Origin of the sequence: Microbulbifer sp. JSM ZJ756, assembly GCF_044383805.1 — a bacterium.
Taxonomy (GTDB): Bacteria; Pseudomonadota; Gammaproteobacteria; order Pseudomonadales; family Cellvibrionaceae; genus Microbulbifer; species Microbulbifer zhoushanensis.
This window is the reverse complement of the sequence record NZ_JBISER010000004.1, coordinates 1-115,343: the sequence shown is the minus strand read 5'-3', so window position 1 is coordinate 115,343 and position 115,343 is coordinate 1. Positions and strand designations below refer to the sequence as shown.

The following is a 115,343-nucleotide window of genomic DNA, read 5'->3' as shown; positions in this document are numbered from 1 at the left end:
GGCGCTGGGCATGCTCATTGATGGCTCCATCGTGATCACCGAGTACGCCGACCGCAAAATGGCCGAGGGCATGTCGGCACGGGTTGCCTACACCCTGTCGGTGCGGCGCATGTTCTGGCCGGTGGTGGCCTCCACCGGCACAACCCTGGCGGCATTCCTGCCGATCATGTTCTGGCCCGGCGTGGTGGGCGATTTCATGCGCTACCTGCCGGTTACTGTCTTTGCGGTATTGGCAGGATCGCTGCTGTATGCGCTGTTCTTTGCCCCGGTGCTGGGCAGCCTGTTTGGCAAGGGCAACCTGGACAGCCGCACCCAGCAATACCTGAAACAGTTGGAGAGCGGCCAACCCACGGAACTCACGGGCATTACCGGGACCTTTGCGCGAACCCTGGACGCCATTGTGCGACGGCCACTAATGGCTTTTTTCGGTGCCGTGGCGACACTGGTTGGCATTGTTGTTGCGTATGGTTCTTTCGGGGCCGGGGTTGAGTTTTTTACCGATACCGAAGAGCAGTACGGCAATGTGGAGGTACGCGCACAGGGGAACCTGTCAGTTGCCGAGCAGCGTGCCCTGGTGGCGGAAGTGGAGCAGGCTGTACTGGAGGTGCCCGAGGTGCGGATTGCCTATACCGCGGTGGGATCTGGTGGCCTGTCGGGCAATCGCGACCGCGCCCCGGACCAGATCGCCAATATGCTGGTGGAGCTCTACCCGGCGCAGCAACGTGAGCGGCGCAGCCGCGATATATTTGCCGACCTGCGCGCTCGCACCGCCAATTTCCCCGGTATCAAGGTGACGGCCAACGTATTTGAGGGGGGGCCGCCGATCGGCAAGGACATCGTGCTGGAATTGCGCGGTCGCGACTACGACCAGTTACTGGCGGAGACCCGGCGACTGCACCGCGCGCTGGAGAACGATTTTGATGGCTTGCGGGATATCGTCAATACGGCGCCCCTGCCGGGCATCCAGTGGGAAGTGACTGTGGACCGGGCGAAAGCGGCCCTCTACGGTGCCGACCTCACCGAGGTGGGCCGCGCGGTGCAACTGGTGACCACCGGTGTGCGGGTGGCGGAGTACCGGCCGGACGACAGTAACGAGGAAGTGGATATCCGCATCCGTTACCCGGAGCGGGCGCGCGGAATCGCCGCCCTGGACCGGCTCAAGGTGAACACACCCGGGGGCACAGTGCCGGTGAGCAGCTTTGTCGCTACCGAGGCGCGCCCCAAGGTGGATAAGATCGAGCGGATCAACGGTATAACCCGCATGCAGATCAAGGCGGATGCCGAGGAGGGCGTGCTGGCCGACGACAAGGTGAAGGAAATCCGGGCCTGGCTCGAGGACAACCCGGTACCCGCGGACGTCGAATTGCTGTTTCGCGGTGCCGATGAGGAACAGAATGAGTCGCTGGCTTTCCTGGGGGTGGCATTCCTGTTGTCGTTGTTCCTGATGTTTATCCTGCTGGTGACGCAGTTCAACAGCTTTTACCAGTCCCTGTTGATACTGTCCTCGGTGATTATGTCCACCATCGGTGTACTGCTGGGCCTGCTGCTAACCCAGACCACATTCAGTGTGATCATGACCGGTGTCGGCATTGTCGCCCTGGCCGGGATCGTGGTGAACAACAATATTGTACTGATCGATACCTACAATTTCGTGCGCAGTAACGAGCCAGCTCTGTCACCCGCAGCGGCGGCGGTGAAAGCTTCGGCGCAGCGACTGCGCCCGGTCTTCCTGACGACGGCCACCACGATCCTGGGGTTGTTGCCGCTGGCCCTGGGGGTGAGCGTCGATATGCTGGGCCGGGATATAGTGGTGGGCGGGGTAATCGCCTCCTTCTGGGTGCAACTGGCCAGTGCGATTGTCTATGGCCTTACTTTCTCCACCCTGCTCACGCTGGTGGTGACGCCAATCATGCTGGTGTTGCCGGGGCGCATTCGCGAGGGCCTTGCCGCCTTTTCGCCACCCGTTATTCGCGGTGCACAGTGGGGTGAGGATTAAAGGCCGGCAGGGGATGACCGTCCTCTGGACGGGACGGCCAGGGCCAGAAAATAAAATAGGGAAAATCCAATATGGCGGATTCTCACTGGCCTGCTGCGGTGTCGGAGCGGGCACAGGCGCTACAGGCACAGCTGGAAGGTGAAATCCGGCAATTTATCGCCACGCACCGCTTGCCTGCGGCATTCATGCAACTTGTTGAAGACTATTACCTGCCACTGGCGGTATGGCTTGCCCGGCAGCAGCGCGACAGGGGAGGCCCTCTGGTGGTGGGACTATGCGGTGGCCAGGGATCGGGCAAGTCGACCCTGACCGCTTTCCTGCAGCTGGTCTGGCAATCCCTGGGCATCGAGAGCGCCGGCTTTTCCCTCGATGATATTTACCTGACGCGCGCCGAACGCCAGCAACTCGCCCGCCGGGTACATCCGTTGCTGGCGACACGCGGCGTACCCGGCACCCACGATGTGCAACTGGGTGTAGATACCATCGATCGCCTGACCCGCTTGCCCGGCGGGCAGGAGGTGCCAATTCCGCGCTTTGACAAGGCCACCGATGACCGGGCTCCGCGGGAAACCTGGTCATGCCGGCACTCGCCGGTGGATATCCTGTTGTTTGAGGGCTGGTGTGTCGGTGCGCTTCCCTGGCAGGACCAGGAAACTCCGGTCAACGAGCTGGAACGCTCAGAGGATCCCCGGGGGATCTGGCGCGACTACGTCCGCGCACAGCTGGATGGGCCCTACCGGGAGCTCTTTTCCCGGCTCCACCTGTTATTGATGTTGCGGGTGCCAGACATGGCCAGTGTGCTCGAGTGGCGGCGCCTGCAGGAGGAGAAGCTACGTGAGGCTACCGGTGGTGGAATGAGTGATGCGGAGGTGGAAAGGTTCGTGCAGCACTATGAGCGGGTGACCCGCACCCTGCTGGATGAAATGCCCCGGCGGGCGGATTGCGTCCTGGAGCTGGGTCGCGATCACCGGGTCTGCGGGTTGCGCCTGAACCAATAGTGCGCTGAGAGCCCGACCGAACATTACTGGAAAAGCAAAACCCCGGCCTGTGGCCGGGGTTTTGCATTGCGGGCAGGCCGGCGACGGCGTGCCGTAGTCTGCCTTACTTGGACTTGGGCGGACGGCCCGGGCCGCGCTTGGCGCCAGTCTTTTTGGTGGCAGTTTTTTTAGCTGCAGTCTTCTTGGCTGCGGCTTTCTTCGGGCGACCGGGACCGCGCTTGGCAGTGGCCTTCTTCTTGGTCGCTGCTTTTTTGGTGGCAGCCTTCTTGGTAGCAGCCTTCTTCGGGCGGCCAGGACCTTTTTTGGCGGCAGTTTTGGCCTTGGTCTTGGCCTTGGCGGCGGCCTTCTTGGCCTTTGCAGCAGCTTTCTTCTTGGCGGCGGCGGCCTTCTTCTTCTCTGCAGCAGCCTTCTTCTTGGCAGCAGCGGCGGCCTTCTTCTTCTCTGCAGCAGCCTTCTTCTTGGCAGCAGCTGCTGCCTTCTTGGCCTCGGCGGCGGCCTTCTTCTTGGCCTCAGCGGCGAGCTTCTTGGTAATGGCGGCCTCTTCCTTCGCTACAGCCTTGGCCACCTTGGCCGCCATCTTGTTGTCTTCCTTGATGGCAGCGAGCTGGGTCTTGGCCTCTTTGGCTGCCGCCTTGGCGTTGTCGGCGGCCTTCTTGGCCGCTGTTGCCGCAGAGCGGGCCGTGGCCAGCTGGGCTTTCTGGGCCGCGGTCTTTTTCTTGGCGCGGACTGTTTTCAGCTTGTTCTGGGCCGCAGCAGCTTTCTTGGCCGCTTTCTCAGCGTCCTTGGCCAGCTTGTCGGCAGCTTTTGCCGCGTCCTTCTCCTGCTTTTCGCGGGCTTTATCCAGTTTTGATTTCAGTGAAGTCAGTTCCGCTTGCAGCTTGGTAACATCACTGACCGAACCGGCAGATTTTTTACTTGCAGCCATAAAATATCCCTGTAATTAAATTTGTTTTGGACGAAAGAATTTCATCGCGCTAATTGCAGCGTATTTATATAATCAATTGCAAGTGTTTTTGGGCCAATATGACCTTTTATGGCTAAATTTAAGGGATTTTTTACTTTTATCGCGTTTGCCTGGCTCTGGGGCTGCGGTTTTTTTGCAATCGACCAGTGGATTGCCAGTGGAAAACTGGCCTGGCTGGGAACATTTCTCAGTGGCTGGGGCCTGCCCGGCTGGTTATTGTTGCGCTACTGGCGGCCAGAAAAATTCAGGGCAGACGAGCGCGAATCGGCGGGACTGACGGTAGTTTTGTCAGGGTTGGCAGTTGTATTACTTACCGACAGGGAAATTGGAAATGCCCTGTACTTGGCGCTGCTTAACCTGGGCCTGGTGCTGCTGTACCTTTTCCATTTTTCCTCGCTTCAGCATCCCCCCCTGCCGGAGCCCGGAGCGAAATTCCCCCCGCTGGTAACCGCCGATGGCAAAAAATTAGAGATTTCTGATTACCTGCGGCAACAGAATGTTTCCGGCGTGCTATTGGTAGTGCTGCGGGGAAGCTTCTGTGCCAGTAGCCGGGAATCGCTCGCGGAAGTGTCCAGCCTGGCGCCGGCACTGGAAAAACACGATGCGATGCTGTTGCTGGCATCAGCCGAACCGGAAGAGCACTGGTCCGCCCCCCGCCCCCCGAACGGGAGGCGGCAGGGCTATCTCAGCCTGGACATTGTGGCTCGGGAAAACCAGGCCTGGATAGAGGCCGGGGCGGTGCCCCTGTGGGTGAGGATCTTTGGCGTGAAGCGTGCGGGGCGCCGCTGGCGGGCCGGGATAGGTGCGGCCAGGCCATCCTGTTGGCTGCTTGACCGGGATGGCTATGTGCTGTGGCGATTTGTCCCGGATAATTATCGCAAGCCAGCGCCCGTCCAATTGCTGCGCAGCCAGCTGTCGCGCCTCGGCGACTGAGCCAGGCCGCACGCCTGTCGACAGTCGCCGTCACCGTCCCTGTTGCCAGGGGATGGCACCAGGGCGGCAGGTTAAAGGGGGCCGTAGGGAAGGTAGCGGTTGTCTGAGTGCTCGCGAATCCACAGCAACTGCTCGCGATCGAGTGCGGCCTTGCGCCGGCGCAGGGACTTTGCCAGTGGAATCACGGGCGACTCGGCGCCGCCATCCCAGCCCGACAGTTGCATCTCGGCCAGGGTAAAGAAGCGGATCAGGTTCCACACCTGTTCATTGTCGAGGGATTCGCAGGCTTCCAGCCACTGGCCGGCCGGCAGCCGCATCAGGGCCGATGCAGCCAGGTCATCCTGGCCCAGCGGGCCTGGCAACTGGTTGTTGTCCCGCACCGCGTCGATAAACCTTTCCAGTTGCGCGCGGTCTATGGCGACTTGTGCATCGCTGTTGCTTGCCGTGTCTTCCGGCTCCCAGGCACCAACGCTCATATGCGATCACCTCCTGATTTCGATATTTGAGTGGTAGCGCAGTATAACCGGGCAGCACGCTTTCGTCGGGGGGGGGATGAACCGGCCTTCGGGGGAAGGCTTGTGTCGCGCTGCCAAAATTGCGTAAATCAACCCTGGCCCGGGCCTCGCTACGGCCGGCCCCGGTTCCAAGCCGCTACCGACCAATAAGAGACACTATATAAGATGCAGTTTATTGCCCAACCCCTCCCGGCCAGGAAACGGGTGGCCCTGGTCGCCCACGACAATCGCAAGCAGGCACTGATCGACTGGTGCAACCGTCACAGGGCACTGCTGGAGCAGCACGAGCTGCTCGGCACCGGGACTACCGGGGCGAAGATCGAGTCCGCCACCGGTCTGCCGGTTGAGCGCCTGTTCAGCGGCCCCCTGGGGGGGGACCAGCAACTGGGGGCGAAGATCTGCCAGGGGGAGATCGACGTGCTGGTGTTTTTCTGGGACCCGTTCGAGCCCATGCCCCATGACCCGGACGTCAAGGCACTACTGCGGATCGCCGCGGTGTGGAATATCCCGGTGGCCTGTAACTCGAGCAGTGCCGATATGATGGTCCAGTCCGCCCTGATGGATACCAGCTTTGAGCGCGAGGTTCCGGACTACGAAAGCTACCTGTCGACCCGATAGTGCAATTTTTACCCAAAAAATGCTTTTGCCTGCCTGGAATAGACCTTAAGCGCTTGATTCAAAAGGATATTTTCCTTACGGTGAAGGTTTCACTTGCAAAGATGGGCATTTCGCGGCAATCTTGCCCCCCTGATCAGACCGGTCAATCCGGCGCCATTCGCATTAGATAATTGTACGGTGTTTTATGAGTAGACGACGCGGTAAGGCCGTAGAAGAGGAAAAAGCAGATATCGACCTGACGCCCATGCTGGACGTTGTGTTCATCATGCTGATCTTCTTTATCGTGACGGCGTCCTTTGTGAAGGAAAAGGCGCTGGATGTGAACGTGCCCGATCCGAATGAGACAGAACAGACTCCGCCGGATCCCGACAAGCAGAACATCCTGCTGACCGTGGATGCCAACGACGACATCTATATGGGCGCCAGCCGTGTTGACTCCCGCGCTGTCCGTGCCCGTATCGCCCAGCTGTTCGCCGAGAACCCGCAGGCGATTGTGATTGTACGCGCGCACAACAAGTCCAGTGCCGACACCTACGTCACCATCGCGGACGCGGCCAAGGAAGTGAATGCCGGTATCCAGGTTTCCCTGGTACCGTTCGAGGACTGAGGTCCCGGTTCACTGTCCGGAGTTGCTCCGGAAAGCAAAAAGCCAGCTTATGCTGGCTTTTTTTATGCCTGGCAGTTGCCCGGGGCAGCGCTGCGGTTGTCCGGCGCCGCAGCGCCGGCTTGCCCGGCCGGGACTAGAACTCGGAGCGAATTGCCCACAGGTCCGGGAATACCGGCCGGAACAGGGTGCTCTGCAGGTAGCCCACCCCGCTCGAACCGCCGGTGCCCATCTTCGCGCCGATGGTCCGCTCCACCATCTTTACGTGGCGGTAGCGCCACTGCTGGAGGGATGTGTCGATATCCACCAGTGCTTCACAGATCTCGCCTACCAGCGGGTCGTTGCGATAGACATCGATCAGCACCTTCTGCACCGCACTGGAGGGTTCTGCCACCTGGCTGAAGTCCCGCTTGAGCACGCTCTCTGGAATTGAATGCCCCTCCTTGGCAAGGAAAGTCACGAAGGCATCCCACAATGTTGGGGCCTCGAGGCGCTCTTGCAGGCGGGCGCGGTGCTCCGAGCCCCGGGGGTAGTTCTCCAGTTTCTTGGCATCCTTGGCTCCGTAGACGAATTCCAGCTCCCGGAACTGGAACGACTGGAAACCACTGGCGGTGGAGAGGCGATCACGGAAGGAGAGGAATTCCAGCGGCGTGAGGGTCTCGAGAATGTCCACCTGCTGGATCAGGGTCCGGTAGATGGCATCCACCCGCTTCAGGGTATGCAGGGCGCGGTACTTCTCCCCGGCATTGAAAAGGCCCATCAGGAAGTCCAGCTCGTGCAGCAACTGCTTGAACCACAGCTCATAACTCTGGTGGATCACAATAAACAGCATTTCATCGTGCTCGGGGCCGTCGGAAAGCGGCTGCTGGCACTTGAGTAGGTCGTCGACTTTAAGATAAGAGCTATAGGTTACGGTCATGGAATCTTTACTGCCTGTCTGTATTTTGATCAACGGCGAAACTTTGCTTTCTTTATGCGCCGCAGATCAAAACTAAAATTGCGGGAAAAAGCGTAATATTAGACACATTATAAGGTCTGGAGCGACTCGAATGAAAAACACCGCGCAAGATCTGCGAATCGACGGCGCCCGCCTGTGGGACAGCCTAATGGAGATGGCGCGTATTGGCGCCACACCGGCCGGTGGCTGCAACCGCCAGGCACTAACCGACGAGGACAGGGCCGGTCGTGACCTGTTCACCGAATGGTGCCGCGAGGCCGGCTGTGAGATCCGGGTGGACCGCATGGGCAATATCTTTGCCCGGCGGCCGGGCTCTGACCCGGACTTGCCACCGGTGATCACCGGCTCCCACCTGGACACCCAGCCCACCGGAGGCAAGTACGACGGTGTCTTTGGTGTCCTCGCCGGACTGGAGGTGATGCGGACCCTGGAACAACATGGACTACAGACACGCGCGCCCCTGGAAGTGGTGGTGTGGACCAACGAAGAGGGGGCGCGCTTCTCGCCTGCCATGATCGGCTCCGGGGTCTGGTGCGGGGAGTTCAGCCTCGACTACGGCCACGGCCGCGAGGACAAGAACGGCAGGACCATCGGTGCCGAGCTGGAGCGCATCGGGTACCTGGGAGACCAGCCGGCGGAACCCTTCCCTATTACCGCGGCGTTCGAGGCGCATATCGAGCAGGGCCCGATCCTGGAGAAGGAGGACCAGGTCATCGGGGTGGTGACCGGGGTCCAGGGCATCCGCTGGTATGACGTTACCTTCCATGGCACGCCGTGCCACGCCGGACCCACGCCCATGGCGGACCGCCGGGACCCGGTACAGGCGTTGTCACAGCTGTGCGAGCGCCTCTATGGCGAGGTTAAGGCTTACAGTGACGAGGCGCGGATGACCTGCGGCGACCTGCGCGCAGAGCCGGGCAGCCGCAATACCGTCCCGGAAAAGGTGGTGTTGGCGCTGGATTTGCGTCATCCCCAACCGGAGGGACTCGAGCACCTGCACCAGTCCCTGCACCGGGTGGCGCAGGAAGTACAGGAAGCCACCGGCTGCGGGATCGAAATCCGCGATGAGTGGCATTCCCCGCCGGTGGCGTTCGACCCGCAATGTATCGACGCGGTTAACACCGCGGTGGAAGGGCTCGGTTACAGTCACCGCAGGATGGTGTCCGGGGCAGGGCACGACTCGGTATACGTTTCCCGCGTGGCCCCGGTATCGATGATCTTTGTCCCCTGTGCCGGCGGCCTGTCGCACAACGAGGCGGAATCCGCCGAACCGGATCACCTGGAGAAGGGCTGCAATGTCCTTTTGCAGGCCATGCTCGCCCGCGCCGGCGTCGCCAGTGACTGAATGGCAATAGCAGCCGGCAAAGAAAGAGGGGCGACCTGCGGTCGCCCCGGGAATCCAGCAGTTAATTGGAAAGAGCCGTAATGAGTGACTTCACCTTTCGCCGCCGCCTCGACAATGGCGGTACCCCGCCCCTGGATAAGTGGGGCATGGACTCCGAATATGGAACCCTGCGCGACGTGTTGATAGGGCCCGTGGATAATTTCAGCTGGCGCACCGGCAATGCCAGTGCCCGCCGGGCGGTGCGTCTGGGGATGCAGTTTGATCACAAGGTGGCTGCAGCCCAGCATGCAGAAATGGTCGATGCCTATCGCCATGCCGGAGTGAATACTCACATTATTCCCGCCGATAGCGCGTTGCCTTACCAGATCTATGGCCGTGATTCCTCGGTGATGACCCCCTGGGGCCCGATTGTCACGCAGATGTACAGCCCCTGGCGGCGCGGCGAATGGGCGCCGATCGTAAAGCTCTACCAGGAGCTGGATATCCCCATCTACGACATCATCACCGCCGGCTCCCTGGAGGGGGGGGACTTTATGGTGTTGGAGCCGGGCGTCATTCTCTGCGGCTATTCCGGTGAGCGCACCAGTCCCCAGGGCTTCGAGCAGATGAAAGGCTGGATCGAGCAAGAGGGCTGGGAAGTGAAGGGCTACCCGTTTGACCCCTTCTTCCTGCATATCGACGTGATGGTGGCAATGCTGGCGGAAAAGTTGGCGGCTATCTGTGTCGACGCGGTGGAGCCTGAGCTGGTGCAGTGGTTCCGCGACCGCAAGATCGAGATCATCGATATCCCCTTCCCGCAGGTGCTTGAGCTCGGGGTCAACGTAGTGGCCCTGGGCAATGACCGGGTGATGCTGCCCAGTGCCAACAAGGGGCTGGCGGAGAAGTGCCGCGCCCACGGCCTGGAGGTGATCGACCCGGATATCTCCATGATCACCCCCGGAGGCGGTGGCGTGCACTGCATGTGCCAGCCCCTGCGCCGGGATTCGGTCGCGAAGTAAGCAGCCACTGGCAGGCGCCGCCCCAGGGGGCGGCGTTTTTGCATGATGCGGTGACTCCGGTCAACGGATGTGGTCGATTCGGGACTCCCAAGCCCCGGCCCAGCAGCTAAGATGGTGGCATTATCGCGGCGCGCGGCCCCACCGGGACTGGCGCCTGTCAGCAGACTGTAACCGGAGATGCCCATGCAAAGCTCATGTGCAGAAGTCCAGGCGCAGGTATCCGACCGCGTACTGGAAATCACCATCGTGCGCCCCGAGCGCAAGAACGCCCTCACCATGGCCATGTACCAGGCCATGGCCGATTTGCTGAATACCGCAGCGGAGGACCGGGATGTCCGCGTAGTGGTCATTACCGGTGCCGAAGGCGTATTCACCAGCGGTAATGACCTGATGGATTTCCTCGGGGGGTCCGCCTCCAGCGAGGAATCGCCGGTCTTCCAGTTCATGGTGGCCCTGTACAACTTCCCCAAGCCGGTGATCGCTGCCATCAACGGCCCGGCGGTGGGGATCGGTACCACCATGCTGCTGCATTGCGATATGGCGTTCGCCGGCGAGGACGCGCTGTTCCAGATGCCGTTTGTGAACCTGGGCCTTTGCCCGGAATACGCTTCCAGCTACTTTATGCCGCGCATCATGGGCCATGCCAGGGCAGCGGAGCTGCTCCTGCTGGGCAAGAAATTCGATGCCGCCGAGGCGGTGGAGCTGGGCATCTGCAATGCCGCAGTAGCGGCGGAAGAGGCATTGCCGCGGGCGCGCCAGGTGGCGGCAGAGCTGGCAACCCGAGCACCGGAGGCGGTGCGCCTGAGCAAGCAACTGTTGCGTAAGGGCACCCATGACCGGGGCCTGGAAGTGATCCAGGAGGAGGCCGGTCACTTCCAGAAGCGCCTGCAGTCCGAGGAGTTCAAGGAAGCGGCTACCGCGTTTATGGAGAAGCGCCCCGCGGATTTCTCACGCTTCTAGGCCCGAATCCCAGCCACTATTGCCTCTCTCTTCACTGAAGCCGTTCCCGGTCGGGTGCGGCTTTATTCAACCCCGGGTTCACCGTTGCGGATAAAGGTGGGGGCCTCGTAGGCCCGGTAGTCGACCGGCTCGCTCTGCCAGTTCAGCGGGTTATCCTCGCGGCGCTCGCGGATCGTCTTGCCGAATACGCTGAAATGCGTCTCTTCCATCAGCTGCGTCAATTCCCGGTTGTCGGTCAGCCCGAAAAATACCCCGGCCTGCATAAAACCCTCCAATCGGTGCCGGTCCACCGCCGGTGTCTTGTAACCGCTCTTGGAGGCCGAGAACATACGCCGCAGCCGCGATTCCACCTCAGCGAGATACTGGTCCTTGTCCATTCCTCTACCCTGCAATTCGGATCAGCTGTTATGTGATTATTGAGCGCCAGTTTCAGCGGAATTTGACCGCCGTACCGCTGACGCTGACCATCATCATTGCGCCCTCAGCGCCGACAACTTCGTAATCGATATCGATACCGACAACGCCATCGGCGCCCAGTTCACGGGCCTGCTCCTCCATTTCCTTGAAGGCGATCGCCCTTGCCCTGGACATTTCCTTTTCGTAAGCAGCAGCGCGGCCGCCAACGAAGTCGCGAATGGCACCAAAGAAGTCTTTAAAAACATTGGTACCCATAATTGCCTCGCCTGCGACGACATCGAGATACTCGCGAATTTCCCGACCATCGACAGTGGATGTGGTTGTCCTGAGCATGGTGTTCTCCTTCTGGCACGATGATTCCAGAGGTTACCGCAGGCAGGCAATACCCGTCGACCGGAATCCGGGCATGTGTAAGGTCCGCCTTCGGATGGGCTGATACATGCACTAAGCTGTGTTGAATCGGGGATATGGATGTTAAGGAACGCGGCACGACCGTTGATAAATGAGAACCCTGTTGCAGGGTTGACCCTTCTTGCCACGTAATTATTCAATGTTCTTTGGTCAGGCAACCTATTCTAATCGTAACAATGAGCGGCAATTCACAGGAAGTGCGCTATGCCCCGGATATCACAGGCAATCGCCATCGCCGGGATCCTGATTCTCCTGACCGGGGTGCTAAAAATGCAGTCACCGCCGGAGTCTGTCGATCCCTCCGATATGCCTCTGGTCGCAGGCCAGGGGCAGGGGAATGGCAACGGGCCCAAGAAGGATCCCTGTGAGTGTGATGATGGCGGTGGGGGTAGCGCCAACATCGACGCCATATTGCGGGTGCTGACGCGCAGCAGCGGGGTGTCGCCGGAGACGATCTATTTCTCCGCCCAGGATTCAACCGATACTGCCTGCCAGGATCTTTCCGGTGGCACCGATCCGGTGGCCTGTGCCACCGGCCAGTGGTTCGCCTATCACTTCAATTTCGACGATCCCGAATCCGGTGAATTCAGCACAACAATGCGCAGCCGAAACCAGCAGGTAGGGTCCAGTCCCCGTGCCATCCATACGTTTGTCTGTACGCCCTCCAGTAGCCGCTATGTCGACGGTGCCTGCGAGTACAATGTCGGTGTCAGGGTGCAGAACCCGAGTGGTGATTACGAAGATGCTTTTACGACGGTACGGGTACTGGCACAGGAGGCCTACTACACGCCGGATAGCACAATCTGTGTTTCTCCTGCCGGGGACTACAATGGTTGTCCTGCAGGGGCCGTCCAGGCATCGGACCTGCCGGCTACTGGCGAGTATGCTGGCAAGCGCGTGTTGCTCCATGCGGGCGAAAGTTTCGGGAGAATCTGCACCGATTACGGCGAGGGGAATATCACCATTGACCGCTACGGTGAGGGTGCACGACCCGTAGTCGAGGACGTGCGTATTGGTGTCGCGGGGCGTTGTGAAGACCGCAGCCCCACTTCGGCACAGGCCCAGGGGTATCCGGAGCTTGTGCAGGATAATCAGGGTAATATTGTCCAGGGCTGGAGTTACAATGTGACTGTCACTGGCATCCGTGCTGGCAATATCAGCGGTGGTATGGCCGCAACCCTGGTGACTGTACACAATGTGGATATGGACTGGTCGGAGACCGGGCAATATTGGGGCACCTTCAGCTTTACCTCGCAGGCGAATTATTGCGGCAAGAATCCGGACATCCTCGATTGCTCGCTGCTCCACTGGCCCTACGGTATCTTCCTGTCCGATTCCGTGCTGAAAAGTCATCCGGACAATCTTCCCAACGTCAATATCGGTTGTATGGACAGTTGCCAGATGGTCAACGGTGGCCTGATTGGAAACGATGTGACCACAGCGATGGAGCACAATGCCCGCTTTATGGGCGTGTGGGGACTGGTAGTTTCCAATGTCTGGCACAGGGGAAATCATATCGGTGGGCGTGGCGGTAAGCACCGGCTCGCCCTGCGGGGCAGTGGTGGATTCGAGAACCTGAATACCACGAAAAATCCTGAGGACTTATCTGGCACGGACTACCTGCGCACCGGGGATATCAGTAACCACTGGGCACCGAGATTCAATTTCGTTGTAGACAGCTTTTTCAATGACACAGTGTTGATGCCGGAACACGATTCGGCAGCCTTTGTCGAGCTCTCGTCCGGTTACCTGTATTCAGGTATGTTCAACAGCCGCTTTTTCCCCGATACCGTGGATAACCTTGCCGCCCAGGTCCGTGTCGGTGGCGTAGATGTTGTTCTGAGGGGCAATCAGTACCATGACAGTAATCCAGCTTGCCGGCAGGATAATGGCGAGTTGCACGACGAGAACCAGATTTTTACCGATGCAGAGGGTTGTACTCCGGTTAGCTCGGGGACTGCCCCGATGCCCGACGTGCCGGGGCGTTGAGCTGAACCCGGCCAGCAGACCCTGTAGGCAGCCCGGTGTTACTCCGTGGGAACTACGAATACCTCGCGGACATTGGCCCTAGGTGGTGCGTTGACAGCGAACAGTACAGCGTCGGCAATGTCTTCCGGGTCGAGCTTGTCGGGCTTCGGCTCGTCGAAGAACTCCGTGTTTACCATCCCCGGGGCAATAACGGTACAGCGCCCGTTCCACTCCGCCATTTCCTCTGCCAGGTTGGCCCCGAAGCCGTGTACGAACCACTTGGAGGCACCGTAGACCGATCCCTTGATCGGCATCCGGCCAGCCTGGGAGCCGGTCATGATGAAGTGACCACGGGAACTGCGCAGGTGCGGCAGGGCGAGCTTTGCTGTCCAGAGTAGGGCGCGGATATTGACGTCTATCACCTGTTGCCATTCGCCAGGGTCACCCGCCTCGGTCCCTGGCTGTGAGAGGCCGGTGCCGGCGTTGGCAAATACCACGTCCAGCTGCCCGAACCGGTTGATGGCTGTTTTCACCACTTTTTCAAGCTGGTTCCAATCCGCAACATCGGCCGGGACAGCCACGGCGTTATCAGCTCCCAGCTCTGTTACCAACGAATCCAGGGCGTCCTCCCTGCGGGCGGTGAGGACCAGTCGCATTCCTGCGTGGCCGGCTTTCAATGCCGTAGCTCGCCCGATGCCACTTGAGGCGCCGGTGATTAACATGACTTTGCCTGCCATTTGTATACTCCTAATCGTATTGGAGGGATTTGCAGTAGCAACTTAGGACAAGATTTCGTGTCCAGCCTATTTCTTGCCGGGCTGCCAATAAAGTGGCGCCGTAAACCATGGCTGTCACCATAGGTCAACTGGAACTTTGTGCGCTGGAATACAGGGTGGGGCGGGGCACATCGGTAAGACGGGGGGAGTGAGCGCCCCGGAAAGCGCCGATACCGGGCTTGCCGGGGCCTGGCGATATACCTAGACGGCGATTCGCGCAGATGGCTCGGCTTGCTGGATCTGCACCAGAATGCCGTCCCAGAGTCGGATTCTCCCCTCTATCGCTTGTTCCGCGGCCCTGAACGCGCGGGCCCGAGCGTGATCACAACCCCCAATCAGGTTTTCGAGAATCTTCTGTGCGGCAGGTCCATGCTCATCCCCATCAAGATCAATGTGTCTCTTCAGGTAATATGTCATGCGGGGAATGCGGTGCTCATCCACCCCCCACTGGTCCAGTAGCCGGGTAAACATCTCGGGGATGGCATCCTCCCGACCGTAGAGAAAGTTTGCCGCAACCTCTTCATTGCCACCGGTCAGGGCAAGCTGGATGTTTGCGCGCACGAACTCCCGCACGAAATCCGGTGTGTCGGCTTCCTCCAGGGCTGTTTCCAGGTCCTCCCCACGTTCCAGTGCTGCGATAAACGTGAGGAAGCAGGATGCATCCGCCTCGATTTCTTCCATGGCCTCAAGGTACATGGTCAGGTGGCTCGCAGGCTGCCCGTCAAAGTTCAGGTCGGTTTCCTCGTAAAACACGATTTCATTGATCAGGCGGGCGGCGAAGATATTGTCCGGGTTTTTCCAGGGGAGCGTGACGCAGGTCAGGGAGTTCTGTAGCCGTTTCACGAGGGTCATGAAATCCCATACCGCAAATATGTGGATGCTCATGAAGTCACGTAACTGGTCAAGGGTGGTAATGCTCCGGTAGAGCTCGTGGTGCTGGAGGGTCTCTGTGACGGATTGCAGCTGATTTTTCATACACTTCTGTCCTTGTTTTATTGCTTATTAACCAAGGTATTTCGCGTACGACAGTGTTGTGTGTCGTTGTGTCTGGAAGTCACATCGCTCGTGGAGCCGTCTGTCGCGGCCTTTCACTACTATTGCCGAGCTTTTGCCCGAAGTGTTTTACCCCCTGTTCCCCCTCGTCTACTGCAAATTGCCCTTGCGTCAATGAGCGACGGTCCTTTGCATCTATGAATTGCCAGCCCCGTAATGGTGCAGGTTGGGAGCTAGGTTTGTTTGCGAAATGATCGGCGCGGGAATGGAATAAGCCCTAGCGCCAAATTCATCTTCACCACTCGAGAGTCAACGAGGAACTGGCATAGTGCAACCTATTTTTTGCCTGATTTAGAAAAAAGTGCCTCGTATCACACTTTTTATAGGAAATATTTTCACTAGGGCTGAGGGGAAGCTATGGGGTTCTCTGGCACAAGACAGGGAGAGTGAATCAGGACAGGGGACATCCAATACCGATGCCTCCCCCATATTTGCTCGCTCGATTAACCAGGCTAGCGTGGCCGCAGTGTCTATTGGGTATGGTACGAGTGAGCTGTTTGTGTGCCGGAACGGGGAGTCGTATTTGACCCGGGTGGAGCTGGATCCAGTTGCCATTCGGTACAGCAAGGCTACAGGCGACTGCTGGCAGGCTTCATTTGCTGGAGAGGAGAAGTCATTGGCCGCCAACCATGCGCAGCCCAGGCTTTTGCTGGATGACAGCCACCAAGGCATGCCCCGGTGGTTGTTGGTCGATACCTAACCCCGCCCCCCAAACTCAGTTGCGAGGGACTGGGGTATCCGGGTAGATCACAGTCGGCTGCTTCACTGTTGCTCAAGATTTCCAGGCGGGGCCTTAATCGACCAGTGCAAATTCAATCTTGCGACGTTCCATATCAACGCGTACTACCCGCACCTCGATCTCATCTCCGAGGGCAAAACTCGTATTGCTGCGCTCGCCGGTAAGGCACTGCCTGGCGGCATCAAAGTGATAGTAGTCTTTCTTCAGTGCCGTCACGTGTACCAGGCCTTCAACCTGAATCTCGTCAAGCTCGATAAACAGGCCGAAGTTGGTGACGCTACTTACCTGGCCGGGGAAGGTCTCGCCAACAAAGTCCTGCATGAACTCACATTTCAGCCACGCCTCCACATCCCAGCTCGCCTTGTCGGCGCGGCGCGAGGCGGTAGAACAATGTACAGCGAGAGTCTCCATTGCCGCCATGTCGTAGGGGTAGCTCTTGTGCGGGGCGAGGCGTTCCGCGCTGTCAAAGCGCTTCACCGCTGCCTTGCCTGCGCCGAAGATGGATCTAATCGCCCGGGGCAAAAGGTTACGCTGCACTGGCTGGCGGATCACTGAGCGAATGGCCCTGTGTACCATCAGGTCCGGATACCGGCGAATGGGCGAAGTAAAATGGGCATAGGCGGAATAGGCCAGGCCGAAATGGCCACGGTTATCCGGGCTGTACTCCGCCTGGCTGAGTGATCGCAGCATCATGGTGCGGATGGTTTGTGCATCGCTACGTTCGCCTGCCTGGGTCAGTAGCTGGTCGAAATGCGCGGGGCGGGGCTTGTTGCCGCCGGCCAGCTTGAGTCCCCTGGCGTTAAGGAAGGCGCGCAGGGTAGTCAGCTTTTTATCCTGCGGGCCTTCATGCACCCGGTACAGTGCCGGCATCTTCCGTTGCTTGAGGAAGTCTGCGGTCGCCACGTTGGCGCTCAGCATGAATTCCTCAATCATCTTGTGTGCATCATTGCGGATGACGGGTACTATCCTGTCAATCTTGCGGTCTTCGGTGAACCTGAATTGCACTTCCGGCTTTTCAAAATCCATTGCGCCGCGCTTGGTACGGGCTTTTTTCAATACCGCATACAACTGATGCAGTGCGTGGATGTGAGGTGCCGTTTCCTTGAGTTGGCGAGCGGTCTGGCGACCCAGCTTGGAGTCCGGGGCTGTCAGGAACGCGTTTACCTGGTTATAGGTCAGCCTGGCATGAGAGTGAATAACACCTTCTGAAAAGGTGTAACCAGTCATTTTCCCGGACTTGCTGATTGTCATCTCACAGACCATAACCAGCCGGTCAACCTGCGGGTTGAGCGAGCACAAACCGTTGGACAGTGATTCCGGCAACATGGGTACCACGCGGCCGGGAAAGTACACCGAGGTTGCGCGCTTCCGGGCTTCCTCGTCGAGCGCACTTCCCGGGGCTACGTAGTGCGAAACATCCGCAATTGCCACGAACAGGCGCCAGCCACCGGACGCAATATTTTCACAGTAGACGGCATCGTCGAAGTCTTTGGCGTCCTCGCCGTCGATGGTTACAAATGGCAGTTTTCTCAGGTCGGCACGATGCAGCTTGTCTGCCTCGGGTACCTCACTGCCCAGTTTTTTCGCCGCCCGCAGGGCATCCTGCGGCCAGCTGTGGGGGATCTCATGGCTGCGGATTGCCACATCGATTTCCATGCCCGGCCCCATCGAGTCGCCCAGCACCTCGGTTACGCGCCCGAAGGCATTGTAGCGACGGCTCGGGAACTCGGTGATATCTACGGAGATGTACTGGCCGGGCTTTGCGCCCATCAATTCGTCTCGATCGAGGTCAATTTCGTGGGCGATACGGCTGTTTTCCGGCTTGAGGAAATAGTGGTCATCCTCAAACTGCAGCCGGCCCACAAGCTGCTGTGTATTGCGTTCAATGACACTGACAATAACGCCGAGCTTGCGCCCGCGCCGATCGGTACCACTGATGCGGGCCTGCACCCGGTCACCGTCAAAGACGGTCAGCATTTCGTTGTCTGACAAGAACAGGTCTTCTTTCAGTGCATCAGTACTCAGGAAGCCGAAACCATCCGGGTGGCCGATGACACGGCCGCTTACCAGGTCCTCTGCTTTAACCAGGCTGTAGCCCTTGCGGCGGTCAAAGGCAATTTGTCCGTCACGCTCCATTGCCCGCAACCGGCGGCGCAATGCCTCTTTCTGTTCATCGCTGTTGAGTTCAAGGACTGTTGCCAGCTTCTCACGGTCAAGGGCTTTTTTATTGTTCTCGAGCAAGCTCATAATGAACTCGCGCGCGGGAATTGGGTGGCTGTATTTTTCAGCATCGCTGGGATTAAACGCAGCTACTGGGGCTTTTCTCATAAAATTCTCTCGGGAAAACCGCCAATAAAATTGCGCTTGGTGAGAACTTGAGTGATGTGGCAGGGCAGATCAGGTGTTACTCGGCAAGGTATGCAGGCGGAATGGCTCAAAGGTGTTGAGCGGGTGTTACTAGTGGCCATTCAGACTGTCACCAGTCTGAAGGCCGGTCTTTCAGGTTGGGAGACCCGGAGGTTGCCTCTCAACCGGGGTGGCATCCGGGCCACCCAGCAGCGGACCTTTGCAGGGCCGGCTGTAAATGTGAGCCTGTTGGCTCAGACACAAACAATGTTTTCAGCTTGCGGGCCTTTGGGGCCCTGGGTTACGGAGAACTCAACAGCCTGGCCTTCGGCCAGGGTTTTGAATCCTGAGCTGACGATTGCGCTGAAGTGTGCGAACACATCAGGGCCAGACTTCTGTTCAATAAAGCCAAAGCCTTTTGACTCGTTAAACCACTTAACGGTACCGGTCGTCGAATTAGACATGGTGATTTCCTGTAAACAACTATTGATCAGCCTTTATGGGGCGCGGGTAGTAAAAAAAGACTGGAATTTAGATGCTGCAGGACGAAGAAATACAGATGCGACGAAACTGAGGATTTAAACAAGAGGCTTACTTTTAACTGTAGGCACTGTAGGGCCTCTTGGGAAGTAAGTCAAAGGTTTTTTGGGGGCTGAATCTTGGGATCCTGATGCGGCATGAGCTCCCGTTCCGGGTAAATATTCCGATATTTAGCATCATTGGGGTTTTCTGTGCTCTTCATAAGTGGTCGCCAGGTCAGGGGATAGGGGTAATCGCATGAGTGATTCGTAGCATTGCTCCTCAGCCGGGGTTACCCTCGATTGTATTGATTCGCGTTCGCATATGGATTTAACCCGGTCGCTTTGCCTTCCCCTCATTTCGTTAGCCGTTGCGGCAGGGATGGCGGGAGTCGAATACTACCCGGAAAGCCCCGTCCTGCAAGGGTTTTGGTTTCCACTAGTCATTAGACCCCACAGATAACCCCACCATTTAGCAGAGGTGACGGGGCGTACCGAAGGTTCGTGTTGATACGGTCTATCCGAGGAAGTACTTTATGGTCTTAGGTAAATGAGCGCAGGAATATGAAGTGATCCTGTAGATCATGGAAGTCGAGCATCAGCCACGGGAAAGAGTAAAAATGAAAGAGAGGACGGTCTACATCATCGGTGCGGGCGCTAGCGTAGAAGCAGGCTTGCCAGCAGGGGAGGGCCTCAAGACTGAGATTGCGTCCCTGCTAGATTACCGAGGCGACAATGGGGATGGTCTAATAGATGATGCGATACGTGGTTTTTGTCGCAATCCCGGGGCTGAGATATACGATTTAAATGTGTATTTTAAAGAGTGCGCTCACATAGCTGCGAATATGCCCCTCGCTATTTCGATAGATAACTTTGTGGATTCTCAGCGCGATAATAAGCCCCTAGCTTTTTGTGCCAAGCTGGCGATTGTGAAAGCTATTTTAGATGCGGAGTCGAAGAGCAAAATATATACCGATTATCGCAATGGAAAGCTGATAGATTTCTCGGGTCTTGGTGATACGTGGTACTTACAGTTCTTCCGTAAGCTTACAGAAAACTGCACCGTAGACGATCTGCCTCATCGCCTTCGCCTGACTACACTTGTGATCTTCAACTATGACAGGTGTGTAGAGCAGTTTTTGTACCATGCGCTCCAGAGCTACTACCGGGTTCCTCGCGAGAGAGCTGCTGAGCTGGTTAGCAGTATGACCATTATCCATCCGTACGGCACAGTTGCTAGCTTACCTTGGCAGAATGGCACTGGAGCATTTGATTCAGCGTACTTTGGGGTGCCTACAGCTAACCCTCATAATCTGTGCAATATGGCAGGTAGGATAAGAACGTTTACCGAGGGGAGTGATAGTGAGGTCATCCGAGTGGTTTATCATAGCCTAGAGACCGCTAGTCGCGTGGTGTTTCTCGGTTTTGCGTTTCACCCTATTAATATGGAGCTGATCTCGGAAGACCTCTCAGGCTTTGATAACGAGAGTCCTGTCAGGTGTTATGGGACTGCATTCGGTATGTCTGAAGCGGCACAGCACCATGCTCAACGCTCCATACAATCGCTGTATAAAAATGACGTCACGGTGGAGCTGACTTCTGTAAGTTGTAACCAGCTATTTGTAGAGTACAGCCCGGTTATGGGCTTCGCCTGATCTGGGGCTACTCCTCAGTTAACTAAGCTTCGGGGCTTTCTGCACTGCCTGAAGCTCTAAAAGAGTATTACAGGCTGGCGCGCCCCTACTCTTAAACTTGCGGTCGCGTGGCGCTCCTTTCCCGCGCGGTGTACGTGAAAGGTGATAGATATTTTACCCCCCCTACCCCCTTATTCTGTAAAGGCAGAGCAGCATAAGCGGCTTACACGCTGATTCTCTCGGATTACAGGCTCCCCCCAAAACCTACTGCCGCTGGCGACAGGTCCCGGCGCACTACTACAGTACTAATAGGTTCTTTTGCACTTCCTGTTACTCTTCAGTCACAAAAAGAAATGTACATCTTTAAAAAGAGACGGTAGGCTCGCTAGCGCTCTGCCGCTCCCGACCCCTCTGGGGGAGGGGGGATCACGGCAGCACCACGCTACCGAGCCTACCCCTTTTTAAACCTTTCGATTTTACGCCTCTCCCTGCACCACCAGAGCAGCTGCTACAAGGTCTATTGAGAGCCAGTGAGCAGTATTCAAATAGCTATTTGATATCTTGCCTGCCAGCCCCTAGTGACCCTTTTCTAAGAATCAAAGCTGAAAGACACGCACCTGCCAGATGGCCTGCCGCTGTTTTGCTTGGCCAGTGAGGGAGAAGCGAGCCGCCCTCTAGTAAGAGGGCGACCCTAGGAAGGGCTGAACTGAGGAGGGGAAACGTGGGTGACGGGTTTAAATGTATGTCAGGTTAACAGGCATCAGTGGCTAGCTTATCCTGTACGCTGCGCACATAGCCTGCCGTCCACACGGAGGTTCTCGGCCCTAATTTTTTGGGGCGCTGGACCTTTCCTTGTTTCACCCATGCCCACCACGTGCTCCGCCCGATACCCAGGAATCGAGCACAATCAGCTGCCCGCACAAACGCATCTTGATCGCTAGGGAATGTGAAGGGGGGTTGTGTTGTCATGCTTTAGTACCTCATAGATTTCTCAAGGGGGGATTAGGCCAAGTCAGGCTTGAGGGAAAAGGATATGAGGAAGTGAGGAGGGGATAAATTTCCGTTCCACTAGGGACGTGCTGCGCTAAAGAGATATACCAAGATACAGGTCGCTACAGGTTAGGACTTGCTTGAAAATCCTCTGCCAGAAATGCGGTGAGGCGACCTAAAATTGCGCTCTGTTGTACATGAAAAATCGACTGCTGCGGCAACGGTTGCCGCTTTTGTCGCAGTCTGAGTTTCTGATCCGAGGTTGGACGCTGGCAAGGGAGATGATTGCTCCTCGCCTCGTGTGTGTGTCGCTAGTAGAGGCTGGGGCGGGGCAGCGGCTATGATCTCCCAAATGCCGCTGTTATTACGTTGCTATGCTTGGCTTCTTCTCGGAGAGCGTCTAGGTAGTCTGCCCACCTTTGCATCATTTCTCTGCGCTGCTTTAGATGCTTGGTACGATTGTAAGCCCGCCCTAGAGCGTCTCTTACGGTGTGCGCCAATTGGTGCTCAATGTAGTCTACACGGAAGCCGAGGGCCTCATCTAACAGAGTCCGTGCCATCGCCCGAAAGCCGTGAGCAGTCATTGTTTCATTGTCGTACCCTAGCGACCTGAGCGCTGTTCTGACGCCGTTATCGGATAGGGGGCGGCTCCCCCCTCGGGCGGAGGGGAAAACGTATCTACCGTGCCCTGTGAGCGGTTTTAGCTCGCGTAGTAGTGCCAGAGATTGCTCCGCTAGAGGGATAATATGAGGTTCCTCGGTTTTCATCTTTGCGGCTGGTAGCTCTATCTGAGCTCTCTCCCAATTGACTTCTGACCATTCCAGCTTCCGCAGCTCGCCCGGCCGGCAAAACAGTAGGGGTGATAGCTTGAGCGCGACTCTGACGGTGGGGGTGCCTTTGTAGCCCTCGATGGCTAGCATTAGGCGGCCGACTTCTCGCGGATCGGTAATGGCTGCAAGGTGCTGCTTTTTGGTGGGCTTGAGCGCTCCTGTCAGGTCGGCCGTGGGGTCGCGGTCGGCTTTGCCAGTGGCTACCGCGAAGCGGAAGACCTGACTGGCGACTCGTTTGACGCGGTGAGCGGTTTCAACTGTGTTCCGGCTCTCGATACGGCGCAGGCAGCGCAGGACTTCCGGTGCTGTTATTTCACTGACAGGGCGCTTGCCAAGATAAGGATTGAGGTCGCGGGTCAAAGCTAGGGTTGCGCGGTCTCTTGAGGACTTTGAAAGGTGGGCCACCTTGGCTGCAAACCATTCCTCACTGACCGCTGCAAAGCTATTGCGGTGGGCCTCTAAAGTAGAATCTCTACGAGCGCGCTTTACATCCCGAGGATCTATGCCTTGCGCGACATATGCCCGTGCCTCGTCGCGAGCTTTCCTAGCATTGGCGAGGCTTACGTCAGGGTAGACCCCGAGAGCCAGATCACAGCGCTTCTCATGCAGGCGGAAGCGGAATACCCAGCGCTTGGTGCCATTGGGCTTTACTTCCAGATACAGACCTCTCTCATCCGCTTCGAGGTATTTCTTGTCTCTAGGCTTAAGGGCTTTCGCCTTTGTGTCGGACAGGGGCAAGGCTGGAATTCCTCTAGGGCATTTGGGGCGCTCAGCCCGGTACGATTCGGAGCATTCCGGTGATTTGGTGGGGTCGGGAAGCTAGATACGCAGGACCCCACCGTTAGCCCCACCAAAAGTGGCTAGATTTGGTGGGGTCTATAAGACTAACTGGGGCGGGCCAGATAAGCAAAAGCCCCGAAAACACTGGGCTTTCGAGGCTTTTGTGGTCTGTCTGAGACAGTTGTTTGGTGGAGATGGCGGGAGTCGAACCCGCGTCCGTCAGCACTCTGCCATGAGCTCTACATGCTTAGGTCCATCTATTGATTTAGCCGCATACAGCCCGATGGGCAGGACGTAATTGGCGAGCCTGAATAAGTTTTAACCCTTCCACGTCAGGCACGCTTCAGGGCGATCCAGTTCTGTATGACAGCCAGCAGCGCGGTACTGGAACCTTGCTGAAGGCTGCTAAGGGACGAACCCTTAGTTAGTGCTTCACAGGCTGCTTACGCAGCGAGTTGGGCACCGTAGTTGTCGTCGTTGGCAACTAATAGATTGCAGCTTTGGATTTACGTGATTCGCTACCATCACGGCATGCACCCATGGTTTCGTCACCGGCGTCGAATCCAAGTCATCCCCGATGCAAAACCCTGTGTGGTCTAGGACTTAGTATACCGGATTTTGTTCCCGGACAATATGCCCCGACACGACCAGATGGTGAAGATGGTCGCGGATGGCCAGTTATGGACGGCCAGTCGCGACCAGAAAGTCATCAGCCCAGCAATACCGACTGGGCGAAAGCGGCGAAGATCAGCAGCGGGCACACGATGCGCACGTACCAGGGCCAGATCTTCCAGAACAGGGTTCTCTCGATGCCCTCGTGGCCCTTCTCCAGCTCCGTGAGCAGTTGGTCACGGCGCCAGATCCAGCCGGCGAAGATACACAGGGACACGCCCAGCAGGGGCTGGCCGTACTCGGTGCTGATGCTGATGACCAGCCCGAACAGGGTATCGAAATTGAAGATGATCAGGCTGCTGATGGCAAAAATGACCAGGCCGACCAACATGGTCGCCCGTTTGCGCCCCAGCTTCAGGTTCTCGATGGAGAAGGCAACGGGGACTTCCAGCATGGAGATGGAGGACGTCACCGAAGCGATGGTCATCAGGGCGAAGAAGGCGATGGCCACGAACAGGCCGGCGGTGCCCATGGTGTCGAACAGGGCCGGCAGCACCTGCAGGATCAGGCCCGGCCCGGCGATCAGCTCGCCGCTTTCGGAGAAGATCTGGGTGCCCGCTTCCTGGGCCACGTACATGGCCGGCAGGATCAGCAGGCCGGCGGTGAAGGCGATGCCCACGTCGATCAGGGTTACCAGGGCGCCCAGCCGCGGCAGGCTCTCCTGCTTGCTCAGGTAGGAGCCGTAAATCAGCATAGTGCCCACGCCCAGCGACAGGGAGAAGAAGGCCTGGCCCATGGCGGACACCAGCAGCTGCGGTGACAGGTGGCTGAAGTCGGGCATCAGGTAGACCTCGAGGCCGGTCATGGCGCCGGGCTGGGTCAGTACATAGATGATCAACAGCAGCAACAGGATGATCAGCGCGGGCATCAGCAGGGTGGACCAGCGCTCGATACCCTTCTCCACGCCGCTGGCAATGATCACCATGGTGATGGAGCTGAACAGGGCGGTAAACAGGAGGTTGCGGGATGTGCTGCTGCCGGTCAGCCACTCGGCGGCGCCGCCGGCTCCCCACAGTTGAGCAAAGGGCTCCACCAGGTGCGCGACCATCCAGCCGGCAACAATGGAGTAAAAGCTCAGGATAAGCGATGCCACCAGGATGCCACCGAAGCCGGTGAGGTTGGCAAAGAAGCGGCTTACCGGGCCCTCGGCCACGCCGCGCAGCGCCTGGACCATGTTACGGCGCGCGTGGCGGCCGATGGTGAGCTCGGCCATCAGGGCCGGGTAGGCCAGCAGGAAGGCCAGGATCAGGTAAACCACCACGAAGGCGGCGCCGCCATTGCCGGCGGCCTTGGTGGGGAAGCCCCAGATATTGCCCAGGCCAACGGCGGAGCCCGCCGCGGCCATCAGGAAGCCGATGTTGGAGCTGAATTGTCCTCTCGGTGCACTCATGAGTAACCCTGTAATTATTTTTCTATCGGGCGCCGGCGCCCTACTACTTGTGTTCGGTGCGCATCAGGCGCTGTTTCTCGCGGTTCCAGTCGCGCTTCTTCTCGGTCTCCCGCTTGTCGTGATGGGCCTTGCCCTTGGCGAGGGCGATCTCGCACTTGATCAGGTGCTTCTTCCAGTAGAGCGCGGTGCAGACGACGGCATAGCCCTTCTGGTCGACAGACGCAATCAACTTGGCCAGCTCGCGCTTGTTGAGCAGCAGGCGGCGGGTGCGGTCGGGCTCGGTGACGAAGTGGGTAGAGGCGCTGGGCAGCGGCTGGATGCGCGCACCCAGCAGCCAGGCCTCGCCATTCTTGAAAATAACGTAGCTGTCCGTCAGCTGGGCCTTGCCCTCGCGGCAGCTTTTCACTTCCCAGCCCTGCAGTTCCATACCCGCCTCGAACTTCTCCTCGATGAAGTAGTCGTGGCGCGCCCGCTTGTTCAGGGCGATGGTACGGGAGGAGTTTGCGCTTTTCTTTTTGGCCATGGATACAACAAGTGCCTGATTAGAAGAAACTGTGCCCGAAGTACTTCTCGGCTACTGTGTTGATAAACACCAGTAGCAGGATCAGGGGGATGAAAGTCCCCAGGGAGAAGTTGACGTACTTCTGGGAGAGGCTGCCGGCAAAGCTGGGGTCACCTTCCTGCAGCTCGCGGTCGAAATTGGCCCGCTTCCACTTGTAGATGACGAATAGGCATACCAGCAGGCCGTTCAGTGGCAGGATCGTAGAATAAAAGATCAGCTCTACCAGATCAAAGAAAGACTTGTTCTCGCCGGCGATGGATACAAACTGGGTTAGCCAGTCGGCCATGCCGAACGACATGGCGCAGGCAATGGCCAGCACCAGTTGTATGGCGGCGATGCTGTAGATCGCTTTCTTGCGCTCCATGCCGCGCTCGTCACACAGGGTCGCTACCGGTACCTCGATAATGGAGACCAGCGAAGTGATCGCGGCCACCAGCACCAGGAAGAAGAATACCGCTGCGAAGGCGCTGGCCCCGAAGTAGCCGATATTTTCCTGCAGGGCGAGGAAGATCTTCGGCAGGAACAGGAAAATCATGCCGGCCGAGGAGTCACTCAGTTCGGTGGGGTCGATCTGCGGATTGAAGTGGAAAATGGTGGGCAGGATCAGCAGGCCCGCGGTAAATGCCACCAGGGTGTCGGTCAGGGCCACGGCCTTGGCGGAACCCGGGATCGAGTCCCGCTTCTTCATATAGGAGCCGTAGGTAATCATGATGCCCATACCCAGCGACAGGGAGAAGAAGGCCTGCGCCATGGCATTGTTGACCACCTCGGCGTTGAGCTTGGACAGGTCGGGGGTCAGGTAGTACTTGACGCCCAGCATGGCGTTTTCCTGGGTCAGCACGAATATCACCAAACCCAGCAGCATCACGAACAGCATCGGCATCAGGGTCTTGGCGGCGCGCTCGATACCGTCCTTGACCCCCATGGCGAGTATGCCGTTGATGATCAGCATCAGCACCACCAGGTAAGCGAACACGATGGGGGAATTGATGAACTGGCCGAAATGCTCGCCGGCAGCCAGCTGGTCCAGGTTGCCGCCCAGGGTTGCCACCAGGTAGCCGAGTACCCAGACGGTTACCACCAGGTAAAAGACAGCGATCATGAATGGGGTGATCAGGGCAAACCAGCCGGGAATACGCCAGCCAATGGAGCCCCCGGAGACCTGGCGGTAGGCGCCAACCGGGTCCTTGTCGCTTTTACGACCCAGTGCCAGCTCGGCCATCATCACGGGAAGGCAGATCAGGAACACAAACAGTGCATATACCAGCAGGAAGGCCCCGCCGCCGCTCTTGGTGGCGGCGACCGGAAAGGCCACCAGGTTGCCGATTCCCACGGCGGAACCCGCCGCGGCGAGGATAAACCCCAGTCGCGATCCAAAATGCTCTCTTGCTGCGGACATAGTACTCTCGCTTGCCTGTTATTCTTGTCTTTACACCGCTGGCAGCGGCGACCGGCCGGGCACCCCGGCCGGATAAAGCTGCGATTGTTGCAGGAATTGACTTGCTTGAGTAGCGCCGACTGGCAAAATTGCCCGCTCCGCGCGCGGAAATGGCCGTGTGGGCGGCAGTATTGGAAAGATTGGAAAGCATGGCAGAGATAGAGCGCAGTGCACTGGTGATGTTCAGTGCAGAGCAGATGTTTGACCTGGTGAACGATGTGGAGAGCTATCCCCAGTTCCTGCCCGGCTGCAAGAGTGCTGAAATTTTGCACAGTGACGAGAATACCCTGGAGGCGCGCCTGGAGCTCAGCCGGGCCGGTATCCACCAGAGCTTTGTCACCCGCAACCAGCTGGAGCGGCCGACGCGCATGACGCTGGAGCTGGTGGACGGCCCGTTCGAGCACTTCGAGGGGCTCTGGCACTTCTCGCCGCTGGCACACGACGCCTGCAAGGTGAGCTTTGCGCTGTCTTTCCGGCTGCGCAACCGGCTGGTGGCAGCGGCTGTGGGCAAGCTGTTCAGTGAGCTGGCCAACCAGATGGTGCGGGTCATGTGTGAACGCGCCGAGCACGTATACGGGAAACCGCAATGACCGATATGAAGACAATTGCCGTGGAGGTGGTGTACGCACTGCCGCACGAACAGCGGCTGGTGAGCCTGCTGGTACCGCCCGGCACCACGGCGACCGAGGCCCTGGTCCGTTCCGGATTGCCGGAAGAGTACCCGGGGATCGATCCGGCGACGGCGCGGCTGGGCATCTTCGGCCAGGCGCTGGGGACCAAGGGGCTGGCGGTGGCCGATCAGTATGAGCTGAAGCCGGGAGATCGGGTGGAGGTATACCGGCCGTTGATTGCAGACCCGAAAGAGGCCCGCAAGCAGCGTGCGGAGAAGGCCCGGCGCAAGGCGCAGGAGACCGGTGGTAAAGCGGATTAAATGGCCGCGCTGCCCGGTGTTTTGGGCAGGCAGCAGCCGGGGCGCCGCTGAAGGAAGGCTGTTACTGCGGCCAGCCGGCCGGCTGCCAGTCGCCGCTGGTGGCAATCAGCAGGTCGCCATTGAAGTAGACGGAGAACTTCTTCTGTTCCACTTCGCCCTTTGGGTCGCGCACGCGGTTCACGTAATCCCAGCGATTGGCGTTGAAGGTGTCTTCGAGCAGCGGTGTACCCAGCACGAAGCGCACCTGCCGGCGGGTCATGCCCGGCTTGAGCTGGTTTACCATTTCCTGGGTAATGATATTGCCCTGCTGGACTTCGATCCGGTGCACGCCCGGAAACTTGAACAGGCTGCAGGCGCTGATCAGTGCGCAGAGGCCGGCAATGGCGAGGGCTTTCAGGGTCGTTGGCATTCAATGCTCCATTGTTATCTCGATGCTGGCGGAACCGGCTTGCCGGGCCGGGAATGGTCCACCTGGGTAAGGGTAGGCGCCCCGGGGCGCTGAAAGTTCCCGTTGCCGGCGCCTCACGCCCCCTCATATCAGGGGAGGCGGCTGTGCCGGGGCCGGGCCAGGGAGCGCCGGGGTTCCGCTGACTACGCTCGGCGTGGATAATACCGCAAGAGTTGGCGAGCTGACAGGCATCGGAGTGCCTGTCTGTGTCCGGCCGCCCCGGTTACATCCGGGCCGGTAACTGGCTGTATCGCCGAAACCAGAAGAATTTTCCCGGGAAACTGATCCATGTCGAACGAAAACCAGGAACTGCGCAAAGCCGGTCTCAAAGTGACGCTGCCGCGAGTCAAAATCCTGCAGCTGCTCGAGAACGCGAGTGAGCAGCACCTGAGCGCTGAAGATGTCTACAAGTTGCTGCTGGACGCCGGGGAGGATGTTGGCCTGGCGACGGTGTATCGCGTCCTGACACAGTTTGAGAGTGCCGGGCTGGTGATGCGACACAACTTCGACGGCGGGCACTCGGTGTTCGAGCTGGATCGCGGCGACCACCACGACCATATGGTGTGTACCGATAGCGGCAGGGTAATCGAGTTCCACAATGAGGAAATCGAGCGCCTGCAGCAGCAGATCGCCGAGGAGCACGGTTATGAGCTCACCGGGCACAGCCTGGTGTTGTATGTGAAGAAAAAGGATTCCTGACCGGTCAACCGGAAAGCCGCTCCCCCACTATGGGGGCGGCCCATGGCCACGACAACCCGGCTGTTAACCCGGGTTCTCCCCCTCCCTTCATGCCTGTCTTTGGCGGACCCTCACCTCGAGCGTTACCCCGGCCACCAGCGAATTGGTCACCAGGCACCTTTCCTCCGCCTTGTGCAGTAGCCGCTCCGCTTCCCCGGTGTCACCACCTGCGGGTATCTCCAGTTCGGCCGAGATGGTAAATGCGGTGAACTGTGTCTTGCGGTCGCGCCGGTCGAGGGTGCCGTTCGCCTCGCAGGCCAGGGAGTGCCACTCCAGTTGCTTGAATGTTGCGATCGCCCGGAAAGTAAGGATGAAGCAATCCGCCAGCGCTGCCACCAGCAGGTCCTCCGGCGACCAGTGATCCCCGGGCCCGCCAAACTGTACCGGCGGCGCGGAGGTCAGGGGTTCAACCCCATCTGTGGATAACTCGACATCACTGCCGGGATCGGCCCGGGCGGCCACCCGGTACTGGTGGGGAAGTTCCTGCATGGCCTGGCACCTCACAAAGCGCTGAGTCGCCAAAGGCTAGGGTCAGGCGCCCCGGGCCACCAGCCTCGGGCCTTGCCCCGTGGCTGGTGCATATCGCTGCGGTCCATGCACCCTGCGGGTGTGCAGGCTGCGTTATTTGTGGGGACGGCCCATGGTCGTGATCGGTTGCGCCGAGCGCCTTACGCCGGCGGCGTGTAGCGCTGCGGGAACTTGCCAATCTTGTCGGCATAGAAGTCACGGAACCGTTCCAGCTCGCGGGCCAGGTCGGCGCTCATTTCAAAGGCCGGCCCCATGCCCACTTCTTTCCTGGGGAAATTGATGAACCCGCATACCACCGGCACACCGGCACCGCGGGCAATATGGTAAAAGCCGGTCTTCCAGCGTTCCGCCATACCGCGGGTGCCTTCCGGCGGCACGGCGATCACCAGGGAGGCGCTGCGCTTGAACTGCTCCACCGTTGCCTCGACCAGGTTATTGGCCTTGCTGCGGTCCACGGCGATGCCGCCAAACCACCGCATCATGCCGCCCAGCGGGAACTTGAACAGCTTGTCCTTCCCCATCCACTGGGGCACCAGGCCCAGCTTGAGGGCGGTGAGGATAAAGTAGTAGCCATCCCAGTTGGTGGTATGCGGGGCGCCCAGCAGTACGTATTTCTTCAGTTTGAGCGCCGATTCGTCAGCGACCACCCGCCAGCCGTGCAGTTTCAGCAACAGCTTCGCGACCTGGCGCAGGATCGGGGTGACAATCGGTGTGTTGAAAATGGTTCTCTGCATGAAATCAGCCAGATTGAATGTTGGCGGCGAATTATAGAGGCATTTCGGCGCCAATTCCGGTTAATTGCGGCTTTTATCAGTGTAGGGTGAATTGTCCCCGCCACGCGGCTGCAACAGCCGGGGCGCCCGCCAGAGTGGAAAGGGAAGGCCCGGGAGCCGGGGCGCTATGCTCCCCCGTCAGGCGCGGGAGAGCATCTCCCCGGCGTGGGCCAGGGACTGTGCGGTGGTTTCGCCGCCCAGCATGCGGGCGATCTCTTCCCGGCGCTCCTGGTCCTTGAGTTCCCGCAGCGCCACGAATGCGGCGTCTCCGTCGCTGTGCTTCTCCACCAGGTACTGCCGGTGGGCCCGCGCCGCCACCTGCGCCAGGTGGGTTACGCAGATCACCTGGCCGGTGCGGCCGTTGCGGCCCTCGCCCAGTTGCCGCAGCAGGCGCCCGACAACATCGCCGGTGGCCCCGCCGATACCCACGTCCACCTCGTCGAAAACCAGGGTGGGGGTGCGGGAGGTCTGGGCGGTGACTACCTGGATTGCCAGGCTGACCCGCGACAGTTCGCCCCCGGAGGCGATCTTGCCCAGCGGCCGTGCCGGCTGGCCGGGGTTGGTGGCGATCAGGATTTCCACCTCTTCCAGGCCGGTGGCCGCCGGTTTTTCCTGTGGCTGCAGCGCCAGCTCCACCCGGGCGTGGGGCATGGCCAGGTCGGCCAGCTGCCCGTTCACCGCGGCGGCCAGTTTTTCGGCCGCGCCGGCGCGCAGTTTGCCCAGCTTGCCGGCGGTGGCCCGGTAGGCCTGTTCCAGTTCCCGGCACTCGGATTCCAGCCGGTCCAGTGCATCCGGTGCGCCAATTTCGTCCAGTTCCGCCTGCAGCTGCTCCTGTAGCCCGGGCAGCTCCGGTGGCTGCACGCGGTGCTTGCGTGCGGCCTGGTAAATGGCGCTGAGCCGCTCCTCCACCTCTGCCAGGCGTTCGGGATCCATCTCGAAGCGATCGATATGCCGCGTCAGGGTGCCGGCGGCTTCGTCCACCTGGATCCGGGCGCTGTCGAGCATCTGCGCCACCTCGGTCAGCTCCGGCGACTGCTCCGGCATGGCCGTGAGCAGCTGCAGGGCCCGGTGCAGGTGCTCGGAGATATCCCCCTCCCCGCCGGTGAGCATGGCTGCAAGCTGGTAACTGCCGCTGAGGATCTGGCCGGCATTGGCCAGCTGGCGTTGCTCGCTCTCGAGTTCAGCGATTTCGCCCGCTTGCAGGTCCAGCTGGTCCAGCTCCTCCAGCTGGTATTGCAGCAACTGCCGGCGCGCCTCGGTTTCCTCGGCACTGTCCGCCAGGCTGCGGTAGCGGCGGTACTGGTCCTGCCAGGTCTTGAAATGAATGCGGGTCTCCGCAGCCAGCTCGCCGGCACCGGCGAACTCGTCCAGCAGTCGCCGGTGGGTGTCTTTTTTGAGCAGGGACTGGTGCTCGTGCTGGCTGTGGATATCGATCAGCTGCTCGCCCAGGGCGCGCAGCTGCAGCAGGGTCACCGGCTGGCCATTGATATAGGCCCGGGAGCGCCCGTCGGCACTGATGGTGCGCCGCAGGATTACCTCGTGGCCGGTGTCCAGTTCCTGCTCTTCCAGCCAGGTGCTGGCCTCCGGATGGTCACTGATATCGAAAGTCGCGTGGATGTCGGCCCGTTTCGCCCCGGCGCGGACCAGCTCCGCATTGCCGCGGTCGCCGAGGGCCAGGCCCAGGGCGTCGAGGGTGATGGACTTACCGGCCCCGGTCTCGCCGGTCAGGGTGCTGGTGCCGGAGCCAAACTCCAGTTCCAGCTGGTCCACCAGGGTGAATTGGCTGATAGACAGGTGCAGCAACATAGGGATCGCTTCTGGCTCAATTGTTATCTGTGTATTTATACAGTAATCGCCGGCGGGTCGCTACCGCCACCCGGTGACATTACAGTGCGCGGGGAGGCGGTCAAGCGCCGCGCTGGCGGGGCGCGTGGCGAGTTTCCGGGATAACCCCTTGAACTGCATGGGCAAGGCCCCATATACACCTGCACTGTCCGCCCGGCATGGCACGCCCGGCTTGGCGCCCCCGGCGGACATCATATTTGAACCAACTGACAGTCGACGCGACGGAGAGAGCAGTGGCCAGAGAGCGCAGCGAAGAAGATCAGATTGACGAGGGGACGCCGCATCCCGAGGCACTGACCGCGGAAGAGGCGGCAGCCGAGGAAACCAGTGCGAGTGCCGAGGTAGAGGAACCCTCCCCCGAAGAGCAGCACGAGGCAGAGGAGGCCCTGCACGCGGAGCCCGACAGCCCCGAGGCACTCAAGGGGGAGATCCTGGGCCTGCAGGAGCAGCTGGCGATCCAGAAGGACCTGGCCATGCGCGCACAGGCCGAGGCCCAGAACGCGCGCCGCCGCGCCCAGCAGGATGTGGAGCGGGCGCACAAGTACGGCGTGGAGAAGCTGCTGCAGGATTTCCTGCCGGTGGTGGACAACCTGGAGCGGGCGCTGTCCAGCATCGACCGCGAGGACGAGGCCAACAAGGCCATCATCGAGGGTATCGAGCTGACCCATAAGTCCTTCGTGGACACCCTGGCAAAGCATTCCGTGGAAGTGGTGAACCCGGCCGGCGAGCCATTCGACCCGGAACGGCACCAGGCCATGACCCAGGTCCCCAGTGGTGATGTGGAGCCCAATACGGTGCTGGATGTATTCCAGAAGGGCTATGTACTGAACGGCCGCCTGTTGCGGCCGGCAATGGTAGTGGTGAGCAAGTCCCCGTCGTGACTGCACACCCCTTTGTCGGGGGCAGGCCCGGAGAATCGGGCAGCCCGGGCAGAGGATCGGGCATAAAGCCCCTTGAAATTGTAAGGCCGGCACCAATATAGCTGGCAACTGAACGAAAACTTGCGCTCCCGCCGGTATCGGGCGGGAAGCGGCGAAAAAGTGAGGAACATACTGATGGGAAAAATTATCGGCATCGACCTGGGAACCACCAACAGTTGTGTGGCAGTCCTGGATGGTGACAAGGCGCGCGTGATCGAGAACGCCGAGGGCGATCGCACCACCCCGTCCATCGTGGCGTTCACCGATGACAACGAGATCCTGGTGGGCCAGTCTGCCAAGCGCCAGGCGGTTACCAACCCGCAGAATACCCTGTATGCGGTCAAGCGCCTGATCGGTCGTAAATTCAAGGACGATGTGGTGCAGAAGGACATCAAGATGGTGCCCTACAGCATCGTCGAGGCCGATAACGGTGATGCCTGGGTAGAAGTGAAGGGCGACAAGAAAGCGCCGCCGCAGGTTTCCGCCGAAGTACTGAAAAAAATGAAGAAGACCGCCGAGGATTTCCTGGGCGAGACCGTCGATGCAGCGGTGATCACCGTCCCGGCCTACTTCAATGATTCCCAGCGCCAGGCCACCAAGGACGCGGGCCGCATCGCCGGCCTGGACGTAAAGCGCATCATCAACGAGCCCACCGCGGCCGCGCTGGCTTATGGCCTGGACAAGCAGGGCGGTGACCGGACCGTGGCGGTCTACGACCTGGGTGGTGGTACCTTCGATATCTCCATCATCGAGATTGCCGATGTCGACGGCGAGAAGCAGTTCGAGGTGCTGTCCACCAATGGTGACACCTTCCTCGGCGGTGAGGATTTCGACCTGCGCCTGATCGACTACCTGGCAGAGCAGTTCAAGAAGGACCAGGGCATCGACCTGAAAGGCGACCCGCTGGCCATGCAGCGCCTGAAGGAAGCGGCCGAGAAAGCCAAGATCGAGCTTTCCTCCAGCCAGCAGACCGAGGTCAACCTGCCGTACATCACCGCAGATGCCTCCGGTCCCAAGCACCTGGTGGTGAAGCTGACCCGCGCCAAGCTGGAGAGCCTGGTGGAAGAGCTGGTCGAGCGCTCCCTGGGGCCGGTCAAGACCGCCCTGGCTGATGCCGACCTGGCGGCCTCCGGCGTGGACGAGGTGATCCTGGTGGGCGGCCAGACCCGTATGCCGCTGGTGCAGAAGAAAGTAACCGAATTCTTTGGCAAGGAGCCGCGCAAGGACGTCAACCCGGATGAGGCGGTGGCCATGGGCGCTGCAATCCAGGGCGCGGTCCTGGCCGGCGATGTGAAAGACGTACTGCTGCTGGACGTTACCCCGCTGACCCTGGGCATCGAGACCATGGGCGGCGTGGCGACCCCGCTGATCGAGAAGAACACCACCATCCCGACCAAGAAGTCCCAGGTGTTCTCCACCGCGGATGACAACCAGACCGCTGTGACCATCCACGTGGTCCAGGGCGAGCGCAAGCAGGCGTCCGAGAACAAGTCACTGGGTCGCTTTGACCTGGCTGACATCCCGCCGGCGCCGCGCGGTGTGCCGCAGATCGAAGTCGCCTTTGACATCGATGCCAACGGCATCCTGCACGTGCACGCGAAGGACAAGGCCACCGGCAAGGAGCAGTCCATTGTGATCAAGGCTTCCTCCGGCCTGAGCGAGGAAGAGATCGACAAGATGGTGCAGGACGCCGAGGCCAATGCCGAGGCGGACAAGCAGTTCGAGGAGCTGGTAACCACCCGCAATACCCTCGACGGCATGATCTCTGCCACCAAGAAGACCCTGGAAGAGGCTGGCGACAAGGCCACTGCCGAAGAGAAGTCCGCGATCGAGGCGGCCATCTCCGAAGCGGAAGAGGCCGTCAAGGGCAACGACAAGGACGCCATGGAAGCGGCCACCAACAAGCTGACCGAGGCTTCCGGCCCGCTGGCACAGAAGATGTACGCCGAGCAGGCGCAGGCGGCACAGGGTGCCGAGGGCGCAGCCGAGGCGGAGCAGGGCGGCCAGCAGTCCGGTGGTGACGACGCGGTGGACGCGGAGTTCGAGGAAGTGAAGGACGACAAGAAAGAGGACAAGTAAGCCCTCCCTGCGCGCGGGTGGCTGGTGGCTTCCCGCGCAAAGACAAACCTCGAGGCGCGGCGGCAATTCTGCGGAACTGGCCACCGCGCCTCAGTTAGTTAAGACAGAACACACTTTTTATGTCGAAGCGCGATTATTACGAAGTCCTCGGTGTCGAGCGGGACGCCTCCGAAAAAGACCTGAAAAGGGCCTATCGACGGGTGGCGATGAAGTATCACCCGGACCGGAATCCCGACGACAAAGAGTCGGAGAACAAGTTCAAGGAGGCCAACGAGGCCTACGAAGTCCTGTCCGACCCGCAGAAAAAAGCAGCCTATGACCAGTTTGGCCACGCCGGTGTGGAAGGCCAGATGGGCGGCGGTGGCGGTGCCGGCGGTTTTGGTGGATTCTCCGATATTTTCGGCGATGTGTTCGGCGACATCTTTGGCGGTGGCGGCGGCCGTCGCGGCGGCCCGCAGCGCGGCTCGGACCTGCGTTACGACCTGGAGCTGGATCTCGAGGACGCCGTGCGCGGTACGACTGTGCAGATTCGCGTGCCGACCCTGGTGGGGTGCAAGACCTGTGACGGTTCCGGGGCCAAGCCGGGCTCGAATCCCCAGACCTGTGGTACCTGTGGCGGTGTAGGCCAGGTGCGTATGCAGCAGGGCTTCTTTGCCGTGCAGCAGACCTGCCCCAACTGCCGCGGTCGCGGCACCATCATTACCGATCCCTGTGGCAGCTGCCATGGTGCCGGCCGGCTCGAGGAGACCAAGACCCTGTCGGTTAAAGTTCCTCCCGGCGTGGACAGCGGCGACCGTATCCGCCTGTCCGGCGAGGGCGAGGCGGGCCCAGAGGGCGGTCCTCCCGGGGACCTCTATGTGCAGGTGGTGGTGAAGGAGCACGAGCTGTTCCAGCGCGACGGCAAGAACCTCTACTGCGAGGTGCCGATCAGCTTTGTCACCGCGGCCCTGGGCGGTGAAATGGAAGTGCCCACCCTGGACGGCAAGGTAAAGCTGAAGATTCCGGCAGAGAGCCAGACCGGCAAGCTGTTCCGCCTGCGCGGCAAGGGCGTCACGCCCGTGCGCGGCGGTGCCCCGGGCGACCTGCTGTGTCGGGTGGTGGTGGAAACACCGGTCAACCTGAGCACTCGCCAGAAGGAGTTGCTGGAGGAATTTTCCGGCACCCTGAGTGAGAAGAAAAACTCACCCCGCCAGACCGGCTGGTTCGAGGGCGTGAAGAATTTCTTCGGGGACATGAAGCTTTAAGGGCCTTGGGCCCCAATTCCTCCCTCCCGCTTCTTACCGCGCCGGCCGGCACGGGGAAGCGGGAGGGAATCCCTCACATCTCCGCCAGTCGCCGGCGAAACTCCTCGTGGTACTCGAGCTGTAACTCCTTGAGAGACTGCAACTGCTGTTCATCGAGGATGTCCACCAGTTGTGCGCGAGTCTCGGCGCGAATGGCAATCATCTTCGCATCGATTTCCTCGCGCTGTTTCTGCGTCAGTTCCGGTGGCTCCCCGGAGAGGAAGCCATAGCCCTTCAGCATTTCCTTTTTGCGGCGGAAGTTCTCCTGCAGGATCGGCAGGACGGTATCCTCCTGCTCGGGGGTCAGGTTGAGCTTCAGGGTCACCCAGTCGGTGACGTCGTCATATTTTTCCCAGAAATCCTCCCCCAGCCCTTTTTCTTCCTCCCGGGCGCAGCCGCTGGCCAGCCCCAGCAGCAGGGCCAGGATAGCCAGGGCCAGGCCGGCATTGGCGGGGAATCTGGTGTTTCTCAGGTGGTGCATGGTTGCCTCTCCAGGGGGGTATGCACCAGATTCTAGATGGCACGGGCAGTGCGGTGGGTCCCCGGGCGGAACCGTCCGCCTGAATTGTACTGGCGCAGTCAGCCCGGCTTGCCGGCGCAGTCGATACAACGGGTGATGGTGGGGTCTGCGCTGAGTCGGGCCGGCTCGATGGCATCGTCACAGATAAAGCAGAAACCAAAGTCGCCGCTGTCGATGCGTCGCAGGGCGCCGTCGATGCCCCGCAGCAGGGCCTGCCGCCGCCGGTCGGAGTCCAGTGCTATCTGCTGCGCCTGCAGGGCCTCCATGCGCGACAGGCGGCCGACGCTGGACTGGTCCAGGGTTACCGTCTGGCTGCCGCGCTGCGCTGTCTCTTCCAGCGACAACAGTTCTGCCCGTAGGGCCTGCAGCCGCAGGCGGAAGTCCGCGAGTTCCGATTCGTTCATGCAGTAGGGCCATTTTTGTTGTTATAAAGGGGAATACTACTACAGCTATGTTCCGGCGCCGGGGTAGAATCCGCGGCTTTCAGGGCGGCAGTCAGAAAGGAGGAGAGATGACAGTCAAGGTAGCCGTAACGGGGTTCGCCGGGCGCATGGGGCGCGCGCTGGCAGAGGCGCTGGCGCAGGCCGATAACGCGGAACTGTCCGCGGCGATCGTGCGCCCCGGGTCCAGCCTGGTGGGCAGCGATGCGGGCGAGGTTGCCGGGCTGGGCCGGTCGGGACTGCCGATCGTGGATAGCCTTGGCGGCGCTCAATTCGATGTCCTGATCGACTTTTCCGCTCCCGCTGCCACCCTGGAAAATGCGGCCTTCTGTGCCGGCCAGGGCAAGCCGATTGCAATCGGCACCACCGGCTTCAGTGAGGCGGAGAAAGCGACGTTACTGGCACATGCACAGGATATCCCGCTGTGCCTGGCGAGCAATTTCTCCACTGGCGTCAATCTCTGCTTCAACCTGCTGGAGACTGCTGCCCGGGTAATGGGGGAAGAGGCGGATATCGAGATTGTCGAGGCGCACCACCGTCACAAGGTGGACGCCCCGTCGGGCACCGCCCTGAGTATGGGGGAAGTGATTGCTGAAACGCTGGGCCGGGACCTGCAGCAGGTGGCGGTCTACGGGCGCGAGGGGCAAACCGGTGCGCGCGATCGCGAAACCATTGGTTTTGCCACGGTTCGTGGCGGCGATGTAGTGGGGGAGCACTCGGTAATGTTCCTCGCCGATGGCGAGCGCATTGAAATCGGCCACCGGGCCAGCAGCCGCCTGTCGTTTGCCCGCGGTGCGGTGCGGGCGGCGCTGTGGCTGCTTGGGAATGAACAAAAGGGCGACCGCGTGCCGGGCCACTACGATATGCGCGATGTACTGGGGCTGAAAGTCGGTTAACCTGATCGCGACTGAATTTTGCAACATCAAGGTCACAGGAGTTGGCGTTGGAACATAAGATAATCGTTGGTAGCGAGGAGTGGTGCAGCTTCCCCGGGCTGGGGATTCCCGCCATCAAGGCGCGGGTTGATTCGGGGGCCAAGACCTCCTGCCTGCACGCCTACAACATTCATACCTTCAAGCGCGACGGCGAGTCCTGGGTCAGCTTCGAGGCGCACCCGCTGCAGCACCAGCGGCGCCCGTCGGTACGCTGCGAGGCGCGCCTGCTGGACAAGCGCACGGTGCGCAGTTCATCCGGGGAGGCAGAAAAGCGCCCGGTCATCCGTACCGCCCTGTCGATTGGTGGCAGTGTCTGGGATATCGAGCTGACCCTGACCAACCGGGACTCCATGGGCTACCGGATGCTGCTGGGCCGCGAGGCGATGATGGGCCGGATGATGGTGGACCCGGCGGAGAGCTTCTGTCTCGGCGATATGCGCGTCAGTGAGCTGGAGGAGTACTACCGGGACGAGCATCACATGGCGGGCACCGGCCTGCGGATCGGGCTGCTGGCGTCCAACCCGGACCTGTACAGTAACCAGCGCATCATGGAGGCGGGCGCCGAGCGCGGGCACCGCATGAGCTTCCTCGATATCCGCCAGTGCTATATGAAGCTGGATCCCAGCGAGCCGGAGGTCCACTACCGCGACGGGCGGATCCTGAACAACCTTGATGCAGTGATTCCCCGGATCCGGCCCAGCCAGACCTTCTATGGCTGTGCCCTCACGCGCCACTTCGAGAGCCTCGGCGTATTTGCCCTCAATGGTTCCGACGCCATCAGCCAGTCGCGGGACAAACTTTTCTCGCTCCAGTTGCTACAGCAGGCGGCCCTGAATATCCCCACGTCGGGCTTTGCCAACTCGCCGGTGGATACCAACGAGCTGATTGAAATGGTTGGCGGCGCGCCGCTGATCGTGAAATTGCTCGAAGGTAGCCAGGGACGCGGGGTGGTGCTGGCCGAGACGCGCAAGGCGGCCGAATCGGTGATCAACGCATTCAAGTCCCTCAAGGCCAACCTGCTGGTGCAGGAGTTTATCCGGGAGGCCCAGGGCAAGGACCTGCGCCTGTTCGTGATCGACAACAAGGTGGTGGCTTCCATCCAGCGGGAGGCTGCACCCGGGGAGTTCCGCGCCAATATCCACCAGGGCGGCACCGCCTCGGTGGTGAAGGTTACTCCCGAGGAGAAGCGCCTGGCAGTGAAGGCGGCAAAGACCCTGGGCCTGAAGGTGGCTGGGGTGGATATTATTCGCTCCCGCAAGGGGCCACTTCTGCTTGAGGTGAATTCCTCACCGGGCCTGGAGGGCATTGAGAGCGCCACCCGCAAGGACGTGGCCGGCAGCATGATCATGTCGATCGAGAAAGCGCTGAAATGGCGCCCGGCGGCGCCGGTCAATGGCGCTGAAAGCGTGGTTTCCGACGAAGGGGCCGGTTGACGGCCCTGTCCCGGGGCGAGGGTCCCGGGGTCCTCTCCCCTGCGCCGGCCGGGTTGCGGCTGGCAGCTTCCTCTTCCTGCCCCTTTGGCGAAGGCCCCGCCGCGATACTAATCTGGTGTTGAGACACGCTGGTATGTAGTCGTGGCAGCGAAGTCGATGCCAGTGAGCGTATTCCCGCGCCACCGAGACCGATAAAGCCATGCGAGCGGGCATGAAACGACACCCCGACCCTTCCTTCCGTCGCCTGGCAGTGCAGCTGCTCGGGCACCTTATGTTGTTGTTGCTACTGCAGCTGATCCTGTCGGCAGGAGCCGCCGCGGCGCCCTCGCGGCTGTCGGATACCGAGGCGGGGCGCCGGCTGATGATCAACTATATTGTCCATTTCGCCCATCACCTGCAGTGGCCGATCGAGGTTTTCAGCGGCACCGGGGCACCGTTCCGAATCTGCCTGCTGGAGCAGCCAGACCTGCTGGCGCCACTGGCATCCCAGCTCAAGTACCATCGTGTCGATGGGCGACCGGTCGAGGTTGCCGGCCTTCCGCCGGGGGAGAAACTGGAGGCGCGCCGCTGCCAGATCCTGGTGCTGGGCGAGGTGTCCCCGGATTACTGGCGCGAGCTGATGCTGGCACTGGAGTTCTTCCCGGTGCTGACGGTCAGCGATGTCCGCGGCTTTACTGCCGCGGGGGGCATGATCGGCTTTGTGGGACGGGGGCCACAGGTGGCGGTGCGCCTGAACAAAACCATGTTCGACCGCTCGGAACTCAAGATTGGCAGCAGCCTGTTCCGGTTGACCAACGGGGCAGATTAGCGCGCCGCGGGCAAGGTCCGGTGACAGTTCACCGCGCCAGGGTGTCCGGCCCTGCGGCGGGAAAGCCTGAATTGGTGCTGCCAGTGTGGCGCTTTCCCGGCTTGCCCTGGACGCTCTGGCAGCGCTCGGTTGTCACCGAACCTCACGCATGGGCCGTTGCCGTCTACTGGCGTATTTTTATACTGGCGCTTGGGGCGCATTTCGAGTAGAATCTGCGCCCGGTTTGGGCATGTCGCGCGCTCGCTGCGCGCCGGACAGTGAGTCCCATCAACGCCGGTGGCAAGCGCCGGCCACAGTGTGAGAGCTGCGCGTGAAGAAATCCAAAAAGCGAGATGAAGCAGGAGTTTCATCTCGCTTTTTTATAGGGGCCCGGTTCCAGGGTGCCCTGTCCAAGGACAGCGCTGCTGCCGGGGCGCCGTCGGGCCGCCCGGGCCAGCTGGAGCAGTATCACCGCGCCTCACGTCAAATCCCGCCCGGAAGCAGTTCTGAAGATTGGAGATCAAGTTGACTAAAGCTGTCCCCACGCCGGAGCCCCAGATGCCCAGCCCCCTGATGCCAAGCACTACGCCAGCGCTGCTGGTACTCGCCGATGGCAGCGAGTTTCACGGGCGCGCCATTGGCGCCCTTGACAGCGCCGTCGGTGAGGTCGTGTTCAACACCTCCATGACCGGTTACCAGGAAATCCTGACCGACCCGTCTTACGCGCGCCAGATTGTCACCCTGACGTATCCCCATATCGGCAATACCGGCACCAACAGTGAGGACGAGGAGGCCGCGGATATCTGGGCCACCGGCCTGGTAATCCGCGACCTGCCCCTGCTGGCCAGCAGTTTCCGCAATGAGAAGTCACTCGAGGACTACCTGCGGGACCGCAATGTGGTGGGCATCGCCGATATCGACACCCGCCGCCTGACCCGCCTGCTGCGGGACAAGGGCGCCCAGAACGGTTGTATCGTCGCCGGCGACGATATCGACCGGGACGCGGCGCTGGCCAGGGCGCGTGAATTCGCCGGCTTGAAGGGCATGGATCTTGCGAAGGTGGTTTCCACCAAAGAGCCCTACAACTTCAATGAGGGCACCTGGGAACTTGGGCAGGGCCACCAGCCGGCGCCGGCAGCGCAGCCTTACAAGGTTGTGGCTTACGATTTTGGCGTCAAGCGCAACATTTTGCGCATGCTGGTGGATCGCGGCTGCGAACTCACCGTAGTGCCGGCACAGACTCCGGCCTCCGAGGTGCTGGCAATGAATCCCGACGGCGTATTCCTGTCCAACGGACCCGGTGATCCCGAGCCCTGTGACTATGCCATCAAGGCCATTCGCGAGATTCTCGACGCCGGGATCCCCACCTACGGTATCTGCCTGGGGCACCAGCTGCTGGGCCTCGCCGTGGGCGCCAGGTCCGAGAAAATGAAGTTCGGCCACCACGGGGGCAACCACCCGGTGAAATGCCTCAAGAGTGGCCGGGTGATGATCTCTGCCCAGAACCACGGCTTCTCCATCGACGGCGATTCACTGCCGGAGAATGTGGAGATCACCCACGTGTCCCTGTTTGACAATACCAACCAGGGTATCCGCCTGACCGACCGGCCCGCATTCAGCTTCCAGGGGCACCCGGAAGCCAGCCCCGGCCCGCACGATGTGGCGCCACTGTTCGACCAGTTCGTCGAAATGATGGAGGCGCGCCGCCAGGCGTAACAGGGGCCGGCTGCGGCCGGCCACGGGACACGTGCATACGCACTGACTGAATTTTGAATTGACCATCACCGGTGCGGCCGGTGCGAGACGGAAGAAAGATGCCAAAACGCACAGACATCAAAAGCATTCTGATTATCGGCGCCGGTCCGATTGTTATCGGCCAGGCCTGCGAATTCGACTACTCCGGCGCCCAGGCCTGTAAGGCGCTGCGGGAAGAGGGCTACCGGGTGATCCTGGTGAACTCCAACCCCGCCACCATCATGACCGACCCGGCCATGGCCGACGCCACCTACATCGAGCCGGTGGAATGGCGCACGGTGGCCAAGATCATCGAGCAGGAACGCCCCGATGCCATCCTGCCCACCATGGGTGGCCAGACAGCGCTCAACTGTGCGCTGGCACTGGACAAGCACGGTGTCCTGGAAAAGTTTGGTGTAGAGCTGATCGGTGCCGACAAGGAGGCGATCGAGAAGGCCGAGGACCGGGACCTGTTCGACAAGGCCATGCGTGCGATTGGCCTGGAGACGCCGCGCGCCAAGATCGTCCATTCCATGGAAGAGGCGATGAAAGTCCCGGAAGAGTTCGGCTTCCCGGTTATCATTCGCCCGTCCTTCACCATGGGCGGCTCCGGCGGCGGTGTGGCGTACAACTGGCCCGAGTTCGAGGAAATCTGCAAGCGCGGCCTGGACCTGTCCCCCACCAACGAACTGCTGATCGACGAATCCCTGCTCGGCTGGAAAGAGTACGAGATGGAGGTGGTTCGCGATAAGAACGACAACTGCATCATTGTCTGTGCCATCGAGAACTTTGACCCCATGGGCGTGCACACCGGTGACTCCATCACCGTGGCCCCGGCGCAGACCCTGACCGACAAGGAATACCAGCTGATGCGCAACGCCTCCCTCGCGGTGCTGCGCGAGATCGGCGTTGAAACCGGCGGCTCCAACGTGCAGTTCGGCGTCTGCCCGAACACCGGGCGCATGGTGATCATCGAGATGAACCCGCGGGTATCCCGCTCCTCCGCCCTGGCCTCCAAGGCCACCGGCTTCCCGATCGCCAAGGTAGCGGCCAAACTGGCAGTGGGCTACACCCTGGACGAGCTGCAGAACGAGATTACCGGCGGTGCGACCCCGGCCTCCTTCGAGCCCAGCATCGACTATGTGGTTACCAAGATCCCGCGCTTTACCTTCGAGAAATTCGGCGAGGCAGACGCGCGCCTGACCACGCAAATGAAATCCGTGGGCGAGGTGATGGCCATCGGCCGCACTTTCCAGGAGTCCCTGCAGAAAGCACTGCGTGGCCTGGAAGTGGGCAGCTTTGGCCTCGAGAGCAAAATTGACCCCGAGGAGGAGGGTGCGCAGGAGCGCCTGCGGCGCGAGCTGTCCGTTCCCGGTGCAGAGCGTATCTGGTATGTGGGTGACGCCTTCCGCATGGGGATGACGGTCGAGGAGGTCTATGAGCTCTCGGGCATCGACCCCTGGTTCCTGGTGCAGATCGAGGAACTGGTCAGGATCGAGGAGCCGCTCAAGGCCCTGCCCACATCCGCCCTGACGACTGAATACGTACGCTTCCTGAAGCGCAAGGGCTTCTCCGACATGCGCCTTGCCAAGTTGCTGGGGGTAAGCCAGAGAACCGTGCGCGAGTTCCGCCACAAGCTGGGGGTGTTCCCGTCTTTCAAGCGCGTGGATACCTGCGCGGCCGAGTTCGCCACGTCCACCGCTTACATGTACTCCACCTATGACGAGGAGTGCGAGGCGAACCCGTCCGACCGCAAGAAAATCATGGTGCTGGGTGGTGGCCCGAACCGTATCGGCCAGGGCATCGAGTTCGACTACTGCTGTGTGCACGCCGCACTGGCGATGCGCGAGGACGGTTACGAGACCATCATGGTCAACTGTAACCCCGAAACGGTTTCCACCGACTACGATACCTCCGACCGCCTCTATTTTGAGCCGGTGACCCTGGAGGATGTACTGGAAATCGTGGCCAAGGAAAAGCCGGAAGGTGTGATCGTACAGTTCGGCGGCCAGACTCCGCTGAAACTGGCGCGCTACCTGGCGGCGGAAGGGGTGCCGATCATTGGCACCACCCCCGAGCAGATCGACCGCGCCGAGGACCGCGAGCGCTTCCAGCAGATGATCATGCGCCTGGGGCTGAAGCAGCCCAAGAATGCCATCGTGCGCTCCGTCTCCGAGGCCATCCAGGCCGCCAAGGATGTGGGATACCCGCTGGTAGTGCGCCCCTCTTATGTACTGGGTGGCCGGGCGATGGAAATCGTCTACAAGGAAGACGAGCTGCTCAACTATATGAAGGAAGCTGTGCAGGTGTCCGACGACTCGCCGGTTCTGCTGGATCACTTCCTCAATGCCGCGGTCGAGGTGGATATCGATGCGGTGTCCGATGGCCAGGATGTGGTCATCGGCGGCATCATGCAGCATATCGAGCAGTGCGGTGTGCACTCCGGTGATTCCGCCTGCTCCCTGCCGCCCTATAACCTGCCCGCCGAGGTGCAAGACCAGATGCGCGAGCAGGTCAAGGCCATGGCCCGTGAACTGGGCGTGGTAGGCCTGATGAATACCCAGCTGGCCTGGCAGGACGACGAGATCTACGTGATCGAGGTCAACCCCCGCGCCTCCCGCACGGTGCCGTTTGTCTCCAAGTGCATCGGTACCTCCCTGGCCAAGGTGGCGGCGCGCTGCCAGGCGGGGATCAGCCTCGCGGATCAGGGCTTTACCAAGGAAATCGTACCGGACTACTTCTCCGTGAAAGAGTCTGTATTCCCCTTCAACAAGTTCCCGAAGGTGGACCCGATCCTCGGCCCGGAGATGAAGTCCACCGGCGAGGTCATGGGCGTTGGTGCCACCTTTGCGGAAGCTTTCGACAAGGGGCTGCTGGCCGCCGGCGACACATTGCCGGAATCAGGCAAGGTCTTTATCTCGGTCCGTGACTTCGACAAGGATGCCGCAGTCCATGTGGCACGGGACCTGGTGGGACTCGGCTTCGAGCTGGTTGCCTCCCGTGGTACCGCCAAGGTATTGCAAGACAGCGATATTCCGGTTACAACCGTCAACAAGATGAGCGAGGGCCGGCCGCATATCGTCGATATGATCAAGAACGACGAGATTGCCCTGGTGGTCAACACTACCGAGGGGCGCCAGGCGATACGCGACTCCGCCGATATCCGTCGCAGCGCGGAGAACCACCAGGTGTGTTACACCACCACGCTGGCGGCGGCCAAGGCCATGGCGCTGGCCATGCAGCAGGGCGAGCCGCTCCAGGTACGCCGTTTGCAGGATCTGCATCAGCGCGTGGTTGAGTTGTCGAAATAAATCCGGCACTGCCCGGAGCGGCCACCGGCCACAACCAATCAGTGATATATCGGCCGGGCTTCCCCATGGGGAGGCCCGGTTTTCTAGTAATAAAAATTGGAGGTCCCAACTTGAACCGGGTACCAATGACTGTCGAGGGCGCCGAGGCCCTGCGCGCCGAACTGGAAAACCTGAAGAAGGTAGAGCGCCCCGCCGTGGTCCAGGCGATTGCCGAGGCCCGTGAACATGGCGACCTGAAGGAAAACGCCGAGTACCACGCGGCCCGCGAGAAGCAGGGCTTTATCGAGGGACGTATCCAGGAAATCGAGGCCAAGCTGTCACACGCGCAGGTCATCGATGTCAAAGCCATCGAGCCCAGCGACAAGGTGATCTTCGGTACCACAGTGACCATCATCCACATGGAAACCGACGAGGAAGTGACTTACCGGATTGTTGGCGATGATGAGGCTGACGTGAAAGAGAAGAAGATTTCGGTGAACTCGCCGATTGCCCGCGCGTTGATCGGCAAGGAAGTGGGGGATGTTGTCGAGGTGCAGACTCCGTCAGGATCGGTGGAGTACGAGATCGATACTGTGCAGCATATCTGATCCCGCAGCGGGACGATAATAAAAAAAGGGCGGCCAGCAGGCCGCCCTTTTTTTTGCCCTTTTACTGGAACACAACGGAGTTGTTGAATGCGCCGATCTGGGTGACAAGGGCTGTTTCGGCCAGGCCGAACTGTCCGACCAGGGCGTTGTTGCCAAGACCGGTCTGGGAGGTTACGGCCAGGTGACCGAAGCCGATCTGTCCGACGTACACGTCGTTGCCAATACCAACCTGTCTTTCAAATGCAGCGTTGTTCACACCTGCCTGGGAGATATCTGCCTCGTTTCCGATGCCGCTCTGTGCAATGGTCGCATCATTACCGAAGCCGAACTGGCGGGTGTCGGCATCATTGAGGATACCGTTCTGGGTCATGCTTGAGGTATGGCCAAGGCCGCTCTGGAGCGCATCGGCATTGTTCAGGATGCCGGTCTGGTTGATGGTGGCGGTGTTGAAGAAACTGAACACCTGAGTCACTGAAGCCGAGTTCAGCAGTCCAGACTGGTTAATGTTGGCGTTGTTACCAAAACCCAGGGTCTGCACTGTGACCGCACTGTTCAGTGCGCCATCCTGCATATGCATTGAGTTGCTGCCCAGCTGCAATGATTGCACTGTCAGTGAGTTATTGAGCAGCCCGCTCTGCATGCTGTTGGCGGAGTTGCCTGCACCGAAAGTCTGGAATGCCGCGGCATTGTTCAGGGCACCATCCTGCACCTGGGTGATGGAGCTGTTGAACTGCACCGACTGGGTCGCCGAGGCATTATTGAAAAAGCCGGATTGATCCTGCGTGATCGTATTATTCACGGTCAGGAAGCCGGTCTGGTTGGCAGCAGCATTGTTGCCGACCCCAGACTGGTTCTGTGTGGTGGTATTGCCGGCGGCAAAGACTGAGCCGCTGATAGCAAACAGCAGGGCGGCGGCGATCGGGGTTAACGTCTTCATGAGTGTCTCCATTACTGCATTGAGTTTCCGACGTTGGTAAAACCGGTGCCAGTTTGCACCGATCTCTTATGGTGCCTTACTCAGCACCATAGAGGGCTCCAGCCACAGGCCATCCGTGTCCACTGGGGAGCCGGGCTGAGACTGGGAATCAGGTGGGGAACCTGTCGGCACGACAGGCCGGGGAAGGGGCAATCCGCTTGCAGGGTACAGATACTGCTTCGATTCATTGGGTCGTACTGCCTGTTTCGACAATGAATGTGCTTTCTAAATGACAGTGTTGCCAGTTCTTGGTGGAGGTGCCATGGGAAGGAAGTACGGAGTTGGTTGAGAAGAAAGTGTTAACAGACGCGGGCGGCGTAGAGACAAACAGATAAGCGGACCTGTCACAGCCACAGCGCCCGTGAGAGACACCCGGAACCAGGAATCGCCGCCCTGCCAGTGAACTTCGCAGGCAGGGCGGCGGCGCTTGGTGGCCCTGGTTATCAGGTGTGGGCCTCTCCCTGGAAAGCGACCATGCTTACTGGAAGATGCTGGCCGAGTTTCCTACGCCAACCTGGTTGATGATGGCAGTTTCCGAATAGCCGTTCTGGATGACCAGTGCTTCGTTCTGTACGCCGGACTGGTTCACCAGTGCCCGGTGGTTGCCACCAGGTCCAAACTGGAAAATATCTGCACGGTTTAACAGGCCGCTCTGGTTGATGACAGCCTGGTTGTACTGGGAGGCCTGCAGGATGTTGGCTTCGTTACCCAGCCCCTGCTGGTAGATTTCTGCCTCGTTGTACAGGTCGAGCTGGGTAATATTGGCCGTATTCAGCAGGCCGTCCTGGCCGATGCTGGCGTATTGTCCAGAACCGGCCTGGAGAATTGATGCCTCGTTACCCTGACCGGACTGGAAAATATAGGCTTCGGAGTCATAGGCCGCGTACTGGCCAATTGCCGCGCCATGCACTGAACCTACCTGCTCGATGACCGCCACGTTACCACTGCCATCTACCTGCGTGATTGACGCATCGTTGCCAAAGCCGGTTTGGCCGATACGAGCTTCGCTGTTGCTTGTGGCTATCTGGAATGTCGAAGCACGGTTGAGTATCCCGGACTGGCTGACGTGCGCTGTGTTACCTGTGCCGCCTTGCTGTAGCGAATAGGCGTCATTGAGCGCGCCATCCTGGACCTGGTAGATCATGCTGCCGGTTTCGCCAGCCTGTACTGCCTCGGCGCTATTGAAGAAACCGGATTGTCGCTGAATGATGGTGTTATCAATCGTGGCTGGGTTGTCCTGGACAGCCACTGCACTGTTGGCGACACCATCCTGTGACAGGTCGGCAGTGTTGTTGGCTGCGAGGACGTACCCGCTTGTCGCCAGTAGAACAGCTGCCGCAATGGGAGTGAAGGGTTTCACACGCATCTCCTTTACGTCGCACCTCAAAGGATTACTTCACGGTGTGGGTTGAGTGGCCTTGTGGGCCGTAAGGGTTTTCTGCTCCTGAGTCATGTAAAAGTCAGCGGCCGTGAAAAGCCGCTGACAGTGGGTGCGTGACGGGCGCGGAGCCGCGTCACGCTGGCTATTTCCGGGGATCGCTTTACTGCACGATCACGCCGAAATTGCCCAGACCAACCTGGGTGGCCATCGCTGTTTCAGCGAAGCCAAACTGGAAGGTCAGGTGCGCGTTCGCGATACCCAGTTGGTTGGTTGTGGACATATGGCCCAGACCCACCTGGGTGGTCGCAGCAAAGTTGACGATACCGAGCTGGTTGGTGGTCTGGCTGTTGAGGATACCGAATTGCTCTACGTCAGCCGTGTTTGCCAGACCGAACTGGTTAACGTCTGATACGTTGAGGATACCTACCTGATCGACCCATGCATTGTTAGCAACGCCAACCTGGGTGGTATCGGAGAAGTTGAACAGGCCTACCTGGTCGGTATCGGCATCGTTAGCCAGTCCGCTCTGGTTTACGATACCCAGTGAGCCGACGCTGAAGAACTGGTTCACCTCACCTTCGTTACCCGCGCCTGATTGGAGTACTACGCCAGTGTTGAATGCACCGAGGACCTGCAGAACGTCTGCCTCGTTGCCCGCACCGACCTGCACAATAAGCGCGTTACTGCCCAGCTGTCCCAGCTGGAAGGTGTCACCATCGTTGGCAATACCAACCTGCAGTACGGAAGCGTTGTTAAACGCACCGAATGCTTGCAGTGAATAGGCATCGTTAGCGATACCAACCTGGGTCTGGGAAATGCTGCTGTCGTTCTCACCAGCGAACTGCACAGCATCGGCATCGTTGACAATGCCGATCTGCAGCTGGTCGATGGTGTTGTCATCGACTCCCGGGCCAATCTGGAAGGCGCCGGCAGTATTGCCGAGGCCGATTTGGGTCTGTGTGGCGGTATTGCCTGCGGCAAGTGCGGTTCCGCTCACAGCAAACAGTACAGCGGCGGCGATCGGGGTTAACGTCTTCATGAGTTGCTCCTTTACTTCTGACGCTAAGAAACCAGTACAGCTATTACTGGCTGGAATACGCCCCTTGGCCTAGCGGCGCATTCCTTTTTGATCGGAGGGAAATCCTCCTGAGCCATGTGGCTCTATTCCTTCCCTGGAGGCGCATGGATCGCCTGCCAGTCATGCCCGCAGATCCCTGGGATCAGCTGGCACTGCTCGGCGAGCAAATTTCGATCTTTATGGTCAAAACTTGATCGCTCGACTGTCAGTTTTGCTGGCTGGCCGGAATGTCGCTATGGGAGGGAAGTGTCGAAACACTAGGAAAAAAGTTCGTTTTTTGATCAGTCTGTTGAATGAATAGCCGCTTACGTTGAATATGGCGCAATCAGGTGAGTGAGACGAACGGGGGGACATTCCCGGGGATGGGAGGAGGGGGCGCTAGTCCGGGGGGTAAAGATGTTTATTGTGACAGGGACACAGTGTTACCGCCGCCGGTCTGCGAGATGATGGCGGTCGCAGAGAACCCTTGCTGGAGTAATCCCACGCTATTCAGGTTGCCAGCCTGGGAAATGATCGCCAGGTGACTTCCACCCTGGCCATAGGCGCCGGTCTGCTGCAGGGTTACAGCGTTGAAGTTGCCGCCCTGCGTGATGTCGGCACTATTGTACCATTCGTCCTGTTCCGCCAGGGCACGATTGGCGATACCGTCCTGTGTCACATCGACATTATTGAAAAAACCCGCCTGCCCTGTGTCCGCGAGGTTCAGTTCACCTGCCTGGCTTTCCACCGCGCTGTTGCCTATCCCGGACTGCTCGATATCGGCATTGTTATCGGTGCCAGCCTGGGAGATAAATGCCGTGCTGATATAGCTGTCGTATTGCCGGATACTCGCATCCTGCAGGATACCGGACTGGTCGACCTGTGCCTTGTTGCGGACTGTCAGTGTCTGGCGGATTTCACTACTGTTGGATAAGCCGCGCTGGCGTGTGATTGTCTCGCTGCCATAACTGGCGAGTTGCACGTTCAATGCGCTATTACGTCCACCCAGTTGTATCTGGATGCTGGTATTGTCGTCCCCGTACTGTTGCAGGGAATAGACTTCATTGAGGCCACCTTCCTGGAGTTGCAGGATTTCGCCACCCTGCTCACTCTGCTGTACAGCATAGGCACTGTTGTAGGTGCCGTCCTGGTCCTGGTCGATGGCACTACCCCGGGCACTGGAGCGCCTCTGTTCAGCAGAAGCGAAATTGCCGGAACCCTCCTGTTCCTGATCGATAGAGTTGCTTTGCGCCGCTGCCAGCGATGCAGTCATCACCGTCATCGAGAACAGGACTACGCCGTGGAAACTTGTCATTCCGTGACCCCGCTTGTGTTTGCCCGCTCAGTTGTATTGGTTCACGACAGTGGTGATTGAGGTGCCCTGCTGTGACACGGAAGTGCTCAGGCCATTACCGCTCTGGTAGATGTCCACTTTATGTGCCGCACCAAGCTGCTCGATGTTGGCTGAGTTCTGGATACCATACTGGGAGACACCCGCCCGGTGCCCGAAGCCCAGCTGGTCCAGTTGAATCAGGTTTTCATAGCCAACCTGTAGCAGGTACGCCAGGTTGATCTCACCCAATTGCCGGACAATTGCCGCATTGTCGATGCCGGACTGGTTTACGGAGAGAAAGTTCTGATTGCCCTGCTGTAGTGCCGAGAGAAAGTTCAGCACGCCAACCTGGCGGCCGTCCAGCGTGTTAAGACTGCCGTCCTGGACAATTACTGCCAGGTTGGCGATGGAAACAGCGGTTGCTGCATCCAGCTCACTTTGCGTCGGTAGTTCAGCGGCGACTTGCAGTTCCTGCGCCTGTGTCATTGCCGCGGCACAAAGCAGGCAGGCGATGGCCAGGGAAAAAAGCCGGGCGGGCCGCTGCCGGCTGCCATGCAGGCAGAACAGTTTCATTCACTTATCTCTGTCTTGGTTAATCCGGATGCCGTCGGGGCATCACATGAACCTGACCGGTTCATTCAGGTAGTACTGCAGGACCTCATTGTTGATTTCGTCCGGGTTCTGCAGTGCCCAGGAATTGGCAACGATACCTTCACTGATCAGGTGAATTACGGCCGACTCCATCGCAGACAGGGTGGCCAGCTGTGCAGGTTCGTTGCGTGTCATTCCCGCTTCCATTTCCAGAAGGCGGCGGAAACTCACAAACCGGTAGACATCCGCGCTGATTGCCTTCGAATAGACCGTTTTTGAGGTCAGTACCGAGTGCAATACGCGACCGGAGCGGATATCGATAGCCCGCAGGTTGACGGTGACCTGGTCGACCCGGTACTGGTCATCCAGCCCAATCCCGAAGTAGCGGGCACCGGCACCACCGGTACGGATATTCGTATCGTAAGCGACCACGCCGCCTTCAAGCAGAACGTTTGCGGCGACAAGACTGGGCAGCGGATGACTGTTGTTCGCGGGCATATTGGGCTTGTTCTGCGCGGCGCGGATGATTTTCCTCTCCGTCAACAGGTTCTGTAGCCCTTCTCGCTCCAGCGGGATAAACCAGCCCGACTGGTTGAGGACATCCATCAGCATCGACGCGCCACCCTGGGTAATCGCAGTAGAAAAGCTGCTGGAAGGGGCTGGCTTATACTGGCCCGTCTGGTCGCGGAAATTGTAGACCGCCACCAGGATCTTGCCCTTGGGTGCGGGCAGGTTGAGAAGGTCGCGGAACGTGGCGTGCCTCGGTGTCAGGCCAGCGTCATTCTGTCCGGGGCCAAACAGGGAATCGCTGGTGCTCTTCACCAGGGTGCAGCCACTCAATGTTGTAACCAGCGCCAACAGGGGCACTCCACACTTGCTGATTATTTTTCGCATGGCACATCTCTCCTATAGAGAATCGCGAATTATTGAATTTATCTTCGGCCAGGCTAGGTAGCGTTTAGTTTGTCGGGTTCAGGCCACTCACTATGATTTCACTCACATCTCCTGTGTCCCGGTCGGTGACCAGGATGGTAAGGACGCCATCCGTATCCACTATCTGCACAATAAAATCGTCGGTGATCAGTTCACCGCTATTGCCATTACCAACATCCGTCAGTAACTGGTTGAGCAGTCGGGTCTCCAGTGAATCTGTGAACCGGTCCAGCGGACTGGGTTGCTCAAACAGGTCTTCAGGCCGATCCGGGTCCTCGTTGTCATCCTGGGCCTGTGCATTGGACAGCAGGTAACTGCCATTCAGGGGGTTGCCGCCGAAATTTGGATTGGTTGGCTCGTAAATCAATTCGGTGGCAATGGCCGGGTTAAAGCTGGCTGTCAGGGCGGGAGCCAGGAAATAACAAGCGATGTACTTTGCTTTCATTAAAATTCGTCCTTTCCCAGGTCAAAGTGGTCTTCCAGTGCCTGGCGCAGCTTTTCTTTCTGCACCATTTCATGAATCTGTATGGCGGCCTGTTCAGCCTGTTTTTGCACGTCGGCGTTTCTTGGCTGGAGAAAACGCCGGTATACAACTTTATAGTTGTACGTTACCCAGATCAGGTTGCCCCACCGAGCCGAGGGTCTTTCGCGGATGGTGAGGTTGTATTGGGCGTCCGGGTAGTGGTAATTCCGGTACTCACTCATATAGCGGGCGAAATCGTGCCCGGTCCGGGTAATCGTCTGGTCGATATTGAACCCACTGATCTCATCCTCGAGACGACCGGTCGACTCTTCCAGGGTGCCGGCCTTGACGGTCTCCTCCAGCTCGTCGTCCTGTGCCAGTACAGGCAGGCTCAGGAGCACGGCAAGCATCACCGGCAGTGGCCTCATATTCGCTCCCCTTCCAGGTGCAGCTTTGCCCAGTTGCTGGCCTGGAGACGGTTCTTGACACCGATCTTGCGGAAAATGTTGTAAATGTGGTTTTTGACGGTGTGTTCGCTCAGGTGCAGCCGCGTGGCAATGACGCTATTCGATTCCCCGGAGGTTAGCTGCGCCAGTATTTCCTGTTCCCGTCGGGTCAGCAGCGGGGTATGGGTCGCGGCCGGCTCTTCGCGGCCGTCTTCGCGCAGGGCGTTGGCAAGGCGCTCAACCAGAACTTCCTGGCTGCCGTGGGAATCGCAAATGAATCGCATGCCGCGATTGCGAATCTGTGCGGTCAGGTTGTCGGCCAGGTCAGGCGGATAATTGATGAGCAGTATTTTCGGGTGGTTCAGCGACAGTAAAAAGCGAAGGGTTGCGCCCTGGTATTGATTGCCGGCGATCTGCGAACAGTCGAAAATGATGGCAAAGTAATGTGGCAGGCAGTGACGTTGCTTGCCGAACTCCGCCCTCTCCCATTTGTAAGGGAGGGACCCCGAAACCAGGGAAAACAGCAGTTCTCCATGCAGGCCGGAGTTGCTGTAAAAAAGAGCCGGCATAGGATTTTCCATCACTTCGCCTCAAATTCCATTTCAATCTTTCGCAGTCTTCAACAGCAGACAGAAAATTGAACGTCTGCGCTCCTCTGCCGCTCGCTTGAGCTTCTCGCTCATAATTCCGACCGAATATTTTTCGATAGGCCGAAAAACTTAGCGGGTGAGAAGTTAGTATGGAGTGTAGACCGTGCCTGCCGGTTTGCGAGTCACAGGGGGTTACAGGGGGATAATGGTTTGGTTTTAAAAAAGGGCCTGTTAGCCTCAAACGTAATAGGTACCCTTCAGGTCCCTGACAGGCCTGTCGATTCGGTTTTTCCGTATGCCTTTGGGCACGGATTTTGTCCCCGCTGGCGGGGGAGGTAATTGCACTGTTGGCCGGCAATGAACTGTGCCGCTGCAGGTGTATCCATAGCAAACCCGGCCACTCCCCTTTCCAATGGTGAGGACAAAGCGCGCCTGTGTAGCTGAAAACGTTGTCGGCAGGGGGAGGCAATACGGGCAGGCAAGCAGGGCGGTAATGTCGCAATGTCAGGTAACACACGGGAGAGCGGCATCGTCCTTGATCGTGGTGTCCGACCCCTGGGCTGCGGGAGCCCGCGGGCGCGCGGCACTGGTTCATAAACCTAAAGTGTCGTATTTTGACATCCGGAGTAGTTTCTCGAGCTTTCTGGCGACTCCGGGCCCGTCGTAACCGGCGGGTGATCAATTTTTCGCCAGAAAAACACAGGAGAGAGCAAGTGACGGAAATGATAGACAGTCTGCCGCTCTGGTTGTGGTTCATCCTGGCACTCGTGGCCCTGTTTGTGGCGCGTCGCCCGGTGCATCAGGCCATCAGTGCCCTCGGGCGCTTTTTCCAGCAGTCCCTGCGTATGGGGGCCAGTGCGGTGGCTGGTGCGGAGCGGCGCCTGCAACAGCGTAACCGCGAGGTGTTGCTGGCATCCGGCCAGGAAGCCGCCGAGCGCTATGTGGAGCGGGAGTTCGACCGGATTGAAGCGACCATGAAGCGGGAGCTGGCGCAATACCCCGCCCTGCACCGGCGGCTGTGTGAGCAGCTGACTGCCATCGATGAGGATTATGTGCGCAGTGCCGAGGTGCCGCCGGAGCCCACTAACTGGGCCAAGGCGATCAAGGCCGTCTCCGAGATCCCGGCCAAGCAGGATCCGGTAGTCGGGGATGTGCTCGAGATCATTCACCAGTCCATGCGCAAGTCTGAGGCCAAGGCGCTGGAGGCCTACCGCGAGTCTGCCCGTGAACGCCACCAGCTGCTCAAGCGCATGATGCCCCATTGGCGCTCGATCCTGAAAAGCCTGGGACGGGTGAACAAGCATGTGGAATCGGTAATTCGCCGGGCGACTGCCCTGGACGGCCATATGCGTCGTTACGAGGAGATCCAGCAGGGCACCGACCGGGCGCTGCGAGGACTCTCCTCTTCCTCTATGAGCCAGTTCTTTATTTCTGCTTTTGTACTGGTAATCGCCGTGGGTGGCGCGCTGATCAATTTTCACCTGATTGCGCGGCCCATGACCGAGATGGTGGGCGGCACCAGCTATATCGGTAATTTCAAGATGGCGGATATATCCGCCCTGGTGATTATCCTGCTGGAAATCACCATGGGACTCTTCCTGATGGAGTGCCTGCGGATCACACGCCTGTTCCCGGTCATCGGTTCGCTTAATGACAAGCTCCGTACGCGCATGATGTGGGTAGCTTTTGCTCTGCTGTTTTTCCTGGCCTGTGTGGAGGCGGGCCTGGCCTTTATGCGCGAGGTGCTGATGCAGGAAGACCTGGCCGTGAGCGCACAATTGCGCGGGGAGGAAGTGGCGGCAGCCACCGAGGGGGTCTACTGGATTACTACCGCCGCCCAGATGGGACTCGGCTTTATCCTGCCATTTGCCCTGACGTTTGTCGCCATACCACTGGAGAACTTTATTGCCTCGGCGCGGACCGTTATTGGCGTGCTTGCTGCATTCCTGCTGCGCACGCTGTCGGTGATTATGCGCCTGCTGGGGACGGCATCGCTGCGCTGCAGCGCAATGCTGATCCGTCTGTACGATATTGTCATTTTCTTCCCCCTGTGGCTGGAAGCCCGTTTCGAGCGTTGGCGCGAATCCGGCCAGCAGGGCAAGGCACTGGAGGAGGCGGGATGAGCAGGCAATGGACAATGATTGTCGGGCTGGTCACGGCACTGGCCACAATACTGCTGGCAGCCTGTGGGGAGTCCCGGGCGCATAACCGCGGCATCTATATGCTGGTGGATACCTCGGGCACCTACACCCGCGAGCTGGACAAGGCCCAGCAGGTGATCAACTACACCCTGGCCAGGCTACAGCCCGGTGATACCTTCGCCGTGGCCAGTATTAATACGGCCAGCTTCAGCGAGAAAAATATCCACGCCAAGGTGACTTTTGATGACCGCCCCAGCGTCACCAACCGCCAGAAGCAGGCATTCCAGCAGTCGGTGGCAACGTTCGTGGACGACGCGCGGCCGGCGGAGTACACCGATATTACCGGTGGCTTGCTGCAGGCGATCGAGTTCCTCAATGAGAAGGACCCGGGGCACAAGACAATCTTCCTCTTCTCCGACCTGAAGGAAGAGATCAAGGCGGGCTATAACCGCGATGTGCCTCTGGACCTGCAGGGATTCGATCTGGTGGCGCTCAACGTCACCAAGCTCCGCAGTGACAATGTTGATCCGAACGAATACCTGGAACGTATTTCACGCTGGCAGGAGCGTGTCGAGGAGACTGGCGGCACCTGGCGGGTCCTGAACGACCTGGGCCAACTCGAGGCAATCCTGCCCTGAGGCCATGGCTGCCAGGGCCTTTCCTGTTATGAAGTGAGGAGGCCTTCTGCCCCTATGTTGTGGTTTGTCCTTTTCTGCGGCCTATTGGCGGCACTCTGGCTTTACGCACGGGGGCGTCCCGCGCCCCCATTGACGGTAAAGTTGCCTGATGCCCCGGTTCCCATGGCGATTGCCCACGGCGATGAGCGCGGCAGTGGCCTTTTCCCCGGCAACACGCTTCTATACATGCGTGAGATGTCCCGCCTGGGCGTCGATGCCATAGAGCTGGACCTGAACCTGACGAGGGATGGCCACCTTGTCCTGATGCACGACATGGAACTGGACCGTATCACCAGTGGCAGTGGCCGTGTGATCGACCATACCCTCGCGGAGCTACAGCAGCTTGACCTGGGCATGCGCTGGACCCGTGACGGCGAGCATTATCCCTATCGCGATGCACCGCTGAGAATCTGTACCATCGATGAAGTGTTCGAGGCTATCCCCGATATGCCCCTGATCATCGAATTAAAGAACAACGACCTGGCCGCCGCCCGGGCCATGTGTGAAGTAATCAGGCGAACGGGCCATCAGCAAAGGGTAATTGTCTCCACCTTCCATAAGCGTGTGATCGATGAATTTCGCCGGATATGCCCCGAGGTCACTACCGGCGCTGCCATGGGGGATGCCATCCTGTTCTATGCCGCCCAGCTGCTGGGATTGGAGAAACTCTTGCGCCCCGCCTACCAGACCATGCAGTTGCCGCTGCGATATTTTGGCCTGCCGGTGATTGGCCCCCGGTTCTTGCGGGCCGCCCACGCGCTGGGCCTGCACGTATCCGTATGGACCATCAATGAGCCCGGTCAGATGGCACACCTCACCAGGCTCGGGGTAGACGGTATTGTTACTGACCGGCCCGACATCATGAAAAATATCAACCGTATTGAATCCAATAATAAGCAGGAGGTTCATAATGCGTAGTCTGTTGAAAACCGCTACTGCGGGCATCCTCGGGACCCTGGCGACCACGGCAGTATCCACGGCGCTGGCCCAGGATCGCTTCGCGGAAGTTGAAATCAGTACCCAGAAAGTCACCGATCATATCCATATGCTGCAGGGCGCCGGTGGCAATATCGCGGTTTTCTCCGGTGAGGACGGCGTCTTTATGGTGGATGACCAGTATGCGCCACTCACCGAGCGCATTGGTGCCGCGGTGGCGGCAATCAGTGACAAGCCGGTACGCTTCGTAGTCAACACCCACTGGCATGGCGACCACACCGGCGGTAATGAGAACTTTGGAGAGGCAGGCGCACTGGTGGTGGCACACGAGAATGTGCGCAAGCGGATGAGCACTGAGCAGTTTATGACGCTGTTCGACCGCAAGGTGCCGGCGTCCCCGGCGGAGGCCCTGCCGGTAATCACCTTTACCGATGCGACCACGTTTCACTGGAACGGCGAGGATGTGCACGTGCAGCATGTGGACCCGGCGCATACCGACGGAGACTCCATCGTGCACTTCAGGAATGCCAATGTGATCCACATGGGGGATACTTTCTTTAACGGCAGTTACCCGTTTATCGACCTGTCCTCCGGCGGTTCCGTGGATGGTGTAGTGGCTGCGATGGATAATGTATTGTCCCTGGCGAATGATTCAACCAGAATCATTCCCGGGCACGGGCCCCTCAGCAACAAGGCTGAGTTGAAAGCCCAGCGGGACCTGTTGGTAAAACTGCGTAACCAGATCCAGGCGCTGGTGGACCAGGGAATGAGTCGTGAGGAGGTGATTGCGGCGCAGCCTACCCGGGAATACGACGACCAGTACGGGCAGGGGTTTATGAAGCCGGATGTCTGGACCGGCATAGTCTATGACTCCCTGGCCCGTTAGTCCGGGGATTTGCTGGAAGGAGAAAGTGGCGGCGCAGGCCGCCATTTTCTATTCAGGTCTTGATCCGGTAGCCGGTACGGAATATCCACCAGACACCGGTCAGGCAAAGCAGCAGGAAGAGCAGGGTCATTCCCAGGCTGATGACGACGTTGACATCGGACACGCCATAGAAGGCCCAGCGAAAGCCGCTGATCAGGTAGACCACCGGATTGAATAGCGTCACCTTCTGCCAGAATTCCGGCAGCATATTGATGGAGTAAAAGGCCCCGCCGAGAAACGTCAGCGGGGTTACCACCATCAGCGGGATAATCTGCAGTTTCTGGAAGTCATCGGCCCAGATGCCAATGATAAAGCCGAACATACTGAAAGTGACGGCGGTCAACACCAGGAAGGCGAGCATCCAGAACGGGTGCAGGATATCGTAGTCGACAAAGAAGCGAGCGGTCAGCAGGATCAGCCCGCCGAGGATAATCGACTTGGTGGCTGCGGCCCCAACGTACCCCGCTACTACCTCAAACGCCGACACCGGCGCCGAGAGGACCTCATAAATGGTGCCTGAGAATTTGGGGAAGAAGATCCCGAACGAGGCATTGGAGATGCTCTCGCTCAGAAGCGACAACATAATTAGCCCGGGAATGATAAAGGCACCGTAACTGACGCCGTCGATGTCACCCATGCGGGAGCCGATAGCAGCACCGAATACGATGAAGTAGAGGGAGGTCGACAGCACCGGTGAGGCGATACTCTGCATCAGGGTTCGCCAGGTGCGTGCCATCTCGAATTTGTAGATGGCGCGAATTCCGTACCAGTTCATGGCTGTGACTCCTCTTCCATTGACTCCTCTCGTGCGCCCTTGACCAGCCCGACAAAGATCTCCTCCAGTGAACTTTCCCGGGTGTGCAGGTCGCGGAAATCAATATCGGCGTCATTCAGCCGGCGCAGGAATTCGGTAATGCCGGTATCCTCACTCCTGATATCGAAGTGATAAATAAGTTGCTGGCCGTCCTCACCCAGCTCCACCGGCAGGCCGGCCAGGGCCTCAGGCAGTGCATTCATCGGGCGGGCCAGTTGCAGTCGCAGTTCCTTTTCGCCCATTTTCTGCATCAGGGTGCGCTTGTCGTCCACCAGCACCAGGCGGCCCCGGTTGATCACACCCACACGGTCGGCCATTTCCTCGGCTTCCTCGATGTAATGGGTGGTGAGGATAATTGTCACCCCGGATTCCCGCAGGCCGTGCACCATCTGCCACATATCCTGGCGCAGCTCCACATCGACCCCGGCGGTGGGCTCGTCGAGAAACAGGATCTTGGGCTCGTGGGACAGTGCCTTGGCGATCATTACCCGGCGCTTCATGCCGCCGGAAAGGGCCATGATGCGGCTGTCCCTTTTCTCCCACAGGGAAAGCTGGCGCAGTAGCTTCTCGATATATTCCGGATCGGGTGCCTTGCCAAACAGGCCGCGACTGAAATTGACGGTGGCCCAGACACTCTCGAAGGCATCGGTGGAAAGTTCCTGCGGCACCAGCCCGATTTTGCTGCGGGCGGCGCGGTAGTCGCGAATGATATCGTGCCCGTCTGCCAGTACCGTGCCGCTCGATGGGTTGACGATGCCGCAGATGATGCTGATCAGCGTGGTCTTGCCCGCGCCGTTGGGGCCGAGCAGGGCGAAGATCTCTCCCCGCCGTATATCCAGGTCGACATCCCGCAGGGCGGTAAAGCCTCCCTGGTAGGTCTTGCCAACACCCCTGGCCGAAATAATGGGTTCCACAGAAACTCCTTGCTTGTGGGTGGCTTGTTTGGGGATCCGCTCACTTCGGGATCCAGGGTCCGCGCGGGCTGGCCGCCTGAGCCCTGGTTGCCCAGCGCACCGTCAGGCGCAATGCGGCCCTGCCGATCGCCGCCGTGAATCGCTGAACGCGTTCGCGGGAGTTTACCGGAGCCTTCCCTGCCTGTCCGGAATCAGCCCCGTTTTCCCGGTACGGTGTTGGTGCCACCGGTATCCCGTTACGGTCCCGCTTTGGATTCTTGTGCCCCTGGTTGCCCGGGCCTTTATGGGTAGCCATACCTTCCATCATATCGTTGTTCTCCATGTCCTTGTCATCTGGTGCGGAGCAGTGTAAAACCTCAAGTAAACTTGAGGTCAATGCCTGGATTCCAAAATTCCCGGTAGCGATCAGCAACGCCATCCGGGATTAGCGGGAGGATGCCCATGGGGGATAAATCGTCGCGTGCGGCGCGGGAACTAAGTGTCGGGGAGGTGGCCCGGCGCAGCGGGGTGGCGGTGTCCACGCTACATTTCTACGAGAGCCGGGGATTGATCAGGAGCTGGCGCACTGCCGGTAACCAGCGCCGTTACAGCCGGGATGTCCTGCGACGGGTGGCGGTGATCAAGGTGGCGCAGAGTATGGGAGTTTCCCTGGCGGAAATCAGGGCAGCACTGGATGAGCTGCCGGACGCTCGTACGCCCAACAAGCGCGACTGGCAACGGCTGTCAGCAAAGTGGCGTGCAGAGCTGGATCGCCGCATTGAGCAGCTGCGGGGCCTACGGGATCGGCTGGATGGTTGTATCGGCTGTGGTTGCCTGTCACTGGAAACCTGCCCGATGTGGAACCCCGGCGACGAAGCCGGGAAAGAGGGAGCCGGAGCCCGCTACCTGATGCGGGGGTAGGCCGCGGCCAGTGGCTGTCAGCCAGTGGATTGCTCGCGCATCAACTGGTAATGCTCTACATCGGGAAATGGCTCATAGAAATGATGCAGGAGCGCTTTCCACTCCTGGTAGCGGGGCGACTGGCGGAAGCCCTCAGTGTGGTCCTCTAGGGTTTCCCACTGCACCAGCAGCAGGTAGCGATGATCCTTCTCAATGCATTTCTGCAGCTGGTGGGAAAGATAGCCCGGCATGCTGGAGATGATCGCCTGCGCGCGTTTGAACGCGGCTTCAAAGGCGTCGCATTGGCCGGGCCGGATATCCAGCTGGGCGACTTCAAGAATGATGCAACTGTCCTCAGGTCGGCTTCCTTTCGCTTGCGGGCGCTCACGGGAACCTGCACCCGGCGCGCCCGCTGGAATTTCACCCTGTCAGCCAAACAGCTTGCGGTAAAACGCCATGGCGCCGCTCCAGGCATCCTGTCGCGCCTCATCGCTGTAGGCGAGGGGAATGCCGAACTTTTCCCCCCGGCTGGTAGCAGCGGGGTTGGTAAAGCCGTGTTTTACGCCGGGATAGCTGGTGAGTTCGAATTTCACCCCGGCTTTCTGCATTTCCTCGACAAATGCGGCTACCTGTGCCGGCGGGATCATGTCGTCGGCGCCGCCGGTATAGACCTGCAGTTGCGCCTTGACGCTGCCGGGTTCCACCTGGATATCGCTCTCCAGTGCGCCGTGAAAGCTGACCACGCCCTGCAGCGGCAGTCCCAGGCGGGCCATATTCAGCGCCACTGCGCCACCGAAACAGTATCCCTGGGCGGCGATATGTTGCGAGTCGACGGAGTCGTGTTGTTGCAGGATTTCCATCGCCTTGCGGAATCGCTGTTCGATGGCGCCTGGTGCCTCGAGTGCAGCGTTCATCAATGCGCCCGCATCGTCCGGATTGTCGGCCTGCTTGCCGGTGCCAAACATATCCACGGCAAAGGCGGTATAACCGGCGGCGGCGAGCTTGTCGGCCTCCTCGCGGACAAAATCGTTGTGGCCCCACCATTCGTGAATAACGAGGATGCCGGGTCGCTTGCCACTGGAGCTGTCGTCCCAGGCAAGGTAACCGGTGAAAGATTCGCTATCGACTGTGTACTCCACGGTTTCACTGTGCATTCGGGCTCTCCTGTTCTGAATGTGCAGTTGGCGGTTTACCACCGGGGGAATATAGGCGGCAAACCCTGGCAGTCTCAACCCCTGTGCAGCGTTTATCTTAGCTCTCAGTTACGTTTCCCTTCAGCTCCACCGTGTTGCCCTCGGGGTCGCGTATATAGAGTGAGGGTCCCTGGCCACCGGCGCCGTAGCGGTATTCAACCGGGCCCGGTTCGATATTCCAGGCACGCAGGTGGCGGACCAGGGCGGCGGCGTGAAATGGCTCGATCCGCAGGCACAGGTGGTCCAGGTTATGGCCCGACCGCCCGGGGGCTGTTCCGCCCGCACGTCCCAGTTCACTGTCCACCGGTACCAGGTCAATCAGGCTGCTGCCCGCGCGCAGCTGGTAGAGGCCGATGTGCGGCTCTTCCCGCTCCGGGACACAACCCAGTACGTCGACATAAAAATCCCGCATTGCTTCCAGGTCGGTCACGCGCAGGACAACATGGTCGATCTGCAGGATACGGAACATATCGGCTATCCCAGGGGCGGCCGGAAGGGCTCGATGGTGACCCAGTCACCGGTGTCGCGGTCGCCGCTTTCCCGCGCGAGCACGATAAAACAGTTGGCGCGGGAGAGTCCCGACAGGATATGGCTGCCCTGTATGCCGGTGCTTTCCACCACCTGCAGGCCATCACTGTCGCGGTAGGTGAAACCGCGCTGGTAGTCGGTCCGTCCCGGTGACTTGCGAATCGGGTTGAGCAGGCGTGCACGGCCCTGGAAGGGTGCCCGCCGCTCGCTGTCGGCAACGCCCCGCAACTTTTCCAGCGCCGGTAGGACCAGCTGGTAGAGGGTTACCAGGGCGGAGACCGGGTTGCCCGGCAGGCCGAAAAACAGCGTCTCGCCCCCGGCTTTCGGTAAGCGTCCGAAGGCAAAGGGTTTGCCCGGCTTGATCGCCAGTCGCCACAGGTCCAGTTGCCCCAGTTGCTCGAGTACCGCCCGGGTATAGTCGGCTTCACCCACCGACACCCCGCCGCTGGTGATGACTATATCGGCACAGTCGCGGGCGCGCTCGAAAGCGGCGCGAATACTGTCGGGACAGTCTGGCAGGCAGCCGATATCGATGGTCTCGATACCCAGCTGCCGCAGGGCCGCGTCCAGGGCGATACGGTTGCTGTCGTAGATTTCGCCGGGGCCGAGATCTGCAGCGGGGGTTCCCGGTGGTCGCAGCTCGTCGCCCACGGACAGCAGCGCCGCGCGCACCGGGCGCATCACTACCAGCTCCCTTACACCGGCGGCCGCCAGCAGGGCAACATCCGGCACGGTGATTGCCCGGCCCGGTGCCGCCAGCGTATCGCTACAGCGGACATCCTCGCCCCGGCGGCGGATATGGCTGCCGGCGGCGGGAACCGTCTCGGGGACCAGTATTTGTCCAGGCGCCGAATCTCCGGGAGCGTCGCCATGAACCCGGGCGTGCTCCTGCATCACCACCCGGTCGGCGCCAGGGGGCAGGGCGGCGCCGGTCGTGATGCGCACACACTGGCCGGCGAGCAGGGTGCCAGTGAAGGGATGGCCGGCCAGGCTCTTGCCGACCAGCTCATAGCGTTGCGCCTCGCCGCACAGGGCATAACCATCCATGGCCGAATTGTCGCAGGGGGGCAGGTCAACCTGTGCCGGCGCGCGCTCTGCCAGCACGCGGCCGCAGCACTCGCCCAGCGGCAGGGTTTCGGTTTCCCGCAGCGGGGTAATGGTCTGCAGGAGTGCTTCGCGCGCCTGCTCTACGGTAATCAGGCCAGTGGTCAGGCAGGAATCGATGGTCATGGGACTGTCAGCTTCTCAGGGTTACGGCTTTATTCTGCTCTTCCCATGACCTTAGCGCGATTGCCGGAAAAAGAAAATTGGTGGATGGGTCAGGCAACATCCCGGGCCTGCGCTCGCAACAGTGCCGCGAGCTCGGGCTTGCAGGAGCCGCAATTGGTGCCACAGCCCAGCTGCTCGCCGAGTGCTTCCACGCTGGCGGCGCCGTCACTGATTGCAGTTTCGATCTGCTCCCGGGAAACCTGCATGCAGCTGCAGACCATCGCGGACGCCGGCGCAGCCCGTCGCAACAGCTGAGCCGGCTGATCGGGCAGCGGTTGCAGTAGCCATCGTTCCATTGCCCTGCGGTCCGGCAGCTGGCGCCAGTGGCTGGCACTGAACAGCAGCAGTTGCAGGGTATCCGTATGCACCAGCCAGCGCTCCGACTGCAGCAGCTGCAGTCGTTGCCAGCGCAGTGGCACGCTGTCTTCGGGAACCAGCTGCCGGGCCAGAGCGCGACAGTCTGTCGGCAGCGACAGGGCCAGCTCGAAGCGATCACCGCCCTCACAGGGAACACGGTACCAGTGCAGCAGCTCGCCAGAGGCCGTCATGTCCTCCAGCAGGCCACCGACACGGGCGGCAGTGGCAGGGGGGCAGGCCAGGCTCAGGTAAGCTTTTGCCCTGAGCGGGTGAAGCTGTACCGGCACCTGCTTGAATTCGGGCTGTCCGGAATGGGGATCGGTCACCGCCCCCGCCAGTGCGCTGACGCGGCTGAGGCCGGCCAGGCTCTCGCTCCAGTGAATCGGTGCAAACAGTTCACCGGCCCGCTGCGATGCATCGACCAGCACCCGTGCGCGCATCCGGCCGTGGCTACTGGCAATTTCCGCCAGCTGGCCATCCTCGACCTGGTAAGTGCTGGCATCCGCCGGGCTCAGTCGCAGCTCTGGTAGCTCGGTATGATCCAGCAATTTTCTGGCGCGCGCAGTGCGGGTCATCGTATGCCACTGGTCGCGCAGGCGACCGGTATTGAGCCACAGGGGAAACGACTCGCTGCGGCGCTGGGTAGGTGCGCGGGGTTCAATAGTCACGAAGCGGGCGCGGCCGGAGTCGGTAAAGAATCGCCGATCGGTGAACAGACGTGGAGTTCCGGCGGGGTTGTCCCGGTTGACCGGCCACTGCAGCGGTGCCAGTTGGTCGTATTGGCGCGGTGTAATCCCGGCCAGCGCAGAGATATCGAAGGCCCGCTCACCCCGGTTCTCGAACCCGGACAGGGCGGCGTGCTCGCGAAATATTTCCACTGGCTTCTGGTAGCGGAACGCGTCGCCGTGGCCGAGCCGTTCCGCCAGGTCGCAGATGATCTGCCAGTCGTGCCGGGCCTCCCCGGGCGCGGGCAGGAAGCTGCGTTGCCGGGATATACGGCGCTCCGAATTGGTGACGGTGCCGTCCTTTTCCGCCCAGGTGGTGGCCGGCAGCAGCAGGTCAGCACAGCGCGCGGTATCAGTATTAGCGACGCAGTCGGACACCACCACTAGCGGGCACTGTTGCAGTGCCCGGGTGACGCGGCCGGCATCGGGCATGCTTACTGCGGGATTGGTTGCCATGATCCAGATGGCCTTGATCTCGCCGCACTCTACCGCGCGAAAAAGGTCCACCGCCTTCAGGCCCGGTCGCCGGGCGATATTTTCCGCCTGCCAGAAGCGGCCGACCCGGTCGATATGGTCGGCGCGGAAATCCATATGCGCGGCGAGCATATTGGCCAGGCCTCCCACTTCACGGCCGCCCATGGCGTTGGGCTGTCCGGTAATCGAAAAGGGGCCGCAGCCGGGCCGGCCGATACGGCCGGTGGCCAGGTGGCAATTGATAATTGCGTTGTTCTTGTCGGTGCCGCTGCTGGACTGGTTGACGCCCTGGGAGTAAAAACTGACGGTCCTGTCGGTCTCAGCGAACGCCTGGAAAAATGCCCGCACTTCCCCGGTATGCAGGCCGCACGCCTGGGCGGTTTTTTCCAGCGGCCAGTCAGCTGCCGCGGCCAGCGCTCCCTCGAAACCGCTGGTGTGCTGGTTGATAAACTCGCGGTCCAGGCAACCGGTTGTCGCCAGGTAGTTGAGCAGGCCACTGAACAGGGCCGCGTCGCTGCCCGGGGCAATGGCCAGGTGCATATCTGCCATATCACTGGTAGCGGTGCCGCGCGGGTCAATGACCACCAGCCTCGTCTGCGCCGCCTGCATGCGCTGGAACAGCACCGGGTGGGTCCAGGCAGCATTGGAGCCCACCAGCACCACCAGGTCGGCCTGTTCCAGGTCCTCGTAATTACAGGGAACGGCGTCTGCACCCAGGGCGCGCTTGTAGGCGGCCACTGCCGAGGACATGCACAGGCGGGAATTGGTATCCACATTGCCGCTGCCGATGAAACCTTTCATCAGCTTGTTGGCAACATAGTAGTCCTCGGTGAGCAGCTGCCCGGAAAGGTAGAACGCGACCGAGTCCGGGCCGTGCTCGGCAATGGTTTCGGCAAAGCGCGCCGCCATAAAGTCCATGGCGGTCTCCCAGTCGCAATCTGCGCCGCGCAGGCGCGGCCTCAACAACCGGTCCCGGTCACCCAGTGTCTCTGCCAGTGCCGAGCCCTTGACGCACAATCGCCCCAGGTTGGCCGGGTGCTGCTCATCGCCGCAGGCACTGGTGTTTTCGCCGTCGTCGCCTGCCTCACGGGTTACGGCCACCCCGCAACCCACGCCGCAGTAGGGACAGGTGGTGCACGTCCGGTGCGCGCGGAGAAGCTCCCGCGGTGCCATGGTCAGGGCGAGTCCGGCATGCTGGCGATGACGACGGTATCGCCATCAAATGCGGCAGCAAAGGTGTCGAGGCGGATGCCCGGATCCTCCAGGCACTGGCCATCGCGCAGGCGGAAATGCTGCTTGTAGAGGGGCGAGGCAACCGTCAGTTCACCATCGATCTCGGCGATAATGCCCCGGGCAATCACGCCGGCACCGGCGATCGGGTCCCAGTTGTCGATGGCGTAGAGCTGCTGCTCGGCATGGGGAATAAAAAATAAGGCGATGCTCCTGCGGGGCGCTAATGGCCCGGCCGCAGAAACATCGCCTACGAGAACACACACTCCGGAATCGGCAACCAGGTCTGATCGCTGGCAGACCGGCTGCCATGGAGTGGGGGTTATGGCAACTTCTGTCATTATTTATACTCCAGAATGCAATGATTGTGCAGCAAAATTCGAAAATTTATTTAATTGCGCCGTTTTGGTGCAGTTTGCTGGAAAACAGCCGCGCTCAAGCGGGCTCGGCGATCTTTACGACCTCTTCTTCACGGGCGGGTCGTGGCTGGCCACGCTCTTCCACGAAAACGATTTTTTCATCCGGTTCGTCGGTATTCACAAACTGGCGGAAGCGCTTGAGCATCTCCGGATCGTTGATGGCCGTTTTCCATTCACACTGGTAAGTGCCGACCACGTTCGCCATCTGCACCTCCAGTTCCTCGCCAAGGCCCAGCTTGTCGTCAATGATGACCTCGCGCAGGTAGTCGAGCCCGCCCTCGAGGTTTTCCAGCCACACTGAAGTGCGCTGCAGCTTGTCGGCGGTGCGGACATAGAACATCAGGAAGCGGTCGATATAGCGCACCAGGGTCTCGTCATCCAGGTCGGTGGCGAACAGGTCCGCGTGGCGCGGGCGCATGCCGCCATTGCCGCAGACAAACAGGTTCCAGCCATTCTCGGTGGCGATTACGCCCACATCCTTGCTCTGCGCCTCGGCACATTCGCGGGTGCACCCGGATACCGCCATCTTGATCTTGTGCGGTGAACGCAATCCCTTGTAGCGATTCTCGATATGCAGGGCCATGGCAACACTGTCCTGTACCCCGAAGCGGCACCAGGTACTGCCCACGCAGGACTTCACCGTGCGCAGTGACTTGCCGTAGGCGTGCCCGGTTTCGAAGCCGGCCTCAATCAGCTCCCGCCAGATCTCGGGTAACTGTTCCAGCCGGGCACCGAACAGGTCGACGCGCTGGCCGCCGGTGATCTTGGTGTAGAGGTCGTATTTCTTGGCCACCTGGCCCAGCACGATCAGCTTGTCCGGGGTGATTTCGCCCCCGGGTACCCGCGGTACCACCGAGTAGCTGCCGTTCTTCTGCATGTTGGCCATAAAGGTGTCGTTGGTGTCCTGCAGGCCCACATGGGGCCTGTGGTGGATATGGTCATTCCACAGGGAGGCGAGGATGGAGGCCACGGTGGGCTTGCAGATTTCACAGCCGCGACCGCTGCCATGCTTCTGCAACAGGTCCTCGAACGTACGGATTTCTTCCACCTGGACAATATGGAACAGCTCCTGGCGGGTAAATTCAAAGTGCGCGCACAGGTGGTTGTTGACCTCCATGCCCAGTGCCGCGAGCTCCTCGTCGACAACGTTTTTCAATAGCGCGGAGCAACCACCGCAGCCGGTAGATGCCCTGGTGACATCCTTGACCTCACCCAGTGAACAGCAACCCCCTTGCACCACATCGACAATCTGGCCCTTGCTGACATTGTGGCAGGAGCAGATGGTGGCGGTTGCGGGCAGTGCCCCGGCACCGAGTGTGGGGGCGTCGCCGTCCGCGGCGGGCAGGATCAGTTGCTCCGGGTGCTCCGGCAGGTCGATATCGTTCAGGTGATACTGCAGCAGCTGGTCGTAGTCGCCGGTGTCACCCACCAGCACGGCGCCCAGCAGCTTCCTGCCGTCGCCGTCAGTAATTATGCGTTTGTAGATGCCGCTCTGTTCGTCGACAAAAGTGATTGCTGCGGCGCCCTCGGCGCGACCGTGGGCATCGCCGATGGATCCTACCTCGACGCCCAGCAGTTTAAGCTTGGTGCTCATGTCGGCACCGGTAAAGCTGGCCTCCTCACCGCAGAGCAGGGAGACCACATTGCGGGCCATGGTGTAACCGGGAGCCACCAGGCCATAGATGAAGTTTTCGTACAGCGCACACTCGCCAATGGCGAAGATATTCCCGTCGGATGTGCGGCAGGATTCATCGATCACGATACCGCCGCGCTCACCGAGTTGCAGTCCGGCGGCTTGTGCCAGCTTGTCTTCGGGGCGGATACCGGCGGAGAAAACGATCAGGTCGGTGACCAGTTCGCGATCATCCTTGAACTGCATACGCAGGCGACCGCTGTCTACTTCCTCGATCAGTTCGGTAGCGGTGCTGGTGTGGACAGTTACGCCCAGGTCCTCAATCTTGTCTTTCAGCAGTCCGGAACCGCCCTCATCCAGCTGGATACCCATCAGGCCCGGGGCGAACTCCACTACGTGGGCTTCCAGTCCCAGTTCTTTCAGCGCGTTGGCAGCTTCGAGCCCCAGCAGGCCACCGCCGACAACGACGCCGGTGGTGGCGTTTTCACTGGCCGCGCGAATCGCGTCCAGGTCCTCAAGCGTGCGGTAAACGAAGCATTTCCCGTGCTCATGGCCGGGAATCGGTGGTACGAACGGGTAGGAGCCGGTGGCCAGGATCAGGCGGTCATAAGTTTTCTCCACACCGCTGGCGGAAGTTACGGTCCGCTTTTCCCGGTCGATGGAGACTGCGGCATCGTTCAGTAGCAGGTCGTAGCCCCAGTCGCGGTACTGGTCGATCCTGCCCAGCGCCAGGTCGTCGGCGCTGCGGCCGGCAAAATATTCAGACAGGTGCACGCGATCGTAGGCCGGTCGTGGCTCGGCGCAGAAGACGGTGACCTCGAACAGTGCGTTCTCGGGGCGCGCAGCCAGCTGCTCAAGGAAATGGTGGCCCACCATTCCGTTGCCGATAACGATTAGTTTTTGCTTAGCCCGCGGTTCAACCATGTGAGTTCCTGCCGTGTTGTCTCTGAATGATCCGGCAGGGTGGGGCGGGGAGGGTGGTGTAGGCACGGCCTCTACCCCTTCTGCCGAAGGGTACAGGCGCCGTTGCCTCGTAAGGGATTTTCTGTATTGGTGTAATCAGGGATTCAAGGATTGTGCCAAACGCGTCTCACCGGTTTATGCGGGTTTGCCGCTGCTGCCTGTGACTGGTGTGCGGCAAGCTGGTGCAGGGGCGGCCGGGTTGCACCGCGTTGGTGCCGGCAGGGTGTTGCGCAAGGTTTTGTTCCGGTTTGTCACTGCAGGAAATGCAGCAGGTGCGAGAGCAGTAACAGCAGTGCTACGAGCTGCCAGAACAGCAGCGGGTTGCGCTCCATCAGTGGCGCGCTGTCCGCGTGGGTGAACTCGGGGTTGGGTGTGTGCAGGTCGTGGACAAACTCCGACAGGGCCGCGTAGCGATGGCGGGGGTTGGGATGGCAGGCCCTCTGCAGGGCCCTGTCGATCCACAACGGTAACTCCGGGCGGTGATTCCTGGCTGGCCGATAGTGGAGCGCGCTGTAGTTGTGCAGCCGGTAAAGCCGGTCGCCTGCTCGCTCGCGATAGGGATAATGGCCAGTGAGCAACTCATAGGTGATTACCCCGAGGGAAAAAATGTCTGATCGGTGACTGGCGGCATCGCCGAGAAAGTATTCGGGAGCAATATAATTCTTGCTTCCCGGGACCCGGTCGCTGCGATGGTGCAGGTGCTCCCTGAGTCCTGCCGCATTTGCGCCGCCCAGGTCGACCAGCTTCAGGCGTCCGTCGGCGGAGATCATGATGTTCTCGGGTTTCAGGTCGCCGTGGATAATCTCCATCCGTTGCAATCGTCGCAGTGCACTGACCAGTTGCTGCACCAGTTCCCGCACCTGCTCGATTGGCGGCGCCGGGTTCAGTTCCAGCCACTGGCGCAGGCTCTGGCCCTCGACATATTCCATCACGTGGTAGAGGAACTGTTGAGACGCCGGTGGGGCATAGATGCGCACGATACCCGGGTGATCCAGCCGCCTGCCGGTCCATTCCTCGGCAATAAAGTTCTCTATGTAGGCCGGGTCATCAATAAAATTGGCCGACGGTGTCTTGATGACACGCAGGGCACCACTGCCGGTATCGCGGGCCAGGTAGAGCTGGCTGCGGGCACTGGCGTGCAGCTCCTGCAGGACCAGGAAACCATCGAGCCGGTTGCCGGGGCGCAGGTCCGGGGGGAAGGGCAGCCTGTCGCGCTGCCCCAGCAGGTCCTCGCTTTCCGGTTTCGGGCACACCCGGACACGGACCACGGCTGCGCTCAGGTTGTCTTCCGAACCGGCAGCGAGCGCCGCGTCCAGAAGTGCCCGGGCGGGGTCGTCGGTCTGTGCTCGCAGTATTGTCGCGATGCGCGCCGGGGCCAGGTAGTCGTGCACCCCGTCGCTGCAGACCAGGAAGATATCGCCCTGCTCCAGCTGCTCACAGCGGTAGTCCACCTCAATATGGGCGTCCATACCCAGGGCGCGGGCCAGGAAGGTGCGGTTGCGTCCTAAAGCGCGGCTGTGGTCACAAGTAAGGCAATCCAGGGTGTCGCCGCGCAACCGGTAGATACGGGAGTCGCCGATATGGATCAGGTGGGCACTGGCGCCCTTGAAAATCACGCAGGAAAATGTGGTCAGCCAGCCCTGGCGGAGTTCCCGGCTGCCGCCGCCCTGGCGGTAGAGCCAGCTGTTCAGTGCGTGCAGCACCCGCGCGGCCGCCTGTTTGACGGACCAGGTTTCGGGCGTGCTGTAGTAGTCGGACAGGAACCCACTGATCGCCGCGCGCGCCGCCTCACCGCCGGCTTCGGCACTGGCAACCCCGTCTGCGACCGCTGCCAGGGCTCCGCGGAACAGGCGTGCGGAGCCACTGGGCGCACAGACCGCACATGCATCATCGTTATGGACCCGCCGTCCGGCACAGGAAGCGCTGGTCATGACCAGCGCTTCCTGCCGCCTGTCATCCGCCCTGGCTCGGCTGTCTGTGCCTTGCGGGACGTGCGTGTCGGTCGCGGAAGGCATGGTATTCAGGTCACATCGATCAGTGAGACGCTGCCATCCGGCAGCACTTCCGCCATCTGCCCCTGCGGTTCCTCCATCAGCAGGAGCACGGCAAAGCCCACCAGCGCGGTGGCGGCAATCACCAGGAAGAAGGCCTCGTAGGAAACCAGGCTCAATACCGTCAGGTAAAACACTGCCCCCACATTGCCGTAAGCGCCTGTCATGCCGGCAATCTGCCCGGTAAGGCGCCGCTGGATCAGGGGCACCACGGCGAAGACCGCACCCTCACCGGCCTGCACGAAAAAGGAACAGCCCATGGCGGCGGCCACGGCCAGTAGCAGTGGCCAGGTGCTGTCGATCTGGCTCATCGCCAGGTAACCCGCCATCAGGCCCAGTACCAGGACCTGGAGCGTGGCCCGGCGACCGAACCTGTCACTGAAAAGGCCGCCCACCGGGCGGGACACCAGGTTCATGAAGGCGTATCCGGAGGCCAGCAGCCCGGCCCGCACCGGGTCGAGGCTGAAGGTTTCGGAAAAAAACAGCGGTAGCATGGAGACTACCGCCAACTCAGAGCCAAAGGTGGCGAAATAGAGCAGGTTGAGGATCGCGACCTGCTTGAACTGGTATCGATGCGCGGGCGCCGGTGGTGTCTGCAGTACCTCGCGGTTGATTTCCCAGCAACGGCGGGCGTCCAGGACATAGAGGAGTACCAGCGCCGTATAGACCAGGCTGGCCCAGGTTCCGTCCAGCAAGGCTACTCCGGCGGGGGATAGCTTCCAGGTGAGCAGGGCCAGGGCGGCGTACAGCGGCAGTTTCATCACCAGCAGCAGGGCAAAGTCGCCGCGGCTGGTGACCTCCATGCCGCCCATCCTGCGCGGCTTGAAGTAAGTCGATCCCTTGGGGGTGTCGGTCACACTGCGGTAGTACACAAAGCTGTATCCCAGCGCGAGTACGCCGGTGAGGCCGATTGCGTAGCGCCAGCCATCATCACCGCCGAACAGGAGGGCAATCGTGGGCAGGGTTATGGCTGCCGCCGCCGAGCCGAAATTACCCCAGCCGCCGTAGATTCCCTCAGCCGTGCCCAGCTGTCGGGCCGGGAACCATTCGGAAACCATGCGGATCCCCACCACAAAGCCAGCGCCGATAAAACCGAGGAGCAGGCGGCCCAGGGCCGCCTGCACGAAGCTGTCAGCGAGGGCGAAAATAAAACAGGGAATGCTGCCAACTGCCAGCAGTATGGAGTAGGTCAAGCGTGGGCCATAGCGGTCGGTGAGCATTCCGATCACGATACGCGCGGGAATGGTCAGTGCCACGTTCAGTATCAGCAGCGTCTTTACCTGCCCGGGGCTTAACGACAGGCTAGCGGAGATTGCCATCAGCAGGGGCGCGTGGTTAAACCAGGCAAAAAAACTGATGAAAAATGCCACCCAGGTGAGGTGGAGAATCCGTATATTCCCGCGGAATGAAAACAGGTTCAGTGATTGGCTGGACATGGTTGCTTCCTCTTATCGCTGTGCAATGCGGGCATGCCGGTCGATATCCTCTGGTCTCGATGGCACACCGCGCGCGGCCGCGGGCATAAAAAAAGCCCACGGGTGCAGCCTTGGCTGCGGCCGGTGGACTTCGTTGTCCAGGTTTCTAGTTTTCTCTGTGAGCGGCATTCGCCGCTTTAATTTCCTGGTGCCGGTGCAATTTGCCGGGCACGCTGTCCGGGTTCAGTGCTTGCCGAGATAATCCAGCACCTGCTGGTACAGCTCCTCGCGGAAAGCCCCGGCAGCTTGCGGGGACACCGGTGAGAACTTGCCGCATAGCTCCAGCAGTTGCGTTGCCTTTTCCCGGGTCGGGCGCCCGCAGTCGCTGTCGGTGTGCGCAAACAGGTGCCAGCCGGGATTGGCTGCCGGGGGCAGGCCATGTTGACAGTGCAGCTGGTCATTCAGTGAGGGGGCCAGGCTGTCGGCATCCAGGTCCAGGTAGTGTTGTTGCGCGAGCAGCGCCACCGCATCACGTCGCTGGGCGCGGTCGCCAAGCCAGGTGCAGGCCTGCAGCAATGCGGCGCGCAGGGCCAGGTGCGTCTGTGGGTGCCTGGTGTGCCAGCCCGCAGTAACGGCAAGCACTTTCTCCGGCATGGCCGGCAGCAGGGCATTGCAGGCTGCCACGATTACGCCCAGTCCCCGTTGTGCGGCAATGGTGTTCCAGGGTTCACCCACGCAGTAACCATCGATATCACCCCGCTGCAGTGCCGTTACCATCTGTTCCGGCGGCAGGATATGTAGCTGCAGGTCCCGGTCGGGATCGATACCGGCCAGGCGTAGCCAGTGGCGCAGCTGTAGCGTGTGGCTGGAGTGGGGATAAACCGTCGCCAGTTTCAATGGCGGGGCCGACGCGGGCTGTGCATGCAGGTAGTCCCGCAGTGCCGCACCGGTGGTGCTGCTATCGCCCCCACCGTTGCCCAGTCCGAGTGACTCGAAAAGGTTCTGCGAAAGCGTAATGGCGTTGCCATTGCAACTCAGGATCAGGCCGGTCAGTAGTTGCTCCTCGCACTGGGGCAGGGCCTGTGACAGGGTCAGCGGCATGGGGGCGAGCATGGCTGCACCATCGGCGACGCCGCTGATCAGGCGATCACGCAGAGTCGCCCAGGAGGTTTCCCGCTGCAGTTCCACCGTCAGGCCAAACCGGGCAAAAAATCCCTCCTCCTGCGCTACTACCAGCGGCGCGCTGTCGGTCAGCCGCAGGTACAGCAGTTTGATATGTCGCTTTTCCAGGTGCAGTGGTGAGGCTGGGGTCATGACTGGGACTGTAAGTGGTTAATGATCTGTTCCGCCACCGCGAGCATGGTGGAGTTGCTGTTCATGGCCAGGTTGCGCAGGGTCTTGTGAGCCGCCTGTTCATCGAGGTTTTTCCTTGCCATCAGCAGGCCCTTGGCACGCTCGATGGTCTTGCGTTCATGCAGTTGTTGCTGGGTCCGCTCCAGGGATGCGCGCAACTGCTGGTAGCTGCGAAACTGCGCCATGGCGATCTCGATCGCCGGTGTCACGCGTTCGGCACTCAGTCCCTCGGCCATATAGGCACTGACTCCGGCCTCCACAGCACTGGTAATAAAGTCAGCGCCCCCGCGGGCGGAGAACATGGCCACCGGGGTGGGGTTCTGTCGATTGATGATCGACAGGCTCTCCAGGATATCCCGGTCCGGTGACTCAATATCGATCAGGACAATATCCGGACGATGGTTATCCACCTGTTGCAGCAGGCCGGCAGCACTATTCAGGTGCACGAGCAGGCGGTAACCGGCAGCGCGGAGCTGCCGGCAGACCATTTCTGCACGTTCTGGCTGGTCGTCGACCAGCATGATGCCAAGGGGTTCGTTCATTGGACCTGCTGTTGTCTCACCGTCTTGTCGCTTGAGTCTTTCTGGTTCCGGGTGTCACTGGTTAAATCGGTGCAAGCGCAGTGCCAGACCGCACCGGCTGTTACTGCGGGAGGCTGGGCCGGGCAGGCGCCCACAAAAAAGCCCGGCGATAAATCCTGTTATCGCCGGGCCCCGTTGCCTGTGGTATTGGCAATCAAGAATCATACCAATTAAGGCAAAGCACTAAATGCCATGGTCCGTGCGTGAAGCCCCGTGCTATTTTGGGTATTGGCCCGGGCCAGTTTGCGCCGTTTTGGTGCCAGCCTGCCTGCAAAGTGTTTTTTTGGTGCGAGCCGTCCGGTATGGCGCGTGCGGTGACCCGGGAGTGGGCACTCGCAGATGCGCGCCGGGGATACCGTAACAGGCAAGTTCGCTTTGTGCGGGTATTGGGGCGCCACTCGGCTGGCCGGGCCTGGCCGATCTATGGCATAAAGCTTGCGTGCTATGGATCGGGTGGCTGCCTGTGGAATTGCCGGCACCCCGTGAATTCGCCGGGAGAGGTAAATCGAAGAAACCGGATATTTCCTTTTGTTGGGAATATTTACTTCGGGAGCGCCTTTTCCGGAAACAGAAACAATCATGACAGGAGAGAGCGTCCCGAGCAGGACAATAAAACCACTGATACCGATCACAAACACCGAGCCCGTTTCCCTAAGTCCGGCCCAGCCCATGAGTACCGGGGCTGGATAGGGGAGTCGGGCCGTGGCCACCAGTTGGCGGAACTTCCACACTGGCCGGGCCACCAGGGTCGGCGGAGAAATCCTCCGGCCTCCCGAGAGCCTGCAATCCCTGCGGGCTCGCTGACTTGGAAAGGCGTTTGATGCTTACAGACAACCATGGGCGCAGGTTCTATTACCTGCGGCTGTCCGTCACAGATGTCTGCAACTTCCGTTGCGACTATTGCCTGCCCGATGGGTACCAGGCGACGGACAATTCCCCCCACCTGGGCACTGCGGAGATATCGACCGTGGTGCGCGCGTTTGCCAGCCTCGGTACGCAGAAAGTGCGGCTGACCGGGGGTGAGCCCTCCCTGCGTGCAGACCTCCCGGAAATCATTGCCGCCACCAAGGCCACCCCGGGTATCCGCCGGGTCGCGGTGACCAGCAACGGCTACAAGCTGCCACGAGTGATCGGCCAGTGGTGTGACGCCGGCCTCGACCAGCTGAATATCAGCATCGACACGCTGGACCCGGCGGAGTTTGCCGATTTTACCGGGCATGACTGCTTGCCGAGGGTACTGCGCGGTATCGAGCAGGCCCGGGCACTGGGGCTTGAAGTAAAGGTGAACGCCATGTTGCTGCAGGGCGGCGCCGACCGGCGCCTGCGTGAGTTCCTGGGCTGGCTGCGGCATACGCCGGTGACATTGCGGTTTATCGAGTTGATGCGCACCGGTGACAATCGCGAGTTTTTTGCCAGCAACCATATTCGTGGTGACGCCGTGGAGCGGGAACTGGTGCGGGATGGCTGGCAACTGGTAGAGCGGCCCCGGGATGCCGGGCCTGCCCGCGAATATCGTCACCCGGATTACCTCGGCCGTATCGGTTTTATTACCCCGTATAGCGAAGATTTCTGCGATAGCTGCAATCGGCTGCGGGTGTCCGCCCAGGGCCGCCTGCACCTGTGCCTGTTCGCCGAGCACGGCATTGACCTCTATCCCGAAATTGCTGCCGGCGACAGTGCTGCCCTTGCGGAGAGGATCCGCCGGGAAATCGGTGCCAAGGAACCGAGCCACTACCTGCAGCAGGAACAGGTCGGCGCAACCCGTAACCTGTCAATGCTGGGGGGCTGATCGTGGCCGATACACGTACCAGTATTATCTGCCCCGTGGTGCTGGCTGGCGGAGGGTCCCGTCGCATGGGGCAGGACAAGGCGGCGATGGTGCTGCCCGGCGGAGAAACGCTGTTAGAGCGTGCGGTGGGGCATCTGGAGGAGTTGCGCCGGCAGTTTCCCGCTCGCTGGCTGGCTACCAGGGTCAGTGGGGCAGCCTGGGGCGGGGTGGCGGATATCGGTTCGTCGCGGGGACCGGTCAGTGGGCTGCATGCGATTGCCGAGGATCTGGCCGGGGTGCTGGAACCGGCCGCTGGGGGCGCGGGACCGCCGGCAATCCTCGCTGTCCCCGTCGACATGCCGCTGTTGACAGTGGCCCCGCTGGCAGCCCTGTGCCGTGCAGGTGTTGGGAACGGTGCCCGTGCACTCTGTTATGAGCGCCTGTGGCTGCCGCTGTGGCTGCGCCTCGACGATAACGCCCGGGATTACCTGCGGGATGTCTCCGCCGGCCGGGGGGACGCCTCCCTGCGACAGCTGGTTCACCAGCTCGGCGGTACAGAGTTACCGGTGGGGGAGAGTGGCTGGCAAATGAATGTTAATTGCCCGGCTGAATTCAGCCGGCTGCTGCGCATCCTGGGATCCCCGCAAACAGGGATCCCCGGCCGTGGGCGAGAATTACAGGAGAGTATCCATGACTGATCACACCAACGAAACTACCGCAACGGTACCCGTACCGCTCAATGTGGCAGTGCTGACCGTATCTGATACCCGCACCGAAGACACGGATACCTCGGGCCAGTACCTGGCCGAGGTACTGCGCGCCGCAGGCCATAACCTGATGGAGCGAAAGATCGTCCCGGATGATGTCTACCAGTTGCGGGCCCAGGTTTCCCTGTGGATAGCGGATCCCGCCGTCCAGGTGGTGCTAACCACTGGTGGTACCGGTTTCAGTGGTCGCGACTCCACCCCGGAGGCCCTGCAGCCGTTGTTCGACAAGCAGGTTGAGGGGTTCGGCGAGCTGTTCCGTGCAGTGTCGCTGCAGGAGATCGGTTCCTCCACAATCCAGTCCCGCGCACTGGCGGGCCTGGCCAATAACACACTGGTGTGCTGTGTGCCTGGTTCCACCGGTGCCTGCCGTACCGCGTGGGAGCAGATACTCTGCGAGCAGCTGGATTCCAATTTCCGGCCCTGCAACTTTGTAACGCACCTGCAGCGAGGGTAAGCGCATGGAATTGACGCACCTGAACCAGCGCGGTGAAGCCAGCATGGTCGACGTCACTGACAAGTCGGTAACCGACCGGGGCGCCCGTGCCGCTGCAGAAGTACGCATGAGTGAGGCGGCCTTTCGGCAGCTGGCGGAGGGTAATAACCGCAAGGGTGACGTGCTCTCGGTGGCACGCATTGCCGGCATCCAGGCGGCGAAAAAAACCGCCGACCTGATTCCCCTGTGTCATCCGCTGGCGCTGAGCAAGGTCCAGGTGGAGTTTGCATTGGACCCGGATCATTGCTCTGTCCGTATCCGCAGCTTCTGCCGGCTGGCGGGGCGCACCGGGGTGGAAATGGAAGCCCTGACCGCAGCATCGGTGGCGGCACTGACCATTTATGATATGTGCAAAGCGGTCGATCCGGCCATTGCCATCGGCAATATCCACCTGCTGGAGAAATCCGGGGGCAAACATGGACACTGGACGCCACCACAGGGTGATGCGGAACCCGGACTGGCAACCGCGGAGGAGCACTGGTGATTCGCATACTTTTTTTTGCCAGCCTGCGGGAAGAGCTGGGTTGCGAGCAGCTGGAGCTTCCCGTGGCTGGCATGGGTGACATCAGCCAGGTCAGGGCAGCCCTGCAGCAGCGCGGGGAAAAGTGGGCGGTCGCGCTCGGCCGCGGGAACCTGCAGGTGGCCCTCAACCAGGCCCTGGCCGGGGACTCGAGCACGGTGAAAGCCGGGGACGAAGTGGCTTTCTTCCCACCGGTGACCGGGGGGTGACGGTGTCGGTTGAAGTCAGGGTACAGGAGCACGAATTTGATACCGGCGCCGAGTTCGGGCTCTTGCGTGCGGACAATCACAGTGACGGCGCCACGACGATATTCGTCGGTTCGGTGCGTGATTTCAACAGCGGGGACCCGGTCACGGCACTGGCACTGGAGTACTACCCGGGAATGACGGAGAAGGTACTGGCGGATATCGGGCAGCGTGCGCTGGAACGCTGGTCCCTGGGGCGGGTGCGGATCCTGCATCGGGTGGGCCAACTGGTTCCCGGTGACGATATTGTATTTGTGGGGGTGACCGCCCCCCACCGCCAGTCGGCCCTGGATGCATGTGGCTATATCATCGACCTGCTAAAGACCGAAGCACCTTTCTGGAAAAAGGAAAGTGGCAGCGGTAGGGCGCGGTGGGTGGAATCTCGTGCCAGTGATCACGAGGCCCTGGAGAAGTGGCGCTGACAAATTGGCTGTAATGGAATGGCAAGAAATGATAGAAAGCTCGCCAATGGCACCTGAATGTGAGGCTACCGTTGCGTCGTAAATGACGCCATTTCTGCAGCAAAGAAAGCGGCGGGTATATTTTCCCAGCCAGTTTTTCAACCTTAGGAATAATCGCTATACCCTTGTTGACTGGGGAAAATACCGCTTTTGCCAGTAGGGTAGAGGCGATTATGGCGTTGAATATCAATTGCAATGATTGATTCTGGTAGTGGTTTTTCCCATAACCCTTTTTTTATGGCCACTATTGATCCCGTTGATACCGGGCTTCAGTCTCTTTTGTTTTCATAAATTTCCCCCCGTGGTTAGAATCGATTCCAGCGATGTCCCCAGGCAGGCCATTTGGTTACCCATGGAACTGCATTTCGTGTGTGCCAGGGCAAGCCAGCTGGTCGACCTGGTGTTTTCATAACAATGACAGAGGGAGTAACGCGTTGATCATAGCCATACCAAAAGAATCCGCTCCGGGGGAGGCGCGGGTTGCGGCCACGCCGGAGAGCGTGCGGCGCATGCAGGATCTGGGTTTTTCCGTCGTTATCGAGAAAGGGGCTGGCGCTGCCGCAAGCTTTGCAGACGAAGCTTACCGGGAGGCTGGTGCGGAAATCCGTGAGGACGCCGCGGCCTGCCTGAAAGATGCGGGCCTGGTGTTCAAGGTCCAGGCGCCCACCGATGAAGAAATAGAGTTGATTCCCTCTGGCGCTACCCTGGTCGCATTCCTAAAGCCGGCTCAGAGTGAAGAGTTGCTGGAGAAGCTTGCGGCAAAGAATATCAATGCCCTGGCGGTGGAGTCGGTACCGCGTATCTCCCGCGCGCAGAAAATGGATGCGCTGAGCTCCATGGCAAATATCGCCGGTTACCGGGCTGTGATCGAGGCGGCGCATAACTTCGGGCGCTTCTTTACCGGCCAGATCACCGCTGCCGGTAAAATCCCGCCGGCCAAGGTGCTGGTGATCGGTGCCGGTGTCGCGGGCCTGTCCGCGATTGGTACCGCCAAAAGTATGGGCGCCATGGTCCGTGCGTTCGATACCCGTGCAGAAGTGCGCGAGCAGGTAGAATCCATGGGTGCCGATTTCCTTACTGTGGAGATCGAAGAGGAGGGTTCTGGCCAGGGTGGCTATGCCAAGGAAATGTCCCAGGCATTTATCGATGCCGAGATGGCCCTGTTCCGTGAGCAGGCGAAAGAAGTGGATATTGTTATCACCACCGCCCTGATCCCGGGCAAGCCGGCACCGAAATTATGGCTGGCGGACATGGTCGACAGCATGCCGGAGGGCTCTGTCGTGGTGGACCTCGCCGCGGAAATGGGTGGCAACTGCGATTACACCGAAAAAGACGAAAAGGTGGTGAAAAGCGGTGTAACCATCATCGGTTACACCAACCTGCCGAGCCGGGCCGCCACCCAGTCCTCAAAGCTTTACTCCACCAACCTGACCCACCTGCTGGCTGAGCTGGCGCCGGAGAAGGATGGCGAGATCAATATCGATTTCGAGGATGAAGTGATTCGCGGTGCCACGGTGGTTCGCGAAGGGGAAATTACCTGGCCACCACCCGCTCCCAAGGTTTCTGTGCAGCCCAAGCCTGCCCCGGAAAAGTCCGCGGAAGCCGCACCGAAACCGGAAGCCAAGGCGCCGAAGAAAACGTCGCCGCTGTCGATCCTGGCCTTCTGGGCCATTGCCGGGGCCCTGCTGCTCTGGCTTGGTCGGGTGGCTCCAGCTGACTTTGTCTCGCACTTTACGGTTTTTGTGCTGGCCATTTTCGTCGGCTGGCAGGTGATCTGGAATGTTACCCATGCCCTGCACACACCCCTGATGAGTGTTACCAATGCCATTTCCGGCATTGTCGTTGTCGGTGCGCTGTTGCAGGTGGGGGCTACGGGCTCGGGCCTGGTGACATTGCTGGCGTTCGTTGCAGTGCTCGTGGCCAGCATCAATATCTTTGGTGGGTTCTTTGTTACCTACCGCATGCTGAAAATGTTTCGGCGTTAACTGGAGAGGAGAATAACAATGAACGGTATGATTTCGATGGCGTATCTCTTCTCCGCGGTGATGTTTATTCTCAGTCTCGGCGGGCTGTCCAGTCACGAGACCGCGCGGCGGGGCAATATCTACGGCATGGTGGGTATGGCGGTGGCAATCATTGCCACTATCGCGGGTATCGTCTCCGGCGCCTACTGGATGGTGGCTATTGCCATGGCCGTCGGCGCGGTGATCGGTATCTTCCTGGCGCGGCGAGTGGCCATGACCCAGATGCCGCAGATGGTGGCATTGCTGCACAGCTTCGTGGGCCTGGCCGCGGTACTGATCGGCTGGGGAGGCTTCCTGGACCCGCGCCTGAACCTGACTGGTGCCGAGCACATCGTGCACAACACCGAGATCTTCCTGGGGATCTTTATCGGTGCGATTACCCTCACCGGTTCACTGGTGGCATTCGGCAAGCTGCAGGGAATCGTCAGCGGCAAGCCGCTGATGCTGCCGGCGCGGCACTGGCTCAACCTGGCGGCAATACTGGCCTGCCTGTTCCTCGGCTGGCTGTTTATTCCCGCAGACCTGGGTGCCGGCACTGTCCTTAACCTGCTGATCATGACGGCCATCGCCCTGCTGCTGGGTATCCACCTGATCGCGGCGATCGGTGGCGCGGATATGCCGGTGGTGATCTCGATGCTCAACAGCTATTCCGGCTGGGCTGCGGCTGCCACCGGTTTTATGCTGAGCAATGACCTGTTAATCGTGGTGGGCGCGCTGGTCGGCTCCTCCGGTGCCATCCTCAGTTACATCATGTGCCGGGGAATGAACCGCTCCTTTATCAGTGTGATCCTGGGTGGTTTCGGCTCTGACGGCGGTGAAGTGGGCGATGGCGAGGTCGACGGTGAAGTGGTAGAGACCAGCTTCGATGAAGTGGCGGATGACCTGGATGCGGCAGACAGCATTATTATCGTTCCGGGCTTTGGCATGGCCGTGGCCCATGCGCAGCAGGCGGTCAGTGACCTGACTGAAAAGCTGCGGCAGAAGGGCAAGACTGTTCGTTTCGGCATCCACCCTGTGGCGGGGCGCCTGCCCGGTCATATGAACGTACTGCTGGCAGAGGCCAACGTGCCGTATGACATCGTCCTGGAAATGGATGAAATCAATGGCGACTTTCCCGATACCGATCTGGTGCTGGTAATCGGCGCCAATGACACGGTGAACCCGGATGCGGTGGAAAAGCCCGGCTCGCCGATTGCCGGCATGCCAGTACTGGAGTGCTGGAAGGCGGGCAAAGTGGTAATTCTGAAACGTTCCATGGCCTCGGGTTATGCCGGGGTGGCCAATCCGCTGTTCTACAAGGAAAATGCCCGTATGCTGTTTGGCGATGCGAAAGACAGCCTGCAGACGGTACTGGGCAAGCTTTCCAGCTGATTCCAGGTGAACGGGTGGCTCTGCCACCCGGCTGGCAGAAAAACTGAGCGAACAACAATAATGCAATTCTCCAACGCCCCCTCGCTGGCCGGCCTGTCCCGGTCACTTCTTTTCAGCCTGGCCTGCCTGGCCGGCGGTTGCAGTGGCGGTGGGGGAGGGGGTTCCTCTTCCCCCGGGCCGGCCGCGGTCGATGGCGGAAGTGATGATGGCAGCACCTGGGAGCCCGGAGTCTTCCTGCCTGCCGACACTTATGCCAGCCGCTGTGAGTCGCCCCGGGCCGGCAGTGACTTCCCGGATGTCCAGGGTACGGCGCTGGATGAGAAGAACTGGCTGCGCTCCTGGAGCAACGATCTGTACCTGTGGTACGACGAGATCGAGGACCGTGACCCGGCCGACTTCGGCGTGCTGGAGTACTTCGACCTGCTCGTTACCAATGAGGTGACCGACAGTGGTGCCCGAAAGGATAACTTTCATTTTTACCTGTCCACCGAGGAGTGGGTAGCGCAGTCCCAGTCGGGTGTCTTCCTGGGCTATGGCCTGCAGTGGGCCGTACTGGAATCGCGTCCTCCGCGGGAGGTGTTGATCGCCTATACGGAGCAGGAGGGACAACCGGCAGGCGCCGAGCGTGGTGCCCGGGTGCTGGAGGTTGACGGTGTCGACCTGGTTAACGCCGATGACGATGCCGGTATCGAGGCGCTGAATGCCGGCCTGTTTCCGGAGAATGCCGGTGAGGAGCACGACTTCACGCTCGAGTATGTGGACGGTAGCGTGCAAACCATCACCCTGACCGCGGGCGCCTACGCGACGGATCCGGTGCAGTTCGTAAAGGTGGAAGAGGCGGCGCTGGGGCGCAAGGTCGGCTATTTGCTGTTCAATGACCATATCGCTATCGCCGAGAAGCAGCTGGTTGAGGCGGTGGAATACCTGGACGCCCAGGCTGTCGACGAGTTGGTTCTGGACCTGCGCTACAACGGCGGTGGCCTGCTTACCATGGCGAGCCAGCTGGCCTACATGATCGCCGGGGAAGTGCCCACGACCGGCATGACGTTCGAGCAGATGGTGTTCAACGACAAGCACCCGGAGATCAACCCGGTCTCCGGCCAGCCCCTGGATCCGCTGCCATTCATCGATGTCACCGGCAGCGGCGGTGAGCTGCCCCAGGGGCAGCCACTTCCGTCCCTGGACCTTCCGCGAGTGTATGTCCTTACCGGTGGCGCCACCTGTTCAGCCAGTGAGGCGATTATCAATGGGCTGCGAGGTGTGGATGTCCAGGTGGTGCAGATCGGCGAGCGGACCTGCGGCAAGCCCTATGGCTTCTACCCCACTGATAACTGCGGTACCACCTACTTCACCATCCAGTTCACCGGCGTGAACGCCAAGGGGTTTGGCGAGTACTCGGATGGCTTCGTCCCCAATGGTTCCGGCAGTGCCGGCGTGACGGGATGCACCGTTGCCGATGATTTTGCCAGCCCGCTGGGCGACCCCTCTGAGGCGCGCTTCGCCACTGCCCTCAATTACATCGAGACCGGTAGCTGCAGTGGAAGCCTCGCGTCTGGTACTTCCAGTGTGGTGAGCCAGGATGTGCGACTGCAGGGATCCGGCGGCCAGAGCGTCTTCAAGTCCATGTGGCGGGAAAACCGTATTCTGGGGGGGATGTGATGATGTGCCTCCTCTCCTCACGGCTCTCCCTGGCCGGCCTGCTGCTGGTGGCTGGGATAACCGGCTGCAATTCCTCCCCGGCCCAGGGTGGTGACGTGCCGGCGGTGCGCACGGGGATAAGCGAGGCTGGTAACGCCGAGTTACAGCGGGCGGTGAGTGAGGCCCTGGGCGGGGTGCCGGTGACGCTGTCGGAAACTGCATTTACCGACAGCAGCCTGCTGGTCATCGAGCGCAATCCGCCGCGGAGCCTGGACCAGCCCCATCTCGGTGGGCGCGAAATGTCTCAGCCTGTCCGATTCCGGTTGTCGCTGGGAGATGGCCACTGCTGGCTGCAGCGCCTGCCCGGGGGCGACCGCCGCCAGCTGGCGGCGGTCAATTGTGTGCCCGAGGAGTCGGCCCGGTAGGAAGGGGGAATCAGCGGAGCAGGTTCGAGGTGCGGGCCTTGGGTTTCTCGGCCGCCCGGAAGATCAGTGCGATCTTGCCAATCTCCTGCACCAGTTCTGCGCCACTCTGCTGGCAGAGCTCGGTGATGACCTGGTGGCGGAGGTCGCGGTCAGCCACCATCAACTTGACCTTGATCAGCTCGTGATCCTCCAGGGCCCGGTTGATCTCTTCCATCACGCCTTCACTCAGTCCCTTGCCGGCGACGGTCACGACCGGCTTGAGGTTGTGGCCAAGGCTGCGCAGGGATTTTTTACGCTCGGCAGTTAAAGGCATACAATACTCCATTACCACTGGGTATCCATTCTGGATACCGATTGTAGGAGCGGCCCCGGGCCGCGATCGGTGTCGGGTCAGCGGACCCGCGATCGCAGCCCGGGGCCGCTCCTGCGAAAGCTGTTTAGATACCAGGCATTGTAACCGATGGGCCGATCCAAAAGCAGCCACCGCTGGCTGCGCGAACATTTCAATGACCCCTATGTCAAACAATCGCAGAAGGAGGGCTACCGCTCCCGGGCAAGCTATAAGCTGCAGGAACTGCAGAAGAAAGACCGTCTGTTCAAGCCCGGGATGACGGTTGTGGATCTCGGCGCCGCGCCGGGTGGATGGTCGCAGGTTGCGATGGAACTGGTGGGTCACAGGGGCCGCGTGCTGGCCTCGGACATCCTCCCCATGGACCCGATCGCTGGGGTGGATTTCGTCCAGGGTGATTTCACCGAGGAAGCGGTGCTCAATACTTTGCTGGAGCATATGGGCGATGCCAGGGCCGACCTTGTGATTTCCGATATGGCCCCCAATATGAGTGGGGTGAGGGACGTCGACCAGCCGGCGGCCATGTACCTGGTGGAATTGGCCGTGGATATGGCGCGCGAGGTGCTGAAACCCGGTGGCGCATTCGTGGCCAAGGTCTTCCAGGGCGAGGGGTTTGACCAGCTGATCCGGGACCTGCGGGCCAGCTACAGCAGTGTCGTGACCCGTAAGCCCGGGGCCTCACGCCCCCGGTCGCGCGAGGTCTATGTGGTGGCGCGAGGCTTCAAGGGCGGCTGATTGCCGGAGAGGCCCGCGCTTCCCTGGAAATGCGATAGGAAAAGCGCTGTGTGACCGGCCGGTCCCTTCTGCCACATGCCCAGTCTGTGGTATAAGCGGACCCTGTGGTGGCGCAGCGGAACACGCGGTCAACATGCCTATCATACCTATACTGGTGTGACTGGATCTGGTGGCACTGCAATCAGTGTGGGCAGTGCGACTGCCGGCCGGCGAGTGCCGGCCCCGGGATTGAGCCCGGCGGGTCAGCCGGACCCGTGCGGAGGCAGTTTAAGTAAAGCAAGAGGGTGATCCCTTTGAACGATATGGCAAAGAACCTTGTACTGTGGCTGATCATCGCGGCGGTGCTGCTGATGGTGTTCCAGAACTTCAAGCCGCAGTCCAGGGATGAGTCCCTCAGCTACTCCGAATTTGTGAGCGACGTGCAGGCCGGGCAGGTGGAGAGCGTGGTCGTCGATGGCCTCGTGATTACCGGCGAGCGCGCTGACGGCAAGCGCTTCAAGACGATCCAGCCGCAGATCATCGATAACGAGCTCACCAACGAGCTGGTCCGCAACGACGTGAAATTCGTCGGTCGCGAGCCGGAATCCCCCAGCATCTGGCAGCAGTTGCTGGTGGCCAGTTTCCCGATCCTGATCATTATTGCCGTGTTCATGTTCTTTATGCGGCAGATGCAGGGCGGAGCCGGTGGCCGGTCCGGTCCCATGGCGTTCGGCAAGAGCAAGGCCCGCCTGCTGGGCGAGGACCAGATCAAGACCACTTTCGCCGATGTGGCCGGTGTGGACGAGGCCAAGGAAGACGTGCAGGAGCTGGTGGAGTTCCTGCGTGATCCCACCAAGTTCCAGCGCCTGGGTGGCGCGATTCCCCGTGGCGTGCTGATGGCCGGCCCTCCCGGCACCGGTAAGACGCTGCTGGCCAAGGCCATCGCCGGCGAGGCCAAGGTGCCGTTCTTCTCCATTTCCGGTTCCGATTTTGTGGAGATGTTCGTGGGCGTGGGTGCCTCGCGGGTGCGGGACATGTTCGAGCAGGCCAAGAAGCAGGCTCCATGTATCATCTTTATCGATGAGATCGACGCCGTGGGCCGCCATCGCGGCGCCGGTGTCGGCGGTGGCCACGACGAGCGCGAGCAGACCCTGAACCAGCTGCTGGTGGAAATGGACGGCTTCGAGGGCAATGAGGGCGTAATCGTAATTGCCGCCACCAACCGCCCGGATGTGCTTGACCATGCACTGCTGCGCCCGGGGCGTTTCGACCGCCAGGTGTTCGTTGGCCTGCCGGATATCCGCGGCCGTGAGCAGATCCTGAAGGTCCATATGCGCAAGGTGCCGGTGGCCGACACGGTTTCCGCTCAGACCATTGCGCGCGGTACCCCGGGTTTCTCCGGTGCCGACCTGGCCAACCTGGTCAATGAGGCCGCCCTGTTCGCGGCCCGAGCCAACCGCCGCACCGTGACCATGGAAGAGTTCGAGCGCGCTCGGGACAAGATCATGATGGGCGCCGAGCGCAAGTCCATGGTGATGAGCGAGAAAGAGAAGGTGAACACCGCATACCACGAGGCCGGCCACGCCATTATCGGTCGCCTGGTGCCGGAGCATGACCCGGTACACAAGGTCACTATCATTCCCCGCGGCCGGGCCCTCGGCGTGACCCAGTTCCTGCCGGAAGAGGACAAGTACAGCATCTCCAAGCGAGCCATCGAGTCGCAGCTGTGTTCGCTGTTCGGCGGTCGTATTGCCGAGGAGATGACCCTGGGCGCCGAAGGTGTGACTACCGGTGCTTCCAATGATATCGAGCGTGCCACCGAGCTGGCCCGCAATATGGTCACCAAGTGGGGCCTGTCAGAGAAGCTGGGGCCGCTGCATTACGGTGAGGATGAGAGTGGCCAGCCCGGCGCCGGTAACCCGGTGTCTGGCAAGACCTCCAACGAAATTGATACGGAAGTGCGCCGCATCATTGATGACTGCTACAACCGTGCGAACAAGCTGCTGGAGGAGAACCGCGATATCCTCGAGGCAATGAAAGATGCGCTGATGGAGTACGAAACGCTGGACGCGGAGCAGGTCGACGACCTGATGGCACGACGCAAGGTGCGGCCGCCCCGCGACTGGCACGACAATGATTTCGGGTCCGGTGGCAGTGGCCAGGCGGACGATACCGACAAGAGCCGCGATCCGTCGTCAGCCGATGAGGGGAATCCCGTCGGCGGGCCCCTGAACGGGCACTGAGATCAATTGCGGTAGCGAAAACCAGGGTTCGCCCTGGTTTTTTTTATGGTAACCGCCGGCTGTGACCGGCAGGGCTACCTCAACCACAAACCTGGGGGGTAACGTGCAGCTAGAGTGTGCCGGACGAATCCTGGACCTTTCCGTTCCACGGGTGATGGGCGTTCTCAATACTACGCCGGATTCATTTTCGGATGGTGGCAGCTACTATCGCTCGGGCAGCCTCGACCTGGACATGGCCCTGGCCCGTGCCGAGCAGATGCTGCGGGAAGGTGCGGCAATCATTGATATCGGCGGAGAGTCCACCCGCCCGGGTGCGGAACCTGTGACTGAACAGCAGGAGCTGGATCGGGTGGTGCCGCTGGTGGAGGCAATCAGCAGCCGGCTCGGGGCGCTGATTTCGGTGGATACCAGCACGCCCGCGGTGATGTCAGCTGCAGCGGCAGCCGGCGCCGGAATGCTCAACGATGTGCGAGCCCTCGAGCGCCCCGGCGCCCTGGAAGCCGCGGCGGCCACCGGCCTGCCAGTCTGCCTGATGCATATGCAGGGTCAGCCGGGCACCATGCAGCAGGCCCCGGAATACAGTGATGTGGTGGCTGAAGTCAGAGGTTATTTACAGCACCGGATGCAGGCCTGTGAAGAGGTCGGGATCCCCCGCAGCCGCCTGATCCTGGATCCGGGATTCGGGTTCGGCAAGACAGATGAGCACAATCTAGCCCTGTTGCGGAAGCTTGAAAGGGTGGCGCCAGAGGGAACCCCGCTGCTGGCAGGGTTGTCGAGAAAGTCCATGATCGGGCGCCTGCTGGGCCGTGAGGTGAGCGAGCGCCTGCCGGGGAGCCTGGCGCTGGCCATGCTGGCGGCGCAGCGCGGAGCCCGCATACTACGGGTACACGACGTGGCGGCAACGGTGGATGTTCTCAGGTTGCAGCAACTGGTGGACCGGCCCGACTAGCCGCTGGTCCCCGGGTTATTCTCCAGAGGGGGCACTTGTGGTTGTCCCTAAAAAAGATGGAAGAGATGTAAAAGCATGGCAAGAAAGTATTTCGGAACTGACGGTATTCGTGGCCAGGTTGGTGAGGGACCGATCACCCCGGACTTTATGCTGCGCCTGGGCTACGCCGCCGGCAAGGTACTGGGGCAGATGCCCGGCGCCAAGCGCGGTGGGCACCGCAGCATCCTGATCGGCAAGGATACCCGTATTTCCGGGTATATGTTCGAGGCTGCCCTGGAGGCCGGCCTGATCAATGCGGGCGTGGATGTGGGCCTGCTGGGGCCGATGCCGACCCCGGCCATTGCCTACCTGACCCGTACATTCCACGCCCGGGCGGGGATCGTGATCAGTGCCTCCCATAATCCCTACCAGGATAACGGCATCAAGTTCTTCAGCGCCGACGGCAGCAAGCTGCCGGACCAGGTGGAACTGGACATTGAGGCGGCCATGGATCTGCCGATGGAAACTGCGGCGGACCTGGGCAAAGCCTGGCGGATCGACGATGCCGCAGCCCGCTATATCGAGTTCTGTAAGGCATCAACTCCCTGGGGGTTCTCCCTGGAGGGGCTGAAAATCGTGCTCGATTGTGCCAATGGCGCCACCTACCATATTGCGCCGAAAGTATTCCGCGAGCTGGGCGCAGAGGTGGTCGCGGTGGGAGTGAGCCCTGATGGCCACAACATCAATCTCGACTGTGGGTCCACCAGGCCGGGCCTGTTGCAGCAGACGGTACGCGAGCAGGGTGCCGACCTGGGCATCGCCTTTGATGGTGACGGCGATCGGGTGCTGTTCGCCGATCGCAATGGTGAGCTGGTGGATGGGGACCAGTTGTTGTTCCTGATCGCGATACATCGCCAGCAGTTCCTGGGTGGCTGCAGCGGGGTTGTGGGGACCCAGATGAGTAACTACGGTTTCGAGCTGGCCCTGCGCGAGCGTGAGATCCCGTTTGAGCGGGCCAAGGTCGGCGACCGCTATGTTCTCGAAAAGATGAGCGCCAATGACTGGAAGCTTGGCGGTGAATCTTCCGGGCATATCATCTGTGCTGATTCAACCACGACAGGCGATGGCGTAATTTCTGCCCTGCAGGCGCTGCGCGCCATCACCGACTTTGATGAGCCGCTGGATCAGCTGAAAACCCGTATGAAGATGCTACCGCAGCACATGATTAACGTGCGCCTGGCACACCGGGACGGGGTGCTGGACCACGAGGATGTCCGTACTGCTGTCAGCGAGGTGGAGGCCGAGCTGGCGGGACGCGGGCGGGTACTGCTGAGGCCCTCCGGTACTGAGCCCCTGATCCGGGTCATGGTGGAGGGCGAGAAGCGGACCCAGGTCGAGACCCTGGCGGCGCGTATTGCTGAAGTCGTGGCGCGCATCGGCAACAGTTAGTCCGCACGGGCTGAGGGCCGGGCTCGCCGGGAAAAACGCTGTTACATTAAGGTTGTATGTTGGCGGCAATATCGCTAAGATTTGCGCCCCTTGAAGGAGCACACATGCCGAATCCGCTGGTAGTAGCCAACTGGAAAATGAATGGCGACCGGGCGTTTGCCGGGGCCTTTTTTTCCGCACTGGATCTTTCCGGTGTCGTGGCCGACGTGGCGATTTGCCCACCTTTCCCCTACCTCATGCAGGTGGTTGAGAGTGCCGGCAAGATGGGGTCCGGAAAGCTCTCTGTAGGTGCCCAGAACGTCAGCGCGGAAGAGGCCGGAGCCTTTACCGGTGAGGTCTCTGCGGACATGCTGGGTGATTGCGGGGCCCGATATGCAATTGTCGGGCACTCTGAGCGCCGCACTCTCTATGGGGAGTCCAGCGAGCTGGTGGCGAAAAAGTTTGCGGCGGCAAAGGGCGCAGGCCTGGTGCCCATCATTTGTGTCGGTGAAACGCTCGAAGAGCGTGAGGCCGGCCGGACACTGGACGTGATCAGCGCGCAGTTGCAGGCTGTGGTGGATCATGCAGGAGCTGAGAGCTGGCGTGGTGTAGTGGTTGCCTATGAGCCCGTGTGGGCCATCGGTACAGGGAAAACCGCGACTCCGGAGCAGGCCCAGGAAGTACATCGCTTTATCCGGGAGCGCCTGGGTGAGGCTGGGGTTGAGACCCCACTGCTCTATGGCGGTAGCGTCAAGGGTAGTAACGCTGCAGCGCTGTTTGCGCAGCAGGATATCGATGGGGCACTGGTTGGTGGTGCCTCGCTCGATGCAAAAGAGTTTACTGGCATTTGTCGTGCAGCGGGATAATAGGCCCTGCTGACTGGCGGCGAACTGCGGAATATTGAATAATTGGGCCTGGCGCCCGAACAGTGGGTTTCCTGAAAATGGAAAAATTGGTTTTAATCTTTCACGTCCTGACAGCGCTGAGTATTATTGGCCTGATCCTGCTGCAGCAGGGTAAGGGTGCCGAAGCTGGAGCTTCGTTTGGCGCCGGCGCATCCCAGACGGTTTTTGGTAGCCAGGGTAGTGGAAACTTTTTCTCCCGCCTGACCGCCATCATGGCCACTGTGTTCTTCGTAACCAGTTTTGGCCTGGCGATCCTGGCCAAGCAGGCTTCCGAGGCGAATGTCGACGCGGACCTGCCTGAAATCCCGGCTGCAGTAGAGCAGCAGGGTCCGGCGACCGATATGCCGGAGATGGAGAGCGACGTGCCGCAGGTGGAATCCGAAGCCGCAGGTGAAGTGCCTTCGGTAGGCGAGATTCCGGCGGAGTCTGGCGAGGCCGTTGACGACGTTCCCCAGGCGGAAGGCGAAGAAGAGCCGCAGCAGTAAGAGTATTGAGTTTTTGCCCAGGTGGTGGAATTGGTAGACACGCTATCTTGAGGGGGTAGTGGCCTATGGCCGTGCGGGTTCAAGTCCCGCCCTGGGCACCATATAAAAGTCTTCAGTTATCTGAAGCAATCCGAAAAGCCCCGCACAGCGGGGCTTTTTCGTTTCTGCTGTAGGGTGATCCGGTCAATGATAAGGCTGCAGCCTTTCTGGCGGCGGGCATTGACGCTGGTGGCTGTCCTGATGTCAGGGATGCTGCGCGGGCGGGGCTCCACTCCCGGGCTGGGGGCGGTAAGGCGTTGCGATACGGCTTATTGTATTGCTGCCGAGCGCCTGCCTGACCACCGCTGTTTTAAGGTCGGGTCGGTGACGCGGGAAGAAGGTTAAATCCGGGCTTGAGCGGCCAGTCACTTTCTGGGGGATAGCTGGTTCAGCCTGACTTTGTTGTGCTGGCGGCGCGTTGTGTCACGTTTTCTTGCCGCATCAGCAATGTCTATACGCCCGTGCCGTGGTTTCTATCCTACTGCCGAAACTCACAGTAATGTGAGCCACTACGCGGCTCGGAGTCGCGACATTGTTCGAATATCCGAGATTTGACCTGCCTCACATTTGCCCGCCCCCCGATTGCCATACAATCTCGCTGACCGAATGCCCCTTCAATTATGGGGTTTCCAGCGGCCCTCGCGGGTCTGCGACATCATCGACGCTCGTTGTCAGCGGTAGGGTCAGAGGTAGGTATCATGAGCAGAATTCTAAAAGTGACAGTATTCATGCTGCTGGCGTCAGTCGGGTATGCCCAGGATGTGAGCCGGGACGATATTCGCGGACTGGACGAGCAGATCCAGGATGTTAAGAAAGATGTGATTGGCCTCACAGCAGAGCTGTCCCAGCTGGAAGAAAAGCTCCTTTTCCCCTCCAATACCCAGGCCTCCTTCTTCGTTTCCATGGCGGAGCCGCGCAACTTCAACCTGGAATCCGTCCAGCTGAAGCTTGGCGGCGAGGTGGTGGCACATCACCTCTATACTTTCCGTGAAATCGAGGCCCTGCAGAAGGGTGGCGTACAGAAAATACACGTTGCCAATGTCCAGTCCGGTAGCCATCCGCTGCAGGTGCGCTTTATTGGCAAGACTGATTCCGGCCGGGAAGTAACGGGTGAGGCTAGCTATGCCGTCGAGAAAGAGGTTGGTCCCAAGTTTGTCGAGATCAAGATTGCCGGTTCCGAGTCCGCGGTCAACTTCAAGGACTGGTAAGCATGTTTCCCCGTCTGCTACCGACCCTGATCGGCGCAACCCTGGCGTCGCTGGCGGTTGTTCCTGTTGCGAGCGCGATTGACCGATCCCAGGATGACCTGAAAGACCTGTTCTTTGGTGCGGCCATGTACGAGGCCTACCAGGACAACTACTTCGATGCGATTGTCGACCTGGATACGGAGATCCAGCAGTACCGCCGGCTCGACCAGCCTGAGCTGGATCCTTTTACGGCCCACTATGGCCAGGCCGCATTCTCTGTTGGTGACCTGGAGTTGTCCTATCGGATGCACCAGGAGGCCGGGCGTGCGATCGAGGCCGTTCTTGAGGGCAATGTACCGCAGCCGGTTCGCAACGAGGCCGCCTATCGCCTCGCACGGATTCACTATCACAAGCAGCAACCACAGAATGCACTGCATGCCCTGCAGATGATCGAGGGGCGTGTGCCCGAGCGCGTACGTGCCAGGGAGCGTTTCCTGCGTGCCCGCGTTTATATGGAGCTGGGCCGTTTCACCGAAGCGGTAGAGTTACTCGAGGACCTGAAAGGTGAAGAGGAGCTGGCCGGCTTCGTTGAGTACAACCTGGGCATTGCCCTGCTTAAAGCAGGTGAACAGGCGGAGGGGATTTCCGAGTTAACTGCCCTGGGTAAGCGCCGCAGCTCCGACAGCGCCAAGCAGGCCCTTTATGATAAGACCAACCTGATGCTGGGTTCCCGGCTGATGGAGGCCGGTGAGCTGGAGCTGGCCCGGCCGTATTTTGATCGCGTGCAGCTCGACGGTCCGTTCTCCAATCGGGCGCTGCTCGGCGCCGGCTGGGTGGAGGCGCGCGCCGGACGCTACGATCGCGCCCTGGTCCCCTGGAAGATCCTGCAAAAGCGGAAGAAAACCAATGCGTCGGTTCATGAGGCCCTGCTGGCCGTACCCTTCGCATACGGCAAGCTGGATGTGCACAGTACAGCAGCAGTGAACTATGGCCATGCACTGGATATTTTTGGCAGCCAGGTCGATACGCTTACCCAGTCCATCGAAAGTATCCGCGAGGGAAAATTCCTTGAAGCCCTGCGCCGCAAGGAGGCTGACCAGGTCAAGAACTGGGTGGTAACGCTGCGCAGTATCCCCGGAGCGCCGGAAACCCACTACCTCCTCGACCTGATGGCTTCGAATGATTACCAGGAATTCCTGCGTAACTACCAGGACCTCAATGACCTGTTTGAGCGTAACGAGGAATGGCTGGCAAGCCTGGCAGCCTACGAGAACATTATCGCCCTGCGCCGCGGGTACTACGAGCCACTGCTGCCGGGCCTGGACAGCAAATTCCGGGCGCTGGATGCCCGTATCAAGCTGCGGGTCGAGCAACGGGATACCTTTGCCCAGCGGATTGACCAGATGCTGGTGAGCCGTCGACCCGAATTCCTTGCGAAAACATCCGAACGCGAAAGCCTGCGGCAACTGGAGCGTATCCGCTCGACAATGGCAGCGCGGCCGTCACTGGTCAGCGAAGAGACCGAAGACCGTGTGGCGCGCCTCGAGGGCATACTCGAATGGCGCCTGGCCTCGGAGTATGACGCCCGCCTGACCGAAGCCTACAAGCACCTGCAGGAGCTGAACACCGAGATCGAGGAGCTGCAGGAGGTTTACAACTCCTATGTCCGCACCCGCCAGGCGGCCACGCACAGTTACGTTGGCTATGACGAAACAATCCGCTCGCTGCGGAACCGGATCGAGCGAGTGCAGCCGCGGATTGAGCAGCTGATGGCCCGCCAGGGCACCATGCTCGAGCAAATGGCTATCAATGTCCTTGAGCGTCGTCGTGCGCAACTGGAGGAATACCAGATCAAGGCCCGCTTCGCCCTCGCTGACAGCTATGACCGGGCAAATGAATTGCAGGAACAGCGCGCTGACCAGCGCAAGATCGAGCAGTATCAGGCCGAGCAGGCAGACCAGCCCCGGCAGGAAGATAGCCCGGAACAGCCCGCTGATGGTGAGCCCCTGCCGCAGGACACGCCGCCAGAGCTGGAGCCCGGATCCGCCGATGAGGAGGCTTCGCAGTGAAGGATGCCCGAGCCCTGACCGTTAACCCGGTTGCCCGTGCGATCCGTGCACGCCAGCCTGGCAGCACCGCCGGTGCCGCCCTGCTGCTGGCCCTGCTGGGCGGTTGTGTGGTGAACGACAGCCAGACCATTGGCAGCCTGCAGAATGTCGATATCGAGATCAAGGAAGAGCGGATCGATGGCAGCCTGGAGAAAGCTCTGGCCAGTTACCAGAAGTACCTGCAGGAAACGCCGGAGACCGCCTTTACGCCGGAGGCGATCCGCCGTATCGCCGACCTGAAAATCAAGCAGGCGCACCGGGCCGAGGCCCGCTCGCTGGGTGAGGATATTGCTGCCTCAGGGGGCGAGGGCAGTGGCGCACCAGTCTCGATTGATGCTCAGGGCCGGCGCGAGGGCGGGCGCCTGGCTGCGCCGGAGACCGCTGCAGCTCCCGCTGCCTCCGGTTCGTCCGCGACGGCATCCGGCATCGCCTCCCGTGGCGATGAATCTGACCTGGCATTTGAGGCGCGGGCCACGGCGGGAGTCGATATCGACACCGACGACGGTCCGGTGGCGGTCCCCGGTGACAATCCCGACGCGGTGCTTGCCGCCAACGCTGCCGAGGCGATCGGCCTCTACAAGCAGCTGCTGGAAAAATATCCCCTCTACGAACGCAACGACCAGGTAATGTACCAGCTGTCCCGGGCCTACGAGGAAACCGGGCAGATTGACGAGGCCGTCGAAGTCCTGCGCCAGATGGTGGCGAAGTACCCGCAGTCCCGCCACAGCGATGAGGCCTACTTCCGGCTGGGCGAATATTACTTTATCCGCAAGAAATACCTGGATGCCGAGGAAGCCTATGGCAAGGTGATCGCCATGGGGGAATCGTCGAGTTTTTATGAGATTTCGCTCTATAAGCGGGGTTGGGCCTTCTTCAAGCAGGAGCTGTATGAGCGCGGCCTGGATGACTTTGTCGCCATGCTCGATTACAAGGTCTCACAGGGCTACGACTTCGAGCAGCAGAGCAACGACGTCGAGCGGAAGCATATTGAGGATACCTTTCGCGTCGTCAGCCTGAGTTTCTCTTACCTCGGCGGTGCAGAATCCATCGTGGAGTACTTTGAGCGTGAAGGCTCCCGCGGTTACGAATCCTATGTCTATAGCCACCTGGGGGAGTACTACCTGGACAAGCGTCGTTACCAGGACGCTGCGGAGGCTTACGACACTTTCGTGGAGCGGAATCCCCTCCATCGGGTTGCGCCGGATTTCTCAATCCGGGTGATCGAGATTTACCAGAAGGGTGGTTTCCCCCGCCTGGTACTGGAGTCGAAAAAAGCCTTCGCAAACACCTACGCACTGGAGGCTGAGTACTGGACTGTCTTCGACGTCAATGAATATGACGAAGTCATTGAGTTCCTGCAGGCCAACCTGATCGACCTGGCCGGCCACTATCATGCTGCCTACCAGGACAAGCGACTCAAGGATAAAAAAGCAGAAAACTACCGTGAGGCCATTCACTGGTATCGCAGTTACCTGAAATCCTTCAGCGATAAGCCCAAGGCCCCGGAAATCAATTTCCAGCTGGCCGGACTGTTGCTGGAGAATCGCGATTTCCATCAGGCCGGTGTCGAGTATGAACGCACAGCTTACGATTACCCAGCGCACAAGAAGTCAAGTGAGGCGGGGTACGCTGCGGTGTATGCCTATCGTGAGCACCTGGGCAAGAAGCTCAAGGATGCGTCCCCGGAGAAACAGGCACCGTTCCAGCGCGAGATTATCCGCTCTTCCCTGAAGTTCGCCGAAACCTTCCCGAAGCACAAGGACGCCGCCAAGGTTATGGTGGGGGCAGTCGAGGACCTGTACAGCCTCAGGGATTACCCGCAGACCATCGAGCAGGGCAAATTGTTGCTCGAGCGTTTCCCGGGAGCCAAGCCTGAGATCCGCCAGTCGGCCTGGCTCTCGATCGCTCATGCGTCGTTCGAAACCGAGGCATTTGTGGAGGCCGAGGCTGCTTACGGACAGGTGCTGGCATTGACACCCGCAGACTCCAAGGACCGCGCCGGTTACATTGATAACCTGGCGGCGTCGATCTACCAGCAGGGTGACCTGGCCCGGAAGCAGGAGGACCACGCGACGGCTGCAGCGCACTTCCTGCGTATCCGCAATGCGGCACCAGGTGCGACCATTCTCGCGACTGCCGAATACGATGCGGCCGCCTCCCTGATTGTGCTGGAAGACTGGATGCAGGCAGCTGCAGTCCTCAAAGGCTTCCGCCAGCATTTCCCGCAACACGAGCTGATCAGGGAAGTCACCAAAAAGCTGGCAGTGGTCTACCAGGAAAGTGGCCAGCTGATGCTGGCGGCGGCAGAATTCGAGCGGATTGAGCGCGAAGCTGAGGATGACGATGTCCGCCGAGAGGCGCTTAACCAGGCTGCGGACCTATACAGTGCGGCCAAGCGCAATGACAAAGCCCTGGAGGTCCTGCGTCGTTACGTGAAACTGTTCCCGACCCCGATGGAACCTGCACTGGAGACGCGCCAGAAGATTGCTGAGCTGCACAAGGCGGCCGGCAACCAGGGTGCCTATATGGATGAGTTGCGCCAGATGGTGCGTATTGAGGCGCAGGGTGGCAGCCAGCGCAACGATCGCACCCGTTACCTGGCTGGCAACGCTGCCCTGGTTATTGCCGAACCCACTTTCGATGCCTTCACCCAGGTCAGGCTGGTTGCGCCCATCGAGCAAAACCTGAACCAGAAGCGCGTACGCATGAAAGCGGCTATCGCCGCCTATACCGACCTGATTGATTACCAGGTGGCGGATGTTACCGCCGCGGCAACTTATTATCTCGGTGAAATCTACCTCCATTTCAGCAAGGCACTGAAAGAGTCCGAGCGCCCGAAAAACCTCTCTCCCCTAGAACTGGAGGAGTACGAGCTGGCCCTTGAAGAACAGATTTACCCGTTTGAGGAGAAAGGTATCTCCGTCCATGAGAAAAACATGGAGCTGCTGGGTATGGGGATCTACAACGACTGGATCGAGAAGAGTATCGGCCAGCTGGCGACGCTGGTGCCGGCGCGCTACGCACGGCCGGAAGAGGCAGGTGAGTTCCTGCCCACCATTGTCCCCATCCCGGAGATTCCGGAAGCGGAAGCCGGCGATGAGGCCGACGTAGCCAGCTCCACGGCAGATGCACCGGCAAGCGGAGACCAGGAGTCGTGATGGTCGCGGGCACTGATAGCTGGCGGCCACTGGCGGCACGAGTAGAGGTAGGGAATTCATGAGAAATCTTCCAGTCAACATGCTGGCCCGAACCGCGTGCGTTGCACTGATGCTCCTTCTGGGCGCCTGCGCGGGCGGGCCTGCCAAGACCGGCAAGGTCACGGATTACAGCAAGGTCCGTGTAGCCGGTGGCGTGAGCAAGGACTTTGAGGAGTCCCTGCAGTATCTGAATGCCGGGGAGTACCAGCAGGCAATCGAGCTGTTGAACGAGGTTATCGAGCGTGAGCAGCGACTTCCCGCTCCCTATGTAAACCTTGGGATTGCTTACTATAAAACCGGAGACCAGAAGCACGCTGAAGAATCATTTCTCAAGGCGCTGGAACTTGATCCCGGGCACGCTGCCGCCAACAACGAGCTGGCCGTGCTGTACCGCAAACAGGGCCGCTTTGAAGAGGCTCGCACTATTTACACCAACGCCATCTCCAGTAATCCGGAATACAGTCCGCTGGTGAAAAATTTAGGCATTTTGTGTGATCTCTATCTGCAAGATCTCCAGTGTGCTCTGGCACAATTCAACCAGTATCTTCAATTAAATCCGGATGATCAGCAGGTGACCATCTGGATGGCGGACCTCAAGAGGAGGGCTGGACGATGATTTCCCGTAAATTCTCCCCCCGCTTTCTTTTCCCGTTGAGCATAGCTTGCCTCCTGGCTGGTCCCGTGGCCGCGCAGGAAGAGCAGGCCGAAAAGAAAGTGGATACCAAGGTGAAGCAGCTGTCTGGTATTTCCATTATCGGTAACAAAGAGGCTCCCAAGTCTCTTTACATCGTTCCGTGGAAGAATTCCGAGGTGGGTGTGGAGACTGAGCTGGTATCCAGCCTACTGGACGACAGCCTGCAGCCGCTGGATAAGGAAGTGTTTGCGCGTGAGCTTGAATTTTACGAGCTCAGCCTTTCCGACGAATAAAACCGGCCTGATGTGCACGGATTGCCTGTCAGCCTTTCTGTTTAATTAAAATCGAAGCTTACCGCAGTATTTTCAAGAGGGTTAGTGATGGACTTTTTCAACAGCGTAATCGCGTTCTTCCAGACTGGTGGTGCATTCATGTACCCCATTCTCGTGGTGTTCGCGCTGGGGGCCGCGGTGGCCGTTGAGCGCTATATCCGGCTTGTCTACGAGCGGCACACCAACCGCGCCATGTGGGACAAGTTACAGCCCGTGCTGACCTCCGGTGACTTCGACCGGGCCCGTAACCTGGTCAAGCAGGATAACTCCGGTGTGAGCAAACTGCTGTCAATGGGGCTTGCCCGCCAGGGTGCCGTGCGCCGTCGTGAGGACATCGAGATCGCGATGGAAGAGAGCATGATGGAGATTATCCCGCAGCTCGAGAAGCGCACCCCATATGTGGCCCTGTTCTCCAACATCGCTACGCTGCTGGGCCTGCTGGGTACCATTATGGGCCTGATCGAGGCGTTTACCGCAGTAGCCAATGCCAACCCGGCGGAAAAGGCCGACCTTCTCTCCGCCAGTATTTCTGTGGCAATGAACACCACCGCCTTCGGCCTGATGGTGGGTATTACCCTGTTGATCGTTCACGCCCTGCTGAACTCACTGACTGGTGAAATCGTCGACAGCCTGGAAATGGTGTCTGTCAAGGCCCTTAATATCATCTCAATCTCTACGCGTCGCCGCGGTGAGGTCAAGCCGGACGAGCAGCAGGCCGATAGCCAGGAAAAGGCTGTTACCGCCGATGCTGGAACCGAGGCTGCTGCAGAAAGTGAAGCAGCGGCAGAGACCGATACGCCCGAGCAGGAAGAAGAAGTAGCGGAAGTGGAAAAAGCGTAATGAGAAGAAGGCGCCACGGGAGAGATAAAGAAGCTCCGGAACTGGACATCACCGCCTTCCTCAACCTGATGGTGGTGCTGGTGCCGTTCCTGCTGGTGTCGGCGGTCTTCTCGCGCGTCACCATCATGGAGCTCAATATGCCGTCCGGTGCGGGCGGTGGTGCACCGGACGACCCTACTGTCACGGTAGAGGTTGTAGTTCGCCAGGACCGTCTGGAAATCAGTGACGGCGAGAAAGTCATTGCCCGCTTCCCCAACCCGGGGCAGGAAAGCGAGTCCCCGGAGGGATCCACAGGTGAGCAAGCGCCTGTAGCAGATGCCGGGGAGGAAGAAGCTAGCCTGCGCCAGACCGAAGAGGTCTACGACCTGGCCAAGCTCAGTGAGTTCCTGCTGAAGATCAAGGGTAATTATCCTGAGAAGACCGATGCTATGGTGCTGCTGGAACCGGACATCCCGTACGAGTACCTGGTCGGTGTCATGGATACGATTCGCGGTGCGGAAGTTCGTCGTGAGGGGAGCGACCCGAGTGATCCGGAATCTGTTGAGCGGGTTGAGCTCTTTCCGGATATATCAATAGGAGATGCGCCGTGAGACACGAAAGCCGACGCATGAAACGCATGTCCCGGAGCCGTCGACGCAAGACGCCGGGTATGAACCTGACATCACTGATGGATGTATTCACCATCCTGGTGTTCTTCCTGTTGACCAACACCTCCAGCAACGAGGCGCTGGATCCCCCGAAGGTGATCACACTGCCGGATTCGGTGGTCGAATCCAGGCCACGTGAAACGGTGACACTCATGGTCACCGACAAGGAAGTGCTGGTTGAGTCCAAGCCGGTAATGAGTACCGAGGACCTGATCCAGAGTGAGGAAACGGTTGTGGAAGCCATCAAGGAGGCGATGGCAGCAGAAATGGGTAAAGCCCTGAGTGTCGCCAAAGCTGAGGCGCAGGAGGCACAGGAAGAGGGTGGAGAGACCGTTGCTGAAGGTGGTGAGGAAGTACCGGCAGAACCTCCGGAGGTCAATATCCTCGCGGACCGGGCGATTCCCTTCAACCTGTTGAAAAAAGTGATGTCCAGCTGTACCGAGGCCGGCTATACGCGGATTTCTCTAGCGGTCATTCAGAAAGCATCTCAGGGTTAATGGAAGTTCGTGAGTAAATTAGATCAACAAAAGCAGGCGGTCAGCGGCGAGCTGGAAGAGGTACGCCGGCGGATTCGCGGACTGGAAGGCGAGCAGAGCCAGGTCGAGGCGAAGCTGGCAGACCTGGTTGCAGAGTCCGAGCAGTACCAGCTGCTGGCCGATATTGCGGAAAAGCTCCAGCGGCTGGATGAAACCGGTCACAGTGAGATGTTCTGGTCTGATGACTTCAGCCAGAGTGCCTCCCGTGCGGTGGTTGATCGTGTCCAGCGAAAGGTCAGCGTCTACGAAACCAACCTCGAGATGCTCGAGGAGCGGCGTCGGCGGATCCAGGAAAAGATCGAACATTACGAAGAGGATATCCTCGAGCTCGATGACCGCGCCGAACAACTGCGCCGAGCGGAAGAGGATGCTAAGTTCGAGTTCGAGGTAACCCGCGACCTGGTGCTGTCCGACAGTCGCGTACCGGTGATGCCCTGGCATACCCAGAGCGATGACGACAAGCGCTTCCGCCGATGCCTGCTGGTATCCCTGTTGCTGGCCCTGTTCCTGGGTTATGGCATACCGCTGTGGACGGTCCCCGAGCCGGAAGATGATGTGGTGGAGATTCCCGAGCGCCTGGCGAAGCTGGTGATCGAGAAGAAAAAGAAACCCAAGCCTCCGCCCGAGCCCAAGAAAAAGGAAGAGAAAAAGGACGAGAAGAAACCTGAGCCCGAGAAGCAGAAGGTAGCCAAGGAAGAACCCAAGCCCGTCAAGGCGGAGAAGAAGCAGGCCCGCAAGAAGGCTGAGCGCTCCGGCGTGCTGGCGTTCAAGGATAACTTCCAGGACCTCATCGAGGATGACCTCGACAACCGCCTCGGCGAGCGCACCCAGCTCAGTACCGCGGGTAAGAAGGAAAATCGCAGCCAGCGTTCCCTGATTACTGCAGCGGCCAAGAGCGACAGCGGTGGCATTGCCAGTGCCAATATAAGCCGCAATGTCGGTGGTACCGGCTCGTCGATGGAGGGTGTCGCCTTCTCCCGGGTTGAGAGTTCCATTGGTAGCGAAGGTGACTTCGCCGGCGAGGAGCGTCCGCTCAGTGATGGTACCGGGCCTTCCCGTACGGACGAAGAAATCCAGATCGTCTTCGACCGTTACAAGGCTTCCCTGTACCGTATCTATAACCGGGAGCTGCGTAAGAACCCGGCCCTCCAGGGCAAGATGGTCCTGAAATTGACGATCGAGCCGGATGGTTCCGTGTCTGCCGTGAGTGTCGAGTCCAGCGATATGGACTCCCCGGCACTGAACAGCAAGATTACGGCGCGGGTGAAGCGGTTTAACTTCGGTCCGAAGGCCGGGGTGCCAACCATCACCATCCTGTATCCGATCGACTTCCTGCCGGCGGGCTGATCCCGCCATCGGCCCTTCTCCTCATTTGAGGAGAGGGGCTTCCCTCTTCTAGCGAGTCCCGCGTTCTGCAGATCCTGTAACTACTGCCTGCCTTCAGTTTGTCCTGCTCATAGCTCCCCTGGCTGTGAGAACTGTGTGGCAAAGTTATTGGAAAGAATTCTACAAAATCCAATTTAGACCTGCTTCACGGCCTGTAAGTTCCGCTATCTATAAAGTCCGCTCCGCGGGCGTGCCAGCCCGTATGGCAGCCCAGTAAGGTTGCTGTTTTATGGGTGTCCAAAAGGGTGGTCGAGTCAGTGGCGCAGAAGTCGAATGCAATAGGTTGGACAGGATTCCAGAGGGTTCTCGCAGGAGCGGTTTTCTCCTGTGCGGCAAGCCTGTTGCCGTTTTCTGAAGCCGAGGCTGCACTGAATTGCCAGGCCGGGGGTAGCCTGCCCCAGGTAGTAGGTATCGACGGGGACAGCTACTGTGAGCTATGTGGCGAAGGCCAGGTAACTGTCCGCGTCCGTAACCCTTCGAATGAACCGCTGGAAAACATCTCTCTCGACATTGACCTCGATAATCCCCAGTTGGAGTATGCAGGCAGCATATCTGTCAACGGTGGAGCGATCACTGGCGGAGCACCGGTCGATGGTGATGATGGCCTTTCCATTGAACTGACTGACATAGGTGCTTCGTCGCCAGCATTCTGCAGTGACGGAAATGTATTCGATAACCAGTGTGATTTTATCGAACTCAGCTTCAATGTCCGCAGTCGCCCTGGTAGTGAGGAAAGCCTGGTGGCAGCACCGCTGTCCCGCAGTATCTCCGCCAGCGCCAGTTACCAGTACTGCGGTAGTGAAACTGGAACCAGCTCTGACTCTGAAATCCTGGACCTGCAGGAACCCATCCCGCAGATCCAGAACCAGGGTCGCAACGTCGATGCAAACCAGACCAACTGGAGTAACGATGTCTACGGCAATATCAATGACGATGTGGTCTGGCGGGTGCGGATCAACAATACCGGTGATGCGCCGATGCAGGATGTGCGCCTGGATACCCTGGTGCCGGATCCGAATACCGATATTGACTACGCCTGCCCGTCACAGGCCTCCGCGCTGGCCATCGCCAACAACAATGGTACGCGACCGGTTGGATCCCCCTGTATCGACGCCGGCCAGACCCTCAATGATTTTACGGTCGACGACCCGTTTGGTGTGACTGGCGATGTGGACGTGAGCATCAATGGTACCAATGTGCTTTACCTGGTGGGCAAGGTCACCAGCTCCTGCCAGAACTCAACTAATGTGGTGGACGACCTGCAATGGGGTTGCGAGGTAACCAACAACGGTCCCGGGGGTATCTTCGATCCTGCTACCGGGAATGTGGGTAACCAGCCGGAGACCGAAGACCTGATAGCCCTGTCGAACAACAACCTCAATGTTTCTGTGGAGTTCACCGGCACCAATACTGCGCAGCCACTGGGAGCCGCAGGTTTTGTCACCATTACCCTGAATAACCAGAGTGGCGGCTCTGTAAAAGACATAGTATTTACCAGTGACCTTCCTGACGAGTATGTGGTTGATACCACCTACACTCCGCAGATACTGGGAGGTAGTGTTACCCGGGGGGTTGATGGTGGGCACGGTGCTAGTTATGCCGGATCTTTCCCGGGAATGGTGGACGAGCTCCAATGGCGGGTAGGCTCAACCTGGAACCAGTGGGATGCAGATCCCCTGAACAATAACCAGCCTGAATTCAGGTTACTGAGCAGCACCACTCACCCGGACTATCCAGATCAGCTCAATATGATGCGTCATGGGGACCAGATCCGGGTCCGCTTTCGTATAGTGACAGTCGAGCGTGATTTTTACGATGTGGTCGCAGACCTGGACAACCCGGAAGAAAACGTCGCGACCGGAACAGATCCGGACAGCAATATCCCAATTGGTGATAATATCCTCAGCATTGACTGGGAAGATTTCTGCTCAACCAACAACCCGCCGACTCAAGTAGTGAACACGCCGGTCACGCCGGACCCGGAAGACCTGGATGTCTCGACAATTTATCCTCTTTATATTGTCAGGGACTCAGGTACCTCGCCGCTGACTGTGGATATCACCAACAACGGTGGGCACGATGCCGATGACTACGCAGTATACGTGACCTTTGGTGAGGCAATGACGGTTCTCAATAACGACCGCAACTGCCTGGAAGTTGGTAACCCGCCCGTACATCCAGTCTGGAATGATCCTGACTATATCCCGGCATCGGCGACTGTCTATCGTTGTACGGCGGCGGACCTCGGCGTCGTCGCTCCGGGCACAACAGAGCGAGTCATATTCGAGGTGGAAAAGAACCACAACGCCGGGGATGACGACCTCACCTTTCGCGCCGATGTGGTGGGTGAAATCACTCTAGACGACGGTACTGCGCTGGGCTTCCCTGAACCGGCAGATGTCAGTCAGACCACACCGTCAAAACAACTGGCCAATAACTACACACTCGATGGTGATCGCGCCCGGGTGCTGGGCTTTAACCTGGTCAAGCGTACCCGTGGCCAGTGCACGGAACTCAATGAGCCTGGCTTTAGCAATGACCTGGTGATTCCCGGGGAGGATTGCACGGTTGAGATCCAGGCTGGTGGCTGGTTCGGCTTTGAGACACCGGGCTACACCTTGATTGAGGTCAATACGGTCTCCTTTGGTGATGACCTGCCGGATGGACAGGGTTATATAGCCCATACACCACTTAACTGTAACGACGTCACACTGCCGGATCCTCTTTCGCAGTGCACAGAACTCAGTGCCAGTAATTCCATCAGCGAACTGGGGGGGCTTAACAGTGCCCTGAGTGAGGTGGATCCACTGTGGGCAGTGAGTGGAGCCATCGATGTGCGCAATCGCTGGTTCCTTACTGACCTGACCAGCCGTTTCCTGAATGATCCGGTGGATACTGTGGCTGCCCCCAACGAGCATGCCGCAGTCAGCACCGACTTCGCGAGGTCGGCGTTTGCAGCGGTTTTCGAAACCGGAGGGGTGCGGGAAACCGTGATCGTCGACAATGCTGCCGGCGTACCGGCGGACATCCCTGGTTACCCCACCGAGGACGAATGGCGGGTGGACCTGACGATCAGCGAGCCATTTATAGAGGTTGAGAAGCAGGTCTGTAATGAGGCGATTTATGGTCTCGGTACCAGCTGCAGTAATTTTGTCGACCTTACCGACGAGGGCCACCGTGACCAGACCTACATTTTCCGGTTAACGGTCACCAACCGCCAGTCAGATGCCGGTGTGAATCGGGCGCCCGCCTACGACCTGGTGATTACCGATACCCTGGATGCGTCCGGCCAGATGTGTGTGGAGCCCCTGGACGCGGACGGCATCGATAACGATGGTGACGGTATTGCTGAGACCATCGCCGGAGACGATGGCCTGGTGGGCCTGGCTGCCAACCAGAATGACTATGATCCCGCTACGAACTGTGCCGATGGGGGCACGCCTGCGGTGATCACCTTCTCTTACAACCAGTCCGCGGCCCTCGAGCGCCTGAATCCCGGCGAGTCAGTCGAGCTCTTTTACCGGGTCAAGCCCCACCCGACAGTGGCACCGCAGCAGCTGTTTACCAATACCTTCTTTGCCCGTTACGACAGTCTCGAGGGGGATTTCGGTAGCCAGAACACACCCCGGATCGACAGTGATGGTGATAATGATGGTATCGCCGATGGCATTCCGGAGGCGGGGCGCGCGCGCCATTACCGCTCCGCGGATGCAGAAGCGCAGATGCGCATTATCGAGGTCCGGGCGCAGCCCAAGGCGGCGGTCGAGCTGTCCAACGGTACTGCGAGTGGTGGCAGCCGCGACACCGCCGTGGTCGGTGAGGAAATCCACTACCAGCTCACCACGCAGATTCCGGCATCCAAACTGCGCAATTTTATCATCCGGGATAACCTGCCACCGGGCATGCGCTGCGTCGATGCGCCCGTGGTGGACCTGGATGCAGCCCCCTACGATATTGCGGGATTTATGCCGGGCGGTGAGATTACCCCGACCTGTACCAGCACCGGCAGTAACGACTATGTGGAGTGGGATTTCGGCGACCAGGAAGTGACCATGGTTTCTGGCAGCCTGTTTGATTTCCAGATCGAGTTTGTTGCCCGGATCGAGAACAGCCAGTTCACCAATGACGGCGATATCCTGGTCAATGGTGGCAATGGCACAGTGGCAGATGCGCGTTATATCGACCAGGGTGGCAACCCGGTGGTGGTACCGTTCGAGGCCCACGAAGTGGAAGTGCTGGAACCGGCCATCGCGCTGACCAAGTCATTTGCTGTTACAGAAGCCGATGCGGAAGATGTACTGACGGTGACAGTCACAGCAGAAAATACCGGATCGGCGACCGCCTACAACCTGCAGGTGCTGGATGACCTCGTCGACAGTGGTCTGGTTTACCTGGGTAATATCGGTGGCAACGATCCGCCCGAGAACGCCGATACCACAACCGTAGGTGCCAACTCGCCGATCTTCAGCTGGAATCCGGCAAGCGCCGGTTACGGAATCGCGCCCGGGCAGAGTCGTAGTTTCACCTTTGATGTCCAGGTGGAACAGGATGTGGCCCCCCATGAGATCCTCGACAATACCATCGAGGGGCGCTGGCAGTCGCTGCCGTCGCGGGACATCGCCCTGAACCCGGCCGGACAGATTGGCGCGGCTGGTGCCGCAGACGGCATGCGTGTCGGTGTGCTGCCCAATGCCGCCGATCCTGTCAATGATTACGAAACCAGTGCCGCAGGCCAGACCGAGGTGCCGCCACTGGCACTGTCGAAGTCCGACCTGGACCCGGCCGTGATACCAACCATCGGTGCGCACAAACAGTTCCAGCTGGAGGTCCGCCTGCCGGAGGGGGTCAGTGAAAATGTCACGGTAACCGACCAGCTGGCCAGCGGTTCGGCGAGCTATGTGCTGACGCACAACGCCGACTTTGACATCACCTACGAATTTGTCGGCATCGAGGCCATCAACGGCCAGGCCCCGGCAGAGGCCGCGTTCAACGCTATTCCCGGAAACGACACAGCCAACAACGCCACCTGGAGTATCGGCCAGGTGGATACCGAAAGTGAAAATGACACTGCCGGCAACAGCATCGACCCGCTCATCCGCATCACCTATTTCGCCCGGGTCGACAACGAGATCATTTCCACAGATGCGGGGGACTCGCTGCAGAATGGTGCCAACCTGAATTACCTCGACGGCGAGAGCGGTACAACACGGAATGTCACGGATAATACCTCGCCCGTTACTGCGGTGGAGCCGCAGCTGGATATCACCAAGGCAGTGACCAACACGACGGGTGATCCCGCCCTGGCGCAGGGCGGCGATGTGCTGGAGTATGTCATCACCGTTACCCACAGCGGATCCACGGCGGATGCATTCGATCTCAACCTGGTCGACGACCTGCCTCCGGAGCTGCGCCTGGATGACAGCTTTACCCCCACCGCCACGGTCGATGGCAACCCGGTAGCAGGCTTCGAGCCGGTGCCCGCAGGTACGCCGGGTGGTCCCCTGAACTGGGGTCGCGACAACGGCGACAACAGCCTCGACCTGCCACTGGGCAGCACCCTGGAGCTGACCTACCGGGCCACGGTGGAATCAGTCTTTGGCCAGCCGGTGGTCAACAGCGTAGTGCTGGACTGGACGTCGCTCGATGACAGTGAGACCAATGGTGATGCCTACGAGCGTCACGGCATCGGTTGCCCGGTTACCAGTGCGCCCAACGACTATTGCGCCGGGCCGGCCGAAGCCCCGATCAATACCGAGGATAATAGCGGCCTGGACAAGCAGGTGGTTGCCGACAGTTACGCAGATCCCGCCGACAGCACCCTGCGCGTAGGGGATACCGCGACCTATCAGCTGCTGGTTAATGTACAGCCCGGCACCACCAACGCGGTAGTGATCACTGATGTACTGCCGGCCGGCCTTACGCTGGACTCCTTCAGCATCAATGGTGATGACGCGGCGCCTTACAGTGCCGGTGGCGGTTACAGTTACACGGATATCCCCGGGGCCAGTGTTCCGGCGGCCGGGGATACCGGCACACTTGTCTGGAACCTGGGGGATGTCACACGGGAGCTGGGCACTGCGACACCGCTGGTGATCGAGTATGTTGCCCGGGTGACCGAAGACAGCGGCATCCCCCACGTGGCCAGCACTGCGCTGACTAATACGGCCAGCCTGACTTACACCGACGCCAGCGGCAACCCGCCGGCGAGCGATCCGCGGCTCGAGAGCAGCGCCACGATTACGGTGGTCCAGCCCCTGCTCGATAACCTGGCAAAGACCGATCGCGACGGTCGCAGTAGCCCCTACATGGTCATGGACCTGGCCAGCGAAGTGATGCGCTTCCAGCTGCGGGCATGTAATGCCGGCGACGCACCGGCCTACGGCCTGCAGTTGACCGATGACCTGCCGGCGGAGATGGACCAGGCCTCGATTGCCAACCTGGAGCTGCGTATCGGCGGTACGCCAGTGGACCCAGCCGACTACACCTACACTGCACCGGCTGCCCGCGGTGAAGACATGCTGTTCGCGCTGGATACGCCCGTCGACCCGGGGCAGTGCCTCGAGATTGATTACGATATCGGTTTTTACACCGATGTCGGAGGTGGGCAGGACTGGACCAATACCTTCACTGTGGATGAATACTGGTCGCTGCCTCCGCGCGACGCGCAACAGTATGGTCCGGTGGTCGTACCTGAACCCTTCCAGATGAACACCGCACCCACCAGTGTCGACCCGCTGCAGAAGATCCTGCTGCAGCCAGCCGACGGCACCGCCGTGGTGGGTGAGGAAGTCGTCTACCAGCTGCTGGTGCCGGCCGAGGACAGTGCCTCGGCCATCTATGACGTGGTCATCACCGATACGCTTGATCCCGCACTGGAAATCACCGGCATTGCTGAAATCAGCGGCAACGGCCTGACAGTGGATGACACCAATACCAGCGGCAATAACCTGGACCTGCGTATCGACCTGTTGCCCGCCGGCACCCGCGCCCAGATTGAAATCCGTGCACGTGTCGCCAACAACAGCACTACCCAGGCGGGCTACAGTTTCGAAAACGTGGCCAGCTACACCTATGCGGAGTTCGATGGTGGCCCCGCGATCGATGGCGGGGCAGGGAATTCAGGTCCGCTCACCATTATCGAGCCGCAACTGGCCCTGGCAAAAATCATCGACAACCAGACTGCCCCCGGCGACGCACCGGATGCCGGCGATATCCTGCGACTGACGCTCGATATCAGCGAGGCGGGCGGTGCAGGCAGCGCCGATGCGTTTGACCTGTTGGTGCGGGAGCAGTTGTCGCTGGGGCTCGAGTTTGTCACCGGTTCCGCCACTTTTGCCGGGGCGGCCCTGGCCGATCCGGCAGTGACCGGGGACGGTACTGCCACGGCGCAGCAGCTCACCTGGGATGTTTCCGGTAGTGACCTGGATATCCCTGCCGCCTCGACTGTACAGCTGGTCTACGATGTGCGGGTAACGGATGCTGTACTGGCGTTGACGGACCTCACAAGCACAAGCCGTATCGAATGGACCAGCCTGGACGACGATAACAGCGGTCCCTACGAGCGAAATGGTACTGCCACGCCGGCCCTGAACGATTATTTCATCGACGGTCAGATTGCCGCACTGGCTGCCGCCAACGACAGCGTCATCGCCAAGAACCGCCTCAGTGACAGCTTCAACACTGCCGATAACCAGCTGCGGGTCGGTGACCTGGTGGAATACGAAGTGCGTGTCACCCTGCAGGAGGGCAGTCACCCGAATTCTGTCCTTACTGATACCCTGCCACAGGGTATGGTGTTCGCCGGCACCCTGGCCGTGAATGGTGACACCAGTGCGCCGTTTGCGGCGGTTGCTCCCTTCACTCACAACGAGATCGCCGAGCCGGTCCAGGGCGGCGATCCCGTCACCGGCCCGACCACGGTTAGCTGGGACATTGCGGACCTGGTGAATGCTGGCGATAACGACGCCGCCAACGACGAATTCATTATCCGCTACCGGGCACGCGTGCTGAACCAGGATGTTCACCCGTGGCCGGCCAGTAACACACCTCTCACGAACAATATCGAATTTACCCGCGATATTGCCGGTGGCAGTGACAGCCTCGCCGGCAGTGAAACGCTGGGCCTGCTGCAGCCGGAACTGGCGGTGGCAATGAGCTCCAGCCCGGCTGATGGTGCGACCCTGGCATCCGGCGACACCATCGACTACACCGCGACCGTGACCAACAACGGCTCTGCACCGGCCTATGACCTGGTCTTCCGCGACCTGGTCCCGGTAGGCCTGCGGCAGGGCGGCGTTACGGTGCAATCGACCATCGTCAACGGTGCCAATATCGCCGACGTGGCGCCTGCCTATGATGCCGCCACCGGTGAGGCTGTGTGGGACTTTGGCGGGGGGACCGGCTACGCCATCGCACCGGGTGAGTCGCTGCAGATGACCTACCGGGTCCAGGCGGATGACAACCTGGGTGCCGGGCTTTCGATCGAGAATGGTGCTTACGCAGAGGTGTATTACTCACTGGATGACGACGACCTGCCGGGCCTGGCGGGGTTGTCGGCAGATGTGGGTATGCGTGAGGATTATGGTCCCACTACTCCCGTCGGCGTGCAGTTCAATACCCCCAGTGCCGAGGACCTGCTGATCGAGAATACCCAGCCGACGGCCTCGATTGGTGAGCCATTCGCGTATCGGGTCACCATTCCGGGTACCAGCCAGGGTGCCGCCCTCAACGACGTACAGGTATTGCTGGACCTGGGAGCCTCCTCGGCAGACCTGGTGTTTGTCGGTGCAGTGAAAGTGTCCGGCAGTGGGGAATTCTCCCCGGTAAATACCGGTTCGGGAACTGATCTGGTGATTGAGGACACCACTAATGGTATTGATGTGCCGGCCAACGAGGCCGTTGTCATCGATGTGATAGTTCGCCTGCGAGACAGTAATCCACCCAACATGGAAGGCCTGGGCTTCACCAACAGTGCCACTTATCGATATAACTTCGATAACGATAATACGGCTGCAGGGCAGGGTACCGGTGGCGGTAATACCACGGCCGAAATGACGGTCGTAGAGCCCACTGCACTGACACTGGTCAAGGCTGGTCCGGCCAGTGTGCAGTCGGGCCTGCCGGGCACTTTCGTGCTCGATATACACAACACCGGTACCGGCCCGGCATGGGATATCAACATCACTGATATCCTGCCGAATCCCGACCCGGGCGGTATGTGCGAGACCCCACCGGAAAACTTTGTAGCGGAAATCTTGGATGCGGGTGGCAGCCCGCTGGCCTCTCTGGCCCCAGGCGCTGATTTCACAACCGCGTTTGACGAAGCGACCTGTGTCTTGACCCTTACCTCGGTCGGTAGCAATGCAATGGTGCCTGCGGATCACCACTTGCGCTTCAGCTACGATGCCATCCTGGATCCCGATACACAGGATGGTGACGAGCTGACCAATGTTGCCGGGGTGGAGCGCTGGTATAGCTGGGACAGTAATGGTCCGGATGCGCGCGAGTACAGCCGCCCGGCGCCCGTTGACGGCAGCCCCGGCGTTTTGGACCACGAAGATGCATTTACCACCACTGCGGCGGTGCCGAATATTACCTTCCAGCAATCTGTGGCAAACATCACTGCAGGCGATAGCCCCGCCAGTAGCGCCAGCCCGGGCGATGTGCTGGAGTACACACTGACGCTAAACAATCTCAGCGACCTGGAGGTGACCGGTGTCAGCCTTACCGATGAACTGGACCGCCTGAATAGCTTGCCGTTCTATGCACCCGGGTCGCTGCAAGTGGTAACCCTGCCGGCGGGAGCGGATGCCTCCGCCACTGATACTACTTCAGGTACGGCCGGCACAGGCCGGCTGGAAGTGCGTAACCTGCAGCTCGGTGCAAGTGGCTCCGGCTCGGAAAGGGTAGAAGTGGTCTACCAGGTAAGCCTGGCGCCGGTGATCGACAGCTTGTCTGAGGTACTCAACCAGGCCCAGGCGCAGCTACCTGGGCAGACACCGATCTACAGTGATGACCCGAACATCAATGGTGCAGATGATCCCGACGTGGCCGGTGATGAGGATCCGACCCGGGTGGTGATCGAATCCGCCCCGGAATTCGTGATTGAGAAAACTTCCGGAGACATCAGCGGGGATCCAGAGCTGCTGTTAGCGGGCGATAGCCTGCGCTACACGCTGCGGGTACGCAACATCGGTGATGAAAACACCAGTGAAGCACTCTTACGTGACCAGGTGCCCGCAAACACCACTTACGTTGTAAATTCCACCACGCTAAATGGTGTGGCGGTACCAGACGTGGATAGCAGCACGCCCCTGGCATCCGGAATGCCGCTCTCCTCGCCCGGATCAGTAGAGGGGGTATTACTGGCCGATCCCGGCAATTCCGGTGATGGTGAAGCTGTCATCACTTTCGAGGTGACCGTCAACGATGTCAATGACGGTACCCTTGTCTCCAACCAGGGCTTCCTGAACGGCGCGGGAGCGGGAAGCGGTGCTTTTGATGAAGTCCCATCCGATGACCCGGGCACCGATACGCCAGCTGACCCCACCATTGATATTGTCGGTGACGTTCCGTTGCTGGTTGTGCAGAAGAGTGTCGCGATTCAGGAGGATAACCTTACCGCTGGTATTGTCGACCCGGGTGATACACTGCGCTACACGATTACCGTCAATAATATCGGTGGTGTGGATGCCACCGAGGTGGAATTGACCGACCTGATTCCGGCCAGTACCAGCTACGTTTCTGGAAGCACCACACTGAACGGTAGCACCGTGAGCGACAATGGCGGTGGTGAAGCCCGGATCGCCACAGGCCTGCCTGTTTCCTCCGTTGACCTGACGCCACCTCTGCCGGGCGCGGCCGAGGGCATCATCAGCTCAGGGCAGGCTGCCACAGTCGTATTTGATGTACGTGTTGATTCGGGCGCTGCGACTGGTACGGTGATCAGTAACCAGGGCAGTGTGAGTACGGTTGAACTCCCGTTGACACTGACTGACGCCGACGGAAACCCGTCCAATGGCGCCCAGCCTACCGAAGTAGTAGTGGGGGATGCGCAGCAGCTTTCCATCGTCAAGGAAGTGGCGGTCGTTGGTGGAGGTGCCGCCGAGGCTGGGGTGACGCTGGAGTACCTTGTCCGCGTGACCAATATCAGTGCGGTTCCGATAAGCCAGTTGGTAATCACTGATGACCTGCTGACTGCGGGCGAGGGCGTACTCACATACGTTGCAGACTCGGCCGTGCTGAATGGACAGGCCGGAGGCATTACCGTTGATGGCCCGGTAATCACTGCCGACTTTGCTGCGACCTTCGGTGACCTTCCCGTCGGTGACTCCGCCACGCTACGTTTCCAGGCGAAGTTGGGTGCGGATCTCGAGACAGGTTACACGGTGGTCAACACCGCGACCGCCCAGTGGAGTGACCCTCCTGTAAGCGAACTGGCGAGTGTCGCCATCGATGTGGGTGGCACGCCGGGTATTGCCAACCTCGGCGGCTATCTCTGGCACGACATCAACTTCAATGGTCAGCGAGACGCAGACGAGCAGATACTGCCCAACTGGACCGTGGAGCTTCACTTCAACGGTGTTCCGCAGGAGACACTGCAGAGCGACGAGAACGGTTACTTCCAGTTCGACGGCCTGGTACCTAACGGCACTGGTGGCCCGGAGTACGAGTTGCGCTATGTTGCGCCCTCTGCCGGTGCCAACACGGCGTCACTGGGTA

97 protein-coding genes, 1 tRNA gene, 1 other RNA gene, 1 pseudogene and 1 riboswitch (1 of these 101 running past the window's edge) are annotated in these 115,343 nt (G+C 60.1%); of the genes and pseudogenes, 55 read left to right on the top strand and 45 right to left on the bottom strand.

Annotated features, from left to right (window positions below; genetic code table 11):
- Together ACH6CX_RS08655 and ACH6CX_RS08650 are read left to right on the top strand one after the other, a co-directional pair.
- On the top strand, window positions 1-1,996 hold the 3' portion of the coding sequence (locus ACH6CX_RS08655; RefSeq protein ID WP_233006257.1) for an efflux RND transporter permease subunit. 1,172 nt of this gene lie to the left of the window's left edge; 1,996 of the gene's 3,168 nt are visible here — the last part of the coding sequence; the start codon falls outside the window, past its left edge; the stop codon is at window positions 1,994-1,996.
- A 71-nt stretch (window positions 1,997-2,067) separates the two neighbouring features.
- Window positions 2,068-2,994 (top strand): phosphoribulokinase, encoded by a 927-nt coding sequence (locus ACH6CX_RS08650; protein WP_233006256.1) that lies wholly within the window; start codon window positions 2,068-2,070, stop codon window positions 2,992-2,994.
- A 103-nt stretch (window positions 2,995-3,097) separates the two neighbouring features.
- On the opposite strand, the gene ACH6CX_RS08645 is transcribed toward ACH6CX_RS08650, so the two are convergent.
- Window positions 3,098-3,919 (bottom strand): hypothetical protein, encoded by an 822-nt coding sequence (locus ACH6CX_RS08645; RefSeq protein ID WP_233006255.1) that lies wholly within the window; start codon window positions 3,917-3,919, stop codon window positions 3,098-3,100.
- 108 nt (window positions 3,920-4,027) lie between these two features.
- Between ACH6CX_RS08645 and ACH6CX_RS08640 the strand changes: the two genes are divergently transcribed.
- A complete protein-coding gene (locus ACH6CX_RS08640; protein ID WP_233006254.1) occupies window positions 4,028-4,891 on the top strand; it encodes a hypothetical protein in 864 nt (287 codons plus the stop codon).
- Window positions 4,892-4,962: 71 nt separating this feature from the next.
- Here the strand turns inward: ACH6CX_RS08640 and ACH6CX_RS08635 are convergent, their stop codons facing one another.
- Window positions 4,963-5,367, bottom strand: a complete 405-nt coding sequence (locus ACH6CX_RS08635; protein WP_233006253.1) for a hypothetical protein — start codon at window positions 5,365-5,367, stop codon at window positions 4,963-4,965.
- Between the two features lie 204 nt (window positions 5,368-5,571).
- On the opposite strand from ACH6CX_RS08635, the gene ACH6CX_RS08630 reads away from it, so the two are divergent.
- Window positions 5,572-6,024 (top strand): methylglyoxal synthase, encoded by a 453-nt coding sequence (locus tag ACH6CX_RS08630; protein ID WP_233006252.1) that lies wholly within the window; start codon window positions 5,572-5,574, stop codon window positions 6,022-6,024.
- Window positions 6,025-6,208: 184 nt separating this feature from the next.
- On the top strand, window positions 6,209-6,631 hold the full coding sequence (locus ACH6CX_RS08625) for a biopolymer transporter ExbD (protein WP_233006251.1): 423 nt from the start codon (window positions 6,209-6,211) through the stop codon (window positions 6,629-6,631).
- A gap of 133 nt (window positions 6,632-6,764) precedes the next feature.
- Here the strand turns inward: ACH6CX_RS08625 and ACH6CX_RS08620 are convergent, their stop codons facing one another.
- Window positions 6,765-7,547 (bottom strand): tryptophan 2,3-dioxygenase, encoded by a 783-nt coding sequence (locus tag ACH6CX_RS08620; protein ID WP_233006250.1) that lies wholly within the window; start codon window positions 7,545-7,547, stop codon window positions 6,765-6,767.
- 130 nt (window positions 7,548-7,677) lie between these two features.
- On the opposite strand from ACH6CX_RS08620, the gene ACH6CX_RS08615 reads away from it, so the two are divergent.
- From ACH6CX_RS08615 to ACH6CX_RS08605, 3 genes are all read left to right on the top strand, one after another.
- Window positions 7,678-8,931, top strand: coding sequence for a Zn-dependent hydrolase (locus ACH6CX_RS08615; RefSeq protein ID WP_237062580.1), 1,254 nt, complete (start codon window positions 7,678-7,680; stop codon window positions 8,929-8,931).
- A gap of 80 nt (window positions 8,932-9,011) precedes the next feature.
- Complete coding sequence (locus ACH6CX_RS08610; RefSeq protein WP_233006248.1) at window positions 9,012-9,929, top strand: dimethylarginine dimethylaminohydrolase family protein; 918 nt, start codon at window positions 9,012-9,014, stop codon at window positions 9,927-9,929.
- Between the two features lie 183 nt (window positions 9,930-10,112).
- The gene (locus ACH6CX_RS08605; protein ID WP_233006247.1) at window positions 10,113-10,889 is read left to right on the top strand and encodes an enoyl-CoA hydratase; all 777 of its coding nucleotides are present in this window, start codon (window positions 10,113-10,115) and stop codon (window positions 10,887-10,889) included.
- 62 nt (window positions 10,890-10,951) lie between these two features.
- On the opposite strand, the gene ACH6CX_RS08600 is transcribed toward ACH6CX_RS08605, so the two are convergent.
- Window positions 10,952-11,266: a hypothetical protein gene (locus tag ACH6CX_RS08600; protein WP_233006246.1), complete on the bottom strand. Its 315-nt coding sequence runs from the start codon at window positions 11,264-11,266 to the stop codon at window positions 10,952-10,954.
- A gap of 52 nt (window positions 11,267-11,318) precedes the next feature.
- Window positions 11,319-11,639: a heavy metal-binding domain-containing protein gene (locus ACH6CX_RS08595; protein WP_233006245.1), complete on the bottom strand. Its 321-nt coding sequence runs from the start codon at window positions 11,637-11,639 to the stop codon at window positions 11,319-11,321.
- 282 nt (window positions 11,640-11,921) lie between these two features.
- Between ACH6CX_RS08595 and ACH6CX_RS08590 the strand changes: the two genes are divergently transcribed.
- The gene (locus tag ACH6CX_RS08590) at window positions 11,922-13,706 is read left to right on the top strand and encodes a DUF5011 domain-containing protein (RefSeq protein ID WP_233006244.1); all 1,785 of its coding nucleotides are present in this window, start codon (window positions 11,922-11,924) and stop codon (window positions 13,704-13,706) included.
- 38 nt (window positions 13,707-13,744) lie between these two features.
- On the opposite strand, the gene ACH6CX_RS08585 is transcribed toward ACH6CX_RS08590, so the two are convergent.
- The 4 genes from ACH6CX_RS08585 to ACH6CX_RS08570 form a co-directional block, all read right to left on the bottom strand.
- Window positions 13,745-14,422, bottom strand: a complete 678-nt coding sequence (locus ACH6CX_RS08585) for an SDR family oxidoreductase (protein ID WP_396675304.1) — start codon at window positions 14,420-14,422, stop codon at window positions 13,745-13,747.
- Between the two features lie 240 nt (window positions 14,423-14,662).
- The gene (locus ACH6CX_RS08580) at window positions 14,663-15,436 is read right to left on the bottom strand and encodes a DUF3050 domain-containing protein (protein ID WP_396675303.1); all 774 of its coding nucleotides are present in this window, start codon (window positions 15,434-15,436) and stop codon (window positions 14,663-14,665) included.
- An 871-nt stretch (window positions 15,437-16,307) separates the two neighbouring features.
- Window positions 16,308-18,581: a ribonuclease R gene (gene rnr, locus ACH6CX_RS08575; protein WP_396675302.1), complete on the bottom strand. Its 2,274-nt coding sequence runs from the start codon at window positions 18,579-18,581 to the stop codon at window positions 16,308-16,310.
- Between the two features lie 272 nt (window positions 18,582-18,853).
- Window positions 18,854-19,063 carry a cold-shock protein gene (locus ACH6CX_RS08570; RefSeq protein ID WP_233006240.1) on the bottom strand — a complete coding sequence of 70 codons (210 nt, stop codon included), beginning with the start codon at window positions 19,061-19,063 and terminating at the stop codon, window positions 18,854-18,856.
- Between the two features lie 638 nt (window positions 19,064-19,701).
- On the opposite strand from ACH6CX_RS08570, the gene ACH6CX_RS08565 reads away from it, so the two are divergent.
- Window positions 19,702-20,772, top strand: a complete 1,071-nt coding sequence (locus tag ACH6CX_RS08565; protein ID WP_396675301.1) for a hypothetical protein — start codon at window positions 19,702-19,704, stop codon at window positions 20,770-20,772.
- A 729-nt stretch (window positions 20,773-21,501) separates the two neighbouring features.
- Here the strand turns inward: ACH6CX_RS08565 and ACH6CX_RS08560 are convergent.
- The 6 genes from ACH6CX_RS08560 to ACH6CX_RS08535 form a co-directional block, all read right to left on the bottom strand.
- Window positions 21,502-21,720 (bottom strand): helix-turn-helix transcriptional regulator, encoded by a 219-nt coding sequence (locus ACH6CX_RS08560; protein WP_396675300.1) that lies wholly within the window; start codon window positions 21,718-21,720, stop codon window positions 21,502-21,504.
- Between the two features lie 359 nt (window positions 21,721-22,079).
- Entirely contained in the window at window positions 22,080-23,309 is a 1,230-nt protein-coding gene (locus tag ACH6CX_RS08555) for a tyrosine-type recombinase/integrase (protein ID WP_396675299.1), read from the bottom strand.
- A 228-nt stretch (window positions 23,310-23,537) separates the two neighbouring features.
- Window positions 23,538-23,927: a transfer-messenger RNA gene (gene ssrA, locus ACH6CX_RS08550) on the bottom strand.
- Between the two features lie 133 nt (window positions 23,928-24,060).
- Window positions 24,061-25,413: a sodium-dependent transporter gene (locus tag ACH6CX_RS08545; protein ID WP_237062568.1), complete on the bottom strand. Its 1,353-nt coding sequence runs from the start codon at window positions 25,411-25,413 to the stop codon at window positions 24,061-24,063.
- Between the two features lie 43 nt (window positions 25,414-25,456).
- Window positions 25,457-25,936 carry an SsrA-binding protein SmpB gene (smpB, locus tag ACH6CX_RS08540; RefSeq protein ID WP_233006231.1) on the bottom strand — a complete coding sequence of 160 codons (480 nt, stop codon included), beginning with the start codon at window positions 25,934-25,936 and terminating at the stop codon, window positions 25,457-25,459.
- Between the two features lie 19 nt (window positions 25,937-25,955).
- Window positions 25,956-27,374, bottom strand: a complete 1,419-nt coding sequence (locus ACH6CX_RS08535) for a sodium-dependent transporter (RefSeq protein WP_233006230.1) — start codon at window positions 27,372-27,374, stop codon at window positions 25,956-25,958.
- 188 nt (window positions 27,375-27,562) lie between these two features.
- Here ACH6CX_RS08535 and ACH6CX_RS08530 point away from each other — a divergent pair, with 188 nt between their 5' ends.
- The gene (locus ACH6CX_RS08530) at window positions 27,563-28,003 is read left to right on the top strand and encodes a type II toxin-antitoxin system RatA family toxin (protein WP_233006229.1); all 441 of its coding nucleotides are present in this window, start codon (window positions 27,563-27,565) and stop codon (window positions 28,001-28,003) included.
- Entirely contained in the window at window positions 28,000-28,344 is a 345-nt protein-coding gene (locus ACH6CX_RS08525; RefSeq protein WP_237062566.1) for an RnfH family protein, read from the top strand. The genes ACH6CX_RS08530 and ACH6CX_RS08525 overlap by 4 nt, the downstream gene beginning before the upstream one ends.
- 61 nt (window positions 28,345-28,405) lie before the next feature.
- Here ACH6CX_RS08525 and ACH6CX_RS08520 read toward each other — a convergent pair whose 3' ends face one another.
- The gene (locus ACH6CX_RS08520; RefSeq protein WP_233006227.1) at window positions 28,406-28,753 is read right to left on the bottom strand and encodes an outer membrane protein assembly factor BamE; all 348 of its coding nucleotides are present in this window, start codon (window positions 28,751-28,753) and stop codon (window positions 28,406-28,408) included.
- A gap of 327 nt (window positions 28,754-29,080) precedes the next feature.
- Between ACH6CX_RS08520 and fur the strand changes: the two genes are divergently transcribed.
- Window positions 29,081-29,491, top strand: coding sequence for a ferric iron uptake transcriptional regulator (fur, locus tag ACH6CX_RS08515; RefSeq protein ID WP_233006226.1), 411 nt, complete (start codon window positions 29,081-29,083; stop codon window positions 29,489-29,491).
- A gap of 87 nt (window positions 29,492-29,578) precedes the next feature.
- Here the strand turns inward: fur and ACH6CX_RS08510 are convergent, their stop codons facing one another.
- The 3 genes from ACH6CX_RS08510 to recN all read right to left on the bottom strand — a co-directional run bounded on the left by ACH6CX_RS08510 (window position 29,579) and on the right by recN (window position 32,637).
- Window positions 29,579-30,019: an OsmC family protein gene (locus ACH6CX_RS08510; RefSeq protein ID WP_237062564.1), complete on the bottom strand. Its 441-nt coding sequence runs from the start codon at window positions 30,017-30,019 to the stop codon at window positions 29,579-29,581.
- 179 nt (window positions 30,020-30,198) lie between these two features.
- Entirely contained in the window at window positions 30,199-30,792 is a 594-nt protein-coding gene (locus ACH6CX_RS08505; protein ID WP_233006224.1) for a 1-acyl-sn-glycerol-3-phosphate acyltransferase, read from the bottom strand.
- A 177-nt stretch (window positions 30,793-30,969) separates the two neighbouring features.
- Window positions 30,970-32,637: a DNA repair protein RecN gene (gene recN, locus ACH6CX_RS08500; protein WP_233006223.1), complete on the bottom strand. Its 1,668-nt coding sequence runs from the start codon at window positions 32,635-32,637 to the stop codon at window positions 30,970-30,972.
- A gap of 272 nt (window positions 32,638-32,909) precedes the next feature.
- Here recN and grpE point away from each other — a divergent pair, with 272 nt between their 5' ends.
- The 3 genes from grpE (at window position 32,910) to dnaJ (ending at window position 36,919) form a co-directional block, all read left to right on the top strand.
- Window positions 32,910-33,557 carry a nucleotide exchange factor GrpE gene (grpE, locus tag ACH6CX_RS08495; protein WP_233006222.1) on the top strand — a complete coding sequence of 216 codons (648 nt, stop codon included), beginning with the start codon at window positions 32,910-32,912 and terminating at the stop codon, window positions 33,555-33,557.
- 174 nt (window positions 33,558-33,731) lie between these two features.
- A complete protein-coding gene (gene dnaK, locus ACH6CX_RS08490) occupies window positions 33,732-35,675 on the top strand; it encodes a molecular chaperone DnaK (RefSeq protein ID WP_233006221.1) in 1,944 nt (647 codons plus the stop codon).
- A gap of 119 nt (window positions 35,676-35,794) precedes the next feature.
- Window positions 35,795-36,919: a molecular chaperone DnaJ gene (dnaJ, locus tag ACH6CX_RS08485; protein ID WP_233006220.1), complete on the top strand. Its 1,125-nt coding sequence runs from the start codon at window positions 35,795-35,797 to the stop codon at window positions 36,917-36,919.
- A gap of 73 nt (window positions 36,920-36,992) precedes the next feature.
- On the opposite strand, the gene ACH6CX_RS08480 is transcribed toward dnaJ, so the two are convergent.
- Entirely contained in the window at window positions 36,993-37,439 is a 447-nt protein-coding gene (locus ACH6CX_RS08480; RefSeq protein WP_233006219.1) for a hypothetical protein, read from the bottom strand.
- Between the two features lie 98 nt (window positions 37,440-37,537).
- Window positions 37,538-37,882 carry a TraR/DksA C4-type zinc finger protein gene (locus ACH6CX_RS08475; protein WP_233006218.1) on the bottom strand — a complete coding sequence of 115 codons (345 nt, stop codon included), beginning with the start codon at window positions 37,880-37,882 and terminating at the stop codon, window positions 37,538-37,540.
- A 107-nt stretch (window positions 37,883-37,989) separates the two neighbouring features.
- Here ACH6CX_RS08475 and dapB point away from each other — a divergent pair, with 107 nt between their 5' ends.
- The 7 genes and pseudogenes from dapB (at window position 37,990) to greA (ending at window position 46,705) form a co-directional block, all read left to right on the top strand.
- Entirely contained in the window at window positions 37,990-38,814 is an 825-nt protein-coding gene (dapB, locus tag ACH6CX_RS08470; protein ID WP_396675298.1) for a 4-hydroxy-tetrahydrodipicolinate reductase, read from the top strand.
- Window positions 38,815-38,855: 41 nt separating this feature from the next.
- Window positions 38,856-39,263, top strand: a pseudogene (locus tag ACH6CX_RS08465) (ATP-dependent zinc protease); the annotation flags it as partial.
- 84 nt (window positions 39,264-39,347) lie between these two features.
- Complete coding sequence (gene rimK / locus ACH6CX_RS08460) at window positions 39,348-40,286, top strand: 30S ribosomal protein S6--L-glutamate ligase (protein WP_396675351.1); 939 nt, start codon at window positions 39,348-39,350, stop codon at window positions 40,284-40,286.
- Window positions 40,287-40,497: 211 nt separating this feature from the next.
- Window positions 40,498-41,094 carry a YfiR family protein gene (locus ACH6CX_RS08455; protein ID WP_233006216.1) on the top strand — a complete coding sequence of 199 codons (597 nt, stop codon included), beginning with the start codon at window positions 40,498-40,500 and terminating at the stop codon, window positions 41,092-41,094.
- 537 nt (window positions 41,095-41,631) lie between these two features.
- Window positions 41,632-42,789 carry a glutamine-hydrolyzing carbamoyl-phosphate synthase small subunit gene (carA, locus tag ACH6CX_RS08450; RefSeq protein WP_233006690.1) on the top strand — a complete coding sequence of 386 codons (1,158 nt, stop codon included), beginning with the start codon at window positions 41,632-41,634 and terminating at the stop codon, window positions 42,787-42,789.
- A gap of 98 nt (window positions 42,790-42,887) precedes the next feature.
- Window positions 42,888-46,118: a carbamoyl-phosphate synthase large subunit gene (gene carB, locus ACH6CX_RS08445; RefSeq protein WP_396675297.1), complete on the top strand. Its 3,231-nt coding sequence runs from the start codon at window positions 42,888-42,890 to the stop codon at window positions 46,116-46,118.
- Window positions 46,119-46,228: 110 nt separating this feature from the next.
- On the top strand, window positions 46,229-46,705 hold the full coding sequence (gene greA / locus ACH6CX_RS08440; protein ID WP_233006214.1) for a transcription elongation factor GreA: 477 nt from the start codon (window positions 46,229-46,231) through the stop codon (window positions 46,703-46,705).
- A 61-nt stretch (window positions 46,706-46,766) separates the two neighbouring features.
- Here greA and ACH6CX_RS08435 read toward each other — a convergent pair whose 3' ends face one another.
- The 9 genes from ACH6CX_RS08435 to ACH6CX_RS08395 all read right to left on the bottom strand — a co-directional run bounded on the left by ACH6CX_RS08435 (window position 46,767) and on the right by ACH6CX_RS08395 (window position 54,454).
- Complete coding sequence (locus ACH6CX_RS08435) at window positions 46,767-47,642, bottom strand: hypothetical protein (protein WP_233006213.1); 876 nt, start codon at window positions 47,640-47,642, stop codon at window positions 46,767-46,769.
- Between the two features lie 517 nt (window positions 47,643-48,159).
- Window positions 48,160-49,041 (bottom strand): hypothetical protein, encoded by an 882-nt coding sequence (locus tag ACH6CX_RS08430; RefSeq protein ID WP_233006212.1) that lies wholly within the window; start codon window positions 49,039-49,041, stop codon window positions 48,160-48,162.
- Window positions 49,042-49,222: 181 nt separating this feature from the next.
- The gene (locus tag ACH6CX_RS08425; protein ID WP_233006211.1) at window positions 49,223-50,101 is read right to left on the bottom strand and encodes a hypothetical protein; all 879 of its coding nucleotides are present in this window, start codon (window positions 50,099-50,101) and stop codon (window positions 49,223-49,225) included.
- A 439-nt stretch (window positions 50,102-50,540) separates the two neighbouring features.
- Window positions 50,541-51,434 (bottom strand): hypothetical protein, encoded by an 894-nt coding sequence (locus ACH6CX_RS08420; protein WP_233006210.1) that lies wholly within the window; start codon window positions 51,432-51,434, stop codon window positions 50,541-50,543.
- Window positions 51,435-51,461: 27 nt separating this feature from the next.
- The gene (locus ACH6CX_RS08415) at window positions 51,462-52,025 is read right to left on the bottom strand and encodes a hypothetical protein (protein ID WP_233006209.1); all 564 of its coding nucleotides are present in this window, start codon (window positions 52,023-52,025) and stop codon (window positions 51,462-51,464) included.
- 42 nt (window positions 52,026-52,067) lie between these two features.
- A complete protein-coding gene (locus ACH6CX_RS08410; RefSeq protein WP_233006208.1) occupies window positions 52,068-52,937 on the bottom strand; it encodes a CsgG/HfaB family protein in 870 nt (289 codons plus the stop codon).
- A 64-nt stretch (window positions 52,938-53,001) separates the two neighbouring features.
- Complete coding sequence (locus tag ACH6CX_RS08405; protein ID WP_233006207.1) at window positions 53,002-53,421, bottom strand: curli assembly protein CsgF; 420 nt, start codon at window positions 53,419-53,421, stop codon at window positions 53,002-53,004.
- Window positions 53,421-53,867 carry a curli production assembly/transport protein CsgE gene (locus tag ACH6CX_RS08400; RefSeq protein WP_233006206.1) on the bottom strand — a complete coding sequence of 149 codons (447 nt, stop codon included), beginning with the start codon at window positions 53,865-53,867 and terminating at the stop codon, window positions 53,421-53,423. The genes ACH6CX_RS08405 and ACH6CX_RS08400 overlap by 1 nt, the downstream gene beginning before the upstream one ends.
- Window positions 53,864-54,454 (bottom strand): response regulator transcription factor, encoded by a 591-nt coding sequence (locus tag ACH6CX_RS08395; protein WP_255701162.1) that lies wholly within the window; start codon window positions 54,452-54,454, stop codon window positions 53,864-53,866. Before ACH6CX_RS08395 ends, ACH6CX_RS08400 begins: the two co-directional genes overlap by 4 nt.
- 743 nt (window positions 54,455-55,197) lie before the next feature.
- Between ACH6CX_RS08395 and ACH6CX_RS08390 the strand changes: the two genes are divergently transcribed.
- From ACH6CX_RS08390 to ACH6CX_RS08375, 4 genes are all read left to right on the top strand, one after another.
- Window positions 55,198-56,598 (top strand): hypothetical protein, encoded by a 1,401-nt coding sequence (locus ACH6CX_RS08390; protein WP_233006688.1) that lies wholly within the window; start codon window positions 55,198-55,200, stop codon window positions 56,596-56,598.
- Window positions 56,595-57,254: a VWA domain-containing protein gene (locus ACH6CX_RS08385; RefSeq protein WP_233006205.1), complete on the top strand. Its 660-nt coding sequence runs from the start codon at window positions 56,595-56,597 to the stop codon at window positions 57,252-57,254. Before ACH6CX_RS08390 ends, ACH6CX_RS08385 begins: the two co-directional genes overlap by 4 nt.
- A gap of 129 nt (window positions 57,255-57,383) precedes the next feature.
- Entirely contained in the window at window positions 57,384-58,211 is an 828-nt protein-coding gene (locus tag ACH6CX_RS08380; protein ID WP_334078670.1) for a glycerophosphodiester phosphodiesterase, read from the top strand.
- Window positions 58,204-59,115 (top strand): MBL fold metallo-hydrolase, encoded by a 912-nt coding sequence (locus ACH6CX_RS08375; RefSeq protein ID WP_334078671.1) that lies wholly within the window; start codon window positions 58,204-58,206, stop codon window positions 59,113-59,115. Before ACH6CX_RS08380 ends, ACH6CX_RS08375 begins: the two co-directional genes overlap by 8 nt.
- Before the next feature lie 52 nt (window positions 59,116-59,167).
- Here the strand turns inward: ACH6CX_RS08375 and ACH6CX_RS08370 are convergent, their stop codons facing one another.
- The gene (locus ACH6CX_RS08370; RefSeq protein WP_233006202.1) at window positions 59,168-59,929 is read right to left on the bottom strand and encodes an ABC transporter permease; all 762 of its coding nucleotides are present in this window, start codon (window positions 59,927-59,929) and stop codon (window positions 59,168-59,170) included.
- Window positions 59,926-60,882 (bottom strand): ABC transporter ATP-binding protein, encoded by a 957-nt coding sequence (locus tag ACH6CX_RS08365; protein ID WP_233006201.1) that lies wholly within the window; start codon window positions 60,880-60,882, stop codon window positions 59,926-59,928. The genes ACH6CX_RS08370 and ACH6CX_RS08365 overlap by 4 nt, the downstream gene beginning before the upstream one ends.
- Before the next feature lie 441 nt (window positions 60,883-61,323).
- Here ACH6CX_RS08365 and soxR point away from each other — a divergent pair, with 441 nt between their 5' ends.
- Window positions 61,324-61,782 carry a redox-sensitive transcriptional activator SoxR gene (gene soxR / locus ACH6CX_RS08360; protein ID WP_233006199.1) on the top strand — a complete coding sequence of 153 codons (459 nt, stop codon included), beginning with the start codon at window positions 61,324-61,326 and terminating at the stop codon, window positions 61,780-61,782.
- A 17-nt stretch (window positions 61,783-61,799) separates the two neighbouring features.
- On the opposite strand, the gene ACH6CX_RS08355 is transcribed toward soxR, so the two are convergent.
- The 12 genes from ACH6CX_RS08355 to ACH6CX_RS08300 form a co-directional block, all read right to left on the bottom strand.
- Entirely contained in the window at window positions 61,800-62,102 is a 303-nt protein-coding gene (locus ACH6CX_RS08355; protein WP_396675350.1) for an antibiotic biosynthesis monooxygenase family protein, read from the bottom strand.
- An 87-nt stretch (window positions 62,103-62,189) separates the two neighbouring features.
- Complete coding sequence (locus ACH6CX_RS08350; protein WP_237062547.1) at window positions 62,190-62,915, bottom strand: dienelactone hydrolase family protein; 726 nt, start codon at window positions 62,913-62,915, stop codon at window positions 62,190-62,192.
- Window positions 62,916-63,012: 97 nt separating this feature from the next.
- Window positions 63,013-63,423 carry a VOC family protein gene (locus ACH6CX_RS08345; RefSeq protein WP_233006197.1) on the bottom strand — a complete coding sequence of 137 codons (411 nt, stop codon included), beginning with the start codon at window positions 63,421-63,423 and terminating at the stop codon, window positions 63,013-63,015.
- Between the two features lie 5 nt (window positions 63,424-63,428).
- Entirely contained in the window at window positions 63,429-64,712 is a 1,284-nt protein-coding gene (gene glp / locus ACH6CX_RS08340; protein ID WP_233006196.1) for a gephyrin-like molybdotransferase Glp, read from the bottom strand.
- A gap of 89 nt (window positions 64,713-64,801) precedes the next feature.
- On the bottom strand, window positions 64,802-67,480 hold the full coding sequence (locus ACH6CX_RS08335; RefSeq protein WP_396675296.1) for a molybdopterin-dependent oxidoreductase: 2,679 nt from the start codon (window positions 67,478-67,480) through the stop codon (window positions 64,802-64,804).
- Window positions 67,481-67,482: 2 nt separating this feature from the next.
- A complete protein-coding gene (gene nirD, locus ACH6CX_RS08330) occupies window positions 67,483-67,878 on the bottom strand; it encodes a nitrite reductase small subunit NirD (protein WP_396675295.1) in 396 nt (131 codons plus the stop codon).
- Between the two features lie 94 nt (window positions 67,879-67,972).
- Window positions 67,973-70,513 (bottom strand): nitrite reductase large subunit NirB, encoded by a 2,541-nt coding sequence (gene nirB, locus ACH6CX_RS08325; RefSeq protein WP_233006193.1) that lies wholly within the window; start codon window positions 70,511-70,513, stop codon window positions 67,973-67,975.
- 290 nt (window positions 70,514-70,803) lie between these two features.
- Window positions 70,804-72,483 carry a protein kinase gene (locus ACH6CX_RS08320; protein ID WP_396675294.1) on the bottom strand — a complete coding sequence of 560 codons (1,680 nt, stop codon included), beginning with the start codon at window positions 72,481-72,483 and terminating at the stop codon, window positions 70,804-70,806.
- Window positions 72,484-72,572: 89 nt separating this feature from the next.
- Window positions 72,573-74,039, bottom strand: coding sequence for a NarK family nitrate/nitrite MFS transporter (locus ACH6CX_RS08315; RefSeq protein ID WP_396675293.1), 1,467 nt, complete (start codon window positions 74,037-74,039; stop codon window positions 72,573-72,575).
- A gap of 222 nt (window positions 74,040-74,261) precedes the next feature.
- On the bottom strand, window positions 74,262-75,332 hold the full coding sequence (locus tag ACH6CX_RS08310; protein ID WP_233006190.1) for a CmpA/NrtA family ABC transporter substrate-binding protein: 1,071 nt from the start codon (window positions 75,330-75,332) through the stop codon (window positions 74,262-74,264).
- Window positions 75,329-75,913 carry an ANTAR domain-containing response regulator gene (locus tag ACH6CX_RS08305; protein WP_233006189.1) on the bottom strand — a complete coding sequence of 195 codons (585 nt, stop codon included), beginning with the start codon at window positions 75,911-75,913 and terminating at the stop codon, window positions 75,329-75,331. The genes ACH6CX_RS08310 and ACH6CX_RS08305 overlap by 4 nt, the downstream gene beginning before the upstream one ends.
- A gap of 209 nt (window positions 75,914-76,122) precedes the next feature.
- Window positions 76,123-76,590: a hypothetical protein gene (locus tag ACH6CX_RS08300; protein WP_396675292.1), complete on the bottom strand. Its 468-nt coding sequence runs from the start codon at window positions 76,588-76,590 to the stop codon at window positions 76,123-76,125.
- Window positions 76,576-76,784, top strand: a riboswitch (molybdenum cofactor riboswitch). (Overlaps the previous gene by 15 nt.)
- On the opposite strand from ACH6CX_RS08300, the gene moaA reads away from it, so the two are divergent.
- The 10 genes from moaA to ACH6CX_RS08250 all read left to right on the top strand — a co-directional run bounded on the left by moaA (window position 76,773) and on the right by ACH6CX_RS08250 (window position 85,664).
- Window positions 76,773-77,741, top strand: a complete 969-nt coding sequence (gene moaA, locus ACH6CX_RS08295) for a GTP 3',8-cyclase MoaA (RefSeq protein ID WP_233006188.1) — start codon at window positions 76,773-76,775, stop codon at window positions 77,739-77,741. (Overlaps the previous riboswitch by 12 nt.)
- Window positions 77,742-77,743: 2 nt before the next feature.
- Window positions 77,744-78,418, top strand: a complete 675-nt coding sequence (locus ACH6CX_RS08290) for a molybdenum cofactor guanylyltransferase (protein WP_233006187.1) — start codon at window positions 77,744-77,746, stop codon at window positions 78,416-78,418.
- Entirely contained in the window at window positions 78,411-78,941 is a 531-nt protein-coding gene (gene moaB / locus ACH6CX_RS08285) for a molybdenum cofactor biosynthesis protein B (RefSeq protein WP_396675291.1), read from the top strand. The genes ACH6CX_RS08290 and moaB overlap by 8 nt, the downstream gene beginning before the upstream one ends.
- Before the next feature lie 4 nt (window positions 78,942-78,945).
- On the top strand, window positions 78,946-79,464 hold the full coding sequence (gene moaC / locus ACH6CX_RS08280; protein WP_396675290.1) for a cyclic pyranopterin monophosphate synthase MoaC: 519 nt from the start codon (window positions 78,946-78,948) through the stop codon (window positions 79,462-79,464).
- Entirely contained in the window at window positions 79,461-79,709 is a 249-nt protein-coding gene (gene moaD / locus ACH6CX_RS08275) for a molybdopterin converting factor subunit 1 (RefSeq protein WP_233006184.1), read from the top strand. Before moaC ends, moaD begins: the two co-directional genes overlap by 4 nt.
- A gap of 2 nt (window positions 79,710-79,711) precedes the next feature.
- Window positions 79,712-80,167 (top strand): molybdopterin synthase catalytic subunit MoaE, encoded by a 456-nt coding sequence (gene moaE / locus ACH6CX_RS08270; protein WP_233006183.1) that lies wholly within the window; start codon window positions 79,712-79,714, stop codon window positions 80,165-80,167.
- A gap of 362 nt (window positions 80,168-80,529) precedes the next feature.
- Entirely contained in the window at window positions 80,530-82,191 is a 1,662-nt protein-coding gene (locus tag ACH6CX_RS08265; RefSeq protein WP_396675289.1) for a Re/Si-specific NAD(P)(+) transhydrogenase subunit alpha, read from the top strand.
- A gap of 18 nt (window positions 82,192-82,209) precedes the next feature.
- Window positions 82,210-83,601 carry a Re/Si-specific NAD(P)(+) transhydrogenase subunit beta gene (gene pntB / locus ACH6CX_RS08260; RefSeq protein WP_233006181.1) on the top strand — a complete coding sequence of 464 codons (1,392 nt, stop codon included), beginning with the start codon at window positions 82,210-82,212 and terminating at the stop codon, window positions 83,599-83,601.
- Between the two features lie 60 nt (window positions 83,602-83,661).
- Complete coding sequence (locus ACH6CX_RS08255; protein ID WP_237062516.1) at window positions 83,662-85,260, top strand: S41 family peptidase; 1,599 nt, start codon at window positions 83,662-83,664, stop codon at window positions 85,258-85,260.
- Window positions 85,260-85,664, top strand: a complete 405-nt coding sequence (locus tag ACH6CX_RS08250) for a hypothetical protein (protein WP_396675288.1) — start codon at window positions 85,260-85,262, stop codon at window positions 85,662-85,664. The genes ACH6CX_RS08255 and ACH6CX_RS08250 overlap by 1 nt, the downstream gene beginning before the upstream one ends.
- A gap of 10 nt (window positions 85,665-85,674) precedes the next feature.
- Here ACH6CX_RS08250 and yhbY read toward each other — a convergent pair whose 3' ends face one another.
- On the bottom strand, window positions 85,675-85,977 hold the full coding sequence (gene yhbY / locus ACH6CX_RS08245; RefSeq protein WP_233006178.1) for a ribosome assembly RNA-binding protein YhbY: 303 nt from the start codon (window positions 85,975-85,977) through the stop codon (window positions 85,675-85,677).
- A gap of 147 nt (window positions 85,978-86,124) precedes the next feature.
- On the opposite strand from yhbY, the gene rlmE reads away from it, so the two are divergent.
- The 17 genes from rlmE to ACH6CX_RS08160 all read left to right on the top strand — a co-directional run.
- Window positions 86,125-86,748, top strand: coding sequence for a 23S rRNA (uridine(2552)-2'-O)-methyltransferase RlmE (gene rlmE, locus ACH6CX_RS08240; protein ID WP_396675287.1), 624 nt, complete (start codon window positions 86,125-86,127; stop codon window positions 86,746-86,748).
- 302 nt (window positions 86,749-87,050) lie between these two features.
- On the top strand, window positions 87,051-88,970 hold the full coding sequence (ftsH, locus tag ACH6CX_RS08235) for an ATP-dependent zinc metalloprotease FtsH (protein ID WP_233006176.1): 1,920 nt from the start codon (window positions 87,051-87,053) through the stop codon (window positions 88,968-88,970).
- Between the two features lie 154 nt (window positions 88,971-89,124).
- Window positions 89,125-89,919: a dihydropteroate synthase gene (gene folP, locus ACH6CX_RS08230; protein ID WP_396675349.1), complete on the top strand. Its 795-nt coding sequence runs from the start codon at window positions 89,125-89,127 to the stop codon at window positions 89,917-89,919.
- Between the two features lie 75 nt (window positions 89,920-89,994).
- Window positions 89,995-91,347, top strand: a complete 1,353-nt coding sequence (gene glmM / locus ACH6CX_RS08225) for a phosphoglucosamine mutase (protein ID WP_396675286.1) — start codon at window positions 89,995-89,997, stop codon at window positions 91,345-91,347.
- Between the two features lie 104 nt (window positions 91,348-91,451).
- Complete coding sequence (gene tpiA / locus ACH6CX_RS08220; protein WP_396675285.1) at window positions 91,452-92,192, top strand: triose-phosphate isomerase; 741 nt, start codon at window positions 91,452-91,454, stop codon at window positions 92,190-92,192.
- A 77-nt stretch (window positions 92,193-92,269) separates the two neighbouring features.
- Window positions 92,270-92,716 carry a preprotein translocase subunit SecG gene (secG, locus tag ACH6CX_RS08215; protein ID WP_334078680.1) on the top strand — a complete coding sequence of 149 codons (447 nt, stop codon included), beginning with the start codon at window positions 92,270-92,272 and terminating at the stop codon, window positions 92,714-92,716.
- A 15-nt stretch (window positions 92,717-92,731) separates the two neighbouring features.
- Window positions 92,732-92,817, top strand: a tRNA-Leu gene (locus ACH6CX_RS08210).
- Window positions 92,818-93,453: 636 nt separating this feature from the next.
- Complete coding sequence (locus ACH6CX_RS08205) at window positions 93,454-93,963, top strand: hypothetical protein (RefSeq protein ID WP_233006172.1); 510 nt, start codon at window positions 93,454-93,456, stop codon at window positions 93,961-93,963.
- Between the two features lie 2 nt (window positions 93,964-93,965).
- Window positions 93,966-96,011, top strand: coding sequence for a tetratricopeptide repeat protein (locus ACH6CX_RS08200; protein WP_334078681.1), 2,046 nt, complete (start codon window positions 93,966-93,968; stop codon window positions 96,009-96,011).
- Window positions 96,008-99,208, top strand: coding sequence for a tetratricopeptide repeat protein (locus ACH6CX_RS08195; protein ID WP_396675284.1), 3,201 nt, complete (start codon window positions 96,008-96,010; stop codon window positions 99,206-99,208). The genes ACH6CX_RS08200 and ACH6CX_RS08195 overlap by 4 nt, the downstream gene beginning before the upstream one ends.
- Window positions 99,209-99,266: 58 nt before the next feature.
- Window positions 99,267-99,863 (top strand): tetratricopeptide repeat protein, encoded by a 597-nt coding sequence (locus ACH6CX_RS08190; protein ID WP_233006169.1) that lies wholly within the window; start codon window positions 99,267-99,269, stop codon window positions 99,861-99,863.
- Window positions 99,860-100,174 carry a hypothetical protein gene (locus tag ACH6CX_RS08185; RefSeq protein WP_237062507.1) on the top strand — a complete coding sequence of 105 codons (315 nt, stop codon included), beginning with the start codon at window positions 99,860-99,862 and terminating at the stop codon, window positions 100,172-100,174. Before ACH6CX_RS08190 ends, ACH6CX_RS08185 begins: the two co-directional genes overlap by 4 nt.
- Before the next feature lie 87 nt (window positions 100,175-100,261).
- On the top strand, window positions 100,262-101,053 hold the full coding sequence (locus tag ACH6CX_RS08180) for a MotA/TolQ/ExbB proton channel family protein (RefSeq protein WP_233006167.1): 792 nt from the start codon (window positions 100,262-100,264) through the stop codon (window positions 101,051-101,053).
- On the top strand, window positions 101,053-101,643 hold the full coding sequence (locus ACH6CX_RS08175) for a biopolymer transporter ExbD (RefSeq protein ID WP_334078682.1): 591 nt from the start codon (window positions 101,053-101,055) through the stop codon (window positions 101,641-101,643). Before ACH6CX_RS08180 ends, ACH6CX_RS08175 begins: the two co-directional genes overlap by 1 nt.
- Window positions 101,640-102,197: a biopolymer transporter ExbD gene (locus ACH6CX_RS08170; RefSeq protein WP_233006165.1), complete on the top strand. Its 558-nt coding sequence runs from the start codon at window positions 101,640-101,642 to the stop codon at window positions 102,195-102,197. The genes ACH6CX_RS08175 and ACH6CX_RS08170 overlap by 4 nt, the downstream gene beginning before the upstream one ends.
- Window positions 102,198-102,206: 9 nt before the next feature.
- Window positions 102,207-103,583, top strand: coding sequence for an AgmX/PglI C-terminal domain-containing protein (locus ACH6CX_RS08165; RefSeq protein ID WP_233006164.1), 1,377 nt, complete (start codon window positions 102,207-102,209; stop codon window positions 103,581-103,583).
- Between the two features lie 380 nt (window positions 103,584-103,963).
- On the top strand, window positions 103,964-115,343 hold an 11,380-nt coding region (locus ACH6CX_RS08160), incomplete at its 3' end, for an isopeptide-forming domain-containing fimbrial protein (RefSeq protein ID WP_396675283.1).

What these genes read in the sequence shown, in the direction of transcription:
- ACH6CX_RS08395 (WP_255701162.1), bottom strand. Translation starts at nt 54,454, where the DNA reads ATGCCGGCTCTTTTTTACAGCAACTCCGGCCTGCATGGAGAACTGCTG.
- ACH6CX_RS08315 (WP_396675293.1), bottom strand. Translation starts at nt 74,039, where the DNA reads ATGTCCAGCCAATCACTGAACCTGTTTTCATTCCGCGGGAATATACGG.
- ACH6CX_RS08425 (WP_233006211.1), bottom strand. Translation starts at nt 50,101, where the DNA reads ATGAAGACGTTAACCCCGATCGCCGCCGCTGTACTGTTTGCTGTGAGC.
- ACH6CX_RS08625 (WP_233006251.1), top strand. Translation starts at nt 6,209, where the DNA reads ATGAGTAGACGACGCGGTAAGGCCGTAGAAGAGGAAAAAGCAGATATC.
- ACH6CX_RS08370 (WP_233006202.1), bottom strand. Translation starts at nt 59,929, where the DNA reads ATGAACTGGTACGGAATTCGCGCCATCTACAAATTCGAGATGGCACGC.
- ACH6CX_RS08320 (WP_396675294.1), bottom strand. Translation starts at nt 72,483, where the DNA reads ATGACCAGCGCTTCCTGTGCCGGACGGCGGGTCCATAACGATGATGCA.
- ACH6CX_RS08455 (WP_233006216.1), top strand. Translation starts at nt 40,498, where the DNA reads ATGAAACGACACCCCGACCCTTCCTTCCGTCGCCTGGCAGTGCAGCTG.
- ACH6CX_RS08255 (WP_237062516.1), top strand. Translation starts at nt 83,662, where the DNA reads ATGCAATTCTCCAACGCCCCCTCGCTGGCCGGCCTGTCCCGGTCACTT.
- dapB (WP_396675298.1), top strand. Translation starts at nt 37,990, where the DNA reads ATGACAGTCAAGGTAGCCGTAACGGGGTTCGCCGGGCGCATGGGGCGC.
- ACH6CX_RS08265 (WP_396675289.1), top strand. Translation starts at nt 80,530, where the DNA reads ATGTCCCCAGGCAGGCCATTTGGTTACCCATGGAACTGCATTTCGTGT.
- ACH6CX_RS08390 (WP_233006688.1), top strand. Translation starts at nt 55,198, where the DNA reads ATGATAGACAGTCTGCCGCTCTGGTTGTGGTTCATCCTGGCACTCGTG.
- ACH6CX_RS08175 (WP_334078682.1), top strand. Translation starts at nt 101,053, where the DNA reads ATGAGAAGAAGGCGCCACGGGAGAGATAAAGAAGCTCCGGAACTGGAC.
- ACH6CX_RS08385 (WP_233006205.1), top strand. Translation starts at nt 56,595, where the DNA reads ATGAGCAGGCAATGGACAATGATTGTCGGGCTGGTCACGGCACTGGCC.
- ACH6CX_RS08480 (WP_233006219.1), bottom strand. Translation starts at nt 37,439, where the DNA reads ATGCACCACCTGAGAAACACCAGATTCCCCGCCAATGCCGGCCTGGCC.
- ftsH (WP_233006176.1), top strand. Translation starts at nt 87,051, where the DNA reads ATGGCAAAGAACCTTGTACTGTGGCTGATCATCGCGGCGGTGCTGCTG.
- yhbY (WP_233006178.1), bottom strand. Translation starts at nt 85,977, where the DNA reads ATGCCTTTAACTGCCGAGCGTAAAAAATCCCTGCGCAGCCTTGGCCAC.
- dnaJ (WP_233006220.1), top strand. Translation starts at nt 35,795, where the DNA reads ATGTCGAAGCGCGATTATTACGAAGTCCTCGGTGTCGAGCGGGACGCC.
- tpiA (WP_396675285.1), top strand. Translation starts at nt 91,452, where the DNA reads ATGCCGAATCCGCTGGTAGTAGCCAACTGGAAAATGAATGGCGACCGG.
- smpB (WP_233006231.1), bottom strand. Translation starts at nt 25,936, where the DNA reads ATGGCCAAAAAGAAAAGCGCAAACTCCTCCCGTACCATCGCCCTGAAC.
- pntB (WP_233006181.1), top strand. Translation starts at nt 82,210, where the DNA reads ATGAACGGTATGATTTCGATGGCGTATCTCTTCTCCGCGGTGATGTTT.
- ACH6CX_RS08580 (WP_396675303.1), bottom strand. Translation starts at nt 15,436, where the DNA reads ATGAAAAATCAGCTGCAATCCGTCACAGAGACCCTCCAGCACCACGAG.
- ACH6CX_RS08435 (WP_233006213.1), bottom strand. Translation starts at nt 47,642, where the DNA reads ATGAAGACGTTAACCCCGATCGCCGCCGCCCTGCTGTTTGCTATCAGC.
- ACH6CX_RS08560 (WP_396675300.1), bottom strand. Translation starts at nt 21,720, where the DNA reads ATGACAACACAACCCCCCTTCACATTCCCTAGCGATCAAGATGCGTTT.
- ACH6CX_RS08610 (WP_233006248.1), top strand. Translation starts at nt 9,012, where the DNA reads ATGAGTGACTTCACCTTTCGCCGCCGCCTCGACAATGGCGGTACCCCG.
- ACH6CX_RS08565 (WP_396675301.1), top strand. Translation starts at nt 19,702, where the DNA reads ATGGAAGTCGAGCATCAGCCACGGGAAAGAGTAAAAATGAAAGAGAGG.
- ACH6CX_RS08570 (WP_233006240.1), bottom strand. Translation starts at nt 19,063, where the DNA reads ATGTCTAATTCGACGACCGGTACCGTTAAGTGGTTTAACGAGTCAAAA.
- ACH6CX_RS08410 (WP_233006208.1), bottom strand. Translation starts at nt 52,937, where the DNA reads ATGCGAAAAATAATCAGCAAGTGTGGAGTGCCCCTGTTGGCGCTGGTT.
- ACH6CX_RS08505 (WP_233006224.1), bottom strand. Translation starts at nt 30,792, where the DNA reads ATGCAGAGAACCATTTTCAACACACCGATTGTCACCCCGATCCTGCGC.
- ACH6CX_RS08200 (WP_334078681.1), top strand. Translation starts at nt 93,966, where the DNA reads ATGTTTCCCCGTCTGCTACCGACCCTGATCGGCGCAACCCTGGCGTCG.
- dnaK (WP_233006221.1), top strand. Translation starts at nt 33,732, where the DNA reads ATGGGAAAAATTATCGGCATCGACCTGGGAACCACCAACAGTTGTGTG.
- ACH6CX_RS08250 (WP_396675288.1), top strand. Translation starts at nt 85,260, where the DNA reads ATGATGTGCCTCCTCTCCTCACGGCTCTCCCTGGCCGGCCTGCTGCTG.
- ACH6CX_RS08650 (WP_233006256.1), top strand. Translation starts at nt 2,068, where the DNA reads ATGGCGGATTCTCACTGGCCTGCTGCGGTGTCGGAGCGGGCACAGGCG.
- moaA (WP_233006188.1), top strand. Translation starts at nt 76,773, where the DNA reads ATGCTTACAGACAACCATGGGCGCAGGTTCTATTACCTGCGGCTGTCC.
- ACH6CX_RS08335 (WP_396675296.1), bottom strand. Translation starts at nt 67,480, where the DNA reads ATGGCACCGCGGGAGCTTCTCCGCGCGCACCGGACGTGCACCACCTGT.
- ACH6CX_RS08420 (WP_233006210.1), bottom strand. Translation starts at nt 51,434, where the DNA reads ATGACAAGTTTCCACGGCGTAGTCCTGTTCTCGATGACGGTGATGACT.
- ACH6CX_RS08190 (WP_233006169.1), top strand. Translation starts at nt 99,267, where the DNA reads ATGAGAAATCTTCCAGTCAACATGCTGGCCCGAACCGCGTGCGTTGCA.
- fur (WP_233006226.1), top strand. Translation starts at nt 29,081, where the DNA reads ATGTCGAACGAAAACCAGGAACTGCGCAAAGCCGGTCTCAAAGTGACG.
- ACH6CX_RS08520 (WP_233006227.1), bottom strand. Translation starts at nt 28,753, where the DNA reads ATGCCAACGACCCTGAAAGCCCTCGCCATTGCCGGCCTCTGCGCACTG.
- rlmE (WP_396675287.1), top strand. Translation starts at nt 86,125, where the DNA reads ATGGGCCGATCCAAAAGCAGCCACCGCTGGCTGCGCGAACATTTCAAT.
- ACH6CX_RS08180 (WP_233006167.1), top strand. Translation starts at nt 100,262, where the DNA reads ATGGACTTTTTCAACAGCGTAATCGCGTTCTTCCAGACTGGTGGTGCA.
- ACH6CX_RS08530 (WP_233006229.1), top strand. Translation starts at nt 27,563, where the DNA reads ATGGCAGAGATAGAGCGCAGTGCACTGGTGATGTTCAGTGCAGAGCAG.
- ACH6CX_RS08350 (WP_237062547.1), bottom strand. Translation starts at nt 62,915, where the DNA reads ATGCACAGTGAAACCGTGGAGTACACAGTCGATAGCGAATCTTTCACC.
- ACH6CX_RS08185 (WP_237062507.1), top strand. Translation starts at nt 99,860, where the DNA reads ATGATTTCCCGTAAATTCTCCCCCCGCTTTCTTTTCCCGTTGAGCATA.
- ACH6CX_RS08205 (WP_233006172.1), top strand. Translation starts at nt 93,454, where the DNA reads ATGAGCAGAATTCTAAAAGTGACAGTATTCATGCTGCTGGCGTCAGTC.
- recN (WP_233006223.1), bottom strand. Translation starts at nt 32,637, where the DNA reads ATGTTGCTGCACCTGTCTATCAGCCAATTCACCCTGGTGGACCAGCTG.
- folP (WP_396675349.1), top strand. Translation starts at nt 89,125, where the DNA reads ATGGGCGTTCTCAATACTACGCCGGATTCATTTTCGGATGGTGGCAGC.
- ACH6CX_RS08415 (WP_233006209.1), bottom strand. Translation starts at nt 52,025, where the DNA reads ATGAAACTGTTCTGCCTGCATGGCAGCCGGCAGCGGCCCGCCCGGCTT.
- ACH6CX_RS08545 (WP_237062568.1), bottom strand. Translation starts at nt 25,413, where the DNA reads ATGAGTGCACCGAGAGGACAATTCAGCTCCAACATCGGCTTCCTGATG.
- ACH6CX_RS08640 (WP_233006254.1), top strand. Translation starts at nt 4,028, where the DNA reads ATGGCTAAATTTAAGGGATTTTTTACTTTTATCGCGTTTGCCTGGCTC.
- rnr (WP_396675302.1), bottom strand. Translation starts at nt 18,581, where the DNA reads ATGAGAAAAGCCCCAGTAGCTGCGTTTAATCCCAGCGATGCTGAAAAA.
- ACH6CX_RS08615 (WP_237062580.1), top strand. Translation starts at nt 7,678, where the DNA reads ATGAAAAACACCGCGCAAGATCTGCGAATCGACGGCGCCCGCCTGTGG.
- ACH6CX_RS08585 (WP_396675304.1), bottom strand. Translation starts at nt 14,422, where the DNA reads ATGGCAGGCAAAGTCATGTTAATCACCGGCGCCTCAAGTGGCATCGGG.
- ACH6CX_RS08305 (WP_233006189.1), bottom strand. Translation starts at nt 75,913, where the DNA reads ATGAACGAACCCCTTGGCATCATGCTGGTCGACGACCAGCCAGAACGT.
- ACH6CX_RS08310 (WP_233006190.1), bottom strand. Translation starts at nt 75,332, where the DNA reads ATGACCCCAGCCTCACCACTGCACCTGGAAAAGCGACATATCAAACTG.
- ACH6CX_RS08645 (WP_233006255.1), bottom strand. Translation starts at nt 3,919, where the DNA reads ATGGCTGCAAGTAAAAAATCTGCCGGTTCGGTCAGTGATGTTACCAAG.
- ACH6CX_RS08590 (WP_233006244.1), top strand. Translation starts at nt 11,922, where the DNA reads ATGCCCCGGATATCACAGGCAATCGCCATCGCCGGGATCCTGATTCTC.
- ACH6CX_RS08510 (WP_237062564.1), bottom strand. Translation starts at nt 30,019, where the DNA reads ATGCAGGAACTTCCCCACCAGTACCGGGTGGCCGCCCGGGCCGATCCC.
- nirD (WP_396675295.1), bottom strand. Translation starts at nt 67,878, where the DNA reads ATGACAGAAGTTGCCATAACCCCCACTCCATGGCAGCCGGTCTGCCAG.
- ACH6CX_RS08630 (WP_233006252.1), top strand. Translation starts at nt 5,572, where the DNA reads ATGCAGTTTATTGCCCAACCCCTCCCGGCCAGGAAACGGGTGGCCCTG.
- soxR (WP_233006199.1), top strand. Translation starts at nt 61,324, where the DNA reads ATGGGGGATAAATCGTCGCGTGCGGCGCGGGAACTAAGTGTCGGGGAG.
- secG (WP_334078680.1), top strand. Translation starts at nt 92,270, where the DNA reads ATGGAAAAATTGGTTTTAATCTTTCACGTCCTGACAGCGCTGAGTATT.
- glmM (WP_396675286.1), top strand. Translation starts at nt 89,995, where the DNA reads ATGGCAAGAAAGTATTTCGGAACTGACGGTATTCGTGGCCAGGTTGGT.
- carB (WP_396675297.1), top strand. Translation starts at nt 42,888, where the DNA reads ATGCCAAAACGCACAGACATCAAAAGCATTCTGATTATCGGCGCCGGT.
- ACH6CX_RS08475 (WP_233006218.1), bottom strand. Translation starts at nt 37,882, where the DNA reads ATGAACGAATCGGAACTCGCGGACTTCCGCCTGCGGCTGCAGGCCCTA.
- ACH6CX_RS08400 (WP_233006206.1), bottom strand. Translation starts at nt 53,867, where the DNA reads ATGAGGCCACTGCCGGTGATGCTTGCCGTGCTCCTGAGCCTGCCTGTA.
- ACH6CX_RS08535 (WP_233006230.1), bottom strand. Translation starts at nt 27,374, where the DNA reads ATGTCCGCAGCAAGAGAGCATTTTGGATCGCGACTGGGGTTTATCCTC.
- ACH6CX_RS08600 (WP_233006246.1), bottom strand. Translation starts at nt 11,266, where the DNA reads ATGGACAAGGACCAGTATCTCGCTGAGGTGGAATCGCGGCTGCGGCGT.
- moaC (WP_396675290.1), top strand. Translation starts at nt 78,946, where the DNA reads ATGGAATTGACGCACCTGAACCAGCGCGGTGAAGCCAGCATGGTCGAC.
- carA (WP_233006690.1), top strand. Translation starts at nt 41,632, where the DNA reads ATGCCCAGCCCCCTGATGCCAAGCACTACGCCAGCGCTGCTGGTACTC.
- ACH6CX_RS08345 (WP_233006197.1), bottom strand. Translation starts at nt 63,423, where the DNA reads ATGTTCCGTATCCTGCAGATCGACCATGTTGTCCTGCGCGTGACCGAC.
- glp (WP_233006196.1), bottom strand. Translation starts at nt 64,712, where the DNA reads ATGACCATCGATTCCTGCCTGACCACTGGCCTGATTACCGTAGAGCAG.
- moaB (WP_396675291.1), top strand. Translation starts at nt 78,411, where the DNA reads ATGACTGATCACACCAACGAAACTACCGCAACGGTACCCGTACCGCTC.
- ACH6CX_RS08375 (WP_334078671.1), top strand. Translation starts at nt 58,204, where the DNA reads ATGCGTAGTCTGTTGAAAACCGCTACTGCGGGCATCCTCGGGACCCTG.
- ACH6CX_RS08525 (WP_237062566.1), top strand. Translation starts at nt 28,000, where the DNA reads ATGACCGATATGAAGACAATTGCCGTGGAGGTGGTGTACGCACTGCCG.
- ACH6CX_RS08405 (WP_233006207.1), bottom strand. Translation starts at nt 53,421, where the DNA reads ATGAAAGCAAAGTACATCGCTTGTTATTTCCTGGCTCCCGCCCTGACA.
- ACH6CX_RS08595 (WP_233006245.1), bottom strand. Translation starts at nt 11,639, where the DNA reads ATGCTCAGGACAACCACATCCACTGTCGATGGTCGGGAAATTCGCGAG.
- ACH6CX_RS08620 (WP_233006250.1), bottom strand. Translation starts at nt 7,547, where the DNA reads ATGACCGTAACCTATAGCTCTTATCTTAAAGTCGACGACCTACTCAAG.
- ACH6CX_RS08635 (WP_233006253.1), bottom strand. Translation starts at nt 5,367, where the DNA reads ATGAGCGTTGGTGCCTGGGAGCCGGAAGACACGGCAAGCAACAGCGAT.
- nirB (WP_233006193.1), bottom strand. Translation starts at nt 70,513, where the DNA reads ATGGTTGAACCGCGGGCTAAGCAAAAACTAATCGTTATCGGCAACGGA.
- ACH6CX_RS08605 (WP_233006247.1), top strand. Translation starts at nt 10,113, where the DNA reads ATGCAAAGCTCATGTGCAGAAGTCCAGGCGCAGGTATCCGACCGCGTA.